The following is a 114931-nucleotide window of genomic DNA, read 5'->3' as shown; positions in this document are numbered from 1 at the left end:
GGGTGCGGTCGTGGGCGGTGGGTCCGGCGCCGTTGAGTTGTCGTTGCGGCCGTTCGAGATTCGTACCTTGCGGTTGGCTCGGGGCGACGTCTGACGGTTGGTGGTGCGGTCGGGGGCCGGGTCCTCCGGGGTGGGGCTTCGAAATCGACTATTTACGGGCGTGGCCGCCCACAAATAGCTCGGCAGCATTTCGAAGTACCCCTCCCCCAACCTCCGGCCGGGGGTGCCCCCAACCAGCCCCGTCCCCCTCACGTCACAGCCTGGTGGGGCGTTCTGCCGGTTACTTCCTCAGCAGGAGGATGACGCCCGCCACTGCGACGCCCAACACCACTGCGGAGGCGCCGTATGCCAGTCGGTGGGAGCGGAGGACGGGGAGGTAGCGGTCGGCGGCCAGGCGGCCGGGGCCGGTCAGGGCGAGGGCGGCGGCGGATGCGGTCAGCAGCAGTTCGTACTCGACGCCCTCGGGCGCGAAGAAGCCGCCGCCCCACTTCACGGCCAGCGCGTTGACCATGGTGCCGACCACCGCGGCGCCTGCCAGCGGGGTGAGCAGGCCGACGGCCAGGCCGAGCCCGCCGAAGGTCTCGCTGAGGCCCGCCACGACGGCCATCGCCTTGCCGGACGGGTAGCCGCTCATGGTGAAGAACTGGCCGGTCCCGTCGAGACCGCCCCCGCCGAACCAGCCGAACAGCTTCTGGGCGCCGTGCGCGGCCATGGTGAGGCCCACCGCGAGCCGGAGCAGGAGCAGCCCGGCGTCATAGGCGTGCGGGGAGGCCGCCGCGGTCGCCGGGGCGGGCGTACGGAGGTCCGGCGGGGAGAGCTGGGCGGTGGGGGAGGGCATAGGGCGGTTCTCCTGGAGTGGGGGACGTGGCGTGGTTCAAATTCGAACCACTGGTCCGACCGTATCGGCTAATTCGAATTTGAACAACAGCGCTACGATGGCCCCATGGACAACACGAGGTGGCTCGACGAGCAGGAGATGGCGGCCTGGACGGGCTTCCTGGCGGCGAGCAGCCTGCTGGGCCGCCGGGTGGAACAGCAGCTGAAGGACGACGCCGATCTCTCGCATCCGCAGTACGAGATCCTCACCCGGCTCTCCGCGGCCCCCTGCGGCGAACTGCGCATGACCGAGCTCGCCGATGCCCTGCTCACCTCCAAGAGCGGGCTGACCTACCAGGTCACCCAGCTGGAGAAGAGCGGCATGGTCCGCCGGCGGTCCTTTCCCGGCGATGTACGCGGCGTCGTCGCCTGCCTCACGGATGAGGGCTGGGCCAAGGTCCGCGAGACCGCCCCGGGACACGTCGCCCTGGTCCGCGAGCTGCTGATAGACGTCCTCACCCGCGAGCAGCTCACCGCCATCGCGGAGGGGCTGGGCGAGGTCAGCCGCCGGTTGCGCGCATCCAACGTCCGCTGAGTCCGGTAGGGCGGCAGTGATGTGAGGGCGATGGGGCTGGCGAGGTGCGGCCCGGATCTGTGCCGGTCCGCACCAGCAGCCGGGCTGTGACGTGAGGGGGACGGGGCTGGAGGGGTGGGGTTTCGAAATGCTGCCGAGCTATTTGTGGGCGGCCACGCCCGTAAATAGTCGATTTCGAAGCCCCGCCCCGGAAGTCCCGGCCCCCGACTACCCCACCCCCGCAAGCCGCCGGTCAAGCGCCAGCACCGCGCCGCGGAACGCCCGGCCCAGCCCCGGCCGCAGCACCCGCATCAAGACGCGCAACGGCGCCGGGCCGTCCATCGCGAAGGTCCACTGCACCAGGCTGCCGGGGCCGACCGGCTCCACCCGCCACTCCTCCAACAGGGCCCGCAGCCCTGGCGCGTTGCACGTGTCCGCCCGGTAGACGTAGCGCTTCGGCGCCTCGTCGACCAGTACCGTCTCCTCGAAGCGGACGCCCCCGGCCAGGCCGACGTCGCGGCCCACCTCCGTGCGGCGCGCGGATTTCACCGCGGCGAACCACTCCGGGGTGCTCTCGGTGTCGATGGCCAGGGCGCGGTAGACCGCCTCCGGCGACGACGTGATCGCGAGGGTGAAGACCAGACGGACGGGCGCGGTGTCGAGGAAGTCCAGTTCGACGCGGCGCAGGGGGCGCGGGGAGCGCGATCGGCGGGCCATGGGCGCACCTTACGTGACGAGCCGTCAGCTGTCTGCGTCGGTGTCCGTCTCGCCCGCTACGACCAGGTCCGACAGGTACTCGGCGATCTCCGCGCGCAGCACCTCGGGGATGCCGGCGTCCGTGACGAGGGTGTCGACGTCCTCGAGTGAGGCGAAGGAACTGAGGCCCACCGTCCCCCACTTGGTGTGGTCGGCGATCACCACGACCCGGCGTGCCGAGCGCACGAACTGCCGGTTGGTCTCGGCCTCCGCCAGGTTCGGCGTGGAGAGGCCGGCCTCGACCGAGATCCCGTGCACGCCCAGGAACAGCATGTCGAAGTGGAGCGAGCCGATCGCCCGGTCCGCGACCGGGCCCACCAGGGAGTCCGACGGGGTCCGTACTCCGCCGGTGAGCACCACCGTCGCGGCGCCGTCCCGGCTCTGCGCTCCCGGCCGGCGCTGTGCGGTGTGGAAGACGTCGGCGACCCGCACCGAGTTGGTCACCACGGTCAGGTCGGGTACGTCCAGCAGGCGGTGGGCCAGGGAGTACGTCGTCGTGCCGCCCGACAGGGCGATCGCGCTGCCCGGCGTCACCAGCTTGGCGGCGGCCCGCGCGATGGCCTCCTTCGCGCCGAGCTCCAGGCCCGACTTCGCCTCGAAGCCCGGCTCGTGGCTGCTCGCCTCGACCACCGGCACCGCGCCGCCGTGCACCTTCTCCACGACACCCTGCCGTGCCAGCGCGTCGAGATCGCGGCGGACGGTCATGTCCGAGACGTTGAGCTTGCGGGTGAGTTCGTTGACCCGTACCCCGCCGCGCCGCCTGACCTCGTCGAGGATCAGGGCACGCCGCTGCTCGGCGAGGAGATTCTGGTTGTCGCTCACCCGTGGCCCTGTCTCTCGTCTCATGCGTCCCGTCGACCGCCATCGAACCACGGTCATCCTTCCATGCGGGAGCCATCAGGGCGTGCGGGGGGTGATCGGGACTCCGCGGCGCGTCCTTGTCACGATTTCGGGTCACATTCCGTACGGAGGGCTGCGTCCGCCCGCCGGGGCGCCGATCCTGGGACGGTACGACAGGACGGGGGACACGTGAACCGGCATCCCGCACCCGGTACCGCGGACGCGTGGGAACCGGCACTCGAACTGCTCGTCCACGGCGTCGGCGGCGCCACACCCCAGGGGATGCTCGGCGATCCGCGCACCGTGCGGGTGGCGGGCGACGACACGGCCGGGCTCTACCGGCGGACCGTGGACGCCGACGCCGAACTCCACCCCGGCGCCGACCGGGACGCGCCGGTGCCCGAGGCCTACACCTGGTGCAATCTGACCTCGGGCAACGGCAGCCGGGCCATGTGGCTGCTCCTGATGCCGTTCATGGTCGCCAACCTCGCCCACTGGATGCGCCCGCCGACCGCCAGGGGCGGCCTGAACCGGGTCTATGACGTGCTGGTGCGGCTCATCGCGCTCACCTTGACGCTGCTGCTGGTCGCCGCCGTCTGCGAGGTCTCCATGGACCTGGTCGGCTGGCAGTGCGCGGGCAGCCCTTCTTGTGTCCGCGGCACGTACTGGCTCGGCTTCGCCGCCGCGCACCGCGGCGGCTGGTGGTCCGAGCCCGGTCGCCGGCTGGCGCTCGCGGCCCTGGTGCCCGGCGCGCTCACCGCGCTGTTGTGGTGGCTCTCGCACCGGACCTGGTACGCGTACGAGTCCCAGCGGCCGGCCACCGACAACCGTCCCGGCGCGGGCGGCCCCGCGCTGGCGCTGCCCGGCTTCTGGTACGGCCGCCGGCTGGTCGCCCGGCTGCGCTCCGCGCACACCGCCGCGGGCGCCCTCACCGTCGCGACGGCGCTGCTGGTGCCGGCGCTCCGCCGCGACCACGGCGCGCTCGGCGCCACCGGCTGGGCCCTCGGCGGGCTGATCGCCGTCCTCGCCGCCACGGCGGTTACCGAGACCTGCCGTGCGGGGCGCAGCGAGACGGAACCGGACGACGCCACGGACCACCGCACCGCCCGGCTGCTGCTGTGGGGCGGCCCGGCCGTCCTGGCCGCCGTCGCCGTCCACGCGTGCTGGCACCGTCCCGGCTGGTCCTCCGCGGGCCGGCTGCCCGCGGATGCCACCTTCACCGCCCTCACGCTCGTCCAGGGCGCCCTGATCGCCGCGCTGGCCGTGACGGCCGCCCTGATGCACCACGAGGCCGACGACCCGCCGCCCAGGATCCCGTCGCAGTCCCCGGAGCCCGCCGTGGAGGCGTCGCACTTCGGCGGCCACGCCGGGCAGGCGGTGCTGCACGGCCTCGGCGGGCCCGCGGTGGCGCTGCTCGCGTGCGCCCTGGGCGGTGTGCTGACCGGCGGGGTGTCCCAGCGGATAGCGGACTGGCTGGACCGGGGCGCGACACCGGGTCAGGACGGCGGTCCGCTGTGGGGACCGCCGGCGCTGCTGACGTGGCAGGCGTCGATCATCCCGGTCCTGCTGGTCGTGCTGGTGGGCATGGTGGCCGGCGCGGCATGGCGGCTGTGGCGGGAGCGGCTGGCCGTCGGCGAGGAGATGGCCGGGCTCTATCCGGGGGAGGCCCGGCAGCCCGCCAGGACCCGGCAGATCGCCGGGGCGATCGCCCGCGCCGGGCTGACCGACTCCGCCGCGTCGCTGGTCGCGCTGGTCTGCGGGGTCTCGTTCCTGCTCGGCGCGGGCGCCGTCGTCGGGGCGTGGACCGGCGGGGCCGGTCCCGGAGAGGCGGCGGAGGGCACTCCAGGACCGCTCCCGGACGTGGCGCGGGCCGCCCAGTCGCTGGGCTCATGGCTGGTCGGCGCGGGCGTCGTGGCCCTGCTGGCGCTCGGCCGCCGCGCCTACCGGGACGCCTCGGCACGCCGCACGATCGGCATCCTCTGGGACGTGGGCACGTTCTGGCCGCGCGCCGCCCACCCGTTCGCGCCGCCCTGCTACGCCGAACGGGCCGTGCCCGACCTGACCTGGCGGATGGCCACCTGGACCGCCCGCACCGGCGGCCGGATCATCCTGTCCGGCCACTCGCAGGGCAGCGTCCTCGCGGCGGCGGCCGTCTGGCAGCTGGACCCGGCGACCCGGCGCCGGGTCGCCCTCCTCACCTACGGCTGCCCGCTGGAGCGGCTCTACGGCCGGTGGTTCCCCGCGTACTTCGGCCCGCCGCAGCTGCGTGCGCTGCACCGGGAGCTGAGCGCGTGGCGCAACCTGTGGCGGCGTACGGACCCGATCGGCGGCCCGGTGCGGGTCGGGGAGGGCACGGTGGTGGACCGCGGCCCGCTCAAGGACCCGGTCGCGTACGGCCGGACGCCGCGGCATCCGCTGCCGGAACCGGTGCTGGGCCACTCCGGCTTCCCGTGCGATCCGGTCTTCGCCGCCGAACGGGCCGCGCTGCTGCGCCGGTTACCCGCCGCGGAAACACCCGGGCCGCCCGGCCTGCCCGTTCAGGGCAGTTCCGGCAGGTCCTCCGGGTAGAGCAGCTGCAGCTCGTCATGGCTCGGCTCGGTGACGTGCGCGAGGCGTCCCGCATGCCGCTCGACCATCGCCTCGAACGTCTGCCGCGCCGTACGGCCGTTGCCGAAACCCGGCCCCCGGGGCAGGGCGTTGAAGTACTTGAGGATCGCGTCGCCCGCGTCGTCGCCGAGCTGGTACTCGTGCTCGATCGCCTGCGCCTCGACGATCCGCAGCAGCTCGTCGGCGGTGTAGTCGCCGAAGGTGATGGTGCGGGAGAACCGGGACGCCACACCGGGGTTGGAGGCGAGGAAGCGCTCCATCTCGGCGGTGTACCCGGCGACGATGACCACCACCGCGTCGCGGTGGTCCTCCATGAGCTTCACCAGGGTGTCGATCGCCTCACGGCCGAAGTCCCGCCCGGAGTCCTCCGGCGACAGCGCGTACGCCTCGTCGATGAACAGCACACCGCCGCGCGCCCGGTCGAACGCCTCCTGGGTGCGGATGGCGGTCGAGCCGATGTGCTCGCCGACCAGGTCCACCCGGGCCACCTCGACCAGATGCCCGCGCTGCAGCACACCCAGCGCGGCCAGGATCTCGCCGTACAGCCGCGCCACCGTGGTCTTGCCGGTACCGGGGAGCCGGTGAAGACCAGATGCCTGCGCAGCGACGGCGCCTTGAGGCCGGCCTCCTGGCGGCGGCGGCCGACGGCGATCAGATCGATGAGGGTGCGCACCTCGCGCTTGACGCTGTCCAGGCCGACCAGCGCGTCGAGTTCGCCCAGCACGTCGTCCGAGGCCCGGATCACGGGCTCCGGTGCCGCCGGCTCGGCGGAGCCCTGCTGGGGCACCCCGCCCAGCAGCCCGAACGACTCGACGGCGGCCACCGCGGTCACCGGCTGCCCGGCGTCCGGGGTCTGCTCGGCCGCCCGGTCGCTGGTGCAGTCCTCGGTGACCGGGCCCGGTTCGGCGAACTCGTAGCCGCCGCGCTCGCAGCGCTCGGTGCGGCAGCGGGTCAGGGTGCTGCGGCAGCCGTCGATGACATGGAAGCCGTAGCCGCGGCTGCCGGTGACCCGGCAGCCGGTGAAGGTGCCGCGGCCCTCGGCCGACACGTAGAACCCGGCCTCCGCGGGGCTGGTGACGGTGCAGCGGTCCAGCACCGGGTCGGCGCCCTTGGTGACGATGACACCGGTCGCCGTGTCGTCGATGGTGACCTGCGCGAGCGTGCCGCCGCTGCCGTGGTCGCGGAACCAGGCGCCGGTGGCGGCCTCGCGGATCCGGCAGTCGTCGAGCTGGACGGTCGCGCCGTCGCTCACCGACACCGCCGTGTTGCGCACCTGGGAGAAGTCGCTGTCCACGACATCGGCCCGGGAGCCCCGGTCGAGGACGAACAGGGCGTCGGGCACGTCGTGCACCCGGCAGGAGTCCAGCACGGCCGCGGCCCCGTCGCTCACCCAGACCGCCGGGTAGTCGCCCGTACTGTCGTGGATCTCGCACCGGTTGGCGTCCACCCGGGTACCCGGGTCCCACACCGACAGGCCGTTGCGGCCGAAGCGGCGGACGGTGGAACGGGTGAGGGTGAGGACCGAACGGGCCCGCAGGTCGATCGCGTTCTCGGGGATGTCGTGGATGTCGCAGTCGGACAGGGTGAGCACCGCGTCGGTGTCGAGGGTGATCCCGTCCCCCGTGGTGCGGTGCACCTGGCAGTCCGTGAAGTGCCCGGTGGCGCGCGAGGCGACCTGCACACCGGTGCCCTTGATCTCGTAGATCTCGCAGCCGACGGCCTCGGCGGAGGTGCCCTCGCCGGTGACGGACAGGCCCGCGCCGTTGGTGTGGTGGATGCGGCAGCGCTCCAGCCGGGGCGAGGCGCCGCCGCGCACCGAGACTCCGGTCTGACCCGCGCAGACCACCTCGCAGTCCTCGAACACTCCGCCGGCCGACTCCAGGACGCTGATCCCCAGGCCCGACGGATTGTCCACGGTGCACTGCCGGACGGTGGGACGGGCGCTGTCGCGCACCTCTATCCCGACAGCCGACCTGGTCGCGACCCGCAGCCCGGTCAGCTCCGGGGCGCAGCCCTCGATGAGCAGCGCGGCCGCCGAGGTGTCCTGCCCCTCGACGGTCAGGTCCTGGACGAGCGCCGCCGCGCGCAACGTCAGCGCCACACCGCCGGCGGGGGCGATCCGCACCGAGCCCAGGCCCTCCGCGGCGCGCAGGGTGACGGCCCGGGTGACGACCAGGTTCTCCCGGTAGGTGCCCGGCGCGATCGACAGCACGTCGCCGTCACCGGCCGCTTCCAGGGCGGCGGCCAGGGTCTCGTACTCTCCCGAACGGCGGCGCCACCGCGAGCTGCTCGTGCTGGTCACCTGCACCACGCCATGTGCCATCGGGCTGCCCTGCCCCCACCTCTTGCGTATAGCCGACCGGGGGATCCACCGTAGCGTGAGTGGGACGCCCTCCATGACGAGTCGCGGTCAGCCGCCGGCGCCCGCCCGTCCCCAATCCTGGCCCGCGCGGGTCCATTCGCGCTCCCATTCGAGCAGCCGGCGGCGCATGAGCCGCCACAGCAGCAACTGCCGTACGCCCAGCAGCAACGCGCCCGCCAGGGCCGCCCCGCCGAGCCCGGCCAGCGCCGCGTGGGCCCTGGCGGTGGCGCGGTCCAGCGGCGGATCGACCGGCCGCCCGCCGCGATCGGTCCAGATGTGCAGCCGGCCGTCCACCTGCTCCTGGTTCTCGACGCGGACGGTGCCGCTGCGCGCCGAGCCGTCCGGCGCCGTCCAGGTCAGTACGGCGGGCCGCCGGGTCCGGCGCGCCTGGCCGGCCTCGGTGTCGGTCCCCGCCGCCGACCGGGGCGCGGCGGTCACCAGGGCGGCGGGCACCAGCGTGCGCTCCGCCAGCTGGTGGCGCACGGTGCGCTGCAGGGCGCGGTTGGCGGCCTGGCCGGTGAACCAGCCGGCCGCGGGCACGGCACAGAGCACGAGGACCACCGTGACCAGGCCGATCCACGCCTCGGCGAGATCCGACGCGCGGCGCAGCGGATTGCGCCGCCACCGCCACCAACGCACCTTGGAGCCCATGGAGCAGCACCCCCTTCGACCGTTCGAATACCTCAAACGGCGCGGCGACCGCGCGGGGTGAGCGGAGTCGTCCGCGCGGTGGTCGCAGGAGCGATGCCTCGACGCGTCACTCCAGGATGGTCAACGGGTCGCCGACCCGCAGGGTTCCGGGGTGTTCGGGGATCAGATTCTGGCCGAAGATCGTCGCGCCGTCGATCCGGTGGTGTTTCGCCAGGCTGCGCATCGGTTCGCGACCGCGTTCCGCCGTGTCCTGGTTCGTGGTCGGTACGACGCAGCGCGCGCAGCGCTTGGCGACCCGGAAGGTGACCGCGCCGATCCTGATCCGCCGCCAGCCGTCCTCGGCCCACCCCTCGGTGCCGTCCACGACCGCGTTCGGCCGGAACCGGTTCATCGGCAGCGGTCCCTCGGCCGCGTTGGCGCCCTGTGCGATATGGGTGTTGAGGGTGTCGAGCGAGGCCGTGGTGGTGAGGAGCAGCGGGAAGCCGTCGGCGAACGACACCGTGTCGCCGGGGCGCGAGTACTCCGGGTCGACGGGGCGGCAGACCGCCGGGCCGGCCATGTACACCAGGCGCGCCCGCACGCCGAGATAGTCGCTGAACCAGGTGGCGGCCTCGTCGCCCGCCGCGACGGCATCGACCTTGTCGTGGAAGATCAGCACCGGTTCCGGCGTGCCCTGTTCCGGCCGGGCCACCCGCAGGGCCTCCTGGCCGGGCGCGGTGAACCGCAGCGAGCCGCCCCCCGACGGCTGCGCGGTCACCAGTGCCGTACTCGTCTGCTGCCGCTGCGTGATGACGCGCCCGTCAGCATCCACCAGCATCCACCTGCGGTCTCCGGCGAGCCCCCACGGCTCCACGTCCGCCGCTTCGCGGGCCAGGCCGCGAAGCGATTTGACCGGGTAGATGTACAGGGCGCTGAGCAGGGCGTGCGTCGACATACCGGCATCCTGCCAGGACCGGCCGTGAGCCGCCCGGCCGAATCCCGCACTCCGCTCAGCCCTGGTAGTAGCCCTGGTTCCCCTGGCCGAGCGGACGCCGCTGCTGATACGGGTCCTCGACATAGCCGTTCGGCACCTGGCGCGGCTGCACCGGGCGCTGCGGCGCCTGGCGCGCGGAGTCGTAGCCCAGACCCTGCGCGGGGGCCTGCGGCTGCGGCTGCTGCACCGGATAGCTGCCGGTGGAGCCGGGGTTGTAACCATTCGCCCCGGTGAAGCCGTTCGCACCGTTGAAGCCGTTGTACGAGCCGCTCGCGCGCCCCCCGCCGGCCTGCTGCGGGATGTACGGCGCGGGAGTGTGCTGCACCGGCGCGGGCTGCGGCTGGTAGCCGTTCGACGGGTAGCCGTTGTACCCGCCCTGGGCGGCCGGGTACTGGGCGTACTGCGACGACGAACCGGACGGCAGCGCGGGGAGGGCGGCCGGCAGTGCCGGGAGGTTCCTGCCGGTCTCGTACGACGGGTACGAGTACTCCGACGGAACTCTGATCGGGGCGATCTGGGGGGTGCCACGCTCAGCGACGAGGCTGTCGTAGATCGGCGTGTCCGGGAAGGACGGCGCTGCGTAGTAGCCGCCACCATAGGTGCCGCGGGGGGAGCTCATGGCACTTAAGTTAAGCCCACGATGTGCCGGTTGGGGAGACCGATTAGTAGGTTGTTTTGTGTGCTGTGAGTGACGGTCGATCCCCAATACGAGCGAATCAACGAAAATCGGTCATCATTGAGCGTTGAGATCGCGTAAAAGCCGTGCCCGCGGGGCGTTACCGGCGGTCGCTCCCGACCGCGCGGCGGCAGCGTATGTCCGGCGGTCGTGGGTCCGGGCTACGGTGGACGGCACCGTGCAAAAGGGGAGAGCATGACGATGCGCAAGGGCACGAACGTGCCGGTGTCCGTGCCGGCGGTCCGCGTGGAGCTGGGATGGCGTACCGGTCCCGGTGTCCCGGACGTGGACGCCTCCGCCCTGCTGCTGGTGGGCGGCAAGGTCAGATCCGACGCCGACTTCGTCTTCTACAACCAGCCCGCGCACGCGTCCGGTGCCGTACGGCACGAGGGCAAGCGCACCGCGGGTGACGCGGTGACGGACACCCTGTCCGTCGATCTCAGCGGTGTGGAACCGGCCATCGAGACCATCGTGCTCGTCGCCTCCAGTGACGGCGGGACCTTCGGGCGGGTCCCCGGTCTGCACATCCGCCTCAGCGACCCGTCGAACGGCGCGGAACTGGCCCGCTTCGACAGCACCGACGCGTCCGTGGAGACGGCGTTCGTGCTCGGCGAGCTCTACCGCCGGCAGGGCGCCTGGAAGTTCCGCGCGGTGGGCCAGGGCTACGACAGCGGACTCGGCGGGCTCGCCACGGACTTCGGGATCTCGGTCGACGAGCCCGCCGCGCCCGCACCGGTGACCGCTCCCGCTCCCGTGGCGCCGCAGCCCTACCAGGCCCCGCCGCAGCCGCACCCGGCGTACCAGCCGCCGCCGCAGCAGTACCAGGCACCGCCGCCCCCTCCGCAGCAGTACCAGGCACCGCCCCCGCCGGTGCAGCCGCCGGCCGCTCCGCCGGCCGCGCCGCAGCCCGTGCGGCTCACGAAGGTGACGCTGACGAAGGAGGCGCCGTCGGTCTCCCTCACCAAGCAGGGCGGCGTCTCCGGCGCGATGCGGGTGAACCTGAGCTGGCAGATGCACAAACAGTTCAAGGGCTGGGGGCGCAAGAGCGGAAAGCCGTCGGCCTTCCACTCGGACCTCGACCTCGACCTGTGCGCGCTGTTCGAACTCGCCGACGGCAGCAAGGGCGTGATCCAGGCGCTCGGCAACGCGTTCGGATCGCTGCACCAGCCCCCGTACCTGCACCTGGACGGTGACGACAGGACCGGCGGCTCCGAGTCCGGTGAGAACCTCACCATCAACCTGGACCACAAGCAGGCGTTCCGCAGGATCCTCATCTTCGTGACGATCTACGAAGGCGCGCGCAGCTTCGCCGGACTGCACGCGACCGTCACCCTCCAGCCGCTGAACGGCGCCCCGATCGACTTCTCGCTCGACGAGTGCACCGTGCCGTCGAACGTCTGCGCCCTCGCGCTCATCACCAACCAGGGCGGTGACCTGGTGGTGCAGCGCGAGGCGCGCTACCTGGTGCCGCAGCGCGGGGTGAGCCCGCAGCGCACGGTCGACTACGCCTACGGATGGGGCATGAACTGGACGCCCGGCCGTAAGTGACCCGGAGCGCGCGGAACCGGCCCTGACGGGGGCGCCGCTGTGCCACAGTGGCGCCCCGGAGCGGTGGATTCCGGGAGGTTTCCGCCGCGCTCCGTGAGGAGTCACAAGGGGTGAGGCCGTGCGGGTCGCCATGCTGTCAGGACCGGACGGGCCACGGCGGCCGGACGCCTGGCACCGGGCCGCGGCCACGGTCGCCGATGTCGTCGAGCTGGTCACCGTCGGCGCGTTGAGCACCCCGCCGCTGCCGGGACTGCCGTTCGCCGGGCGCGATGAGCGGTGCCCGCACCGGTACGAGATCGAGGCCGCGCAGGGGAGCCGGAGCCGTCCGGCCGACAGCGCCGCCGGGCAGCGGGCCACCGCGGGCCGCATGGAGGCCGTCCTCCGGATCGAGACCGTGGAGTGCGGCGCGATCGACGTCCTGCACGGCCATGCCCCGGGCGCCGCCGGTCAGCTGCCGTGGCTGTCCAGGACCACCGGCATCCCGTACGTCCTGTCCGAGCACGACCGCCGCTGGCTCGGCCACCCGACGCGGCCGCTCCCCGGACTGCTCGACCGGCGGCGCGCGGCCCGGCTGTACCGGGAGGCGGCCGCGGTCCTGCCCGTCAGTGACGTCCTGCTCGCCCGGCTCGGTGAACTCGGGCTCCCCGGCCGCCATCTCCTGGTGCCGCACCCCGTGGACACCGGGGCGCTGCCGGACGTTCCCGCCCGGGCGCGGATCCGCCAGGACCCGGTGCGCATCGTGGCCGCCGGCCCGCTCGTCGGGAACGAGGGCTGGGACGTACTGGTCGACGCCTTCGCCGAAGCGCTCGGCAAGGATGCGCGGTTACGGCTGCGGATCATCGGTGACGGACCCGGGCTCGGCGCCGTCCGGGACCACCTCCGGCGCGCCGGGACCGACGGCGCCGCCGTCCTCACCGGTGACCTCGGCCGGAAGGAGACCCTGCACGCCCTCGCGCACGCCGACCTCTTCGTGGACCCGCGGCACGTCAGCGGCTTCGGCACGACGGCACTCGACGCGCTGTGCTGCGGCACCCCGGTCGTCGGCGGCCGCACCGGGGCGCTGCCCGAACTCGTCGGCGGCGACGGCGGCATCCTCGTACCGGCCGCCGGTCCGCGGGCCCTTGCCCTCGCACTGGTCGAGGCCGCCGCGGAACTGTCGCGGCGGCAGCCCGCGGCGCTCGCGGACCGGACCCGGCGGCACTTCGGACCGGACGCCGTCGGCGCGCGGCTGGCCGCCGTCTACACCGAGGCGTCGGGACGCGCGTAGGTCCTGCCCTTCCAGGCCGCGCCCCGGCCGCGGTAGTGCTGCACCGCGGAATCGACGGTCATCAGCAGATACAGCGCCGCGGTGAAGGGGAGCAGCGGCGCCAGCCACAGCGGCTGCCGGTAGTAGCGCAGCATCGGCAGATAGGTCGCCGTCATCACCGCCCACGCGGCCGCGCCCAGGGCGCACAGCGGCCAGGCCCCCGCCGCCGCACCGCCCAGCGCCGCCAGCGGCGGCACCAGATAGACGAGGACGAGCCCGGCGACGGTCGCCGCCAGGACCGCCGGATTGTGCCGCAGCTGCGCGTAGGCGCTGCGCGAGACCATCCGCCACAGCTCGCCCAGGTCCGGGTACGGGCGCACGCTGTCCACCCGGTCCGCGAGCCCCAGCCAGATACGGCCGCCGCCGCCCTTGACCGCGCGGGCCAGCGCGACGTCGTCGATCACCGCGTGCCGGATCGACTCCGGCACCCGGGCCGCCTCGACGGCCGAGCGGCGGATCAGCACACAGCCGCCGGCCGCGGCGGCCGTCCTGCCGCCCGGACGGTTGATCCAGCGGAACGGGTACAGCTGGGCGAAGAAGTAGACGAACGCCGGGACGATCAGCCGTTCCCAGACCGTCTCCACGCGCAGCCGGGCCATCAGCGACACCATGTCGAGGTCCGCCGCCCGCGCCGCCGCCACCAGCGCGCGCAGCGAATCCGGCTCGTGCGCGATGTCCGCGTCCGTGAGCAGCAGATACTCCGCTCCGGTGCGCTCGGTGGCCAGCGCGATGCCGTGCCGTACGCCCCACAGCTTCCCGGTCCAGCCCGCCGGGAGCTCGCCGGGCGAGGCCACCGTCAGCGGCAGCCCGCCGTGCAGCGCGCCGAGCGAGCGGGCGGTGTCACCGGTCCCGTCCGTGCTTCCGTCGTCGATCAGGAAGACCTCGGCCCGGCCCGGATAGTCCTGCGCCAGCAGCGAGGGCAGGCTCAGCGGCAGCACGGCCGCCTCGTCACGGGCGGGCACGACGACGGCCACCGTCGGCCACGCTCCGGCCCCGCCGCCGGGGTCGGCCGCCGGCCCCGGCAGCCGGACATCCGTCCGCCAGAAGAACCCCTGCGCCAGCAGCAGCCACACCCACGCCAGCAGCGACACCCCAGCGACCCACGTCAGCACCGTCACCTGCCGCAGTCTGCCGCAACCGCGCCACGTGGGGTCCGGACGCGCCCGGACCCCCACTCCCTGAGGGCCGCGGGCGGTCGTCGCATAAGGTGACCGGGTGAAGATCGCGCTGCTGGACTCCGGAATCGGCCTCCTGGCGGCCGCCGCCGCGCTGCACCGGCTGCGGCCGGACGCCGACCTCGTACTGTCCTCGGATCCCGACGGGATGCCGTGGGGACCGCGCACCGCCGAGGACGTCACGGAACATGCGCTGGCCTGCGCGCGGGCGGCCGCGGAAACCCGCCCCGACGCGCTGATCGTGGCGTGCAACACCGCCTCCGTGCACGCCCTGGCCGCGCTGCGGGCGGAGCTGGAGCCGGCCGTGCCGGTGATCGGGACGGTGCCCGCCATCAAGCCCGCCGCCGCGGGCGGCGGGGCGGTGGCCATCTGGGCCACACCCGCGACGACCGGCAGCGCCTACCAGCGCCGGCTGATCGAGGAGTTCGGCAACGGGGCGGCGGTGACGGAAGTGCCGTGCCCCGGGCTGGCGGACGCCGTCCAGCACGCCGACGACGCGGCGATCGACGCGGCCATCGCCGTCGCGGCGGCCCGTACGCCGCACGACGTGCGCGCCGTGGTCGTGGGCTGTACGCACTACGAGCTGGTGACGGAGCGGATCCGCGCCGCCGTCGAGCGGGCCGGCGGTCCCGCCGTCACCCTGCTCGGGTCGGCGGAGGCGGTCGCCGCCCAGGCCCTGCGCAGGCTCGGCGCGCTTCCCGACCCGGCGGCGGAGCCGTCCGGCAGCCTGACGGTGATCCTCAGCGGCCGCCGGTCCGAGCTTCCCGTGTCCGCGCTGGCCTACCCGGAAGGCGCGGCGCTCGGCGCGGGCCGCATCCGGCTCAGCCCGTCGGCCTGAACCCCTCCCGTCCGGGTCCGTCCGGCCGGGTTCATCCGCCCGCGTCATGAGGCTGCCGACTCGCCGGTAGCTGAGTAGGCTGCGCAGCATGACGGAAGCTCCTCAGGGAGACGCGCCCGCGCCCCAGATCTGGCCCCAGGTCTGGACAGGACGCGCCCACAACCGTATGCAGTGGCTGCCCGCGGCCGCCGGCGCCGCCTGTATGGCGCTCGGGATCGAGCTGGCCGTGGAGGGCCCGTACACCTCCGGTCTGGCGCCGCTGGTCATGTCGGTGGTGGGCTGTGTGGCCGTCGGGCTGCTGGTCCTCTTCGGCACGGTCGCATTCACCCATGTGCGGGTGACGGTGGACCGCGAAGGCCTCTACGTGCGCTGCGGCCACATCGGCGTACCGCGCCGCCGCATCCCCCTGGACCAGGTCAGCTCCGCCGACCTCGCCCCCCTCGTCAGCCCCCGCACCTGGGGCGGCTGGGGCTACCGCTGGCGGCCCGAAATGGGCACCGCGGTCGTCGTACGCCGCGGGCCCGGGGTGGTGCTGGTGCTGGGCAGCGGGCACGTCTTCACCGTGACGGTGGACGACGCCGAGGGTGCCGTGGCGGCGATCCGGCAGTGGGTGGGACTGGGGTCGCGGGCCGGTTAGGGCCTGTCGTCCGGGCCCCGGCCCACAGCACCGCCGGGCCCCCGGCTAGTCCGGCAGCGGACGCGCCGCCGCCAGGCCCGCCAGGATGCCGGCCGCGGCGGTCACCACGGCGTAGCTGAGCACGTGGTCGACGGTGGCGAGCATGGCGAGCCCCGTCAGGGCCGCTCCGGCGGTCAGGACGACCGGGGTGGAGCGCGGGGAGCGCCACAGCGTGCACAGGACCCAGGCGAACGCCGCTCCGAGAAGGGCGAGGCCGGGGAGGCCCTGTTCCGCGGCCACCTGGAAGACGGCGGACTGGGGAGTGGGCGGTCCTTCGGTGGCCGTCAGGGCGCCGCCGCTCTCCACCCGGAAGCGGTCGGGGCCGACGCCGCGCACCGGATGGTCCTCGGCCATTCCCACCGCGTCGCGCCACAGCTCGACGCGGGGTGCGGTCAGCTGTCCGGCGAGGGAGGCGGACAGGCCGGACGGCAGGGTGTCGGTGGCCACCGCGTACGTGCCGCCGACCGCGATCGCGGTCGCCAGCGCGAACCCCACCAGGGCCAGCAGCCGCCGCCGCATGTGCGAGGCGGCCAGCGAGCACAGCAGCACGCCGACGGACGCGGCGAATCCGGCCGTGGAGCCGAGGGCCAGCGCCAGCGCCCCCGCGCCGGCTCCGAGTGCGCGCAGCACCAGTCGCAGTGGCGGGGACGGCGCGCTCCAGGCGGCGCAGCAGGCGGCGCCGGTGGCCAGGACCAGCAGTGCGGCGTCGGCGTTCGGGTAGCCCAGCGGCGGCGTATCGGCGGTGCCGGAGAGCCGGCCGGGCATCACCAGGGTCGCGACGACGATCGCGAGCGCCATGCCCGCCGGGGCCGCGACGGGCAGCAGGGCGCCCGCGATCCGGCCCGCCGCGTATCCGGCGGTGACCGCGAGCAGCGCCAGCAGCAGGCCTTCGGGGCGGGCCGGCCGGCCCGCCGCGGCGATCAGCGACCAGGTGGCGCAGCCGACGAGCACGGCGACGCCGAGCGCGTCGGTCCTGCTGCCCTGAACGCGTTCCTCCGGGCCGTCCCGGCCGTCCGCACGCATCGCTCCTGACGCCCCGCCGGTCGCCGTTCTCATCCCCGGTACCCCCTGACGCCACCTGGACGCGACGGGGTGCCGTCGCCGTCCGGTCCCCGCGTAGGCGCTGTCCCGGTCACCGTAACGGCTCAGGTGGTGAGTTGTGGATATGTAGTGCAGGAACGATCCGCCACTTGGTAGCCCTGGTGCTGGTGTGACGATCAGGGGCTCTCGTTAGGCTCGGAGGATGCCGATTCCCGAGTTCATCCGCGCCATCCGTGCCAAGGCGGGCAACACGCTGCTGTTCATGCCCGGCGTCGTCATGGTGGTCTTCGACGACCACGGCAGAGTGCTGCTGAACCGCCGCTCGGACACCGGGCACTGGGCGCTGATCGCCGGCATTCCCGAGCCGGGGGAGCAGCCGGCCGCGGCCGCGGTGCGGGAGATCCAGGAGGAGACCGCGGTGGTCGCCGTCGTCGAGCGGATCCTCGGCGTCTTCACCAACCAGGTGATCGAGTACCCCAACGGGCACCTCGCGCAGTACATGGACGTGGTGCTGCTGTGCCGGGCCGTCGGCGGCACGGCGAAGGTCAACGACGACGAGTCGCTCGACGTCGGCTGGTTCGCCCCCGACACGCTGCCGGAACTCGCGCCGCTGCACCGGGAGCGCATCGCGCTCGCCCTCAAGGACGAACCGGCGGCCTGGTTCGTCCCGGCCCCGGACCCCGGGCTCCCCGGCCGCTGAGCACCCATGGCGCCGGGCCACACCCGGGGGAGCCGAAGTGTGGGTGCGGCCGACATCGGTCAGCGGGCGATCGCTGCCTAGCCTGCCCAGCATGACGCTGATCTCGCCTTCCGCCGCGGACCTCGGCGGCCGCACCGCACTCGTCACCGGGGCCGCCGGGGGCATCGGCCGGGCCTGCGCCCTGCGGCTGGCCGCCGCCGGGGCCAAGGTGCGGGCCGTCGACCGGGACGCGGAAGGGCTCGCCGCGCTGCACGAGGAGGCCGCGGGCCGGCCCGGCTCCGTGGAGACCCTGCTGCTGGACCTGACCGACCTCGACGCCGCCGAGCAGGCCGCCGCCGGCACCGACATCCTGGTCAACAACGCCGGGCTGCAACTCGTCCGCCCCATCGAGGACTTTCCGCCCGACGTCTTCTCCACCGTCCTGCGCGTCATGCTGGAAGCGCCGTTCCGGCTGATCCGCGGGGCGCTGCCGCACATGTACGGGCAGGGCTGGGGCCGCATCGTCAACGTCTCCTCCGTGCACGGGCTGCGGGCCTCCCCGTACAAGTCCGCGTACGTCTCCGCCAAGCACGGTCTCGAAGGGCTGTCCAAGACCGCCGCCCTGGAAGGCGCGCCGCACGGCGTGACGTCCAACTGCCTGTGCCCCGGCTATGTCCGCACCCCCCTGGTGGAGCGGCAGATCGCCGACCAGGCCGCCGCGCACGGCATCGCGCCCGAGCGCGTCGTGACCGAGATCCTGCTGGCGGACTCGGCCGTCAAACGGCTGGTGGAGCCGGCCGAGGTCGCGGAACTGGCCGCCTACCTCTGCACGGAACAGGCCTCCTTCATCACCGGCGCCTCCCTCACGATGGACGGCGGATGGACCGCCCACTGAACACCGCTGGCGCCGGAGGCGGGCGGGCCGGTATGCCTGGGCCCATGAATGGCGATCACCCGGCAGTCGACGAACCGTCCGAGGCCCCCTACCTGCGGCTCCTCGCGCGGGGCGCGCCGGCCGAGGAGTACGAGCGCCCGGTGCTGCGCGCCCGCGCCGACGGTGCGCCCGTCACCCGGCTCGCGGAGCTCGAACGCGCCAAGCGGCTGGCGCTGCGGGTCCGGGACGAGCTGGAGGGGCGGCGGCGCCGCGAGGCGGAGCTGTCGGCGCTCTTCGCGACCGCGGGCGACCTGGCGGGGCTGCGCGATCTGGACGCGGTACTGCAGGCCATCGTGCAGCGGGCCCGCTCGCTGCTGGGCACGGACGTCGCCTACCTCACCCTCAACGACCCCCGGGCCGGGGACACCTACATGCGGGTCACCGAAGGGTCGGTGTCCGCCCGCTTCCAGAGCCTGCGGCTCGCGATGGGCGCCGGGCTCGGCGGGCTCGTCGCCCAGACCGCCATGCCGTACGTCACCGAGAGCTACTTCGACGACGAGCGGTTCCGGCACACCCACACCATCGACTCCGGGGTCCGTGACGAGGGCCTGGTCGCCATCCTCGGCGTGCCGCTCGCCCTGGGCAGCGGGGTCATCGGGGTGCTCTTCGCCGCGGACCGGCGGATCAGGGTCTTCGAACGCGAGCAGATCGCCCTGCTCGCGTCGCTCGCCTCCCTGGCGGCCGTCGCCATCGACACCGCCAACCTGCTGGAGGAGACCCGCTCCGCGCTCGACGGCCTCGGCGCCGCCAACGACACCATCCGCACGCACAGCGCCGTCCTGGAACGGGCCTCCGAGGTCCACGACCGGCTCACCGAGCTGGTGCTGCGCGGCGGCGGGGTCGACGACGTGGCCGCCGCCGTCGCCGAAGTGCTCTCCGGAACGGTCCAGGTCACCGGCACCGGTACCGGCGGTGAGCCGGTGCCCGCCGCGCTCGCGGCCGCAGTCGCCCGCTCCCGGGCCGACGGCCACGCGGTGCGCGAGGGTGACACCTGGACCGCCGCCGTCACCGCGGGCGGCGAACTCCTCGGCGCCCTCGTGCTGCGCGGCCACCCCGGACTCGACCCCGTCGACCAGCGCACCCTGGAACGCGCCGCCATGGTCACCGCACTGCTGCTGCTCGCCCGGCGCACCGCGGGCGAGGCCGAGCAGCGGTTCCGGGGCGAGCTCCTCGACGACCTGCTGGACGCGCCGCACCGCGATCCCCGGCTGCTGCGCGAACGGGCCGGCCGGCTCCGTGCCGACCTCGACGTACCGCATGTCGTGCTCGCCGCCCGGCCCGCCGACGGGGCCACCGCCGACCGCCAGCGGCTGTGGTCCGCCGCCTCGCACGTCGCCGCCACCCGGCACGGCCTGGCCGCGGCCCGGGACGGCGGCACCGTACTGCTGCTGCCCCTGGAGGACGGCGTCGACGCGTCGACGACCGCCCGCCGGCTGGCGGTCCAACTGGGCGCGGCCGTCCACGCCGAGGTCACCGTCGGCGCGTCCACCCGCGTCCCCGCCCCGGCCGCCGACCCCGAGGCGGTCGCCGCCGGATACGCCGAGGCGCAGCGCTGCGTCGACGCGCTGCGGGTGCTCGGCCGCGGCGGAGAGGGCGCCGCGGCCGAGGACTTCGGCTTCCTGGGCCTGCTGCTGGCCGACTCCCGCGATGTCGAGGGCTTCGTCCGGCGGACCATCGGCGCGGTCACCGACTACGACAGCCGGCGTGGCACCGACCTGGTCCGTACCCTCGGCGCGTACTTCGCGAGCGGGATGAGCCCGGCCCGCACCAAGGACGCGCTGCACGTCCACGTCAACACCGTCGCCCAGCGCCTGGAGCGCGTCGCCCAGCTGCTCGGCCCCGACTGGCAGCATCCGGAACGCGCCCTCGAACTCCAACTGGCCCTGCGCCTGCACCGGCTGGGCGGCGCGGGCTGAACCGCCGCCGGTCCGCGACCACCCTCCTGGTCGCGGACCGGCCGGTCCATCGTTCCCGCGGTCAGCGCGGCGCGGTCGCGGCGGTGGCCGCGGACGCCGGCTCCGCGGCCCGTTCCCGCTCCGGTTCCACCGCGGTGAGGTCCCGGCCGCGGGTCTCCTTGGCGAGCGCCACGGCGACCAGGGTGACGACGGCGGCGAGGACCACGTACAGGGAGATCGGGGTGGACGTCCCGTAGTCCTTCAGCAGCGCGGTCGCGATGAGCGGTGCCGGGGCGCCGGCCGCGACCGAGGCGAACTGGGCGCCGATCGAGGCTCCCGAGTACCGCATGCGGGTCGAGAACATCTCCGAGAAGAAGGCCGCCTGAGGCGCGTACATCGCGCCGTGGAAGATCAGCCCGACGGTGATCGCGAGCACCAGCGAGCCGAAGCTCTCGCGGTCGATGAGGCGGAAGAACGGGAACGCCCACAGCCCCACCCCGGCCGCGCCCAGCAGGTACACGGGCTTGCGGCCGATCCGGTCGGACAGCGCGCCCCAGGCCGGGATCACCGCGAAGTGCACGGCGGAGCCGATGAGTACGGCGTTGAGCGCGGTCTGCTTGCCGAGCCCCGCGTGGGTGGTCGCGTAGACCAGGACGAACGCGGTGATGACGTAGTAGCTGATGTTCTCCGCCATCCGGGCGCCCATCGCGACCAGCACATCGCGCCAGTGGTCGCGGAACACGGACACCAGCGGCATGCGTTCGACGGGATCCCCGGACGTCCGAGCCGCGGCCTTGGCCAGCGCCGCCTTGAAGACCGGCGACTCGTCGACCGACAGCCGAACCCACAGCCCCACCATCACCAGCAGGCCGGAGAGCAGGAACGGTATCCGCCAGCCCCAGGCGAGGAACGCCGAGTCCGACATCAGCGCGGTCAGTGCGGAGAGCACCCCCGTCGCCAGCAACTGCCCGGCGGGCGCCCCGGTCTGCGGCCACGACGCCCAGAACCCGCGGCGCTTCGCGTCCCCGTGCTCCGACACCAGCAGCACGGCCCCGCCCCACTCACCCCCGAGCGCGAAACCCTGCACCAGCCGCAGCACGGTCAGCAGCACCGGCGCGGCGCTGCCGACCGTGGCGTGGGTCGGCAGCAGCCCGATGCAGAACGTCGCGCCGCCCATCATCAACAGGCTGATGACCAGCAGCTTCTTACGCCCGAGCCGGTCACCGAAGTGCCCGAACACCAGCGCACCGACCGGCCGGGCGGCGAACCCGATCGCGTACGTCAGGAACGACAGCAACGTACCGACCAGCGGATCGGAGCCCGGGAAGAACAGCTTGTTGAACACCAGGGCGGCGGCGGAGCCGTAGAGGAAGAAGTCGTACCACTCGATGGTGGTGCCGATCAGGCTCGCGGCGACGATGCGCCGGAGCGAGCCGGGGGTGGGTGGCGCGGGGGCCTGGGCAGTCATGGTTTCCACTTCCGGGCGGGGACGGATTATCCGGGTGCTGCCACACCGTAGGAACAGCTGGTCCGTTGACCCATGTGGTGGGACACCACAGTCCCGCCGCACCCTGTGCGCGCCGGCCCCATGCCGCGTCGAGTGCGAGAGGCTGGGTCCATGACGGATATCTCTGAACTGGTCGCGCTGCTCGGTCTGGAACCCCATGTCGAGGGCGGGTGGTACCGGGAGACCTGGAAGGCCCCTGGTGAGGCGGTTCCTGCCGGGTATCCGGGGCCGCGGGCGTTCGCGACCGGCATCTACTTCCTGCTGCACCCGGGCGAGGTCTCGAAGTGGCACCGGGTGCGCTCCGACGAGCTGTGGCTGTGGCACCGCGGCGGCCCGCTGCGGATGCGGCTGGGCGGCGACGGTGAGCGGCCGGACGAGTCCGGGGCCGTCGAGGCGGTGCTCGGGAGCGGGGTCGAGAACGGGGAGCGGCCGCAGTTCCTCGTGCCCGGCGGGTACTGGCAGTCCGCCGAGCCCGCGGGTGACGAGCCGGTCCTGGTGACGTGCGTCGTCGCCCCCGGGTTCGACTTCGCGGACTTCACGATGGAGTGACCGCGGTGCGGTGCGCGCTCCGGGGCGGGCCGCCCGCCCCGGAGCGCTCCCGGGCGGTTCAGGCGGGCGCGCCCAGTGATTCGACGGCGTTGGCCAGGGGGGTCAGTTCGGGGTTCTTCGCGGCCTCGTCGAGGGCCTCGCGCAGGGCGGCGTCGTTCGTCGGGCGGGCCTCGGCGAGCAGTTGCAGACCGGCTTCGCTGACGTTGGTGTAGATGCCGCGGCGGTCGGTCGGGCACAGATAGCGGGAGAGCAGCCCGCGGTCCTCGAGCCGGGAGACCAGCCGGGTGGTCGCGCTCTGGCTGAGGACGACGGAGTCGGCGACCTGGTGCATCCGCAGGTGGCCGCCTTCGCCGTCGTGCTGGCGGCTGAGGACGTCGAGCAGGGAGTACTCGCGGACGCTCAGGTCGTGCCCCGCCTGCAGCGCCCGCTCGATGTGCGCCTCGATCCGGCCGTGCAGCAGCGACAGGGCCCACCAGCCCTGGGCGAGACCGGTGAGTGCGGGGTCGGTGGCGGTCATGGTGGGTCCCTTCTGCGGCGAGGTGCGGGCGTGCGCGCGCATACAGCACAGGATAGAGCACTTCCGCGATAGCCCGCGTTTGCAATGAAACGCGTCTGCAATTATTGTGGAGTCTCGTAAGGCGCACCCGCAACGTTACTGGGAAGTGAACCCCATGCCTCTCGCACTCCTGGCCCTCGCTATCGGGGCCTTCGGGATCGGCACCACCGAGTTCGTGATCATGGGGCTGCTGCCCGAGGTCGCCGCCGACTACGGCGTCTCGATCCCGACCGCCGGATTCCTGGTCACCGGGTACGCGCTCGGTGTGGTGCTCGGCGCCCCGCTGATGACCGTCCTCGGCACCCGGATCTCCCGCAAGCGCATGCTGATGCTGCTGATGGGCCTGTTCATCGCGGGCAACGTGATCTCCGCGGTCGCCCCGGTCTTCGGTGTGATGCTCGCCGGCCGGATCGTCGCGTCCCTCGCGCACGGCGCGTTCTTCGGCATCGGCGCGGTGGTCGCGGCCGGCCTGGTCGCCCCGGCGAAGAAGGCCGGAGCCATCGCGATGATGTTCACCGGCCTGACCGTCGCCAATGTCGTCGGCGTGCCGCTCGGCACCCTGGTGGGCCAGAACTTCGGCTGGCGCACCACCTTCTTCGTCGTCGCTGGCCTCGGCGTCCTGGGCCTGCTCGGCATCGCCAAGCTGCTGCCCGAACAGCCCCGGCCCGAAGGGGTACGGCTGCGCCACGAGGTTGCCGCCTTCCGCAACGTCCAGGTGCTGCTCGCGATGGCGATGACCGTGCTCGGCTTCGGCGGGGTCTTCGCCGCCATCACCTACATCACGCCGATGATGACCGACGTCGCCGGCTTCGCGGACACCTCCGTCACCTGGCTGCTGGTCCTGTTCGGCCTCGGCATGGTCGGCGGCAACCTGATCGGCGGCCGGTACGCCGACCGCCGCCTGATGCCCATGCTGTACGTGACGCTGGGTTCCCTCGCCGTCGTCCTGACGCTGTTCACCTTCACCGCCCACAACAAGATCACGGCCGCCGTCACCATCCTGCTGATCGGCGCCCTGGGCTTCGCGACCGTCCCGCCGCTGCAGAAGCGCGTCCTGGACCAGGCGGCCGGCGCCCCGACCCTCGCCTCCGCCGTGAACATCGGCGCCTTCAACCTCGGCAACGCCCTCGCGGCCTGGCTCGGCGGCATCGTCATCGCCTCGGGGCTCGGCTACACCGCGCCCAACTGGGTCGGCGGCGCGCTCGCCGCCGCGGCGCTGGTGCTCGCGATCGTGTCGGGCTCCCTGGAGCGCCGGACCACCGCCCGCGGCCGGCTCGCCGCCGGCAGCGTGCCCGCCGCGGCCACCCCGTCCGCCGGGCAGGAGCCGGTGTCCGTCCCGGCCCACCTCTGAACCGTCCGGTCGCCCACCGCAGGATCCTGCCGCGTCATCGCACCACCCCACTGAGGAGAGACACCCCCATGAGCACCGTCACCCCCACCGCCGTCTTCCCGCTGACCGTCCAGGACGCCGAGGCCCTCGTCGAAGCCGCGCGCGCCGCCGCGGAGACCGCCGGAGTACCGGTCAGCGTCAGCGTTCTCGACGCCGGCGGGCACCTGCTGGCCTTCCGGCGCGACGACCGCGCGGTGCTGATCTCCGGTGAGACCAGCACCCGCAAGGCGTTCACCGCGCTGCAGCTGAACGCCCCGACCGCGGACCTGGTGGGGGCCGTCCAGCCCGGCGCCCCGTTCCACACCCTGCCGACCGCCCTCGACCGGCCGCTGCTGTTCATCGCGGGCGGCGTGCCCGTCCACCGCGGCGGGCGCCTGATCGGTGCGATCGGCCTCGGCGGCGGCGCCCCCGAGCAGGACCACGGCATCGCCGTCACGGCGCTGCGCGCCCTCGGCGACGTGGCCTGACCTCCGCGGACGGACAGCACGGTGGGCCGACCCGGATCCGGGTCGGCCCACCGTGCTGTCCGCCGACCGGAGGCCGGCGGGTCGTCAGATCAGCACTCGCGCAGGCCAGGAGCGGGGTCCACCGGCGTCTTGACGCTCACGGCCGGCACGTTGCCCCACTGGCCGTTGTCGAGCTGCGTCCAGTACCAGATGTCGTTGCCGCCCGCGTGCCGGTCGCCGTGGCCCCAGCACTGGAACCAGCTGAACGTCGAGTTCAGCTGCCCCCTGACCGCAGAGTTGTACGAACGGTCGGCGTACCCCTTCGCTCCGGCCGCGTTCCCGCAGTGCAGGCGGCCGTCCGCCCAGATGCTGCAGTCGGCGGCGGCCTGGGCGTGCGGGGCGGGTGCCGCGGGCGCGGCCGAGGCGGGGACGGCGGCCGTCAGCCCCGCGGTGAGGGCGGTGGCGGCCAGCGCGAGGACGAACCTGCTGCGTGCGGACATGACTCCTCCAGATGATGGGTGTGGTGGTGCCTGGGGTGAGGTGGGACGTGTGTGTGGTCCGGGGCTTCGTTACGCCCTTACGGGGTTACGCGCTCAGGGCGTTACGCCCTCACGGACAGGTGGGTACGCCGTCGAGCCAGGCGGGACCCTTGATGTAGATGTTGGTGATCCACGCGCGGTAGTCCGGCAGATAGGACCAGGCGTCGTTGGTGAAGCCCTCGGCGGTGACCGACTGCGCGTGCTTCTGACAGCTGATCTTCACCGAGGTCGGGCCGGCGAACTTGTACACCCGCGCGCTCGTGGTCGACGCGTCGGCGTGCGTCCAGACGTCGGTGCCCCAGGTGCTGAAGCCACCGCCCGGCGCCGCGGCGCCGTCGATCCGGACCGCCCCGGCGTAGTCGCCGCCCACCCGGGCGTCGCTGACCATGACGTGAGTGCCCGACTGCCGGGCCTCGACCATCTTCCCCGCGCCGAGGTAGACGGCGATGTGGTGGATCGCGCCGCCGTTGCCGTAGGCCAGCAGGTCACCGGGGCGCAGCGGCGCGGTGCCCTGGGCGGCACTGAAACGCGCCGACGCGTGCGTGGTGTTGAACTGGCTCCGGGAGGTGCCGTTGAGGATGTCCTGCCCGGTGGCCTGTGCGTAGGCGAACCGCACCAGCCCCGAGCAGTCGAAGCCCCGCCGCTCGGGGTCGTGGTTGCTGGCGGGGTCGCTGGGGTCCACCTGTCCGTAGGTGGCACCGGGCTGGGCACCGTGGCCGCCGCCCCACGAGTACCAGACGCCGATCTGCCCGCAGGCCGCCCGTACCGCCTTCTCCGCCACGGCCGAGGAGCCCGGCGCGAGTACGTCGCAGGTGCCGGCCGCCGCCGCGGCCCGCACCGGGGCCGATGTGGTCGCTTGGGCGGTCGATACGGCCGGCCAGCCGCTGAGCGCCAGTACGCACAGGGCGGTGGCCGCCCTGGTGATCGTCTGCATCCTCTGCCGGGTGATCCTGTGCCGGGTGATCCTGTGCCGGGTGATCCTGTGTCGGGTGTGTCGCATTCCTGGTCCCCGTTCGTCCCGCCGAAAGTCCGGTCGCTGCGGTTCGGTTGCTGCCCTCCGAGCCTGTGCGGCGGGCCGGTCGCTGTCGAGGACCCGCCCGTCTCCTGATCCGACGGGAAACGGGAAACACCTGGGGAAACAGCCCTGATCAGCGCTGATCGGCTCCGGACGGCGCTGTCATGACGGGCAGACGGGTCGGTACGGCACGCCGGGGAGCAACTGCGCCCAGCGCGTCCGGTCCGCCCCTCCTGCCAGCCGGCAGATCTCGGCGCCGCGCTGCCGCACATCGACGTTCCACAGCCGCACGGTGCCGTCGTTGCTGCTGCTCGCCAGCATCGGCTGCCGGGGGTCGAAGGCGACCCCCCAGACGGCGCCGCTGTGGCCGGTGAGGGTGGCGGTGAGCCGCCGCGCGCCGGTGTCCCACAGCCGTACGGTGCCGTCGCTGCCACTGCCGGCCAGTGTCCGGCCGTCCGGGCTGAAGACCACCGCGCGCACCGCGCCGCTGTGGCCGGACAGTTCGGCGGTGCGGTCGGCGGCGCCGTGCCCGCTCGGGTCCCACAGCCGTACGGTCCCGTCGTTGCCTCCGCTGGCCAGGGTCCGGCCGTCCGGGCTGAACGCCACGCCCCGCACCGAACCGCTGTGCCCCCGGAGCACGGCGCCGGCCCGGCGGCCGGCCACGTCCCACAGCCGCACCGTCAGATCGTCGCTGCCACTGGCCAGCGTCCGCCCGTCCGGACTGAACGCGACGGTGTTCACGAAGTCCTGATGCCCGGTGAGGTCCGTGATGAGCCGGCGCCGCGCCACGTCCCACAGTTTGACGGTGCCGTCCGCGCTGGCCGAGGCGAGGAGTCGTCCGTCGGGGGAGAAGGCGACGGCGAAGACGGATCCGTCGTGGCCGGTGAGGTCGGCGAGCAGCCGGCGGTGGGCGACGTCCCAGAGCTTGACGGTGCGGTCCGCGCCGGCGGAGGCGAGGAGTCGTCCGTCGGGGGAGAAGGCGACGGCGAAGACGGATCCGTCGTGGCCGGTGAGGTCGGCGAGCAGCCGGCGGTGGGCGACGTCCCAGAGCTTGACGGTGCGGTCCGCGCCGGCGGAGGCCAGCAGCCGGCCGTCCGGGGAGAACGCGGACTGCCAGAGCTCGGCGAACGGACGCGTGGTGAGCGCGGACCTGCCCAGGTCCCACAGCACGATGGACTGGTCGAAACCCGCCGTGGCCAGCAGGTTTCCCGGCCCGACGGCGATGGACAGCACGTAGTCGGTGTGTCCGGCGAGGGTGGCCGTCACCCGGTGGGTCGCCGTGTCCCAGAGCTTGGCGGTGCCGTCGCCGCTGGTGCTGATGACCGCGCTGCCGTCCCGGCTGAACGCCACCGCGTTGATGTCGTCGTTGTGGCCGGTGAGGGTGGCGAGCGGTCGTTGCCCGGCCACGTCCCAGAGTCTGACGGTCCGGTCGGCGCTGCCGGAGGCGAGGGTTCTGCCGTCCGGCGCGAAGGCGACGGAGAGGACGTCGTCGCTGTGGCCGGTGAGGGTCGTCAGCGGTTGCCGGCCCGCGACGTCCCAGAGCCGGATGGTGCGGTCGGCGCTGCCGGAGGCGAGGGTTCTGCCGTCCGGCGCGAAGGCGACGGAGAGCACCTGGTCGGTGTGGCCGGTCAGCGTCGTCAGCAGGCGCCGGCCCGCCACGTCCCAGAGCCGGACGGTGCCGTCCGACCCGCCGGAGGCGAGGGTCGCGCCGTCCGGCGCGAAGGCGACCGCCCGGACGCCGCCGCTGTGACCGGTCAGCGTCCCGGCCGCCCGGTGGTCCGCGACGCCCCACAGCCGCACGGTGCCGTCCGAGCCCGCCGAGGCCAGCAGCCGGCCGTCCGGGCTGAACGCGACGGAGCGCACCGGAGCGCCGTGCCCGGTGAGGGCCGCCACCGTCCGGTGGTCCGCGACGCCCCACAGCCGCACGGTGCCGTCCGAGCTCGCCGAGGCCAGCAGCCGGCCGTCCGGGCTGAACGCGACCGCGTTGACCGGTCCCGTGTGGCCCCTGAGCCGGCCGGCGAAGTACTGGGACTGCGTGCTGAGCAGGGCGCCGCGCGCCTCGGTGGTCGGCGCGGTGCGGTACGCGGCGGCGGCCAGCAGTATCGACGCCTCCGGCTGCCCGGTCGCCAGCGCGCCGGACCGCACCGCCATCTCCTGCGACTGCGCGACCCGGCGCTCGTCGAAGGCGCGCGACCGCTGCTGGAACGCGAGGCTGCCGGCGAGGACCGCGACGACCAGCAGCGCCGCGAGGGTGACCAGCAGCCGCCGCTGGATCGTGGCCTGCTGCCGCGCGGCGGTCCGGCGGCCCCGCTCCTCCACCAGACTCGCGTCCAGGAATTCCGCCTCGTGCGGGCCGAGTTCCGCGCGGCCGTCGGTCTGCTCCGCCCATTCCCGCGCGACGGCCAGCCGGTTGCCGCGGTGCAGCAGCCCGGGGTCGCGCAGCTCCCGCACCCACTCGCCCGCGGCCTGGGCGAGCTGCTGATGGATCAGCAGCCCCGCCCGGTCGTTGTCGATCCAGCCGCGCAGCCGGGGCCAGGCGCGCAGCAGCGCCTCATGGGTGATCTCCACGGCGTCCCGGTCGACGGTCAGCAACCGGGCCCGCACGAAGGCGTCGAGCGTCGCCTCGGCGGCCCGCCGGTCCGGCAGCTGCTCCAGTAGCGGATCGCGGTCCGCCCTGCGCCGGGACTCCACGTCACCGTCGCCGACGTGCACCAGCCGGACCAGGATGCGCCGGGCGAGGTCCTGTTCGGCCGGCCGCAGCCGGCCGAAGACCTCCTCGGCCGACCGGGCGATCGCCCCGTGGATGCCGCCCGTCGTCTCGTACCCCGTCACGGTCAGCGTCCGGCCGCTGCGCTGCTGCCAGGTGACGAGCAGCGCGTGGGAGAGCAGCGGGAGCGCGCCGGCCGCCGTCCCGCGCGAGGCGCCGCGCACCTCCAGATCCCGCAGCAGCAGTTCGACCAGGCCCGGCTCCAGCGCGAGCCCCGCCCGTTCGGCGGGGCGGACGACGGCCTCCCGGAGCTCGGCCGCCGTCATCGGGCCCAGCGCGAACAGCCCGTGGGTGAAGACCGCCGCCAGCTCCTCGTGTTCGAGGCAGCGCCCGCAGAAGTCCGCCCGCATCCCCAGCACCACCACGGCGGGCGGCTCCCCGCCGCCGGTCGCGGCCCGGGAGACGGAGCAGAGCACGGCGACGAAGGCGTGCCGCTCCGCCTCGTCCGCGCAGAGCGTGAACGTCTCCTCGAACTGGTCGACCAGCAGCACCAGCCGCGCGGCGCCGAGGACGGGACGCAGGATCTCCGCCAGCCGGCCGGGCTGCTCGGAGAGCTCCTCCGGGGTCACGTCGAGGCCGGTCCCCAGGGCCTCCGTGACACAACGCAGCAGCTCCTTCAGCGGGTTCGGGGTGGGGGTGCACACCACCACCGGCCAGCCCCGTGAGCCCGCGACGGGCAGCGCACCGCGCTCCAGCGCCGGTACCAGCCCGGCCCGCAGCAGCGAGGACTTCCCCGCGCCGGAGGGGGCGATCACCGCCAGCGGCCCGCCGCCGATCCGGCCGGCGAGCTGTTCGAGCAGCTGGGCGGTGGCCCGGTCCCGGCCGAAGAACCACCGCGCGTCCTGCGGGCGGAAGGCCGCGAGCCCCGGGTAGGGGCACACCGCGTTCCGCGGATCGTCCGGCTCCGGGGCCCTGGCCGGTGGCACCTCGGGCACCAGCCGCGCCAGCGCGCCCCCGGCCAGCAGCTCTTCGTCGCACCGGCGGGCCAGATCGGGGGTGGGCGGCTTGCCACCGTTCTCGATCTTGCTGAGATACCCCTTGCTGTAGTGGATCCGCTGCGCGAGCGCGGTCAGCGACAGCCCGCGCTCACCCCGCAGCCGGCGCAGCTCCGCCCCGAATCCGGCCGCCCCGAATCCGGCGGCCGCTGAAGGCGGACCGGTCTCCTCCGTCCCGCTCGCCGACGTGTCGTCCGGTCCACCCATGCGTACTCCCGCGGAGATCCGGATCACCACGCTACAGGTGGGATCGTGATACTTGGTCACCAATTGGCATGACTGCGGGGGACGGTGGCGGTCAGCTCGGGCGTGGTGCCGGCCCCGGGGGTGCCGGGGCCGGTCCCGCCGTCACCTGGTGCTGATCTGCACCTTCCTGATGTCCACCGGAAGCGTCGGGTAGCCGTCGCCGGGGCCGTTCTGGTCGTCCTCGCCGGCCGCGGCGATCTTCTGCAGGACGTCGAGACCCGCGGTGACCTTGCCGAACGGGGTGTAGGCGGGGGAGAGCTTGGTGTCCTTCCAGACGAAGAAGAACTGGCTGCCGTTGGTGTTCGGGCCGGCGTTGGCCATCGCCAGCGTCCCGGCCGGGTAGGTGGCGCCCGTCAGGTTCTCGTCGGGGAAGGAGTACCCTGGTCCGCCGCTCCCGGTGCCGGTCGGGTCACCGCACTGCAGCACGTACAGCCGCTGGGTGGTGAGGCGGTGACAGTGCGAGCGGTTGAAGTAGTCGCGCTCGGCCAGGAACCGGAACGAGTACGTGGTGCACGGCGCCTTGTCCGTCAGCATCTTGACGGTGATGGAGCCCTGACCGGTCTTCAGCGTCGCGCTGTACGGTCTCGCGGCCTTCCGCGCGTCGAAGACCGGTATCCCCTTGAAGTTGTCGGCGGGCACGGCCGCGGTGTACGCGCAGGGGGCGGGCGCCGGTGGCGGATCGTCGGCGGCCGCGGCCGTCGTCAGGCTGAGCGGGAGAACGGCGGCGGCGGTGAGCAAAGCCCATTGCTTGCGCTTCATACGAGGACCCTCCGGATCGAACCTGACACGGCCGCACCATGCCTGCCCGATCTGGTGGGGGCTAAGCGCCGCATGGGCCCGGTGGGACGTGATGGCCGAAACCGGTGCGTCCCCGTGCGGGTTCCGCCCCCCCGGGTAGCCGGTGCGCCCGCCGCTCGACGGGCCACCGGACGGGCCGTCCGCCCGACGTGCCGCCCGCTCGCGCGGGGGACCCGCCGGGCGGCGGCCGGTCACACCTTGCGGTACGTGTACGCCTCCTCGGCCGCGGCGACGACCGCCGCCAGGTCCGCCCCGGCGGACGCGGTGACCACTGCGGCGACCGCGCCCTCGACGAAGGGCGCGTCGACGAGCCGGGTGCCCGGGGGAACTTCGTCCTCCTCTGCCAGCATCGCCTTGACGGTGAGCACGGCGCTGCCCAGGTCGACCAGGACCGCCACCCCGGCGCCCTGGTCCACGGAGTGCGCCGCCGCCGCGATCAGATCCGAGCTGGTGCCCAGCCCACCGTCGGGAGTGCCGCCCGCCGGGGCGACGGGCGCGACCGCGCCGCCGCCGGCCAGCCCCGTGGCGAGCAGGCCGACCGCTTCGGCGACCGCCGCGCTGTGCGACACCAGGACGATGCCGACCAGACCGCCGCTCATGCCACCGCCTCCGCCGCGGTGTCCGCGAGCGCGGCGACCAGCAGCGCCGCCGAGGTCGCGCCGGGGTCCTGGTGTCCGATGCTGCGCGGGCCGAGATAGCTCGCGCGCCCCTTGCGGGCCTGCAGCGGCACGGTCGCCGCCGCGCCCTCGTCCGCGGCGATCCGGGCGGCGGCGAGGCCGTCCGCGAGCCCGGCGCCCGAGTCGAGCGCGAAGGACAGCGCCTCCACCGCCGGGACGAGCGCGTCGAGCATCGTCTTGTCGCCCGGTACGGCCCCGCCGAGCTTCCCGACCGCCTCGACCCCGGTCCGCAGGGCGTCGCGGAACTCCTCGGGGGTGGCCGGGGTGCCGTCGCCCAGCGCCTTGCCCGCTCTGCGCAGCAGCGTGCCGTACAGCGGGCCCGCCGCCCCGCCCACGGTGCTGATGAGCTGCGCGCCCACGAGGGTGAGCACCCCGCCCGGGGTCTGCGGCGGCTCCAGCTCCACCGCCGCGTGCGCCGCGGTGAAACCGCGCCGCATGTTGCTGCCGTGGTCGGCGTCGCCGATGGGGGAGTCGAGTTCGGTCAGCCGGTCCGCCTCGCGGTCGACGACCGCGGCCGCCGTCGCCAGCCAGCGGCGCAGGAAGTCGGCGTCGACCACCGGGCCGGGAGCCGTGGATGCGTTCATGCGGTCCTCTCTACGGGGCGTGTCCATGGAGTCGGGTGCGACAGGGCCTGGGGCACGGCCGCGATCAGCAGCACCAGCGCGAGGGCTGGTTCGCGGCCACGACCTCGCAGCTTCAGCGCTAGCGCTGTTCGCGGCCGTGGCCTAGCAGCCCCAGCGCAGGCCCGGGGTGGAGACCGGGGCGTCCCACAGCCGCAGCAGCTCCTCGTCCACCTGGCACAGGGTCACCGAGCAGCCGGCCATGTCGAGGGACGTCACATAGTTGCCGACCAGGGTGCGGGCGACCGGTACCTTGCGTTCGGCCAGCGCCCGGTGCACCTCGGCGTTGAAGCCGTACAGCTCCAGCAGCGGGGTGCCGCCCATCCCGTTGACGAGGGCGATCACCGGCGCGTCGGGCCGCAGGTCCTCGACCACCGCGTCGACGACGACATCGGCGATCTCGCCCGACGTCATCATCCCGCGCCGTTCGCGGCCGGGCTCGCCGTGGATGCCGACGCCCAGCTCCAGCTCACCGGCGGGCAGATCGAAGGTGGGACTGCCCTTGGCGGGGGTCGTGCAGGCGCTGAGCGCCACGCCGAAGCTGCGCGAGGACTCGTTGACCCGCCGGGCGAGCGCTTCGACCCGCTCCAGCGGTGCGCCCTCCTCGGCCGCGGCGCCGGCGAGCTTCTCGACGAAGAGCGTCGCGCCGGTACCGCGCCGGCCGGCCGTGTACAGGCTGTCGAGGACGGCGACATCGTCATTGACCAGGACCTTGGCGATCTGCACGCCCTCGTCCTCGGCGAGCTCGGCCGCCATGTCGAAGTTCAGCACGTCGCCCGTGTAGTTCTTGACGATGAACAGCACGCCCGCGCCGCTGTCCACCGCGGCGGCCGCGCGGACCATCTGGTCCGGCACGGGCGAGGTGAACACCTCGCCGGGGCAGGCGGCGTCGAGCATGCCCCGTCCGACGAACCCGCCGTGCAGCGGTTCGTGCCCGGAGCCGCCTCCCGAGACCAGGCCGACCTTGCCCGCGACGGGCGCGTTCCGGCGCACGATCAGCCGGTGCTCGACGTCGACGATCAGTTCCGGGTGGGCGGCCGCCATGCCCCGCAGGGCGTCGGCGACCACACTTTCAGCCACGTTGATGAGCATTTTCATGAGGTGCGGCCCTCCGCTTCAACAGCTGTCGTTGCGTCCACTGTGCACGCTGGCAGCCTACGTACCGGGCCTGGCGAAGGCACCCCGGCGGCGGGCCCGGCGCGGCGCCCGCCCCACATGATCCAGGACGGCGAGGGCTCCGCCCACAGCCGCAGCGACCGCGCGACGATGCTGTCCGAGGTCACGAGGGCCTGCTCCGCCTCCACGTGCGTGAGGAAGACACCGGGCGGGATGACGGGCGGCATCGGCAGCCTGTCGGGGGTGAAGGTCACGCAGAACACGCCCTCGACGCAGCCGCTGAGCCGGGTGAGGTACAGCGGGACTGCCGCTGAGATCGAGCCGGTCCGCGCTCAGGGCGAGCCGGCCGGGGCCGTCGTGGGGACCCGGCGGAGGGCGGTGACGCCCGGCGGCCTTCTGGCATACTGCGGAAATCCTGTGGCAGTTGGAGAGTAGGCCCGATTTTGAATAATAGTCAACAGCGTGGAACGGACGTTCCACGAGGACCGCGCGGCACCGACCGGTCCCTGGCGCGGCGAGCCGAACTCATAGCCACCGGCCGCAAGTTGTTCGCCAACACCTCGTACGACGCCCTCTCCATGGACGACATCGCACGGCACGCGGGCGTCGCCAAGGGGCTGATCTACTACTACTTCAAGAACAAGCGCGGCTACTACCTCGCCATCGTGCGGGAGTCGGTCGAGGAGCTCGTGGTGCGTGCCTCCAGCACCGCCGACCTGCCGCGCGCCGAACGCGTGCACCGCACCGTCGACGGCTATCTGCGCTACGCCCAGCACAACCAGGCCGCCTACCGCACGATCGTGAGCGGCGGTGTCGGCTTCGACGCCGAGGTGCACGCGGTCCGCGACGCGGTGCGCGAGGAACTGCTCGCGGCGATCGCCGAAGGCGCGTACGGACACCGGGATCTTCCGGTGGTCGCGCGCACCGCGCTGGTCGGATGGCTGTCGTGCGTGGAGGGCGTGACCCTGGACTGGCTCGGCCATCAGGGGCTGGAGCGGGACGTGGTGCGGTCCCTGCTGGTGCGCATGCTGCGGGACACCCTGCTGGCGATCCAGGACTTCGACCCGTCCTGCCCCGCACCGGTCACCGAGTGACGGCGTGGTTCGCCGCGCGGCGTTAGCCCTTCCGAATTACTGGAACGCGTTCTAGTCTGTCCGCCGTCGCCGCAGGGACCGGGGACCCGGAGACCTTAGGAGGGGCCGTGCACCTGGACTACACACCCGAGCAGCAGCAACTGCGCGTGGAGCTGCGTTCGTACTTCGCCGGACTGGTGCCGGACAACGTCTACGCCCGCTACGCCGATCCCGCGGCGCAGAAGAAGTTCTACCGGGACACCGTCCGCCGGCTCGGCGCCGACGGCTGGCTGGGCATCGGCTGGCCCGCGGAGTTCGGCGGCCGGGGGCTGTCGCCGATGGAGCAGTTCATCTTCTTCGACGAGGCGGCACAGGCGGGAGTGCCGCTGCCGCTGATGGCACTGAACACCGTCGGCCCGACGATCATGCAGTTCGGCACCGAGGAGCAGAAGGCGTACTTCCTGCCGAAGATCCTCTCCGGGGAACTGGACTTCGCGATCGGCTACTCCGAGCCCGACGCGGGCACCGACCTCGCCGCGCTCAAGACCCGCGCGGTGCGCGAGGGCGACGAGGAGACCGGCACCTACACCGTCAACGGCCAGAAGATCTGGACCACCAACGGCGACACCGCCGACTGGGTCTGGCTCGCCGTGCGCACCGACCCGGAGGCCCCGCCGCACAAGGGCATCACGATGCTGCTGGTGCCCACCTCCGACCCCGGCTACTCCTGCACGATCATCAACACCCTCGCCTCGCACGACACCACCGCCAGCTACTACGAGAACATCCGGGTCCCGGCGAGCCGCCGGGTCGGCGCCGAGAACAAGGGCTGGCGGCTGATCACCAACCAGCTCAACCACGAACGCGTCACCCTCGCCGCCCACGGCACCATGGCGATCCGCGCCCTGCACGACGTGCAGCGCTGGGCCGCAGGCACCAAGCTCGCCGACGGCAGCCGGGTCATCGACCTGGGCTGGGTGCGGCGCCGGCTCGCGCTGACGCACACCCGGCTCGACGCGATGAAGCTCCTGAACTGGCAGATGGTGGACGCCCTCCAGCAAGGGACGCTCACTCCGCAGGACGCCTCCGCGGTCAAGGTCTACGGTTCCGAGGCCCGCCGTGACGCCTACGCCTGGCTGATGGAGATCGCCGCCGCGGCCGGCCCGATGAAGGAGGGCTCCGCGGGCGCCGTCCTCCACGGCGAGCTGGAGCGCGGCTACCGCAGCGCGGTCATCTTCACCTTCGGCGGCGGCAACAACGAGATCCAGCGGGAGATCATCTCGTGGATCGGCCTGGGTATGCCGCGCGTCCGCCGTTAGCGTGGGGGTGGGGGTACACCGGCGGTGAAGGAGGCGGCGATGCGCGACGCGGACCCCGGGCTCTTCGGGCCCGGGTCGGTCACCTGGCAGCTGCACGGCGACCCGATCATGTGGGTCGCCGGGGTGCGCGCCCTGTATCTGCAGGCCCTGCACCCCCGCGCCGTGCGGGGCGTCATGGAGAACTCCGACTTCCGGAAGGACGCCTGGGGGCGGCTGCTGCGGACCGCCGACTTCGTCGGCACGATCACCTACGGCACCTCCCTCCAGGCCGAGCGGGCCGGGGCCAGGGTGCGCGGCATACACCGCAGGCTCGGCGCGACCGATCCGCGCACCGGTGAGCGGTACGGCGTGGACGACCCGGAACTGCTGCTGTGGGTGCACTGCGCCGAGATCGACTCGTACCTGGCGGCCGCCAGACGGTCCGGGCTGCCGCTCACCGTCGGCCAGGCCGACGCCTACGTCGACGAGCAGCGCACCGCCGCGCGGCTGGTCGGCCTGGATCCCGGCACGGTCCCCGACAGCACCCTGGCGCTCGCCGACTACTTCGAGAAGGTCCGGCCGGAGCTGGCCGCCACCGCGGACTCGGACGCGGTGTACGAGTTCCTGCACGCACCGCCGGTGCCCTGGCCCCTGGTGCCGGCCAGGGCCCTGCTGTGGGCCCGGGTCGCGGACCTGGCCTACGGGGCGCTGCCGCCGTTCGCCCAGCGGCTGTACGGCCGGCCCGCACCGTCCGCGGCGGCCGCCGGGCTGCGGTTGCGGCTGGCCGGCCGGGCGCTGCGCACCATCCCCTCCCAGCTGCGCTGGCAGCTGCCGCCGGGACATATCCTCAAGGCGGTGGGGCGGCTGGGGCCCGGAAGCCATCCGTCCGTGTACAAGCTGCGCGAAGGGGCTCGTTCCCTGCCGTAATGCGGCGTGCCGCCCGGCGGTACCTGCGGCCATACTGGACGCCGGGGGACGTACGCGGAACGACGGGGGCGGCGGCGGATGATGGCGGCTGTACACGATGGCAGTGGCACGCTCATTCAGAGCCGGTACCGGCTGAACGAGCTGATCGGCCGGGGCGGGATGGGCGAGGTCTGGCTGGCACTGGACGAGTCGCTCGGGCGGCGGGTCGCGGTCAAGTGCCTCAAGCCGCTGAGCCCGGCGGCGGACGCCGGGTTCACCCGGATCCTGCAGGAGCGGTTCCGGCGCGAGGCCCGGGTGGCGGCCTCGCTGCAGCACCGCGGGGTGACCGTGGTGCACGACTTCGGCGAGCACGACGGCGTGCTGTTCCTGGTGATGGAACTGCTCGACGGACGCAATCTGCTCCAGGTGCTGGACGACGCCCGGCGCCAGCCGCTGCCGGTCCCGGACCTCATGGACATCGCGGAACAGGTCGCGTCGGCGCTGGCCTACACCCACGCGCAGGGCATCGTGCACCGGGATCTGAAACCGGCCAACATCATCCGGCTGAGCGACGGCGCCGTGAAGATCTGCGACTTCGGCATCGCCCGGCTCGGCCACGACATCGGCTTCACCTCCCGCCTCACCGGCACCGGCATCGCCATGGGAACCCCGCACTACATGTCGCCGGAACAGATCGGCGCGTCCGAGGTCGACCAGCGCAGCGACCTGTACTCGTTCGGCTGTGTGCTGTACGAGCTCGCCACCGGGGCGCCGCCGTTCGACATGGACGACGCCTGGGCCGTGCTGGTCGCGCACCGCGACACCGTGCCCGAGCCGCTGTGCGCCGGCCGGCCCGACCTGCCGCAGGAGCTGGAGCGGCTCATCCTGGACCTGCTCGCCAAGGCCCCGGACGACCGGCCGCAGAACGCGTCGGACGTCGGCGGCCGGCTGAAGGCGATGCGCGGGGCGGCGGAGCGCCCGGTCGTCCCGGCGGCCCCGCTGCCGTCCTGGGCGCGCGACCTGGCCTCCGACTCCGGCGCCCGTGCCACCCGGGCCTTCCACGCCGCCGCGCCGCCGCGCCACGAACTCACCGGCGCCTGGTCCACTCGCGCCGCCTCGGGCGCCGTCGCGCCCGCGCCCGAGCAGCTCGCGACGCTGGCCGCCCGGCACACCGAGGGAATCGACCTGGAGCGGCTGGGCCGCTGGCAGGAGGCGTACGACCTGCACACGGCCGTCGCCGCGGAACGCGACCGGGCGCTGGGCACCGAGCACCCGGACACCCTGACCAGCCGCCACGAGGCGGCGTCCTGCCTGGCCCGGCTGGGCAGGACCGAGGACGCGATGCGGCTGTACGACTACGTCGCCGGGGTGCGGCAGCGGGTGCTCGGCGCCGACCACCCCGACACCCTCGCCGCCCGGCACGAGGCGGCGTACGCGCTCGGCCGGCTCGGCCTGCACCTGGAGGCCCACCAGGGCTACTCCGCGGTGCTCGCCGCCCGTGAGCGCACCCTGGGCGCCGAGCACCCCGACACCCTGCGCTGCCGGCACAACCTGGCCTTCAACCTGGGCCGGCTGGGACGGCTCGACGAGGCGCACGCCATGGCCGTCGAACTCGCCGCGGTCCGGGCCGGGGTGCTGGGCCCCGACCACCCCGAGACGCTGGTCACCCGCTACGAGGTGGGCTACGTGCTGGGGCAGCTCGGCCACTGGGCCGAGGCGCTGGAGGTGTACGGGGAGGTGGCCGCCGCCCATGAGCGCACCCAGGGGGCCGGCCACCAGGACACCCTGGCCGCCCGCTACGAGATGGGGATATGCCTGGGCCGGCTGGGGCGCAGCGCGGAGGCGCTGGAGCTCTACCGCGACCTGGTCGCGGCCCGCACCCGCACGGCGGGCCCGTCCGACGCCGAGACGCTGCGCGCCCGGCACGCCCTGGGGGTCAACCTCGGCCGGCTCGGCCGCTGGGACCAGGCGCTGGCCGAGGCGGGGACCGTCGCGGAGATCCGTGAGCAGGCACTGGGCGCGGACCACCCCGACACCCTGGTCAGCAAGCGCGAGGTCGCGGTGGGGCTCGGCTGGCTGGGCCGGTGGGAGACCGCGCTGGACGTGTACCGAGAGGTCGCCGACGCCCGGACACGGGTGCTCGGCCCGGCCCATCCCGACACCCTCACCAGCCGCAACGACGAGGCGCACTGCCTGGAGCAGCTCGGCCGCTCGGCGGAGGCACTCGCGCTCTACCGCAAGGTCGCGGCGCAGCAGGGCGGTCCGCAGCGGCTGTGAGTGCCCGGGAGCGGCCGTGGGTTGGCGGGAGCGGTCCCGGAAGCCGCCCCGGGCGTGGCCGTGAACGGCCGGGAGCGGCGCTGACTTTCCCAAATATCTGACGTTGCGTCAGATAATCTCTTCCGTCTCCACGCCCGCTGCGGCATCCTGCCCACCATGGAGACGGAGCTGAGCAAACGGCTGGGTATCGAGCACGCCATCTTCGGCTTCACGCCGTTCCCCGCGGTGGCCGCGGCCATCAGCCGCGCCGGGGGAATGGGCGTGCTCGGTGCGGTGCGCTATTCGGACGCGGACGAACTCGCCCGCAGCCTGGACTGGATGGAGGAGAACACCGGCGGCCGGCCCTACGGCCTCGACGTCGTGATGCCCGCCAAGAAGGTCGAGGCTCCCGGCGGGCAGTCACTGACCGAGGCCGACATCGAGGCCATGATCCCCGAAGGGCACCGCGAGTACGTCCGCCAGGTGCTCGCCAAGCACGGGGTGCCGGAGCTGGGACCGGACGACGTGTCGGGCTGGCGGATCACCGGCTGGATGGAACAGGTCGCCCGCAACCAGCTCGACGTCGCCTTCGACTACCCGATCAAACTCCTCGCCAACGCGCTGGGCTCGCCACCCGCCGACGTCATCGCCCGCGCCCACGAGCACGACATCCTCGTCGCCGCCCTCGCCGGCAGCGCCCGGCACGCCGGGCACCACAAGGACGCCGGCATCGACATCGTCGTCGCCCAGGGCTACGAGGCAGGCGGCCACACCGGCGAGATCGCCAGCATGGTGCTGGTCCCCGAGGTCGTCAGCGCCGTCGAGGGCATCCCCGTGCTGGCCGCGGGCGGCATCGGCACCGGTGAACAGGTCGCCGCCGGACTCGCCCTGGGCGCCCAGGGCGTCTGGCTCGGCTCGGTGTGGCTCACCACCACCGAGGCGGAACTCCCCTCGCAGGTGCTCATCGACAAACTGCTCGCGGCGGGCTCCGGCGACACCGTCCGGTCCCGGGCCCTGACCGGCAAGCCGGCCCGCCAGCTGCGCACCGAATGGACCGACGCCTGGGAGGACCCGGCCGGGCCCGGCACCCTGCCGATGCCGCTGCAGGGCCTGCTGGTCGCCGACGCGGTCTCCCGGATCCAGAAGTACGAGACCGAACCGCTGCTCGGGACCCCGGTGGGCCAGATCGTCGGCCAGATGAACTCCGAACGCAGCGTCCAGGCGGTCTTTGACGATCTCACCCGCGGTTTCGAACGGGCCGTCGACCGCATCAACCGCATCGCCGGCCGAGCCTGAGGAGGCACCATGACGTCCACCGCACCCAACGGCTTCTGGGCACAGGCCGCCCAGGACCCCGACCGGCTGGTGCTGGTCGCCCCGGACGGCGACGAATGGAACGCCGGCCGGCTCAGCGCCGCCTGCAACCAGCTCGTCCACGGACTGCGCGAGGCCGGGCTCGAACCCGGTGACGCCTTCGCGGTCGTGCTGCCCAACAGCGTCGAGTTCTTCACCGCCTATCTCGCCGCGTTCCAGGCCGGCTTCTACCTGGTGCCGGTCAACCACCACTTCGTGGCACCCGAGATCGCCTGGATCCTGTCCGACTCCGGCGCCAAGGTCCTCATCGCCCACGAGCGGTTCGCGGCCGACGCGCTGGCCGCCGCCGACGAGGCGGAGTTCCCGGTGGACCGGCGGTTCTCGGTCGGCGAGGTGCCGGGCTTCCGGCCGTACGCCGAACTGACCGGCGGACAGCCGGTCGGCGCGCCCGCGGACCGCACCAGCGGCTGGGTCATGAACTACACCTCGGGCACCACCGGACGCCCCCGCGGCATCCGCCGCCCGCTGTCCGGGAAGCTCCCCGAGGAGACCTACCTCGGCGGGTTCCTCGGGATCTTCGGCATCAAGCCGTTCGACGACAACGTCCATCTCGTCTGCTCGCCGCTCTACCACACCGCGGTGCTCCAGTTCGCGGGCGCGGCACTGCACATCGGGCACCCCGTCGTCCTGATGGACAAGTGGTCGCCCGAGGAGATGCTCCGCGTCATCGACCGCTACCGCTGCACCCACACGCACATGGTGCCCACCCAGTTCCACCGCCTGCTGGCCCTCCCGGAGCCGGTGAAGGAGCGCTACGACGTCTCCTCCATGCGGCACGCCATCCACGGCGCCGCGCCCTGCCCCGAGCACGTCAAGCGCGCCATGCTCGACTGGTGGGGGCCCTGCGTCGAGGAGTACTACGCCGCCAGCGAGGGCGGCGGCACCTTCGCACCCGCCGCCGACTGGCTCAAGCGGCCCGGCACCGTCGGCAAGGCGTGGCCGATCAGCGAGATCGCCATCTACGACGACGACGGCAACCCGCTGCCGGCGGGCGAGGTCGGCACCGTCTACATCAACATGAAGACGGGCGGCTTCAGTTACCACAAGGACGAGGGCAAGACGAGGAAGAACCGCATCGGCGACTTCTTCACCGTCGGCGACCTCGGCTATCTCGACGAGGACGGCTATCTGTATCTGCGCGACCGCAAGATCGACATGATCATCTCCGGTGGCGTCAACATCTACCCCGCCGAGATCGAGGCCGCGCTGCTCACCCACCCCGCCGTCGCCGACGCCGCGGCCTTCGGGATCCCGCACGACAGCTGGGGCGAGGAGGTCAAGGCCGTCATCGAACCCGCCGCCGGCCACAAGGCGGGGCCCGAACTGGCCGACCACATCCTGGCCCACTGCGAGAAGCGGCTCGCCGGCTACAAGCGGCCCAGGACCGTCGACTTCATCACCGAGATGCCCCGCGACCCCAACGGCAAGCTCTACAAGCGGCGGCTGCGCGACCCGTACTGGGAGGGCCGCGACCGCGCGCTGTGACCACGACCGCCGGTCGGCGGGCGCCCGCTCGCGCTGACCGCCGGTCGGCAGGCGCCCGCTCGCCCTGACCGGCGGGCGGGGCCGCGTCAGATCTCCGGCGGCGGGCCCCAGCGGCCCGGGTCCGGGCGGCCGAACGGCAGGCCGGCGCTCTCGCAGGCCCGGCGCAACTGGTCGGTGTCCGGCAGGTCGAAGCTCTCCTTGCGGATGACCTGGCCGGTCGGCGACCAGACGAAGAGCGCCTCCTGGCCCTCCTCGTGGGTGTCGACGCCGATGCCGCCGATCGCGGTCCGGGGGTGTTCCCACCGGGTACGGCCCGAACCGCCGCGCGAGGCGAGGCGGATGCCGTCCGGGCCGAGGGCCAGCCCCGGGCGGCGCAGGTCGTACAGTCCGCCGAGCAGCGCGCCGGCCGCCGCGGCCGCCGGCAGACCCCACAGGAGCCAGCTCATGTCACCGCTGAGATAGCGCGTCTTGAAGCCGGCCACGCCCACCACGACGACCATGAGCACGGCGCCCGCGATGTAGTACCACTTGCGGGTGGCCCAGGGCATGTCCAGCACGACGGGCTCCGCGGACGCCCCGGCGGGCAGTTCCGGCCGGTCCTGGACGACGCCCGCCGTCAGGCTCGCGTAGGCCGCCGTCTGGTAGGCGTCGTGCTCCGGGTCGGTGAGCGGATAGCCGAACGCCCGCGCCCGGTCCCGCAGTTCGGTGCGGGAGATGCGGAGCGCGCTGAGCGGCGCGTTCAGCTGCTCGGTCCCGTCCTTGCCGCGCAGCCGCAGCCAGGGGTGGCCGTGACGGGTGTTGATCTCCATCGCGCCGATGTCCGCGCGCTGGACCCGGATCTCCGTGCTGCCGCCCTCCCAGCGCAGATACTCCGAGCTGACGGCCAGCACGGCGTCCGGGGCGATCTGATGGGGGAGGAAGCCCGGCCGCAGATCGTAGGCGCGGCTGCGCGGCCCGTCCTCGATCACCCGGTAGCCGCGCGACCGCAGCACCGCGAACAGCTCCTCCGCCGGGATCCGGCCGGTGTGCGCGGTGCCCAGCAGCGCCAGGTCATGGCCGTAGACCTGCAGCAGCGCCGCCGGCTCGGCCCCGCCGCCTCCCGTGCCGGGAGCGGACAGCGGCTGCGCGACCAGCCCGGCGATGCGCTCGGCGGCCAGGTCGGTGCTGCCGAAGACCGGGTCGAAGGCGGTGATCCGCTCCGGGGTGACGGTCCAGTGCGCGGGCCGGTTCCTGGCCAGCCGGACGAGGTGTCCCGCGGCCAGCACCACGACCGCGACACCGAGGGCGTTGATCAGCGCGACGCGTCCGGGGACCGCCGTCGGGCCGTCGACGACCGCCGCGACCAGCAGCGCGGTCGCACCGCAGGCCAGCGCCGCCAGCCGGCGTCCGTACTGCCGGGCGCGCAGCCCCGGTTCGGCCCTCGACAGCTCGACCGCGCCCTCCTGGGCCGCCGGCAGCGGTCCCTCCGCCGCGGCGGACAGCAGCGCCGCCTCGCGGCGGGCGAAGACCGTCTCCCAGTGCACCGCCGCGCCCGAGGCCGCGCCCTGCCGGTCCACGATCCGGACCGGGGCGCCGAGCCGCCGGGCCGTCAGATGGAACGGGAACATCGCCAGCGCCATGTCCTCCACGCCCATCGAGCAGAGCCTGCCGACTTTCGTCGCCCCGTACTCGGCCGGCGCCAGGACCTCGAGGTCCGGCACCAGCAGCGTCAGCGGCCGCTCGCGGGAGAACGGATGGGTCACCCGCACCCGGCCGCCCCGCAGTTGCTGCAGCCCGCTCGCGCTCAGCCGCCAGAACGTCAGCGGCCGCAGCCGCCGCCATCCGGCGGCGGCACCCCAGGCGAGCGCCGCCACGGCGAACGGCACCACCAGCCGCAGCAGCCGGTCGTCCGCCAGCACACAGGCGATGACGCCCGCGAGCACGGCCGTCGACAGCGGCATCCACCAGGGCGCCGGGTCCGACCGCAGCCGGTTGCTCTCCAGGACGGCGCCGGCCCCGGGCCCGGTGACCGGCCCGGCGGACCGGGGCGACGACGCGTGCGACGGCTGCATGAGTGGCCTTCTCCCGAGACAACGGTGGTCCGAATATCCTTTCAGACGCCCGGAAAGGCGAGCCCCGAGGCCGGTGGGCGCCCCGGGATCAGCCGGTCCGCGCGGCGATGGCGCGGGCGCACACCAGCGACTCGGTGCGGGTGGTGTCCACCTCGAGGTCGTACTCCACCCCTTCGTGCACGAGCAGGGCCTGGGAGCGTGCCATGCCCGCGACCCGGTCACCTCGGGCGGCCTCCCGCTCCGCGGCGACCCCGGCCTCGCACCGCACCCCGACCCACAGCACCTCGAGACCCGCCAGTGCCGTGCGCCATCTGGCCTGCGAGCCGGCGCCGCCGAGGAACACCTCGTCGACGACGATCCGGGCACCGGCGCGCGCCATGGCCGCGATGCCCTCGGCCCAGGCCACGTCGAGCAGCCGGAACGCGGCCCCGGTGGTCACGTCGCCGTCCGGGCCGAAGGAGATACCGGAGTCCGAGGCCCGCATCGCGGCGGGCAGCGCGTCGACGAGGGTGTCGACGCCGAAGCTCAGCCATGGTTCCGGAAGGACGGTTTGCAGACAGCGGGCGATTCCGCTCTTCCCCGCACTGGATCCGCCGTTGAGAATGATCACCTGGGTGGGCATTCCGCCACCGTAGGCGTCGGGAGAGGAAGCGGCCAGTGGATACTGCGAGCGCCCGGGACGGTGGGACCATCCGCCTGATGACCTGGAATCTGTGGTGGCGGTTCGGGCCCTGGGAAGCGCGCAGGGACGCGATCGCGCACGTGCTGCGGGAGGAACGGCCCGATGTCCTGGGGCTGCAGGAGGTGTGGGGGAGCACGAGCGAGAACTTCGCCGGGTGGCTCGCCAAGGAACTCGGCATGGAATGGGCCTGGTCCCGCTCACCGGTCCAGGACCGCTGGCACCGGCGCAACGGCGGTGACACCTCGGTCGACGTGGGAGTCGCGGTCCTGAGCCGGTACCCGATCCTGGAGACGGCGGAGCGCCGGCTGCCGGCGGGCGGCTTCCCCGACGACGGCAAGACCGTCCTGCACGCCCTGATCGACGCCCCCGGGGGCCCGCTGCCGTTCTTCACCACCCATCTCAACTCCGGCCCGGCGGAGTCCGCCGTGCGCTGCGCGCAGGTGCGCGAGCTGGCGGCGTTCGTGGACGAACGGACGGGGTGGGGGACGGAGCGGGCGGGCGGGAGCTTCCCGCCCGTCGTGTCCGGCGACTTCAACGCGGAGCCCGACTTCGACGAGATGCGGCTGATCGGCGGCTACCGGACGGCACCCGCCGTACCCGGGCTGGTGCTGCTGGACGCCTGGCGCTTCGCCGACCCCTCGCAGCCGCACGGCACCTGGGACATCGCCCACCGGGATTCGGTCAACTTCGGTGACCGCCCGAGCTGTATCGACTACCTCCTCGTCGGACTCCCGGGCCCCGGTGGCCGCGGCCGGGTCCGCAGCGCCCGCCGCGCGGGCGACGCGCCCGTCGACGGGGTGTGGCCCTCCGATCACGCCGCCGTCGTCGCGGAGCTCGCGACCGGGCCCGTCCTAGCCGTCGATCCACTCGGCTGACAGCGCCCGCGCCGGATTGGCCACGAAGAGCGCCTCGGCCGCCCGCACGCCCAGTTCCCGCTCGATCCGCGGCCGCAGGGTGTGCAGCAGATACGGCATACCGGGCCCGCCGCCGGTCGCGGCGCGTGCCGCGGCCGTCGTGGTGTCACCGCCGAGCAGCAGCTGTCCGGTGTGGCCGGCCTCCGCGAGGGCGAGCAGACAGTCCAGCAGCCGCCAGTCGGTGGCGTGGTTGGCCCGTGAGGGGCCGTCGAAGGCGAGGAAGGCCCCGGACGCGGCGAGTTCGCGGTGCGCGCGGAGGTCGGGCGAGCGGTTGAGGTGGCCGAGGATCACGCTCGCCGGCGGCACCTCCAGCTTCCCGCAGAGCAGTTCGAGGACGTCGGGCGCCGCCGTGCCCAGCTCATGGTGGACACCGATCGGGGCACCGGTCGCGTGATGGGCCTGCGCCGCCGCCGTCATGACGTACCGGGCGTGCGCGTCGAGGGCGTGGAAACCGCCCGCGACCTTGATCATGCCCGCGCGGGCGGTGCCGGGCGGGGCGTCGGGGTCGTCACCCGGCCGCAGCCCCTGCGTCAGCTCCGACACGAAGAACTCGGCCGCCCGGCCCCGCAGCCGGTCCAGCGCCTTCGGCGCGTAGTGCGCGGCCTGGTGCAGCCCGGTCGCGGCCACCACGTGCACCGACGAGGCCCGGGAGACCGCCGGGAGGTCGGCGGCGCGCCGCCCCAGGCCGAACGGCGTCCACTGCGCCACGCCGCGGCCGCCCAGTTCGTGGAACGTCCGCAGCTCGGCCTCCGCGGCGCCGGGGGAGTCCAGCTCCTGTCCGGCGAGGGCCGGAACGCGGAAGAAGAGATGGTCGTGCGCGTCGGTGACGCCCAACTGCCCGGGCGGGATGTCGCCGAGGACCGTTCGGACCGTCCTCATGCGGTCGCGTTCTTCCCGCTCTCGTTCTTCCCGCTCTCGTCCGTCGCGAGCGCGTCCTTCCCGAGCGCGCCCGTCACGACGCGCAGCCCCGCCAGCGCCTTCGGCACGCCGATGTAGGGGGCGAGATGGACCATCACCTCGACGATCTCGCGCGGCTCGATCCCGATGCGCAGGCTGTTGCGCACATGGTCGTCCAACTGCGGCTCCACACCGCCCAGCGCCGCCAGCGCGGCGAGGTTGGCGATCTGCCGGTCGCGCAGCGCCAGCCCCTCACGCTGGTAGGTGCCGCCGAACAGGGCCGTCACGATCCAGTCCGGGAAGCCGGGGGCGACCGCGTCGAGCCGGGAGAGGGTGGCCTCGATCGTCTCCGGGCCCGCCAGTTCGCCGAGCAGCCGGTAGCCCGCCTCGCGGTCGATGTTCGCCTGCTTCACCACTGTCGTCCCGTCTCGATGGTGTCCAGTTCGGGCGCCGACACGTGCAGCACCTCGTAGCGGTCCCCGGCCGCGGCGGGAGCGGTGTGCTCCCAGAGCGTGAAGTGCAGCAGCTCCCAGTGCCGGGGGTCGACGGTGAGCGCGGCCGAGTGCACGCCGGGGGTGGCGGCGTACTCGCGGACGGCGCCGGCGGCGCGGTCGATGACGGCGGCCGGATCCTCGCCGGGCGGGATCGGCACGGCGCGGCGGGTGGCCGCACGGGGGACCCGGCCCGCCGCGGGCCCGTGCTCGAAGGCCAGCCCGGTCCAGTGCTCGACCTCGGGGCGCCCGAAGTCATCGATGATTCCCCGGAATCCCGGCCCCCAGAGGAAGCTGTTCATTCCCTGCGGGGTGTTCCACAGATAGAACGGCGCGTACTGGTTGACGGGCGAACCGTCGGTGCCGCGTTCGCGGATGAGATACGCCTTGAGCCCGAGGCCGGGGAAGTCGTCGAGCAGATGGCCCCTGGACTCGACCCGACGGCGGATGATCTTCATGTCGTAGTCGGCGGGCAGCGTGATCCGGTACTGCATGGCGTGCATCGGGCTGAACTCCCTACGGCTCGGCGGCGGTCACCGCTCGGCGGTGGTCGAACGGGCGGCGAGCAGTGCGACCGCGCCGCGCACCGCCTGGTGGAACGGCTCCTGCGAGCCCTCGGCGCGGGCGAGCACATAGCCGCCCTGGACGACGGCGGTGATCATGGCGGCGGTGTCCCGCGGATCGAGCGCGGCGTCGAACTCGCCCGCGGCCAGGCCCTCGGCGATGATCTCCGCGAGCCGTCCGCGCAGCCAGGTGAAGGTCTCCTGCACCGGGCGGCGCAGCTCCGGGCTGTCGATCACGTCCGGATCCATCGCCATCCGGCCGACCCGGCAGCCGCGCAGCGCGTCGCGCTCACGCAGCAGATAGGCCGAGACCCGCTCGAGAGCGGTGCCGCTGGACAACTGGGCGTCGGCCTGCGCCATCAGTTGTTCCGCGCTGCGCCGCATCGCGGTCAGCGCGAGCTCGGGTTTGCCGGAGAAGTGGTGGTACATGCTGCCCTGGCCGGCGCCCGCGTGCTGCTGGATGGCCTTGGGGCTGGTGCCGGTGTAGCCGCGTTCCCAGAGGAGTTCCCGGGTGCTCTCGATCAACCGTTCCGCGGTGTCCATGATCCGAGTGTACATACTAGTAGGTACAGAGTCCACGAAGTGAGGCGGTTCGCCGCTTGGCGCACCGCCTCGCCCGGACAGGCCCTAGGGTCTGTCGTCTGGATCTCCGCGGCGTCGCGGTGTCCAGCACGCACATCTGCCGCGTTGTCGTCGGTCGACGACGCTCCGCGTCGCCTCCCTCCTCCGCCTTGCACCTGCACGCACCGGACACCGCTCCTTCCCCCACGGAGATCCAGACGACAGCCCCTAGTCGCGCCGGAAGCCGTAGGCCCGCTCCACGCGGGCCACTTCGACGCTGTACGAGGCGTACCACCGCTCCCGGCCCAGCCGTTGCACCTCCAGGTGCTCCGGGTCGGCCTTCCAGGAGGCTATGGATTCCGCGTCCGCGTAGTAGACGACCAGCAGATCGCGCCCGTCGGGTCCGCTCTCCGACTCGCGGCCCAGATATCCGGGCCACTTCGCGGAGAGCGGTCCCATGCGGCGGTTCGCGTCCGCGTACCCCTCCGGGTCCTCACCGCTCGGCAGCGTCGTGATGATGACGGCGTAGTACGGCGGCTCGGGACGCTGGAACGAGGTGGAATCGGTGGACACGCGCGCACTCCGGTGATCGACGGGGAATCCTGACCGCCGAGCGTAAGTGCCGCCACTGACAACGGGTGGGAACCTCCTCCGGACTGCCGCCTCCGGGCTACCGCCTCCGGACTACCGCCCGGCCTCCGCCGCGCCGGTGGCCACCGAACGGGCCCAGCGGTAGTCGGCCTTGCCGCTCGGGGAGCGCTGGATGCGGTCCATGAGGACGAGGCTGCGCGGGATCTTGTAGCCGGCCAGCCGGGTGCGGCAGTGCGCCTGGATGTCGTCGAGGGTCAGCGGGTCCGCGCCGTCGCGCGGCTGGACGACGGCGGCGACGTGGTTGCCCCACTTCTCGTCCGGCACCCCGGCGACCAGCGCGTCGTAGACGTCGGGGTGCGCCTTGAGGGCCTCCTCGACCTCCTCCGGATAGACCTTCTCGCCGCCGGTGTTGATGCACTGCGAACCGCGCCCGAGAACGGTGACGACGCCGTCATCGTCGACCGTCGCCATGTCCCCGAGCAGCACCCACCGCTCGCCGTCCCGCTGGAAGAACGTCTCCGCCGTCTTCTTCGGGTCGTTGTAATAGCCGAGCGGAACGTGCCCGCGCAGGGCGATGCGTCCCGGTTCGCCGACCGCGACCGGCTCCAGCGTGGCCAGGTCGACCACCGCGATATGGGAGTTGACCCGCAGCCGGAAACCGTTGGCAGGGCCGGAGTCGTCGGTGGCCGTTCCGTTGAAGCCGGACTCCGACGAGCCGAAGTTGTTCAGGATCATGACGGTCGGGACCAGCGCCTGGAACTGGGCGCGGACCGTCTCGGACATGATCGCGCCCGAGCTGGAGATGGTGAACAGCGAGGAGCAGTCGGTGCCCGCCAGCGGTCCGGCCAGCGCGTCCGCCAGCGGCCGGAGCATGGCGTCGCCGACCAGCGAGACGCTGCTGACCTTCTCCTTCTCGATGGTGCGCAGCACCTCGTCCGGCACGTACTTGCGGTGGATGACGACCTTCTGGCCGAAGTTGAAGCCGATGAACGCGGTGAGCGTGGAGGTGCCGTGCATCAGCGGCGGGGTCGGGAAGAAGACCAGCCCTTCGCCGCCCGCGGCGACCCGCTCCGCCAGTTCCTCGGGGCGCTTGACCGGCTCGCCGGTGGGCGCGCCGCCGCCCATGCCGGAGAAGAAGAGGTCCTCCTGGCGCCACATCACGCCCTTGGGCATACCGGTGGTGCCACCGGTGTAGATGATGAACTGGTCGTCCGCCGCCCGCGGCGGGAAGCCGCGGTCCGGTGATCCGGCCGCCTCGGCGTCGGCGAAGGCGACCGGGACGATGGCCGGTTCCCGCTCGTCCCCGGCCGGCACGCCCACCCTGACCAGATGCCGCAGTTTCTCGGTGTGCGGCAGTGCGGCGGCCACCCGTCCGGTGAACTCGGCGTCGAAGACCAGCGCCGTCAGATCCGCGTCCCGGTAGAGGTAGACCAGCTCCTCCTCCACGTACCGGTAGTTGACGTTCACCGGCACGGCGCGGGCCTTCACGCAGGCCAGCGCCGTCTGCAGGTACTCGATGCCGTTGTAGAGATGCAGTCCGACGTGGTCGCCGGGAGCTATCCCGCTGCCGATCAGGTGGTGCGCGATCCGGTTCGCGGCCGCGTCGAGCTGGGCGTACGTCAGCCGCCGCTCGGCGCCCGTTCCGGGGTGGTCGATGTAGACGAGCGCCTCCCGGTCCGGGACCACGTCCACGACCGACTCGAAGAGGTCGGCAAGGTTGTACTCCACGGCTCCTCCAGCCTCGATGCTGCGAAGGTCTCGGCGGTCATTAGAACCCTCCTGGAGCGAGGTGGGAAGGGTTCCCGGGCGGGAAATCTGACTGGTAGTCAGAAAACTATTGAACTCGACCTGCGCCTACTGCAACCTGTTCTAGGTCCGCGACGGAAGATTGCGACCTTGGAGGCCGGCCATGGGCGGCACGGAACATCTCACGGTGGAGCGCGTCGGCGCGACGCTCGTACTGACCCTGAACCGGCCCGAGGCGAAGAACGCCCTCTCGCTGCCGATGCTCGTCGGTCTGTACGACGGCTGGCTGGCGGCCGACGCCGACGACTCGATCCGCTCCATCGTCCTCACCGGGGCCGGCGGCACCTTCTGCGCCGGCATGGACCTCAAGGCGCTGGCCTCCGACGACGGCGCGATGGCCGGACAGGAGTACCGCGACCGGATGAAGGAGGACCCCGATCTGCACTGGAAGGCGATGCTCCGGCACCACCGGCCGCGCAAACCGGTGATCGCCGCCGTGGAGGGGTACTGCGTGGCCGGCGGCACCGAGATCCTGCAGGGCACCGACATCCGCGTCGCCGGGGAGAGCGCCACCCTCGGGCTCTTCGAGGTCCGGCGCGCGCTCTTCCCGATCGGCGGCTCCACCGTGCGGCTGCCCCGCCAGATCCCCCGCACCCACGCCCTGGAGATGCTGCTCACCGGCCGCCCCTACTCCGCGGCGGAGGCGAAGGACATCGGCCTGATCGGCCATGTCGTGCCCGACGGCACGGCGCTGGAGCGGGCCCTGGAGATCGCGGACCAGATCAACGCCAACGGGCCGCTGGCCGTCGAGGCGGTCAAGGCGTCCGTGTACGACACCGCGGAGATGACCGAGACGGAGGGACTCCGGCACGAACTGGAGCGGGGCTGGCCGATCTTCGCCACCGCCGACGCGAAGGAAGGTCCCCGGGCCTTCGCCGAGAAGCGCCCCGCGGTCTTCAAGCGCGCCTGACCCGAGGGACCCAAGGAGAGAAGCCCCCCATGACCGAAGTCCTCAGCGCACCACTGGTCGTCGAGTTCCCGTTCACCCGCTCGCTCGGCCCCGTCCAGAGCGCGTTCCTCACCGGCCTGCGCGAGCGCACCGTGCTGGGTGTGCGCACCGGCGACGACCGGGTGCTCGTACCGCCCGTCGAATACGACCCCGTCACCTCCGCGGAGCTGCGGGAACTCGTGGAGGTCGGCGCCACCGGCACCGTCACCACCTGGGCCTGGAACCCCGACCCCGGGCGCAACCAGCCGCTCTCCACGCCCTTCGCCTGGGTCCTGGTCCGGCTCGACGGCGCCGATACCGCGATGCTGCACGCACTGGACGCGGCCGGCCCCGACGCCGTCAGCACCGGAATGCGGGTACGGATCCGCTGGGCCGCCGAGCGGATCGGCGCGATCACCGACATCGCCTGCTTCGAACCGGACGACGGGACCGGGCAGCGGGACCGCGCGGCCACCGCGCACACCGGCGAGTTCACCGATCCGGTGACCGGCATCGTCGCCCCCGCCCGCCTCGACTACGTCTACAGCCCCGGCCGGGCCCAGACCCGCTACCTCGCCGCGCTCGCCGACCGCAAGATGATCGGCGAACGCTGCCCGTCCTGCCGCAAGGTCTACATCCCGCCCCGGGGCGCCTGCCCCACCTGCGGCGTCGCCACCGAGGAACAGGTGGAGGTGGGGCCCGGCGGCACCATCACCACCTTCTGCATCGTCAACATCAAGGCCCGTGGCCTCGACATCGAAGTGCCGTACGTCTACGCGCACATCGCCCTGGACGGCGCCGACCTCGCCCTGCACGGGCGCATCGGCGGCCTTCCCTACGACCAGGTGCGGATGGGCATGCGCGTCGAACCCGTGTGGAGCGAGGACGGCGGCTTCCCCGACCACTACCGGCCGACCGGAGAGCCCGACGCCGACTACGACACGTACAAGGAGATGGTCTAGATGCGGGACGTCGCGATCGTGGCGTTCGCCCAGAGCAAGCACGCCCGCAGCACGGCCGAGGTCTCCGAGGTCGAACTGCTCATGCCCGTGCTGCACGAGGCGCTCGACCAGGTCGAGTTGAAGGCCAGCGACATCGGCTTCACCTGCTCCGGGTCGTCGGACTACCTCGCCGGCCGGGCCTTCTCCTTCACGATGGCCCTGGACGGGGTCGGCGCCTGGCCGCCGATCTCCGAATCGCATGTCGAGATGGACGGCGCCTGGGCGCTCTACGAGGCCTGGGTGAAGATCCTCACCGGTGAGGCCGACACCGCGCTGGTGTACTCCTACGGCAAGTCCTCGCCCGGCGACGTCCGAGAGGTCCTGACCCGCCAGCTCGACCCGTACTACGTCGCGCCGCTGTGGCCCGACCCGGTCGCGCTCGCCGCGCTCCAGGCGCGGGCCCTCATCGACGCGGGGCACACCAGCGAACCCGAACTCGCCGGGGTCGCCGCCCGCAGCCGCGCCGCCGCGCGGGACAACCCGTACGCGCAGCTCACGTCCGTCCGTGACGGCGGGGAGTACGTCGTGCAGCCGCTGCGCCGCCAGGACTGCCCGCCGGTCGGCGACGGCGCCGCCGCGATCGTGCTGGCCGCCGGGGACACCGCCCGCCGGCTCTGCGCCAGGCCCGCGTGGATCCGCGGCCTGGACCACCGGATCGAGGCGCACAGCCTCGGGGTCCGCGACCTCACCGACTCGCCGTCCACCCGGCTCGCGGCCGAACGGGCCGGGCTCTTCGACGCGCCGGTCGACACCGCGGAACTGCACGCGCCGTTCACCTCCCAGGAGGTCGTCCTGCGCAGGGCGCTGCGGCTGGGCGACGAGGTGACCGTCAACCCGTCCGGCGGTCCGCTCGCCGCCAACCCCATGATGGCCGCCGGCCTGATCCGGCTGGGCGAGGCGGCCGCCCGCATCCACCGCGGCGACTCCGACCGCGCCGTGGCCCACGCGACCTCCGGTCCCTGCCTGCAGCAGAACCTGGTCGCCGTCCTGGAAGGGGATGTGAAATGAGCAAGGCACCCGTGGCCGTCGTCGGCATCGGCCAGACCAAGCACGTCGCGGCCCGGCACGACGTGTCGATCGCGGGGCTGCTGCGCGAGGCGGCCCTGCGGGCGCTCGCCGACGCCGAACTCACCTTCGCCGACATCGACGCGGTCGTCATCGGCAAGGCCCCGGACTTCTTCGAGGGCGTGATGATGCCGGAGCTGTACCTGGCGGACGCCCTCGGAGCGGTCGGCAAACCGATGCTGCGGGTGCACACCGCGGGCTCGGTCGGCGGCTCGACCGCGCTGGTCGCCTCGAACCTGGTCGCGGCCCGCGTCCACCGCACCGTACTGACCGTCGCGTTCGAGAAGCAGTCCGAGTCCAACGCCATGTGGGGGCTCTCGCTGCCCATCCCGTTCCAGCAGCCGCTGCTCGCCGGCGCCGGCGGCTTCTTCGCCCCGCACGTACGCGCCTACATGCGCCGCACCGGGGCGCCCGACCACATCGGCTCCCTCGTCGCGTTCAAGGACCGCCGCAACGCCCTGAAGAACCCCTACGCCCACCTGCACGAGAAGGACATCACGCTGGAGAAGGTGCGGGCCGCCCCCATGCTGTGGGACCCGATCCGCTACTCCGAGACCTGCCCGTCCTCCGACGGCGCGGTCGCGATGGTGCTCACCGACACCGAGGGCGCGGCCCGTACGCCGCGCCCGCCCGCCTGGCTGCACGGCGGCGCCATGCGCAGCGAGCCGACGATGTTCGCGGGCAAGGACTACGTCAGCCCGCAGGCCGGCAAGGACTGCGCCGCCGACGTGTACCGGCAGGCCGGGATCACCGATCCGCGCCGGGAGATCGACGCGGTCGAGATGTACGTGCCGTTCTCCTGGTACGAGCCGATGTGGCTGGAGAACCTCGGGTTCGCCGCCGAGGGGGAGGGCTGGAAGCTCACCGAGGCGGGCGTCACCGAACTCGACGGCGATCTGCCCGTCAACCCGTCGGGCGGGGTGCTGTCCACCAACCCGATCGGCGCGTCCGGCATGATCCGGTTCGCCGAGGCGGCGCTGCAGGTACGCGGCCAGGCCGGTGAGCACCAGGTGGAAGGGGCCCGCCGGGCGCTGGGCCACGCGTACGGCGGTGGCGCGCAGTTCTTCTCGATGTGGCTCGTCGGCGCCGACCGGCCCACCACCTGATCGGGCGGTGTATCCGGGCAGCTTGTCCCATTGCCTGTCGGGCGATGGGCCCGGTGGCTAGGCTGGGTCGCGGATGACGACGTGGGAGGAGAGCGGACGTGGCCGAGAGCACCATCGGACAGCCGTTGACCAACGGTAAGAAGCCGCAGCTGGATCTTGCGAGCGCGGACTGGCAGTCCAGCAGTCAGGGCACGGGCGACGTCCAGATCGCCTTTATCGAGGGCTACATCGCGATGCGGGACGGGCGGAGCCCGGACGGGCCGTCGCTGATCTTCACACCCGCCGAATGGCGCGCCTTCGTACTCGGCGCGCGTGACGGCGAGTTCGACCTCACCTGAGGCGTCCGTCCCGGACGACGCCCGCCACCGGCCGCCGGACCTCGTCACCGAGGCCCGGCGGCCGGTCGTTCGGCACCGGCACCGGCACCGGCACCGCTATGGCCACGGCCCGAGTTCGGGCAGCGGCGCCGATCCGCTGTCCAGCGGGCCCTGCGGCTCACGGCCGGCCAGCCAGGCGGTGAGGTCGGTGAGCGGGCTGCGCACGGTGACCGGTTCGCCGTCCCCGAGGACGGGTGCCTCCGGGCCGTCCGACGCCGCGAGCGTCAGCCGCACACCGTCCGGTACGCGCGGCGCGAGGAACTCCAGGACGTGCGCGCAGAACGGCCGTGACCACTGTGCGGGCAGGTACCCGATCGCGGCGTCCGCCGTGTGGATCTCCAACTCCCGCCACCAGGCGAGCGCGGCGGCCGACAGCGTGGCGTCGCGATAGCGCACCGGCCGCTCCAGGTCCCGCAGGCCGACGGCCGTCCACGCCCGCTCCGCCTCGTCGAGGGCCCCGGTGACGGCCGCCCGAAGTTCGGCGGCCGAGCGGCCGCCGCTCCAGGGTGGCCGGTTCGGGTGGCCCCGGTGGCGCGTATCAGGACGTCCGGCGGCTTTGCCCGTGCTTGGGGCGCCCGACATCTTGTGTGTGGCAATTCGCCATGGGAGTCTCCGCGCGTATTGGCGCGCCCGTCGCGTTCTCCCCGTTCAATTCGGCGCGACCCCCCACCTGTGTCCCCTGACCGAGGAGTCGCTTTGACGCCCTTGTCCCGCCGTGGATTCCTGGGAGCCGCCGCCGGCTCCGGCGCCGCCGCCGCGTTCGGCACGCTGCCCGCCTCCATCCAGCAGGCCATGGCCGCCACCTCGGCGGCCGGCACGCTCGACGATGTCGAGCATGTGGTGATCTTCATGCAGGAGAACCGTTCGTTCGATCACTACTTCGGCACCCTCAAGGGCGTGCGCGGCTACGGCGACCGGTCGCGGCTGCGCTTCCCCAACGGCCAGGACGTGCTGCGCCAGACCGCGAACGGACCCTCCGGCGGCAGCCTCGTACTGCCCTGGCACCTGAACACCGCGACGACGGACGCGCAGCGGGTGCGGGACCTCGACCACGGCTGGTCGGGCACCCACAGCGCCTGGAACAGCGGCAAGTACAACAACTGGGTGCCGGCCAAGAGCGCCTGGTCGATGGGGTACTACCAGCGCGCCGACATCCCGTTCCAGTTCGCGCTGGCCGAGTCGTTCACCCTCTGCGACCAGTACTTCTGTTCCGTGCAGGGGCCGACCAACCCCAACCGGCTGTACCAGTGGACCGCCACCGTCGACCCGGCGGGCAAGAACGGCGGGCCGGTCACGGACAACTCCGAGAAGGGGTACTCCTGGACCACCTATGCCGAGCGCCTGCAGTCGGCGGGCATCTCCTGGCGGGTCTACCAGCAGCAGGACAACTACGACGACAACCCGCTCGCCTGGTTCAAGAACTTCAAGAGCGCCGCCACCACGTCACCGCTCTACGTCAACGGGATGCAGCGGCGTTCCGCCGACGCGTTCAACCAGGACGTGAGGAACGGCACGCTGCCCGCCGTCAGCTGGGTCGTGGCCCCCGCCAACCAGAGCGAGCACCCGGACTACCCGCCGGCGTACGGCGCGAACTACACCTCCAAGTACGTCCTGGAGTCGCTCGCGGCGAACCCGGCCGTCTGGGCCAAGACCGTGGTCTTCCTCAACTTCGACGAGAACGACGGCTTCTTCGACCATGTGGCGCCGCCCGTCGCGCCCGCCGGAACCGCGGACGAGTTCATCGGCGGGGTGCCGATCGGGCTCGGCCCGCGCGTGCCGATGATCGTGATCTCGCCCTGGAGCCGCGGCGGCTACGTCAACTCCGAGGTCGCCGACCACACCTCGCCGCTGCGGTTCCTGGAGAACTGGACCGGGGTGAAGGAGACTAACATCTCCGCCTGGCGCCGCACCGTCTGCGGCGACCTGATGAGCGCCTTCGACTTCACCACGAAGAACACCACGTTCCCCTCGCTCCCCGACACCGCCGCGCTGGTCGCCGCCTGCGACGCCCAGAACTCGCTGCCCGACGCCGCCCCGCCGTCCTCGCAGGTGGCGCCGGTCCAGGAGTCGGGCAGCCGGCCGGCCCGGCGGATCGGCTACGGCTTCGACACCACGTCGTGGACCGAGACGAGCACCGGCCGCATCTGGATCAAGGTGGTCAACACCGGGACGCTGGGCGCCGGCTTCGCGATGTACACCGTCAACTACCGCACCTACGACAACTGGCGCTACACGGTTCCGGTCGGCGGCAGCGTGCAGGACTACTTCAGCGCCCAGACGTACGGCGGCGGCCTGTACGACATCGACGCGCACGGCCCCGACGGCTATCTGCGCGGCTTCAAGGGCGATGTGCGGACCTGGTCGAACGCGGCCAAGGGCCACCCCGAGGCGGCCGTGGCCATCGCCCGCGCGACGCCGCGGAACCTGGCGCTGACGCTGACCAACGCCGGCGGCGCGGCGGTCGTCTTCACCGTGGGCGGCAACGCCGCGGGGGACGGTTCCGGTGGCAGCACGGTGACCGTCGCGGCGGGCGGCACCCAGCAGGTCGCGCTCACGTCGGCGGCCGACGGCGGCTACGACTACACGGTCACCGCGAACACCGGTGACGGCTTCGAGCGCCGCTTCGCGGGCCGCACCTACCCCGCCTAGGAAGTCGGCGTCCGCCCGCATCCGGGCCCCGCGAGGGACCGGATCGGGGCGGGACCGGGGCCGCACTCCCGTGCTGCCCCGGTCGTTCCGCCGCGCCGTCCACGGTCCCGGCTCAGCCGAGGCCGCCGGGGCGGGTGCCGTCCGTGCCGAAGAGATCCGACCACGGCCGCTGTCTGCCGCCGCTCACCGCGGCGACCCCCGAAGCGCGATACCGGGCGGTCTCCAGGGACCAGTCGAGATTGCCGCGCATCACATGGCGCATGGCGCGCACATAGTCCTCCACCTGCGCCCGCAGCGCGGGCGCGGCGTCGTACTCGTCGAGCACCGCGGGAAGCCGCGCGGCGAGCATCTGGAACCGCTGCACGCGCGCGTTGGCGGCCCGCGCGATGAGTTCCACGGCCCCGTCCAGCGTGTGGTCGCTGGTGTCGAGCAGCAGGATCACGCTGTTGTTGACGTCCCCGGCGGCCAACTCCTTGTCCACCGACATGATGTCGTTCACGAAGATCACCACATCGCCGGTGATCTCCCGCATCTCGGCGAGCGGGCCCGAGTGCAGCATGTCCGGCAGGGTGTAGCCGCCGCACCGCTCGGCGAAGTCCAGGCACGGCTGGACGCCGATGGAGTCCCGCCGGCCCCGCAGGAACGTCTCGAGGGTCATGGTGGGCCGCCGCGTCCGGTTCAGGGCCTCCCAGTGGTAGGCCCGCAGATAGTCCCGCCAGTGGTCGCGGAAGCGGTGCTGCCACGCGGTCGGCGTGCCGGCCGCCGAGCGGAGCCAGATGTCGCGGAATCCGTCCGCGAGCGGGTTGCCCGGCGGGTTGGCGGTACCACGGACGGGGGAAGGTGGTTCGTAGAGGATCGACACCAACGTGTCGACCTCGCGCTCCACGTCGTCCGGCCGGCGCCCCAAAGGGCCGTCGAACTGGTCGTCGAAGATGAAGAACCAGGCGTTGAAGTCGGCGGCGAGGTCGAGATCGGATCCGGTCGCACGGGGGTAGAAGAACGCCATCAGACGCTCCAGCCGCAGCGCGTCGTACTCCTCGACATCGCGGTCGAAACGGAGTATCGCCAGGTCGCGCAGCCACTGAAGGGTGTGCCGGCGGGCTCGGTCGGTGTGCGGGCTCGACCGCCCGGGGAAGGGAATGCTCAGCAGGGTGGTGCGTTCCGCGAGGATGTCGCGCTGGATGGGGCCGCTGGGGGCTGTGGTGTCCGACAAGGTGCCCACCTCGGGTTGCGTCGCGGTGGTCCGGAGCCGCCCGGACCATGGGGAAAGTGAACTGGCGTTTGCCATCTACCCGTTCGTCCGACCTGGATATCACCAGGGAGCACTACAGAGCGTCCCGGCGGGCGTACGCTCGGCGCTACCTGCCGAACAGGCAACGAGAACGGGAACGGACATGCCAGACGCGGTGGAACAATTGGGACGAGTGAATCGCTTGGTTCTCGAACGTGAGTCCTAACTCGTCGCGCTCGACGGCGCTTTGAACGATCTCTGCGGGAATCGGCCCGGCACGAAGCACGGCGGGCTGCTCGCTTTCGCGGGTCCTGCCGGGCTCGGCAAGACCGCGCTGCTCGCCGAGGTCCGCAGGCGAGCGGCGGCGCGTGGCTGCACCGTGCTGTCCGCACGCGGTGGCGAGCAGGAGCAGGGCATGGCCTTCCATGTCGTCCGCCAGCTCGTCCAGCCGGTGCTCGCGGCGGCCTCCGAGGAGGAGCACCGCCGGATATTGGGCAGCTGGTACGACATCGTCGCCCCGGCGGTCGGGCTGGTGGCCTCGGTCGGCGACGGCGCCCCCGATCCCACCGGTGTGCGTGACGGCCTGGACTGGGTGGTGACGCGCTTCGCCGTCCAGCAGGCGCCCGTCGTGCTGATCCTGGACGACGCGCACTGGGCCGACGCGGAGTCGCTGGCGTGGCTGACCGCCTTCGCCCCGCGGGCCGAGGAACTGCCGATGCTGGTGATCGTCGCGTACCGGCCGGACGAACTGCCCGCCGACGCGATGGCGTTCCGCAAACTCGCCGGCCGGCACGGCTCCCGCCCCTTCGACCTGGTGGCGCTCACCCCGGGCGCTGTCCGCCGCATAGTGCGCGACGCCGTGGGGGAGAGCGCCGAAGAGGCGTTCTGCCGTGAGGCGTGGGCGGTCACCGGCGGCAACCCGTTCGAGGTCACCGAGCTCACCGCGAAGATCTGCGACCGCGAACTCAAGGGCCAGCGCGAGGACATCCCGGAACTGCGCGAACTGGCGTCCGCCGTCAAGGGCAGCGGCCTCATCGAGCGGATCGAGAAGCTCGGCCCGTCCGCGGTCCGCTTCGCCTGGGCGGCGGCCGTCCTCGGCACGTCCATCGCACCGCCACTGGCCGCGGGTGTCGCCGCGCTCGGCCGCGAGGAGGCGGCCGACGCCTTCGAACGGCTGCGGGCCGCGCGCATCCTGACGGTCGGCAGCACCGACAGCTCCACCCTGGAGTTCGTCCACCCGCTGATCGCCACCGCCGTCTACCGGGCGATTCCCAGCGCGCTGCGCGTCGGGATGCACGGCGAGGCGGCGTCGGCCGTGACGGAAGCGGGACTGGGCGCCGCCACCGCCGCCCGGCACCTGCTGGAACTGCATCCCGAGGGCGACGAGTGGGTGGTGCAGCAACTGCGCGGCGCAGCCCGCGAGTACCTGCGGGCCGGAGCGCCCGAGGCGGCCCAGCGCTGTCTCGCCCGCGCCCTGCGCGAACCACCGCCCTACGGCGAGCGCGCGGCCGTGCTCTTCGAACTCGGCTGCTCGTCGCTCCTCAACGAGCCCGCGAACACGGTCAACCACCTGCGGGCCGCCCTGGAGGAGCCGGAACTCGAACCGGAGCTGCGCGAGGCCATCACCTACCGGCTCGCCCAGGCGCTGGGACACACCGGCCGGATGGCGGAGGCCGCCAGAACCGTCGAGGCCGAGGCCAGCCGGGCCAACAACACCCGCACCCGGCTGCGCATGCAGGCCGAGCAGTTCATGTGGAACGCCTTCCGGGCCGACGAACAGGACTCGCCCGCCCGCTCCCGGCGGCTGAGCCGGCTGGCGGACCATCTCACCGGCCGCGGCCCGGCCGAGCGCTACATCCTGGGGCTGCGTGCCTGGGACGCGATGGTGCGCGGCGAACCGGCCGCCGTCGCGGTCCGCTACGCCGAGGAGGCCCTCGGCGACGGCCTCAGCTGGACCGACGAGAACTGGGGCTTCGAGGTTCCGGTCCTGGTCGCCCTCACCTTCATGTACTGCGACCAGCCGGGCCGCGCCGAGGACCTGTTCACCAAGGGCATCGCGGAGCTGGAACGCAAGGGCTGGCGCGGAGCGCACCTGTCGTTCGGCTTCACGCTCCTCGGGTACATCCGCTACCGTCGCGGGCGGCTCGCCGAGGCCGAGGACCTGGTGCACGCCGGGCTGGGCATCGCCGACCGGGTCGGGCCGGGAGTGCCCGCGCAGTGGTTCGCGATCGGCATCCTCATCGAGATCCTGCTCGCCCGCGGCCGTACCCACGAGGCGCAGGAGCTCGCCGACACGTACGACTACGGCGAGGTGATCCCGAACGCGGTGGTCTACCCCGACTCCCAGACGGTCTTCAGCGAACTGCTGCTGGCCCAGGGCATGCGGGGCGACGCCGAACGCCACCTCACGGCGGTCGGCCAGCGGCTGGAGGCGCGCGGCATGCGCAATCCCGCCTGGTGCCCGTGGCAGCTGCACCTCGCCCAGGCGGTGGCCCTCGTCGAGCCAGAACGGGCCTCGGACACCATCCGGGAGGCCGTCCAGCGGGCCCGCCAGTTCGGTACCGCGTCGGCGATCGGCCAGGCGCTGCACGCGTCCGCCGAAGTGACCGGCGGTTCCGACGGTCTGCGGCTGCTGGCCGAGGCCGTCAGCCATCTCGAACGCTCACCCTCGGCGTTCGAACTGGCCCGTGCGCAGGTCGCGTACGGGGCCGCGCTGCGCCGGGCCGGACTGCCGCAGGACGCCGCCGACCGGTTGCACGCCGGTCTGGAAGGCGCGCTGCACTGCAACTCGGACGCGCTCGCCGGCCGGGCCCGTGACGAGCTCGCGGCGGCGGGGATGCGCCCGCTGCAGCTGCGCAGTACCGGGACCGACACGCTCACCGGGCCGGAGCGGACCGTGGCCGAACAGATCGCGGGCGGCCGGTCCCCCAGTGAGGTCGCGGAGGAACTGGGTACCGCGGAACGCGAGGTGACGCGCATGCTGTCGGCCGTCTACCGCAAGGTCGGCACCGATCACGCCGGGCTGCCCAAGGCCCTCGAACAGACATCGGACAACGGGTTCCAGCACTCTGCGCTGGGGCGATGAACCAGGGCCTCGGAAGGTAGGGCCGCGGCTGGTCCGGGACAGGGTCCCGGACCGCGCCGCGGGCGTACGCTGAGGTGGCATCGGACGCGCGTGCGCCGAGCGCATCGGGCGCCCGGCGTACGCGGTGGTACCAGGGGGTGCACGATGCCGGAGCACAGGGCCCGTTCAGGGCGCCCGTTGCTCGAACGAGAGCCCGAACTCGCCGCTGTGGACGAGGCGTTGCGCCAGCTCACCGGCTTGCGGGCGGACGGCGCCGAGAGCCGCGACCGGCCGCGCGGCGGCCTGCTGGCCTTCTCCGGCACCGCCGGGCTCGGCAAGACCACGCTCCTGGCCGAGGCCCGCCGGCGCGCGGCCGACCAGGGCTGCACCGTACTGTCCGCCCGCGGCGGCGACCAGGAGCAGCGGGTGGCCTTCCATGTGGCCCGGCAGCTCCTGCAGCCGCAGCTCGCCGGATCCGGCGAGAGCGAACTGCGCTCCTCGCTCGGCAGCTGGTACGGGATCGTCGGCCCGGCGCTGGGCCTGTGCGCCGCGGGGGACGGCGTGGCACCCGACCCGCAGGGCCTGCGCGACGGCCTGGACTGGGTGGTCACCCATCTCGCCCAGCGGCGTGCCCCGGTGGTCCTCGTCCTGGACGACGCCCACTGGGCCGATCCCGAATCCCTGACCTGGCTCGCCGCGTTCGCGCCGCGCGCCGCGGAACTGTCCATGCTGATCGTCGTCGCCTACCGGCCCGAGGAACTGCCGGAGCACGCCGGGTCGTTCCGCGGGCTGCCCGGCAGCACCGGCCACCGGCCCCTGGACCTGGAACCGCTCACCGCGGCCGCGATAGGCGACCTGGTGCGCGCGACGGTCGGTGAGCACGCGGACGACGCGTTCTGCCGCGAGTGCTGGTCCGTCACCGCGGGCAACCCCTTCGAGGCCGTCGAGCTGACCGCCAGGGTCCGCGACCGGGACCTGCGCCCCGACCGGACCAGCGCGCACCTGCTGCGTGAACTGGCGGCCCTGGTGAAGGGCAGCGGGCTGACCACCCGGCTGGAACGGCTGGGGGTGCCCGCCGTCCGGCTGGCCTGGGCCGCCGCGGTGCTGGGCACCGAGATCTCCCCGGCGCTCGCCGCGGACATCGCCGGCCTCGGCGCGGCGGAGGCGGCCGAGGCCGCGGACGGGCTGCGCGGCGCCCGGGTGCTGACCGGCGGCACGACCCTCGAATTCGTCCACCCGCTGATCGCCACCGCCGTCTACCGGGCGATCCCCGACGCGGCACGGGTCGCGCTGCACGGCCGGGCGGCCTGGTCGGTGGTCGACGCCGGCCTCGGAGCGTCGGCCGCCGCCCGCCATCTGCTGGAGACCCACCCCGAGGGCGACTCCTGGGTCGTCGGCCAACTGCGGGACGCCGCCCGCGAGACACTGCGCGCGGGCGCCCCGGAAGCCGCCCGCAGCTACCTCGGCCGGGCCCTGCGCGAACCCCCGTCCCCCGGTGAGCGGGCCGCCGTCCTGTACGAACTGGGCTGCGCCTCCCTGCTGCTCGAACCCGCCACCACCGTCAACCATCTGCGGGCCGCGCTGGAGGAGCCGGCGGGCGACCCCGCCCTGCGCGAGGGGATCCTCTTCCACCTCTCCCAGGCACTCGCCCACAGCGACCGGCTCGACGAGGCCGCCGACACCGTCGGCGAGGCGGCCCGTACCGCCACCGATCCCCGGGTCCGGCTGCGGATGCAGGCCGAGCAGTTCATGTGGGACGCGTTCCGCGCGGACGAGCCCGGCTCGCCCGCCCGCTCCCGCCGGCTGGCCCGGCTCGCCGACCGGCTGACCGGCCGCGACCTCACCGAGCGGTACATCATCGGGCTGCGCGCCTGGGACGCCGTCCTGCGCGGCGAGCCGTCCGGCACCGCCCTGCGCCACGCCGGCCGGGCCCTGGACGGCGGGCTGCACTGGGCCGAGGCGGACTGGGGCTTCGAGGTCCCGGTGCTGGTCGCCCTGGTGCACCTGTACGCGGACCGGCCCGGCCGGGCCGAGGAGCTCTTCGCCGACGGGATCGCCGAGTTCGAGCGCCAGGGCTGGCGCGGCGCCCATCTGTCGTTCGGCTATCTGCTGCTCGGCTACATCCGCTTCCGGCGCGGCCGGCTCGCCGAGGCCGAGGACTTCGCCCGTGCCGGACTGCGGCTCGCGGAGCGCGTCGGCCGGGGCACACCCGTCCAGTGGTACTCCGTCGCGGTCCTCATCGAGGTGCTGCTCGCCCGCGGCCGGGTGGCCGAGGCGACGGAACTGGCGGCGGACCACGACTTCCACGCCCCGTTCCCCGCCGCCGTCACCTTCCCCGACGCCCAGGCCGTCCACGGCGAGCTGCTGCTCGCCCGCGGCATGGCGAAGGAGGCCGCCGTGGAACTGGCCGCCGTGGGCCGCCGGCTGAACCAGCGCGGCATGCGCAACCCCGCCTGGTGCCCCTGGCAGCCGCACCTGGCGCTCGCCGAGGCGTCCGCCGCCCCGGACCGGGCCCGCGCCACCGCCATGGAGGCCGTCGCCCGCGCCCGGCAGTTCGGAGCCGCTTCGATGATCGGGCACACTTTGCGGATCGCCGCCGAGGTGTCCGGGGGAGCGGAGCGGATGAAGCTCCTGGAGGAGTCCGTCGACTGGCTGGAACGCTCCCCGGCCGGCCACCAGCTGGCCTGCTCGCTGGTCGCCCACGGGACGGCGCTGCGCCGGGCGGGCCGCCCGGCGGAGGCCGCCGAGCAGCTCTACCGGGGCCTGGAGGGCGCCCTGCAGTGCGGCGCCGACGAACTGGCCTCACGGGCTCGCGGGGAACTCACGTCGGCGGGCCTGCGGCCCCTGCGGCTGCCCGCCACCGGGACCGCCACCCTCAGCGAGCAGGAACATGCGGCGGCCGCCCGCGCGGCCACCGGCGCCACACCGGCGGCGATCGCGGCGGAGCTCTCCACCGACGAGGTCACCGTCGGCCGGCTGCTCTCCGCCGTCTACCGCAAGCTCGGCACCGACCCCGGCGGGCTGCCGGGGACGTACCGGGCGGACCCGCCCGGCGGCCCGTCCGGGGCAGTCACGGGGGAGGAATGAGGGCGGGCCGCGGAGAGGTCCGGCGGCCACGGCCCCCGGCGCCGCGCAAGGGGCCGCGGGCCACGTACGATGGCCGTATGTCGTTCCTCCGCCGCCGCACCGCAGCCACGCCCACCGGGCCGGACTTCGATGTCCTGGCCATGGACCCGGGGGACTGGCCGGGCATTCTCGGCGCCGGGCTGCTGCCCGGTCCCGACGGCAGCTGCCAGGGCATCTTCCTGCGCTACGACCTCTTCGGCGGCCGCGGTCCCGCCATGCTGATCGGCAACCTCCCCGAGGGCTCCCCGGCGCGTGAGCTGGAGGACGGCCAGGTGCCCTTCGAGGTGGCCCAGCTGATGGTGGCACTCGGCAACGAGGAGCCGGTGGAAGTGGTCAGCACCGAGGACACCCCCGCGATGCACGGCGACGGTCTGCTCATCGTCCGGCGGATAAAGGTCTCGGAAGCACGGATCGCCTGCGCCCAGTTCGACCGCAGCGACGGCGTCCAGGTCACCATCGCCACCTGGGACCGCCCCATCACCGACGACCTCTACCAGCTGCTGAAGCCGCTGCCCGCGGAGATGTTCCAGCAGGGCTGACGGGACGCACACCGCACGCGAAGGGGCGCCGCCGGGATCCGGCGGCGCCCCTGTCACGTCCCACGGCCGAACGGCCGCCCGTGGGGAGAACGGCTCAGCGCGGGGCGCCCACCTGGGACGGCAGGACGGTGACGTCCTCGGCCCTGACGTACTCCACCCGGTGGCCGAACTGGATCTCGTAGTAGACCTGCTTACCGCGCACGACCTGGTGCGAAGCGGTGTCGAACGTCGTCGAGTAGTAGTACTCGCCCTGGACCCGGTTGCCGATCGCGTACTCCTGGCCCGCCAGGAGCTTGTAGGGCATCGGCACGATCGCCTGCACGGGAACACCCGCGGGGTACGCCGCCGCCTCGGGATAGGCGCGCCCGTAGACCGGGATGTCGGCCAGGCCCGCCTTCGGGGTGGCGGTGAAGCCCCAGGCGTTGACGGCGGTCGGCTGCGACCGGGGGTTGTGGAACCAGGCCTTCTGGCCGAGGTACCACACCGCCGTCCAGTCGCCCTGGCGTTCGGCGACCGCGTATTGCTGGCCGGTGGAGGCACGCGCCCCGACGTCGTTGACGCCCGTCGTGGAGTCACCCGTCGGGTGCAGGCCGATGTCCTTCACCAGGGGCGCGTCCTCGCTCGGCGCCGTGTGCAGCCGCACCGCCTCGGAGCCGCGGGCCGGGCAGGTGTCGCCCGCCGTGACACAGCCGGTGTACAGCGGCCGGTTCTTGTCATAGTCCGGGCGGATGGTGACCAGGCCGCCGGCCGGACCCGCCGTGGCGTGCAGCGGAGCGCCCATCAGCTGGAAGTAGTGCGCCCAGTCCCAGTACGGCCCGGGGTCGGTGTGCATCCCGCCGATGTACGCACCGGTCGGTCCCGGCACGTTGTCGTGGCCGAGGATGTGCTGGCGGTTCAGCGGGATGTCGTACTTCTTCGCCAGGTACGCGACCAGCCGCGCGGACGTCCGGTACATCGACTCCGTGTACCAGGTGCCCGGGTCGATGAGGAAGCCCTCGTGCTCGATGCCGATCGACTTGGCGTTGGTGTACCAGTTGCCCGCGTGCCAGCCGACGTCCTTGGTCTTCAGATGCTGGTCGATGTGGCCGTCCGCCGAGCGGACCGTGTAGTGCCAGGCCAGATACGTCGGGTCCTGCACCAGCTTCAGTGCGGTGTCCCAGCTGCCCTCGGTGTCATGGATGACGATGGTGTCGATCTTCTGACTGGCGGGCCGGTCGGCGAGGTCGTGGTTGCCGTAATCGCCGGGAGTCGTCTCCTGGTAGGGCGCGGGCAGCCACTCGCAGCCCACCCCGCGCGGGCACTCCGTCCCGCTGTCGTTGGCGTGCTTCAGGCCCAGCGCCACCGCCTGCGCGGTGGCCGGGGCGATCCCCGGAGCCGCGGTCAGGGTGACGTTCTGCCCGGCGTCGGTCGTACGGGACTCGCCCTGTCGCAGCACGTCGTAGACATCGTCCGCGAAGGCACCGGCGGTCGCCGAGTCGTCGGCGCCCGAGAAGCGCGCGACGGCGCCGTACCAGTCCGCGGGGTCGGAGCTCAGCGGCTGCCCCAGGGACTTCTGGGCGGCGGCGATCAGGGCCGCGCCGCCCGCGACATTGGCCGCCGGGTCCTTGCGCAGGTCCTGGGCCGGCAGCCCGGTCAGCCCCGCGGCCCGCTCCAGCGTGGTCAGGGTGGCGGGCAGCTTCGACAGATCGGCGTCGGGAACGGCCTGCCCGCTGCCGGTCAGCGGCCGGGAGTCGTCACCGCGCGAGTCGTCACCGCCGTCGCCCTTCTGGGGGAAGTCGGTGAGCGCCGTACGGGCGTCCGTGAGGTGCATCGGGCCGTAGCCCGCGGTCACGCTGGGCAGCCCCTGATGGGTGTCCCAGCGCGATTCCATGTACGACACGCCGAGCAGGACGCTCGCCGGCACCTGATAGCGCTGGGCCGCGTCGCTGAACGCCTGCTGCAGCGACGAGGTGGCGGGCTGGGCGGCGTTCGCGGATGTGGCCGTGGAGAGCACGGGCAGCAGTGCCGCGGCAGCGGCCGCCGCGGTCACCGTACGCAGTGTGCTCCGTCGGTGTCTCGCTGATCGGGCGGCGGACTCTCGCAATGCGGCCTCCTTGAAGCGGTACTGGGGCGAACGGCTCCACAGAGGTATCGGCTCCCGGACGATCCGTCAACAGGCCCCGAACGGGCACTGTTTGCGCACGTCAAACGCCCGTGCCGGGAGTTTCCCCGGCACGGGCGCGCTGGCCTGGCCCGCGTCAGTGGTCTGAACCGGTGACGCGGGTGTCGGCGGGTGGTGAAAACCCCCGTGATCCGGGGGGCTGGACGGGTCCGCGCGGAGCTCAGCGCGTGCCGACGGCGGCACGCACCGCCCGTCGGGCCAGACCGCAGTCGTCGTGCAGCCGGCGCAGCAGCAGCCGCTGCTCCTCGCCCGCTCCGGGCACGGTCTGCGCGGGCGGGGCGGCGCTGCGCATGGTGCGCTGCACGGCGGTCTCGTAGGTACGGATCTCGCGGGTGAGGACGAGCATCAGGTTGACCAGGAAGGCGTCCCGGGAAGCGGGACCCTGGTTCTGGGCGAGCTGGCTGATCTGGCGGCGCGCCACCGGGTCGTTGCCGAGCGCCGACCACAGCACCGCGAGGTCGTACCCCGGCAGGTACCAGCCGGCGTGCTCCCAGTCGACCAGCACCGGGCCGGCCGGGGACAGCAGCACGTTGGAGAGCAGGGCGTCGCCGTGACAGAACTGCCCCTGCACATGGGCCAGTCCGTGCAACAGCTTCTGCAGGTCACCCATGTCCCGGTCGGTGAGCAGCCCCAGCTCGTGGTAGCGCGAGATACGTGCCGGGTAGTCGATCGGCGCGTCGAACACGCCGGCCGGCGGCCGCCAGAGGTTGATCCGGCCGAAGGCGCCGATGGCCGCACGGACATCGGACCGGGGCGGGGTCTCGGTCGGATGGCGCTGTACCGACACGACCCGTCCGGGCATCCGCTCCAGGACCAGCACACAGCTCTCCGGATCCGCGGCGATCAGCCGTGGGACCCGGGCCGGCGGCCGGTGGCGGACGAACGCCCGGTAAGCCGCTATCTCGTGCTGGAACCGCTCGACCCACGCTGGGGACTGGTCCAGCAGACACTTGGCGACCGCGGGACTGCGTCCCGACGTACCGACGAGCAGTGCGGTGCGCCCGCTGCGGCGCAGCATCTGAACAGGGTTGAACTCGGGGCATATCCGCTGAACCGCGGCGATGGCCGTCCGCAGCTGAGCGCCCTGGGGGCCGGTCAAGTCGAGTCTCCCGCTGAGCGGATGGGAGGTGCCCGTCGGGAGGCCCCGCCGAGCGGCGGTGAGCGGCGGACGGGTGCGCAAGGAGGAGTCCGTACCAGCGGGGTGCGACAACCGGGGCGGAGCGGACACGGAGGACGATGCTGAATACATGAGGGGGAAACAGATCCCTTCGTGTGCCTGCGAGCTCATGACGGTGATGCGGTGCTGCGTTTGACGGTGCTGCGTCGGTGCGGTGCTGCCTCCGGCGGTGTCCGCGTCGCGGTGCCGCGACGTGGTGGCCGGTCGGTGGCGTCGGTGGCGCGGCCGGCGCGTGGACGGTCCGGAACCGGTGTCGGCGTCCGGACCCGCACCCTGGGGAATGCGGGTTCGGGCCGGTGGCCCGGTTCGTCCACGCGCCGCACGCCCCTCCCGGGGCCGGTCGTCCCCTGCACAAGAGAGCAGCTCAAGGCGGCTCACGGGTGACTCGAACGACCTTCCGGGAGCCGGCTAGTGCCGGGCCGGGGTGGCGCGTTCCTACATCACACCCTGGCGCGGGTGGCAGACCATCTGGCGCACCCTGGCGAAGCGTGGCGAATACTCGCGGGGCCTTTGTCAGCGGATTAGTGTCAACCGTGCCGAGGAACCTGGGGCTTGACGTGAGCAAAGAAGCCAACACCCGACTTGCGGACCTGTTCGGCCTTACCGGCTGGTCCAAGGGCGAACTCGCACGGTTGGTCAACCGGCAGGCGGCGGCCATGGGCCACCCGCAGCTGGCGACCGACACCTCGCGGGTGCGCCGCTGGATCGAGACCGGTGAGTCGCCGCGCGAACCCGTTCCGAAGGTGCTGGCAGCTCTGTTCACCGAGCGGCTCGGCCGTGTCGTGACCATCGAGGATCTCGGGTTCGACCGGCACCGGCACGCGGGGAAGAAGCAGACCGGAGACGGTCTGCCGTGGCCACCGGAACGAACAGCCGCGGTCCTCACCGAATTCACGGGAATGGACCTCATGCTCAACCGACGCGGTCTGGTGGGCGCGGGCGCCGCGCTCACCGCTGGCTCAGCACTGAGCAGCGCAATGTACGACTGGTTGCACACCGACCCGGCCCTGGTGGCCGATGCACCGGTCATCGACAATCCACTCCACGCCGAACCCGCTTCGTACGACCGGTACGAGGCGGCTCCGGTGGGTTCCCAGGAGATCGAGGCTCTCGAGCGCTCGGTCGAGGTGTTCCGTGCCTGGGACGCGGCCCGCGGCGGCGGGCTGCAACGCAAGGCTGTGGTCGGCCAGCTCAACGAGGTGGGCGGCATGCTCGCCTACCACCACCAGGACCATCTGCAGCGCAGGTTGTGGGGTGTGGCCGCCAATCTGGCCGTGCTCGCCGGGTGGATGTCCCATGACGTGGGCCTGGAGCCCACGGCGCAGAAGTACTTCGTGATCGCCGCGCACGCGGCGCGGGAGGGAGGGGACCGGCCGCGGGCCGGCGAGGCACTGTCCCGCGCGGCCCGGCAGATGGTCCACATCGGCCGGCCGGACGACGCGCTCGATCTGATGAAGCTGGCGAAGTCGGGATCGGGCGAGCAGGCGCTGCCCCGCACCCGCGCCATGCTGCACACCATCGAGGCATGGGCCCAGGCGTCCATGGGGCGCGGCCAGGCGATGCGGCGGACGCTGGGGGAGGCCGAGGACCTGTTCGTCTCGGACAAGGGCGATGTGCCGCCGCCGAGTTGGATGCAGATGTTCGACGAGGCGGATCTGCACGGGATGCAGGCGCTGGCGTACCGCACGCTGGCCGAGCACGACCCGTCGGCCGCGGCCCAGGCGCAGATGCACGCCAAGCACGCGCTGGAACTGCGGGTGGAGGGCCGGGACCGGTCGAAGATCTTCGACTACATCTCGCTCGCCTCGGCGTGCTTCATCGCCAACGACCCGGAGCAGGCCGACCGTTACGCCAGGATGGCACTGCTGACGATCGGCAGTACGTCCTCGCACCGGACATGGGACCGGCTGCGGGAGATGTACCGGCTCACCGGGCGGTACGCGGACTACACGACGATCCAGGATCTGCGGTCGGAGATCGAGGCCGCGATGCCGCCGCTTCCGAAGAACAGGAGCACCCGGCAGGTCTGACCGGGTGGATTCGGTGACCGGGTGAAGTCAACCAGGTCAACGGTGATCCGGTCTAACCGATTCTCGCGACGAGCACGCAGGCGTCGTCCTCGCGCTCGGGGGCACCGAACTCCTCGACGACCAGCCGTACGCAGTCCTGTGCGGTGCGGGCCCGGGTGAACAGCGGCGCCATCGCGAGCAGCCGCCGTGCGCCGTCCGTCGGCTCCGTCGCGGCCGGGAACGAGGTCCGGCGGGGCACGAGTCCATCGGTGTGCAGTACCAGCAGGTCGCCCGGGTTGAGGGGCTCGGCGGCCTGGGTGTACCGCGCGTCGGAGGTGGCTCCGAGGAGCACGCCCTCGGGCGGATCCAGCGCGCGACCCGTCCCGTCCCGGAAGAGCAGCGGGGCGGGATGGCCGGCCTGGGCCCAGGACAGGGTGCGGTCGGCGGGGTCGTAGCGGCAGCACAGCGCGCTGCCGAGGGTGGGCTGGGCCGAGGTGTCCAGCAGGTGGTTCAGCCTGCCCAGCAGCGGTCCGGGCTCCAGCCCGGCCATCGCCATGCCGCGCAGCGCGCCGAGCATCATCGCCATGCCGGAGGTGGCGCTCACCCCGTGTCCGGTGAGATCGCCGACGGTCAGCAGCGTCGCACCGCCGGGAAGCTGCAGTGCGTCGTACCAGTCGCCGCCGATCAGGGCGCTGGTACCGGAAGGGAGGTAGTGGGCGGCCAGGTCCATGGTGGTGGGCCCGCCGCCCTGCGGGAACCGCAGGGAGCCGCGCCACGGCGGGAGCACGGCTTCCTGCAGCTCAACCGCCAGCCGGTGCTCGGACCGCGCGAGCTGCCGCTGGCGCTGGAGAGAGTCACGGGTCTCTCTCAGCGTCAGCTGGCTGCGGCGCAGCTCACTGACGTCCCGCAGTACGGCCCACATCGAAGCGGTGCCGCCGTCAGCGTCGAGCACCGGCTCGCCCACCATGTGCAGCGTCCGGGTGGAACCGTCGGAGCGGACGATGCGGAACTCACCGTCGATGGGCCTGCCGTCGACCAGACAGCCGGTCACCATCGAGGTGAGGGCCTGCTGGTCCTCCTCGAAGAGCCAGGAGGGGAGCTCGTCCAGCGTCAGCGGACCGTCGTCCGGGTCGCGGCCGAAGATGCGGTACAGCTCGTCGGACCATTCGGCCTCGTCCGTCAGCAGGTCCCACTCGGCGCTGCCGGCCCGGCCGGGAGCGTGATCCGGCACACGGTCAGGGAGGGCCGGGGACGGGAGATGGGCAGTGGCGAAGTCGCTGGGGACGAAGGGGGTCGCGGTACCGCCGTCGTCCGCTAAACCCTCGCGGAGCTGCCCCAGGTGCTCGCCCAGGTCGTCGAGCTGGTGCACCGCGAGATCGCACAGCGCGCGCTCCCAGCGGACCTGGGGGTCCGCACCGTCCGGGGCGGCGGTGTCGCGGCGTACCGCGTCGACCTCGCTGCGCAGCCGGCGGGCCTGGGAGATCAGCGCGTCCACCGCATCGGGGTCGGTCGACGGTGCGGCGGAGTGATCCGCGTGCAGATGGGACGGCATGACGCTCTCCGAAGGTGACTCCGATACCGGATACCGGTGCTGAGCGGCCAAGGCGGACGGAAGGGCCGGTAACGACTGTGGCACACGGCGTGATGGCCCGTAAGGGTTTCGGCAATACCCGATCCGGTGGTGCTTATGGCATATGCCATAAGCCTTCCGGGGCCTCTGGCGGCCCGGAGCGACACGGGCGGGGAAACCTCGGTAGGCTGCGGCCCGCCCCGGCCCCACACATTCCCACCCCTCCGCCAGGCTTGAAACGCCCGGTGGCCGGTAAGGATGCCGGGCACCCGCAACGGAAATCCCGTTGCCTTGGAACTCCCCGCACCGGATGCTGACCTCATGTTCGACCCAGACATAGCGCCCAGTGGAACCCTTCTCGGCCTCCTCCAGCGAGGACGCGGAGACGGGACCCTGCATGCCCTGGCGGCGCAGCGGGCAGATGCCCTCGCCGCTCTGGAGCAGTGCGTCCTGCGTGACCCCCGCCTCGACTGGCGGGTGGAATCGCGCTCCCTCTATTACGCGCGGCTGTACTCCGAACTGGAAGCCGGGCTCGACGGGATCGAACAGCACCTCTTCCATCCGGACGACCTCCTGGACCCCGACGAGCACCGCTGCGGTCTCGCGCTGTCCGTCCTCGGCCACCTCGCCGGCTACGGGCGCGGTGACGCCCTGCGCCTGCTGCGGCGCTACGCGGCCACCGGCGGCACCTGGGAGTGGGCCCTGGACGAGCTGGCCGTCCGTGACGACGAACAGGGACTGCGCGGCCTCGGGCCCGCCCTGCTCGCCCGTTTCCCGGAGACCGCCGAGGGCGATACCGAGCTGGCCGCGGCCGTGCGCGAGGCGTACGAGCCCCGGCCGTGGCAGTTGTGGGCCGAGGACTCCCGGCACCCCGCGACCGCCGCCCGGGTCCGCAAGGCACTCGAAGAGGTGTCGTTCGACCGCTGGCAGCGCCAGCTGCGCCCGACGGGACCGACCCCCGGCTGGAGCGTGCGCGCCGTACTCGAATGGGCCGACGAGGGCCTCACCCAGTACCCGGCCGCCCACCGCGATCAACCCGCGGCCCGCTGCCTGGCCGCCGTCGCCGGACCCGAGGACCGCCCCGAGCTCGTCGCCGCCGCCCAGGACGGCCCCGCCGCCGCCCGCGCCGCCGCGCTGCGCCACCTCGCGGACCGGCAGGACCCGCAGGCCCTGGACCTCATCGAGGCCGCCGCCGCCAGTCCCGTGGACCTCGTCGTCAGAGCCGCCCTCGAATCGTTCGAGCGGATGCGCAGCGACGACGCCATGGCCCGGGCCCGCTCCTGGTCCGAGCGCGAGGACGCGCTCGGCATCTCCGCCGCCCGCATCCTCGCCTGCCGCGGCGGCGACGAGGACACCGGCCGGGTGCTGGCCGGCCTGCGCAGACTCGTCCAGAGCGACGGCGCCGACGCCGAGGGCCTCGCCGTCCTCATCGAAGGCGCCGGCCGGCTCGCCATCGGCCGCTCGGCACCCGTGCTGCGCCACGTCTACCGCGAGACCTCCTCGTCCCAGCTGCGCGGCTGCGCCGCCCAGGCGCTGGCCGCCACCGATCCCGGCTTCGCCGCCGGCTTCGCGGTGGAGTGCCTGTGGGACTGCGAGGAGACGACGCGCGAACTCGCCGCCCACCAGGCCGCCACCGGAGACGTACGGGTACTGGCCCAGCTGCGCCGGATGGCCGCCGATCCGGCCGAGGAGGCCGAGGTGCAGACCGCGGTGCGGGGCCGCCTCAGCTCGGGCGAACCGGCCCGCTAGAGCGCTTCTCCGACGGCCCCCCACCTCTCGGCGGGGGGCCGTCGGCGGTTCACGGGGCCGGATCGGGCGGCTCGGCCGCCCGAAGGGTCATCACGCGTTCCACGGCGGTATAGATCGACGTGGCCCTGTCAACGCTCGGCATGGCGACAACGTGGGTATGCGAGTTGCGATCGTCACCGAGTCCTTCCCACCCGACCTCAACGGAGTGGCGCACTGCGCGCTCCGCACCGCAGAGCACCTCGCCAGGCGCGGGCACGAGCCGCTGGTCATCGCACCGGCCGGGCCGAACGACGTACCGCCCGGCGACGACCCCTGCCCCGTCATCCGCGTCCCCTCCCTGCCGCTGCCCCGCTACCCCCAGGTACGGGTGGCCCTTCCGGGCCGCCGGACGGCCGCGGCCATCGCCGCGCACCGCGCCGACATCGTCCACCTCGCCAGCCCCTTCGTCCTCGGAGTGCGGGGCATGGCGGCCGCCGAGCGGCTGCGGGTCCCGGCGGTCGCCGTCTACCAGACCGACCTGGCCGGCTACGCCCGCTCCTACCTCCCCGTCGGCGAGGCCGCCGCCTGGCGGCGCATCCGCGCCGTGCACGCGGCCGCCGCCCGCACCCTCGCCCCGTCCACCGCCTCGGTGCGGGAACTGGAACGGCAGGGCGTCCCCCGGGTGCACCTGTGGCCGCGCGGCGTCGACCCGGTGCGCTTCCGGCCCGCACTGCGCGATCCCGCGCTGCGCCGCACCCTCGCGCCGCGCAGCGAGCTGATCGTCGGCTACGTGGGCCGGCTCGCCCCGGAGAAGCAGGTCGGCCTGCTCGCCGGGGTCTGCGGGCTGCCCGGCGTCCGGGTGGTGGTCGTCGGCGACGGTCCCAGCGCCCCCGGGCTGCGCGCGGCGCTGCCGGGCGCGGTCTTCCTCGGCTCCAGGACCGGCGACGAGCTGGCCAGGATCTTCGCCTCGTTCGACGTCTTCGCGCACACCGGCCCCTTCGAGACGTTCTGCCAGACCGTCCAGGAGGCGATGGCCAGCGGGGTGCCGGTGATCGCCCCCGCGGCCGGCGGCCCGCTCGACCTCGTCGCGCACGGACGCACCGGCCTGCTGGTGCCGCCCGGTGACGCCGACGCGCTCTGCGACGCGGTGCAGCTCCTGCAGCGCGCCCCGGCGCTGCGCGCGCGGTACGGGGCGGCGGGCCGCGCCGATGTCGCCACACGTACCTGGGAGGCGGTCGGCGACCAGCTGCTGGACCACTACGCGCAGGTGCTCAGCGCCCGTACGGCGGTCGCGGCATGAGCCGGCCGCTGCGGATCGTCCGCCTCGCGAACTTCATCACCCCCGTCTCCGGAGGGCTGCGCACCGCTCTCCAGCACCTGGGCGAGGGCTATCTCGCGGCCGGCCACGAGCCGGTCCTCATCATGCCGGGAGCCGCGTCCCCCGGACGCCCGGCGATCCGCGCGGAATCCACCACCCAGGGGAAGGTCATCACCCTTCCCGGCACTCCGATCCCCGGCACCGGCGGCTACCACGTCCTCGCCCGCAGACAACCGGTCGAGGCGCTGCTCGACGCGCTCGCCCCGGACCGGCTGGAGGTCTCCGACCGGACGACGCTGCGCTGGACGGGGGAGTGGGCCCGCAGGAACCGTGTCCCGTCCGTCATGGTCTCCCACGAGAGCGCCGACGCCGTACTCCGTACCTGGGGGCTGCCGCCGGCCGCCGCCCGCGTCGCGGCCGACCGGCTCAACCGCCGTACCGCGCACGCCTACTCGCGGGTCGTGTGCACGACCGGGTGGGCCGCCGCCGAGTTCGAACGCCTCGGGGTGCGCAACGTCGTACGGGCCCCGCTCGGCGTGGACCTCGGCCGGTTCCGCCCGGCGCTCCGCGACGGCGCGCTCCGGGCCCGGTACGCGGGCGGCGCCGCGGTGCTGCTCGTGATGTGCTCGCGGCTGTCGGCCGAGAAGCGGCCGGGCCGCGCCCTGGAGGCCCTCGCGGAACTCCGGCGGCGCGGCGTCGACGCGGCGCTCGTCGTGGCCGGGGAGGGCCCGCTGCGCGGCCGCCTGGAGGCCCGGGCCCGCGCCGCGGGGCTCCCGGTCACGTTCCTCGGCCATGTGGCCGACCGCGACCGGCTGGCCGCCCTCCAGGCCTGCGCCGACATCGTCCTCGCCCCCGGCCCCGCCGAGACCTTCGGACTGGCCGCCCTGGAGGCGCTCGCCTGCGGCACCCCCGTCGTCGCCAGCGCCCTGTCCGCACTTCCCGCCCTCATCGGCCCGGCCGGCGCCGGCGCCACCGACGGCCGCGCGTTCGCCGACGTCGTCCAACGCCTGCTCTCCCGGCCCGAGTCCGTTCGCCGCGCCGCCGCCCGCCACCAGGCCGAGCGGTACGGCTGGCCCGCGGCCGTCTCCGCGTTCCTCGCCGCCCATGAGGCGGCGCCCCTGATCACGGCCTCTCCCTTCGGCGCTCTGCCCGCCCGCACACCGGGAGCCACGCCATGACCCGCCGCCGCCCGCTGTTCATCCGGGGCGCGGGGGAGACCCGGTGAGCGCCCCCGTCCTGGCACCCGGCCCCCGGCCGGGCGGCCGGCACGACCACCCGCGGGCCGGACGCCCGGCGGACGGGCACCCGCCGGCGATCCGCTTCGCCGCGCTGGGCGACTCGCTGACCGAGGGACTCGGCGACCCGGGCCCCGACGGGCGGTGGCGCGGCTGGGCGGCGCTGCTCGCGCCGGGGCTGGGGGCCGGACCCCGCGACGTGGAACTGCTCAACTGCGCCCACAGCGGCGCGCTCACCTCCGACGTGGCGGGGCGGCAGCTCGACGACGCGCTGCGCTTCCGGCCGCATCTGGCGTCCGTCCTGGTCGGGGCCAACGACACCCTGCGCGGGTCGTTCGACATCACCGTCGTCGCCCGGCGCCTCGATGTCGTCATGGGCGCGCTGCGGGCCGACGGCTCCGGCGTTCTGACGGCCTGTCTCCCCGACCCGGGCCGCGCCATCGGACTGCCCTGGCCGCTGGCCCGTCCGCTCGCCCGCCGGATGCGGGCGGTCAATGACGTGGTGCACGTCCTGTCGCAACGGCACGGCGCACTCCATCTGCACGCGGCAGACCGGCCGTGGACGGCGGACCGTGCCGCGTGGAGCGCGGACCGCCTGCACCCCAGCGAACTCGGGCACCGGCTGCTGGCCGGCGAGTTCCACGCCCTGCTCACCGTGCACGGCCTCGCCGCCGGCGAGCCCCCGCACCCCGACCCCGCCGGTCCCGGCCCCTCGCGGGCGGCGGGCGCCTGGTGGATGGCGACCCGCGGCACTCAGTGGATCGCGGACCGCTGTACGGATCTGCTCCCCGGACTCCTCCGGCTCGCCGCCGCGGAATGCCGCCACCGGGCGGCCGGCACCACCCACATCCTGGACACCCGGGTCCACGACCTGACCACCCGGGCCCTCGCCCTGCTCGACCAGGGCCTGTCCGGCATGCCTTAGCCGCGCCCGAACCCGCGCCCGCGCACCGGGAGGAACCGTACGGGCGTGCCGGGGACGGCCTGCGCCGCCGCGGCGAGCCGCGGCTCCGGCACGACGCCGATGACGGGATAGCCGCCGGTGGTGGGGTGGTCGGCCAGGAAGACGACGGGGCGGCCGTCGGGCGGCACCTGGACGGCGCCCAGCACCATCCCCTCGCTGGGCAGCTCGCCGTCGAACGCCCGCCGCAGCGCCGGGCCTTCGGTGCGCAGCCCGATGCGGTTGGAGGCGGCGGAGACGGTGTACGCGCCGGCCGCCAGCAGCCGTGGCGCGTCCTCGGCGAACCAGTCGTCGCGCGGCCCGAGCACGAGGGGCAGGACGAGTTCGGCCGGCGGGGCGGGCCACGGGATCGTGTCGGCGTCACGGGACCGGCCGCCGGGCGCGCCCAGCGGGAGCGTGTCGTGCTCCGACAGCGGCGGCGGGCCGAGCCCCGAGAGCAGGTCGGCGGAGCGGCTGCCGAGCACCGGCCCGACGTCGACGCCGCCCGCGAGCGCCAGATAGCAGCGCAGCCCGCCCTCGGCGGCGCCGAGTTCCAGGACGGCGCCGGCCGGCACCAGGACCGCGGCGCCCCAGGGGGCGGGGCGGCCGTCGATCCGGACCGCGCAGGGCGCACCGGTGACGGCCGCGACGACGGGGCGGTCCGTCCGCACCGCGCAGCCGTTGACGGTGGTCTCCAGGGTCGCGGCCCCGTCCGGGTTGCCGACCAGCCGGTTGGCCCGGCGGTGCGCGGGCGGGTCGAGCGCCCCGGAACGCGGCACACCGAGGTGAGCGTGGCCCGGCCGCCCGAGGTCCTGCACGGTCGTCAGCGCACCGGCCCGCACCACCCGCACCGACCCCCGCGTCATGCCGCGCCCCTCGTGCTGTGTCATGACGCGTCCCGGGTGAAATGCACCTGAGTGCCGGGGGCCAGCAGTGCCGCCGGCTCGCGCCGCGGGTCCCACAGGACGGCGTCGGTGGTGCCGATCAGCTGCCAGCCGCCGGGGGAGGAACGGGGGTAGACGCCCGCGTACGGCCCGGCCAGTGCCAGCGAACCGGCGGGAACCGAAGTGCGGGGGGTGGCCCGGCGCGGTAGGTGCCGGTGCTCGGGGAGCCCTGTCAAGTACCCGAAACCGGGAGCGAAGCCGCAGAACGCCACCCGGAAGACGAGGCCGCCGATGATCTCCGGGACCTCCTCGGGCCGCACCCCCCACAGCCCGGCGACCTCCACCAGATCGGGCCCGTCGTACCGCACCCGGATCTCCGTCTCCGCCCCCGCCTCCGCCGTGAGCGGCGGGACGGTCCACGTGGCCAGTTCCACGGCGAGCGCGCGCGGGTCGTCCAGGCCGTCGAGCAGGACCGTGCGGGCCGCGGGCACGATCTCGCGCACCTTCGGCAGCGTCCCGGCCGCCCGCCGCCGCAGCAGCTCGGCGTGGAACGCGCCGACCTCGCCGTCCGCGTCCAGCTCCACCAGCAGCGCCCGTTCCCCCACCGGGAGCGTCCTCACGCGAAGGGCCGCAACGAGACGCCCGCGTCCTGGAGTTCGCGCCGCACCCGCCGCGCGAGGTCCGCCGCGCCGGGCGTGTCGCCGTGCAGGCACAGCGACCGCGCGCCGGCGGCGATCCGCCGGCCGCCGGCCGCGACGACCTGTCCGTCACGGGCGACCGCCAGGGCCTGCGCGACGACGGCGTCGGCGTCCTGGAGCACCGCGCCCGCCTCGCCGCGCGGCACGAGGGTGCCCCGCTCGGTGTAGGCCCGGTCGGCGAACGCCTCGGCCACCGCCGTCAGACCGGCCTTCCCCGCCGCGGCCAGCAGCTCGGAGCCGGGCAGCCCCAGCACCGGCAGCCCGCCGTCCGGCCCGCCGGCCAGCAGGACGCCCGCCACCACGGCCGCCGCCTGCGCCGCGTCGCCGACCGTCCGGTTGTAGAGCGCGCCGTGCGGCTTGACGTACGAGACCCGTGAGCCCGCCGCCCGCGCGAACACGTCCAGGGCGCCGATCTGGTAGGCGACTTCGGCGGCCAGCTCGTCCGGCGGCACGTCCATGGCGCGCCGCCCGAAACCGGCCAGGTCCCGGTAGGAGACCTGCGCGCCGATCCGTACGCCGCGCTCGGCGGCGAGCGCGCAGACCCGCCGCATCGTGACCGGATCGCCCGCATGGAAGCCGCACGCGACGTTGGCGCTGGTGACGACGGAGAGCAGCGCGTCGTCGTCGGTGAGGGTCCACCGGCCGAAGCCCTCGCCGAGATCCGCGTTGAGATCGATGACCATGTCCGCCATGGTGCTGCATCGGGAACGGCTCTGCTACGGGTGACTTGTGGCCGGGCGGGTGATCCGTGCCGTTTCGTTCGATGTCGGTGGCACCGCCTAATGTGTGCGTCGTGACCGTAACCACCCCGTACCCGACGACGGGCGCGCCCCGCCCCGCTCCGGGCCCGGCCGCCGACGAGGGCCTGGCCCGCCGCCTCAAGGCGCTCGCGTGCACCGCGCCGCTGCACGACCTGGACGTGCGCAAGGCGAACCTGGCCGGTGAGTACTCGGTGTACGCGATGGCGGAGGTGGCGCTGTCCGCCATCGACATGGTCACGCTCAACATGGACTTCGACACCGGCGCGGACCCGGAGCAGATAGTGACCAGGCTGCTGCCCCGGGTCGCCGCCCAGTCACCGCGCCGGCCCGTCGAGGAGCACGAGCGGGTGGCCCGTTGGGTCCTGGAGAACCTGATCAACGTCGGCAGCGTGGACCGCGGCTTCCGCGCGGTCTACGGCACCTTCGGCCCGGACGGCGCGTACGTCCGCCGCGACTACGACTTCAAGCTGATCGAGGAGGTGCCGGGCCCCGGCGGCGGTGTGTACCTGCGCACCACCGACGAGGCGGTCAACGTCCTGGTCGGCGCGCTCGACACGGACGTCACCAGCGCCCAGATCGCCGCCGAGGTCAAGCTCGAGGTGCTGATCAGCCGGGGACGGCTGGCGGACGCCCAGCTCGCCGCCGAGCAGGCCCGCTACCGCACCGTGCAGTACGCGGAGACGCTGCGCCGCGCCCTGGAGGCGACCCGGCGCAACGTCCGGGCGGTGGACTGGCTGCGCGCCGTCCCGGACATGATCGCCGAGGCGCTCGACCACGTCGCCGACCGGTACCGGCACGAGAACGCGATCCTCACCAACATCCGCAAGGCGCGGGACGAGGCGGAGGACCCCGAGCACAAACGGCGGGCCGCCGAGCTCGTCGACATCGTCAAGGACTGCATCCGCCGCCACACCCAGCTGCAGTCCCGGCTGCTGGAGGCCGGGCCGCTGTTCCGCGCGGAACAGGACCGGCAGGCGTTCGCCTCGGCGCCCGCCCGGGCCGGGCTCGATCTGTACGGGCAGCTGGTCGCGCCCGTCCTGCCGCTCCCCGTCGAGCAGGCGTCCCGGGTCACCGACGCCTTCTTCGCCCGGGGCGCAGGCCTGCGCACCCCGCCCGCGGTGCGGATCTGCGACCTGGTGGACGTGCTGCTCACCCCGCCCACCGAACGCGAGCACCTGGGCGCGGCGATGCCGGAACCGGACCTGGTGGCCACCCCCGCCGACAGCCGCTTCACCGAGGAGCAGCTGGAGAGCGCGCTGGAACTGCTGGACCTGCCGGACGACGCGCCGCGCCGGCTGTCCGGGCTGCTCGCCGACGCCCGCCGCCGTGACCCCGAACTGCCCTACCTCGTCGCCCTGCTGGCGGTGCACGCCGCCAGCCCGCCGGTCGGCACCGCCTACCGGCAGGGCGAGCCGCGGCTGCTGTTCTCCGTCGACGACGGCGAGGAGCTGACGGATCCGGAGTTCGGCGGCGCCGACCTGATCGTGGGCACCGCCCGGCTCGACACGGCCGGCATGGCCGCGGCCCGTTCGGAGATCGCATGACAGCCGCCGCACCCACCAGCGCCCCCGAGCAGCCATCCGCCGTCCGCCCCGAGGAGATCCACCCGTGACCGAGTACCGCGACGCCGAGACCGCGCCGCCGGCCGCGTACGGCGATGCCGCGCCGGCCGCGCGATCCGGCGCCCCGTCACCCGTCACCGCGGCCGACGCGGCGGACGCCGCCCGGCTGGTCGCCTACGGGCTGCAGCCCAAACTGCTGCCCGCCCGTGACGCGGAGTACGCGGAACTGATCCGCAGACACCGCGAGGAGCCGGCCTTCGCCCGCCTCGCGGACGCCGTCGCCGCCGGGCTGGGCCTGATCGTCCTGGAGGTGTCGCCGCGCGCCGGGATGGCCGTGGCCGCCGCCGAGGACTCGGTGTTCGCGGTCCGGATGGGCGAGTACTCGCGGCGGGCCGCGTCCGACGCCGCCGACCGCTTCCTGCACGGCCTGGCGCACCTGGCCACCGCCACCATGGCGTTCCCCCGCCCCGAGGACCTCGCGGATGACGGCTACATCGGCCGGATCACCGTCAACGGCATCGACGGGTTCGTCCGCCAGGCCTGCCGCCGGCTGGAGGAGCGCGCCGAGGAGCAGGGCGAGAACACCGACCCGGCCAGCGACGCGCCCGGCCTGGAAGCGGCCTGGCGGGTCTGGACGCGCCGCAGCGCCACCGGCGCGACCAAGGACGCCCGGCGGCTGGCCGGTTCCACCACCGGCATCGTCGGCAAGGCGGTCGCCTTCCTCGTCGACTCCGGCTTCCTGCAGCGCACCGGGGACGACGCGGGCGGCACGTTCCGCACCACGGCCCGGTACCAGCTGCAGGTCCGGGACATGGCGGGCAGCGCGGCCATGGCGGAACTCCTGGAGCTGGGCGTCGTCCCGGTGAGCGACGGTTCCGCGACCCTGCTGCCGCCCGACGACACCGGGGAGCTGGACCTCGTGGCCGAGGCCGGCCTGCCGTTCCACGAGAGCGACAGCCACCGGGGCGACAGCCACCGGAACGACGGTCACCGGAGCCCCGGCCGCGAGAGCCGGTACAGCCAAGAAGACCAGCACAGCCACTCCTGAGCCGCACCCACCCGCGCGCCCACCCGCGCAGATAACGAGAGTCCGCCGCCATGTACGAGCTGTCCCGGCTCCGCCTGTACTCCATCGGCCCCGCCGGTGCGCGGTACGCAGACACCGTCCTGGACCTGCGGGGTGTCGGCGCGCCCGTACCGCAGCCCGCGCCCGCCCAGGCCGAGTTCTTCCAGGACGAGCCGACCGGCCCGCTGCGCCGCCCCGCCCCCGCGGGCGTCCTGTTCCTGGAGAACGGCGGCGGCAAGTCCGTCCTGCTCAAGCTGATCTTCTCGGTGATGCTGCCCGGCCACCGCAACACCCTCGGCGGGGCCAGCTCGGGCGTGCTCCGCAAGTTCCTGCTGGCCGACGACTGCGGGCACGTGGCGCTGGAGTGGCAGCACACCGTCACCGGCGAGCTGGTGGTCGTGGGCAAGGTCAGCGAGTGGCGCGGCCGCCAGGTCTCCTCCGACCCGCGCAAGTTCGCCGAGGCCTGGTACTCGTTCCGCCCCGGCCCCGGGCTCAGCCTGGACTCGCTCCCGGTCGCCGAGTCCACCGCCGTCCGGCCGCCCGCCGAGGGCGCCTCGGGCGCGACGGGCCGCCGCCGCACCATGAAGGGCTTCCGCGACGCCCTCACCGAGGCCGGCAAGTTCTACCCGCACCTGGACGTGGTGTGGGAGGAGATCCACGACCGGTGGAACGAACACCTCGGTGAGATCGGTCTGGACCCGGAGCTCTTCCGCTACCAGCGGGAGATGAACGCCGACGAGGGCGAGGCGGCCGGGCTCTTCGCCGTCCGGCACGACTCCGACTTCGCCGACCTGCTGCTGCGCGCCGTCACCGACACCCGGGACACCGACGGACTCGCGGACCTCGTCCACAGCTTCGCCGGCAAGCTCGGCCGCCGCGCCGAACTCACCGCGGAACGCGACTTCACCGCCGGCTCGCTGGAGCTGCTGGAGCGGATCGTCGAGCACGCCAGCGCCCGTGAACTGGCGCGCGGCATCCACACCCAGTCCGAGCGCCGCACCCGCGCCCTGGCGCGCCGGCTGTCCGCGCGTGCCCGCGAAGAGCGCGGCCGCGGCGCGGAGCTCGCGCAGAACACCGACCGGGCCGCCCAGGCCGTCACCGACGCCGACCGGGCCCGCGGCCGCGGCGCCCTGGTGGCCGCCGAACTCGCCTACCGGCACGCCTCGCTGGCCCTCGCCGCGTCCGACAAGGGAGCGGCGGGACTGCGCCGCGAACTCAACGAGGCGCGCACGCTGCACTCCGCCTGGCAGGCGGCCGAGACGGTGCTGCGGCACCGCGCCGCCGGTGACCGGCTGGCCCGGGTCAGCGCGGCCATCCAGGAGGCCGAACGTGACGCGGCTCCCGCGCTGGCCGCCCGCACGCTGGCCGCCGGCGACCTGGTGCGCGCGCTGCACGCGGCGGCGGACGGCGCCGACCAGCAGGCGGACCGGGAGGAGGAGCGCTCCGCCGCCCTCCAGGAGCAGTCGATGGCCGCCCACCGGGACGCCACCGCCGCGGCCACCGAGGCCCAGCGGTCCCGCAGCGAGGCCGGCCACCTCGGGCAGCGGCTCGCCGAGGTCGCGCAGGAGACGGCCGAGGCCGTCAGCGCCGGCTGGCTCGACGACTCCGCCCCTGACGCCGACCCGGCCCGCGCCGCCCTGGAGGCCTCCGACGCCGAGCGGGTCGCCGCCGCCGGCGCCGAGACCGCCCGGGAGACGTCTCGTCAGGCCGCGGAGCACGCCCGTGAGGCCGCCGCGGCCGAGTCCCGGGTGGAACTGGCCGCCGCCCGCGCCGCGGACGCCCTGGCGGCCGCCGAGGCCGCCCACTCCGCCGACTTCCGCGTCGCCGAGGCCCTCGCGGCGGAACCGCGGCTGTCCGAACTCCTCAGCCTGCCGGGCCCGCCCGCGGCCGGGTCCGTCACCCGGGATGCCATCCCCGGCCCCCGCGGCTCGGCGGCCGCCGCCGGCGACCGGCACCGCCCCGAAGCCGCGCCCGCCGCACCGCACCGGCCCGACGCCGGCCCGCTGGGCGCCATGGAGCTGGACGCGTTCGCCGAACCGCTGCGCGAGCTGCTGGACGGCACCGTCGCGGCCGCCGAGCGCCAGCTGTTCGACCTGCGCACGACGGCCGCCGACGACGCGCGGATCCTGGCGGCGCTCGGTGACGGCGGTCTGCTGCCGCCCGGCCCTGACGTGCTGGCCACCGTGGAGTACCTGGGCGAGCACGGCATTCCCGCGCTGCCCGGCTGGCGCTACCTCGCGCAGGCCGTGGACCCCGCGGACCACACCGCCGTGCTGTCGGCGCGCCCGGAGCTGGTGGACGGCGTCGTCGTCACCGACCCGGAGACGTACCGCCGGGCCCGCGAGGTCCTCGCGCAGGCGGCCCTGCTGCCGCGCTCGACCGTGGCGGTGGGCACCGCCGCCGCCCTGCTCGCACCGACCCCCTCGGGCGGCGACGCGTCCGATGTGTTCCTCGTACCGCCGAACCCGGCGATGCACGACGAACTGGCGGCCGACGGCGAACGCCAGGAGCTGCGGACCCGGGCGAGCGCCCGGGAGGCCGAGATCCGCGCGCTGGCCGCCCGGCTCGGCCATGACCGGACGCTGGCCGCGCGGCTCGCGTCCTGGCGGTCCGGCTGCCCGCAGGGTCAGCTCGGCCAACTCGCGGCGGCCGCGGAAGCGGCCGTGGAGGCCGTGGCGGCGGCCCGCGCGGAACTGACCGAGGTGCGCGCCCGGCGCGCCGAGGCGGACGAGGTGTCGGCCGAGGCGGCCAGGGAGCGCGACGCGCGCCAGGACGCGGCGCAGCAGGCCCGGCGCCGCGCGGACCTGCTGGCCGGGCTGGCCCACCGGCTGCGCGAACGGGCCAACTGGCAGCGCCGTACCCGGGAACTGACCGAGGACGCGTCCGAGGCCGAGGCCCGCGCCGAGACCTGTCTCGCGCTGGCCCAGGCGGCCGACGAGGACCGCAGGGCCGCCCAGCGCGGCGCGGACGACGCCCGCCGCACCGCCCGGGTGCTGCGCGCCGAGCGGTCCGAGATCGCGGGCGCGCCCGACGAGCCAGCGCGGGAGACGGCGCCGCCCTCCGGCGAATCGCTCCCGGCGCTGCGCGAGGCCTACCGTGCGGCCTCGCAGCTGTACGAGCAGGTCGGCGTCGGCGCGGACCTGCGCGCCGAACAGGCCCGCGCGGAGAGCACCGAGAGCTCGGCCCTCACCGAACTGGACCGGCTGACCAACAAGGTCCGCAGCCGCGCCGCCCAGCTCCTGGAGGGTTCCGACGGCGCCGACGGCCCGTCCCGGCAGGCCGCCGCGGCCCGCGCCGAGCAGCTCGTCCAGACCATCGAGGCCCGTGCCTCGGCGGCCAGCGAGCAGCTGGGCCGGCTGCGCGGCGAATCCGAGCGGCTCGCCCCCGCCACCGGGGAGTCGCACACCGAGCTGCCCGCCGAACTGCTGCCGCGCGACGCCGGGCACGCCCAGGAGCTGCTGCGCGGCGCCAACGGCGAGCTCGCCGCGCGCACCGAGGCGCTGGACGAGGCCCGGGGCGCGCACGCGGACCTGGTGCGCGCGCACCGGGCCGCGGAGGACGCGGCCGGCGGCTTCGACGAACTGGCCGCGCTGCTGCGCGATCTGCTCAGGGACGGCCCGGCGACCCACGAGGAGGCCGAACCGGAGCCGGAGCCCTACGCGGGCACCCTGGAGGAGGCCCGTACGGTCTCCGCCGAGGTCCGCCGGAGCCTGCGCGGCTGCGCCACCGACCTCTCGGCGGCCGAATCGCAGCTGCGCGAGGCGTCCGACATCCTCGTCCGCCATGCCAACGCCGCCCGGTTCGAGCAGGTCAGGACCCCGGCCCGGCAGCAGATCCGCGAACTTCCGGCGGCCGGACTGCCCGAGCACGCGGCGGCCTGGGCGGTGGCGTTCGCGCCGCGGCTGCGGGTGCTGACCGACGAGATGGAGCAGTTGGAGCGCAACCGCGGCAGCATCGTGGACCGGCTGCGCGGCCTCGTCGAGTCCTCGCTCGCCACCCTGCGCTCCGCCCAGCGGCTCTCCCGCCTCCCCGAGGGGCTGGGCGACTGGTCCGGGCAGGAGTTCCTGCGGATCCGCTTCGAGGACCCGGACCACGCGGCGCTCACCGAGCGCCTCGGCGAGGTCATCGACGAGGCGACGAGCTCCGCCGTCCGCAAGAACTCCGACCTGCGCAGGGACGGGATGTCCCTGCTGCTGCGCGGCGTCGCGGCGGCGCTCCAGCCGAAGGGGATCTCCGTGGAGATCCTCAAGCCGGACGCCGTACTGCGCGCGGAGCGCGTCCCGGTGGGTCAGATGGGCGATGTGTTCTCCGGCGGGCAGCTGCTCACCGCGGCCATCGCGCTGTACTGCACGATGGCGGCGCTGCGCAGCAACGACCGGGGCCGCGACCGGCACCGGCACGCCGGCACGCTCTTCCTGGACAACCCCATCGGCCGGGCCAACGCGACGTATCTGCTGGAGCTGCAGCGGGCGGTCGCCGACGCCCTGGGCGTCCAGCTGATCTACACCACCGGTCTGTTCGACACCACGGCGCTCGCCGAGTTCCCGCTGGTCGTCCGGCTGCGCAACGACGCGGACCTGCGCGCCGGGCTGAAGTACATCACCGTCGAGGAGCATCTGCGGCCGGGTCTGCCCGTCCAGGACACCGGCAGTGAGACGGTGCACGGGGAGATCACGGCCACCCGGATGTTCCGCCGCCCGCCGGAACTGCCGCGACCGCAACCGCAGTCGCGGGAGGCCTCGTCGCAGGAGGCGCAGCCGCAGCCCCGGTAGCCGTACCCGGGACGGGACGGGGCGGGGCGGGAGCGGGGGACCGGTGGCCGGGTCCAGGGTCCGGATCCGGCCTCGGGGGCCCTTCACGGCCGGTTCAGCGGCCGCGGCACGGCCCGTTCAGGCCCGCGACAGCGACCGGGGTATGTGCCCGCGCGGCTTCGGCTTCGCCGCGGTCCGCTCCTTGCGCCGTGCCCTGCGGCGCTCCCGGCGCAGCGCCCGCGCGGCGCTGCTCGGGCTGGAGACCACGCCGTTGCGCTGGTTCCACACCTGCCGGGTCACCCACACGTCCAGCACCGCCCAGGTGGCCACGATCGTGCTGACCACGGTGAAGATCATGGCCGGTGCGGAGAACCAGGACCCGCCGAAGGTCAGCAGTGTGGTGATCACTGCTTCTATGAGGGTCACGGACGCGATCATCACGGCACGGACGGCAGCGGCCCGGACAGGATCAGCCATCCGCGGGGTACCGACGGGATCTTCGACCCACAGGGAGAGGGGTTCTGTGTCCATGGAAGGTGACTGCCCGCAAATCGCCCTCGACATTCCGCAGTACCTTTCCAGCCACTCGCCGCAACGGTGCATCGCGCCCGAACCGGGGTGTCCCGCACCACCTTGCCATCCGGGTTGCCCGGATTAAACCCGAAAACGAGCCATCGTCGAATCTGGCCGACGTACTCCAGCCACCGGACTGGCTTTCGAGTTACGTGTGAGGCAGTAGTAGGCTCGCGCAGATTCCATGCGATCGAACACCCCCCGAACGGGGCTGACGTTGGGGAGGCCATGCGCTTTCGCGGTACGACGATCCGCCGGAAGATCGTGGCGCTGCTGCTGATTCCGCTGGTGTCGCTCACAGCCATCTGGGCATTCGCCGCCACGCTCACCGGCCGCGAGGTCTGGGGTCTGCTGGACATCGAGCACATCGTCAACGACGTCGGCTACCCGACCGAGGACGCGGTCCAGGCCCTGCAGCAGGAGCGGCGCGCCGCCATCCTGTATCTGGCCGACCCCCGCCGGTCGGACTTCAAGGCCGGGCTGGCCAAGCAGGAACAGGCCACCGACAAGATGCTCGCCCGGTTGCGCTCCAACGCGTTCGACTCGGGCGTCAGGGACGACCTCAGCGGCGACGCCAAGCTCCGACTGGACGCCGTGACACAGGGGTTCGAGGACCTGCCCGCGCTGCGCGCCAAGGTCGACGGCCAGACCATCACCCGTAACGACGCCTTCGGCGCCTACAACACGATGGTCGACCCCTGCTACGACTTCCTCGACTCGCTCAACCCGCTGAACAACGTCGAGATCGACAAGCAGGGCCGCGCCCTCATCGCGGTCACCCGGGCCCGCGACGCGATCAGCCGCGAGGACGCGCTGATGGCCGCGACCATCAGCGCCGGCCGGATGAGCCCGGAGGAGCTGCGCTCCTTCACCTTCGCCGTCGCCGAGCAGCGGGCCTACTACGACGACAACCTCAAGCTCCTTCCCGAGGACGAGCGGACGCTCTACGACGAGTACTGGCGGGGCGCCAACGGCAAGGCGCTGCGCACCGCGGAGGACTCCGTGATCGCCGCGGGCGCCGCCGCCGCGCCGCGGGCCGCCGACCGGGCCTCCTGGCTCGGCACCGCGACCACCGCGCTGGGCGACCTCGACCGGATCGGCGTCCAGGCGGGCGACCTGCACAAGAAGCGCGCCGAGCCCTACGCCCTCAAGCTGCTGATCATGGCGGCCGTCGCGGGCGGCCTCGGCCTGATCGCCGTCTTCGCCTCGCTCTTCGTCTCGGTACGCATCGGCCGCAGCCTGATCCGCGACCTGTCCGGGCTGCGCAAGGAGGCCCAGGAAGTCTCCGGCACCCGGCTGCCGCGCGTCATGCGGCGGCTCGCCGCAGGCGAGAAGGTCGACGTCGAGACCGAGGTGCCGCGGCTGGAGTACACCGACGACGAGGTCGGGCAGGTGGGCAAGGCCCTCAACACCCTGCAGCGCGCCGCCGTCGAGGCGGCCGTCCGCCAGTCCGACATGCGGCGCGGCGTCTCCGACGTCTTCGTCAACCTCGCCCGCCGCAGCCAGGTCCTGCTGCACCGCCAGCTCACCCTGCTGGACGCCATGGAGCGGCGCACCGAGGACACCGAGGAACTCGCCGACCTCTTCCGGCTCGACCACATGACCACCCGTATGCGGCGGCACGCCGAAGGCCTGGTGATCCTCTCCGGCGCCGCGCCCTCCCGGCAGTGGCGCAAGCCCATCCAGCTCATGGACGTGGTGCGCGCGGCGGTCGCCGAGGTCGAGGACTACGAGCGCATCGAGGTCCGCAGGCTGCCCAGGCTGGCGGTGGCCGGCTCGGCCGTCGCCGACGTGACGCACCTGGTCGCCGAACTCATCGAGAACGCCGCCGTGTTCTCCCCGCCGCACACCGCGGTCCGGGTGCACGGCGAGCACGTCGCCAACGGCTTCGTCCTGGAGATCGACGACCGCGGCCTCGGCCTCACCCCGGACGCGCTGCTGGAAGCGAACCTGCGGCTCGCCGAGACCCCCGAGTTCGAACTGTCCGACACCGACCGCCTCGGCCTCTTCGTCGTCAGCCGGCTCGCGCAGCGGCACGGCGTACGTGTCTCCCTGCGCCTGTCGCCGTACGGGGGCACCACAGCGGTCGTCCTCATCCCGGCCACGCTGCTCACCGATGCCGGTGAGGACACCGGAGCGACCCGCCTCGGCGGGATCCTCGGGGCGGAGGAGATCGACATGGATTCGACCGGAACCGAACTCTCCTTCCGGCAGTGGGGACTCGAGACCGCCGGGAGCGAGAACGGCAGGGAGCACGCCCAGGTGCCGGACACGGCCCCGGACCCCGCCGGCCCCGGTTCCGGCGGCGCCGGCGGCGACCCGCTGCCGTTGCCGCGCCGCCGCCGTACCGCCCCGGTCCTGGTCTCGGACCGCGGCCGGCCGGTCGCGCCGCCGACCGTCCCCGCGGCCCGCTCCGCGGAGCCGTCCGGCCCGTCGGGACCGACGGCGGCCCTGCTGCCGAAGCGCGTCCGGCAGGCCAACCTCGCCCCGCAGCTACGCGTCGAATCCGCGTCGCAGGACACCGGGACCGCGGCGCGGCCCGGCGCCGGGGCACCGCGCGAACGCACCGCCGACGAGGTGCGGGACCGGATGGCCGCGCTGCAGCGCGGCTGGCAGCGCGGGCGCGAACACGACATCGCAGAAGACAGCGTCGGCCCGCACGGCCCGGGCGACGAACACACAGCACCGAGAACGACTCCTGAGGGGAACGGTCGATGACCGCACCATCGAGCCCGACACGCGAGCTGAGCTGGCTCCTTGACGACCTGGTCACCCGCGTGGCCAGCATCCGCAAGGCCCTGGTGCTCTCCGGCGACGGCCTGGCGATCGGCGCTTCGGACGGACTGACCCGCGAGGACTCGGAACACCTCGCCGCCGTCGCCTCCGGCTTCCACAGCCTGGCCAAGGGCGTCGGCCGGCACTTCGACGCGGGCGGGGTCCGGCAGACCATGGTGGAACTGGACGAAGCCTTCCTGTTCGTGACCGCGGCCGGCGACGGCAGCTGTCTCGCCGTCCTGACCGACGCCGACTCCGACGTCGGGCAGGTGGCGTACGAGATGGCGCTGCTCGTCAAGCGGGTCGGCGCCCACCTGGGCACCGCGCCCCGCACCGACAGCGGCGCGGCGCTCAGCGGCTGACGGCATGACCTGAGGACGGGTACGGGGTGAGATGACTTCAGAAAAGGACCGATGGTACGACGACGCCGCCGGCCCGGTGGTGCGTCCGTACGCGATGACACGCGGCCGCACCAGCCACGCCGCCGAAGGCCGGCTCGACCTCATCGCCCTGGTGATGACCGAGCCGGACGGCGAGGACGGCGCGGCCGAGGGCGACCACACCCTGTCGCCCGAGCACCTCGACATCGTCGACCGCTGTCAGCTGATGGCGACCTCGGTCGCCGAGCTGGCGGCCGACCTCGATCTGCCGGTGGGCGTGGTGCGCGTGCTCGTCGGCGACCTGCTGGACGCGGAACTCGTCCACGTCAGCATGCCTGTTCCGCCGGCTGAACTGGTGGACGAGAGCATTCTTCGAGAGGTGATCAATGGGCTTCGGGCGCTCTGACCGACGCCGCAGGTCCGCCCCCGATCCGGTAGCGCTCAAGCTGCTGGTCGCGGGCGGTTTCGGGGTCGGCAAAACGACGTTGGTGGGTGCGGTCAGCGAGATCAGGCCGCTGCGCACCGAGGAACCGCTCAGCGAGGCCGGCCGGCCGGTCGACGACATCCACGGTGTCGAGGCCAAGAGCACGACCACCGTCGCCATGGACTTCGGGCGGATCACGCTCCGCGAGGACCTGGTGCTGTACCTGTTCGGCACGCCGGGACAGGACCGCTTCTGGTTCCTGTGGGACGAGCTGGCGCAGGGCGCGCTGGGCGCGGTCGTGCTGGCCGACACCCGCCGCCTGGAGGACTGCTTCGCCGCCGTCGACTACTTCGAACGGCGCGGCATCCCCTTCACGGTGGCCGTGAACGTCTTCGACGGCGCGACCCAGCACGCGACGGAGACGGTCCGCGACGCGCTGGACCTCGACCCGCACGTACCGGTCGTGATGTGCGACGCGCGGGACCGGGCCTCCGCCAAGGAGGTGCTGATCACCGTGGTCGAGCATGCCGCGAAGGTGGCGGCGGACCGCCGGGAGCCCGCCGCCACCTGATGCCTGAGGCCTAGGGCCTGTCGTCTGGATCTCCGCGGCGTCGCGGTGTCCAGCACGCACATCTGCCGCGTTGTCGACGGTCGACGACGCTCCGCGTCGCCTCCCTCCTCCGCCTTGCAGCTGCACGCACCGGACACCGCTCCTTCCCCCACGGAGATCCAAACGACAGACCCTAGGGCCGGTCGTCCTGGCCGTCCTCGTCCTGCCAGCCGAAGCTGCGCTCGACGGCCTTCTTCCACCGCCGGTACTCGCGCTCCCGGGTCGGCTCGTCCATGCCCGGGGTCCACTCCGTGTCGCGCTTCCAGTGCGCCTTGAGCGTGTCCAGGTCCGGCCAGACCCCGGTGGCGAGGCCGGCCGCGTAGGCGGCGCCCAGACACGTCGTCTCGGCGACCACCGGCCGGATCACCGGCACCCCCAGGACGTCCGCCTGGTGCTGCATCAGCAGGTTGTTGACGGTCATGCCGCCGTCCACCCGCAGTGAGGTGATCCGCACCCCGGAGTCCTGGTACATCGCGTCGACGACCTCGCGGGTCTGCCAGCTGGTCGCCTCCAGCACCGCCCGCGCCAGGTGCGCCTTGGTGACGTAACGGGTCAGACCGGTGATCACGCCGCGCGCGTCGGAGCGCCAGTACGGGGCGAACAGGCCGGAGAAGGCGGGCACGATGTACGCGCCGCCGTTGTCCGCGACGCTCGCGGCCAGCGGTTCGATCTCGTCGGCGGAGCGGATGATGCCGAGCTGGTCGCGGAACCACTGGACCAGCGCGCCGGTGATCGCGATCGAGCCCTCCAGGCAGTACACCGGCGGCTCCCCGCCGAGCTGGTAGCCCACGGTGGTGATCAGGCCGTTCTTGGAGGGCACCGGCCGGGTGCCGGTGTTGAGGAGCAGGAAACTGCCGGTGCCGTAGGTGTTCTTGGCCTCGCCGGGTTCGTAGCAGGTCTGCCCGAAGACGGCCGACTGCTGGTCGCCGAGCGCGGCGGCCACCGGCACCCCGGCCAGCTGCCCGACGGCGGTCCCGTAGACCTCGGAGGAGGACCGTATCTCCGGCAGGATCGCCTCGGGGATGTTCATCGCGCTGAGGATCGACGGCTCCCACTGCAGCGTTTCCAGGTTCATCAGCAGGGTGCGCGAGGCGTTGGTGACGTCGGTGACGTGGACGCCGCCGTTGACACCGCCGGTCAGATTCCAGATCAGCCAGGAGTCGATGGTGCCGAAGGCGATCTCGCCGTTCTCGGCGCGCCGCCGCAGGCCCGGCACGCTGTCCAGCAGCCAGGCCGCCTTCGGTCCGGAGAAGTAGCTGGCCAGCGGCAGGCCGGTCAGCTCGCGGAAGCGGTCCTGGCCGTGCTGGCCGCCGAGTTCGTCGCAGAGCGCGGCGGTGCGGGTGTCCTGCCAGACGATCGCGTTGTGCACGGGCCGGCCGGTGGCCCGGTCCCACAGCACGGTGGTCTCCCGCTGGTTGGTGATGCCCAGCGCGCTGAGCTGGTCCGCGCGCAGCCCGGCCTTGGCGAGCGCGCCCGCCACCACCGCCTGCACCTTGGACCAGATCTCGGTGGCGTCGTGCTCCACCCAGCCGGGCCGGGGAAAGATCTGACGGTGCTCGCGCTGGTCGACGGCGACGATGGAGCCGTCGGTGTCGAAGACGATGCAGCGGCTGGAGGTCGTGCCCTGGTCGATGGCGGCTACGTACGTGACGGACTCGTCGCTCATGACGGCTTCCCTTAGAACGCGGCGTTGTAGAGGGCCCCCGAGAGCGCGCCGCCGATCAGCGGACCGGCGACCGGCACCCAGGCGTAACCCCAGTCGGACGTGCCCTTGTTGGGGATGGGCAGCAGTGCGTGGACGATGCGCGGGCCCAGGTCGCGGGCCGGGTTGATGGCGTATCCGGTGGGTCCGCCGAGCGAGAGCCCGATCCCGACGACCAGCAGGGCGACGATCAGCGTGGTGGTGCCGGATTCGCCCAGGCCCTTGTTGCCGGGGATGGCGAGCACCGGCAGCACGAGTCCCATGGTGGCGATCACCTCGGTGACGAGGTTCTGCCAGGGGACGCGGATCTCGGGGACGGTCGAGAAGATCCCCAGGGTGCCCAGCGGTTCCTCGTCCTGGCCGGTGTTGGCGGCGAACTGGCCGTAGTAGGCCAGCCAGGCCAGGGCCGCGCCGGCCATCGCGCCGATCAGCTGTCCGGCGAGGTAGTACGGGGCCTGGTCCCACTGGCCGGTGTCGATGGCGATGCCGAGGGTGACGGCCGGGTTGAGATGGCCGCCGGACAGCGGACCGGCGGTGTACGCCCCGGCGAGGACCCCGAAGCCCCAGCCGAAGGCGATGACGATCCAGCCGGAGGCTCTCGCCTTGGAGTGCTTGAGGGTGACCGCCGCGCAGACCCCGGCGCCGAACAGGATGAGGATCGCGGTACCGATGATCTCGCCCAGGAAGACGTCTCCGTTGGAATGCATGGCGGGCTCCTTCGTGCGGGCTGCACTGACCGGGCTTGTGCCATCCGAAGAGCGCGCGCGACATCACCAGCGGTGGAAAGGGACCTCCCGCGGGCCTGCGCACCACCGGAAGTGTTCACCTGGTGTGATGGAGCGTCAAGGCCGCGAGCGGTTCACCGCACGGCCACCACCGAGGAGCCGTGGCCGAACAATCCCTGGTTGGCGGTGATCCCGACCCGGGCGCCCGGCACCTGCCGGTCCCCGGCCAGGCCGCGCAGCTGCCAGGTCAGCTCGCAGACCTGGGCGATGGCCTGAGCCGGTACCGCCTCGCCGAACGAGGCCAGTCCGCCACTGGTGTTGACCGGGATGCGGCCGCCGAGCGCGGTCGCCCCGTCCCGCAGCAGTTTGGCGCCCTCACCGGGCGCGCACAGCGCCAGGTCCTCGTACCACTGGAGTTCCAGGGCGGTGGACAGGTCGTAGACCTCGGCCAGGTCCAGTTCCGACGGGCCGATCCCCGCCTCCTCGTACGCGGCCGCCGCGATGGACGCCCGCAGCCCCAGGGCGGGCGGCTCCACCGCGGCCGCCGAGTCGGTGGCGAAGTCCGGCAGGTCCAGCACGGTCTTGGGATAGGACGGGGTGACGGTGGAGACCGCGCGGATCCGCACCGGATCCGTGGTGTGCCGCCGGGCGAACTCCATGCTGGAGAGCACGACCGCGGCGGCCCCGTCGGAGGTCGCACAGATGTCGAGCAGCCGCAGTGGATCCGCGACGACCGCGGAGGCGGCCACCTCGCCGGCCGAGACGGCCTTGCGGTAGCGGGCGTTGGGGTTGGCGGCGCCCGCTGCCGAGTTCTTCACCTTGACCTGCGCGAAGTCCTCCAGGGTGTCGCCGTGCAGGGCCATGCGGCGGCGCGCGTAGAGGCCGAAGTACGTGGGGTTGGTGGCCCCCAGCACACGGAAGCGCAGCCAGTCCGGGTCGTCGGGGCGGTTGCCGCCGGCGGGGGCGAAGAAGCCCTTGGGTGCGGCGTCCGCGCCGATCACCAGGGCGACGTCCGCCATCCCGGCCAGGATCTGGGCGCGCGCGGCGTTGACGGCCTGCGCGCCCGACGCGCAGGCGGCGTACACGCTGGTGACGCGGGCGCCCTGCCAGCCCAGCGCCTGGGCGAAGGTGGCACCGGCGACATAGCCGGGGTAGCCGCCGCGCACGGTGTCCGCGCCGACCACGAGCTGGATGTCGGTCCAGGCCAGCCCGGCGTCGGCGAGGGCCGCGCGGGCGGCGGCGACGCCGTACTCGGTGAAGGACCGGCCCCACTTGCCCCATGGGTGCATGCCCGCGCCGAGCACTGCCACGTCGTCCGTCATCGGTTGCCTCCCAGGGGCTGCCAGTGCCAGGTGGTCCAGGTCGTCTCGTCGTCCTCGTTGAGCACGCCGGGGACGAGTTCGACCTCCATGCCGACGGCGAGGTCCGCCAGGGCGGTGCCCGGGGCGGCCTGGCCGAGCACCACCATGCGCTCCGCGGCGAGTTCGACGGCGACCAGGACGTACGGCTCCCACTCGCGGGCGGGGTCGGAGACATAGGGCGCGGGCGGCCGGTAGCGCCCGTCGGTGTACGACCAGACGCGGCCGCGACGGGACAGCGGGGTCTCCTCCAGCGTGGTGCCGGAGCAGGCCGGGTTGCGGCAGAAGGTGTCCTCCCGGGGGAAGAACACCGAGCCGCAGTCCTGGCAGCGGGTGCCGATCAGCCGGAAGCCGGCGCCGGTGTCCTCGGCGGCCGGTCCGTCGTCCGTGTGCGGTCCGGCCTCCGTGAACCAGCCGGCCACCACAGGTTTGCGCGCTCGCGCCACGTGCCGCCTCCCCTTTTAATCTGACGGTTCGTCAGAAGTCTGCCACGGCAGGGCGGGAGAGGGAATGGCGGGACCGGGGCCGGGGCGCTGGGCCCGGTCCCGGAAGGTGTGGGCGGCCGGGTCAGTCCTGCGGCTGCTCCGCGAGCCACTTCGCGGCGATGTCGCCCAGTTCCGCGTCCCGGCCGGCCAGCATCGTCGCGATCATCTTCGCGTCGCCGCGCAGCGACCAGGCGGGGTGGCCGAACGAGGCCGGGTTGTTCTTCTCGATCAGGAAGTGCGCCGGCCACGCCGTGCCGTAGCCGATCAGCGGCAGCGCCGCGAGATACCGCCGGCGCCCCCGGGCCAGTCCGTACGCGCTGATCGCCAGTCCGGTCAGCGTCCCGGTCAGGTGCACCCAGCGAGTGGCGGACCGGGAGTGCATCGCCACGTAGTAGGGCCAGAAATCCTCGAACGTTGCGAAGGTCCGCTGTGTCATGCCCGCACGCTAACCCCGCGCCCCGCCCGGCCGACAGGCCCCGAATCCCCTGGACGTCGTCAGAGGGCGGTGCTAAGTTCTTCTCGAACAGAGAATTACTCAATGTGAGAAGAACTCGACGAGGGGCAGCCATGGCACCGCAGCAGGAGGAGGACCGCTTCCTCGCCGCCTACGACCCGCGCGCCTTCGACCCGATCGCCGTCACCGTCGACGTGGTCGCCCTGACGCTGCGCGAAGGCGCCCTCCATGTGCTGCTGGTCCGCCGGGGTGGGCCGCCGTTCGAGGGCGCCTGGGCGCTGCCCGGCGGCTTCGTCCGGGCCGGACGCGAATCGCTCGGCGAGGCCGCGGCCAGGGAACTCGCCGAGGAGACCGGCCTCGACGCCGCCGACGGACTCGGCCGGGTGCACCTCGAACAGCTCGGTTCGTACGGCCGCCCCGAGCGCGACCCGCGGATGCACGTGGTCTCCGTCGCGCACCTCGCCTTCGCTCCCGATCTCCCGGACGCGAAGGCCGGCAGCGACGCCGCGGCGGCCGCCTGGATCTCCGTCGCGGAACTTGAACCCGGATGGCAACCGGACGCCGCGGACCCGCGTCCCAACGAACAGGGCCGGTGGTCCGGGGCCCACGGGGGTGGTCCCGGCCGCCGGCCCGTAGCCCCGGAGCTGGCCTTCGACCACGCCGGAATCCTCGCCGACGGCCTCGACCGCGCGCGCTCGAAGATCGAGTACACGCCGCTGGCCACCGCCTTCCTCGGCGAGGAATTCACCATCTCCGAACTGCGCGCCGTCTACGAAGCCGTCTGGGGCGCGACCCTGCACGCGGGCAACTTCCACCGCAAGGTGCTCTCGGTCCCCGGCTTCGTCGAGTCCACCGGAGGCACGGCCACCCACGGCAGCGTCCGCGGCGGCCCCCGCGCCCGGCTCTACCGCGCGGGCGACGCCCGCCTCCTGCACCCCGCCCTGCTGCGCCCGGACCGCGAGGAGACCGTGCGATGACCGTCACCAGCGGCGCCGTCCACAGCTTCGACCAGGCACTGGCCGCCCTGCGCCACGGCTTCCCCGAGGACCGGGCGGCCGCCACCCGGCTGCACCGCAGGCTCGCCCGGCTGCTGCACCCCGACACCGCGCCGCCCGGCCGCCGGCCGGAGGCCTCCGCCGCCTTCCTGACTCTGACCGACCAGTGGCGGGAGTACCTCGACGCCGGGGACCCCGCACCCCTCACCGTCACCACCCGCCGGCACACGTACCTGCTCGGCGACCCGCAGGCCACCGGCGACCTCGCCGTACTGCGCCGCGCCTCGTACCGGCGGGCCGACGGGACCCGGCACGACGCGCTGCTGAAGATCCCGCTGCAGCCGTACGACAACGATCTGATCGAGCACGAGGCCGCCGTGCTGACCCGCCTCGACACCGAGGCGGAACCGCGCCACCGCGCCTACGCCCCGCGGCTGATCGAGACGTTCCGGCACCGCGACACCGGCGGCACCGAGCGCCGGGTCAACGCGCTCGAACCGCTGGACGGCTTCCACAGCCTCGCCGAGGTCGCCGCCGCGTACCCCGGAGGCCTCGACCCGCTGGACGCCGTCTGGATGTGGCGCAGGCTGCTGGTCGCCCTCGGCTGGGCGCACCGGGCCCGGCTGGTGCACTGCGCGGTCTTCCCCGAACACGTCCTCATCCACCCCGGGCTGCACGGGCTGGTGCTCGTCGACTGGTGCTACGCGACCGCGACCGGCACCACGGCGCCGGTCCTCATCGAGCGGCACCGCGACCGCTACCCGCCCGAGATCCCCGGCCGCAGGCCGGTCACCGAAGCCACCGACCTCCACCTCGCGGCGCGCTGCATGGAACACCTGATGGGGGAGCGCACCCCGAAGCCGCTCGCCGCCTTCATCCGCGGCTGCACGCTCCCGGGTGAGGCGGGCCGGCCGCACGACGCGTGGCGGCTGCTCGCCGAGCTGGACGAGCTCCTGGACCGGCTCTACGGGCCGCGCACCTTCCGCCCGTTCACGATGCCGGCCGCATAGCGACAAACCGACAACCACACCCGAGCCAGCACACCTGAACGCATCAACGCACATCAACAAGGGGGAACACCATGGGCAGCGGAAGCTGGTCGACCAACGTCTACGACGCCGCCGCACGCTACCGCGCCGCATCCGGCGCCGGTGCCTTCGCGTACAGCGACCACGTCACCTCGTCCGCCCCGCGCGGCTCCTGGACGGCGCACCCGTCCCTCGACCCGAAGGACCTCACCGTCCGCGAGAGCCGCGACTCGGCGGAGCACCCCGCCTCGGTCGCCATCTCGGTGCTCTTCGACGTGACCGGCTCGATGCGCTCCGTCCCGCAGACGCTGCAGACCAAACTGCCCGAGCTGTTCGGGCTGCTGCTCCGCAAGGGCTACGTCGAGCACCCGCAGATCCTCTTCGGCGCGGTCGGCGACGCCACCTGCGACCGGGTGCCGCTGCAGCTCGGCCAGTTCGAGTCCGACAACCGGATGGACGACGACCTCGGCAACATCCTGCTGGAGGGCGGCGGTGGCGGGCAGATGACCGAATCGTACGAGCTCGCCATGTACGCGATGGCCCGGCACACCTCCATCGACTGCCACGAGAAGCGCGGCCGGCGCGGCTACCTGTTCCTCATCGGCGACGAGATGCCGTACGGCAAGGTCAAGGCCCGCGAGGTCCGCGACGTCATCGGCGACGACCTGCGGGAGGACATCCCGATCACCGCGATCATCGCCGAGCTGCGCCGGAAGTTCGACGTGTACTACATTCTCCCGGCCGGGTCCTCGTACGTCGGCAACACCGAAGTCCTCGGCCTGTGGCGCAAGCTGCTGGGCCAGAACGTCATCGAACTCGACGACCTGGGCGCGGTCTGCGAGACGATCGCGCTCACCATCGGCCTCGGCGAGGAGGCCATCGACCTCGCGGAGGGGCTCGCCGACCTCGACGACGTCGGCTCGGACGCGGGCGCCTCGGTCGGCAAGGCCCTCGCCGCGATCGGCCGGGACCGCGCCGCAGGCCCGGCCGCCGGCGCCCCCCTGATCGACGGCGCGACCACCAGTGGAGCCGCGGGTACAACGCGCCTGTGAGCTGAGCAGGGACGCGCGGGAGGGGGGCACGGCGGGGTGTCCCCGCAGGGCGGCGAACGAACGCGACCCGCACCTTCGAGCGGGCACGAGCGTTCGCCGCCCGAGGAGATACCCCGGCGGGTCCCCGCCCCTTGCACCCGGGCCGCGCCGGACGACCACCGCGCCGTTGACCGAACGACCCCCGGAGGGAAAATGCACACCATCGTCGTCGACCTCGGCTACGGGGACGCGGGCAAGGGCGCCGTCGTGGACCGGCTCTGCTCGGCGGATCCGGTCCGGGCGGTGGTCCGCTTCAACGGCGGCGCCCAGGCCGCGCACAACGTCGTCACCCCCGACGGACGCCACCACACCTTCGCCCAGTTCGGCTCCGGCACCCTGCACGGGACACCCACGTACCTGTCCCGCTTCATGCTCGTCGACCCGCTCGCCCTGGCCGCCGAGGCGGACCACCTGGCCGCGCTCGGCGTCCGGGACCCGCTGGCGCTGCTCACCGTCGACCGGGACGCCGCGCTCACCACCCCGTACCACGCGGCCGCCAACCGGCTGCGCGAGCAGGCTCGTGGCGGGGAGCGGCACGGCTCGTGCGGGATGGGCATCGGCGAGACCGCGGCCTACGCGCTCGCCCACCCCGAGGACGCGCCCCGGGTGGGCGACTGCGTCTCCCGCCCCCGCCTGCTGCGCAAACTCGCCCTGCTGCGCGACCGGTTGTCCGACGAGCTGGGGCGGCTGCCGGCGCCGCCCGTCGAGCACTGCGCGGACGCCTTCGCGGCCTTCGCCCGCGCGGTCACCCTCGCCGGCGACGGGCATCTCGCGCGGCTGCTGGCCGACGGGCCGGTCGTCTTCGAGGGGCGCAGGGTGTCCTCCTCGACGAGTGGCACGGCTTCCACCCGTACACGACATGGTCGACCACCACCTTCGCCAACGCCGAGACGCTGCTGGCCGAGGCGGGCGGCGCGGGCACGGCGCTGCGGCTCGGCGTCGTGCGCACGTACACCACCCGGCACGGTCCCGGCCCGCTCGTCACCGAGGACCCGGAACTGGCCAGGGAACTGCCGGAACCGCACAACGGTCACGGCCGCTGGCAGGGCGCCTTCCGCACCGGGCACTTCGACGCGGTGGCGCACGCCTACGCCGTCGAGGTCTGCGGGGGAGTGGACGCGCTGGCCGTCACCCACCTCGACGCCCCCGCCCGCTGTCCCGGACTGCGGATCGCCCGCGCCTACGGCATGGACGGCCGGCTCGTCGAACACCTGCCGGCCGGCGCCCCCGGCGATCTCGGGAGGCAGGCCGCGTTGACGGCCCGTCTGGAGGCGGCCCGGCCGGCCGTCTGGGACACCCCCGGCGCCGACCCGGACGCCTGGTCGGCCGCCGTCGGCGCGGCGCTCTCCGCACCCGTCGCGCTGGAGTCCTACGGGCCGACGTACGCGGACGTCAGGGACCGCCGGGAGACCGGGAAGTCGAAGTACGTGTCGGGGAACCGCTCCGGTGTGTATGTGTAGTGCCACCACTCCTCGGCGAGATTGACGAACCCCAGCCCCTCGAGGGTGCCCTTGAGCAGCAGGCGGTTCTCCCGCTGCACACCCTGGATCCGCGGGTCCAGGGTGTGCGAGAGCGTGTCGAAGTAGTCGAACGGGGTCCCCATGTCGACGCTCCCGCCGGAGAGCCGCACGATGGTCACATCCATGGTGCTGCCCCGGCTGTGCCCGGACTTGGCCGCGATGTAACCGTCCTCGAACAGCCGCGACTTGTCGACATGCGGATAGAACTCGCTCTTCATCCGCTGGTCGTCGAGGTCCTTGGCCCACGCCACGAAGTGGTCGACGGCGCGCTGCGGCCGGTAGCAGTCGTACACCTTGAGCGAGTATCCGCGGCGCAAGAGCTTCGACTGAGCCGCGTGCAGCGCCTCGGCGGCCGGCCGGGTCAGCTGGCAGATCGGCTGCCGGTAGCCGTCGATGGGCACCCCGACGAAGTTGTGCGGGGTGGCGTAGCGCATCTCCTGGAGGATCGTCGGGTCGACGTCCCGCAGCGCCACGAACGCCTTGGGGGCCTTCGGCCCGCCGCCCCCGGTCCCGTGCCCGTCCCCGGACCGCGCCTGTGCCGGAGCGGCGGCGGTGCCCGCGGTGACGGCGATCAGCGTGGCGACGGACACGGCGAGGGTGCGGAGCACGGTCGTGAGTCGTGGCATGGGTCCTCCAGCGGTCGGACGGATGTGTGGGACGGATGTCAGGCGTGGTCGATGACGCGGAACAGTGTCGCGGATCGGTGACGCGGGCGGGTGCCACCGGAGTTGATGCTCCTGGGACGGGTGATCGGATACAGTCCCGGCGTGCCCGATCGTGAGAAGGACTCCCACTGCTCCTCCTGCGGAACGGCGTTCGGCCCCGCCGCCGGATGGCCGCGGACCTGCGCCGCCTGCGGCGCCACCGCCTACCGCAACCCGCTGCCGGTCGCGATCGCGCTGCTCCCGGTCCGCGACGACACGGGCACCGGGCTCGCCGTCATCCGCCGCACCATCGAGCCCGGCCGCGGACTGCTCGCCCTCCCCGGCGGCTTCATCGACCACGGTGAGACCTGGGAGCAGGCCGTGGTGCGGGAGCTCGTCGAGGAGACCGGGATCGTGGCCGCGGCCGACCCCGTGCTCGCCGACACCCTCACCGACGCGGAGGGCGGGTTCCTGCTCGTCTTCGGGCTGCTGCCGCTCCGGGACGCGGCCGACCTGCCGGCCTCGGTTGCCACCGACGAGACCGAGGGCTGGGAAGTGCTGTACGAGCCCGCCGAGTTGGCGTTCCCGCTGCACACCCTGGCGGTCCGCCGCTGGTTCGACGGCGGGTACGGCGCACACGGCGAACACGGTGACCACGGCGACCACGGCGACGACAGGACAGCCCGGCCCGGAGCCCGCTGAGACCGTCGTACCGACGGCCGTCACCCATCACCCGTCACTCCGGCAGTCCGCGCACCCGCACCCGGTGGCCCACCTCGTCCTCCCCGTCGCGCTCCACCACCACCTGACCGTCGGCCAGCCGGGTCGTGAAGCGCTCCACCAGCGGTGCGGCCCAGCCGTCGCCCTCGTCGGTGAAGACGATCCCGCCGCCGGTGCGCCCCGCCACCGGGGCCCACACCTCCAGTTCCACGGCGCCGTCGTCGCCCGTCACTGGCAGGACCGCGCCGGCCCGCGCCAGCACCGGGATCCGGCCGAGCGGCGCGTCCAGCAGGATCTGACCGGGCCCCTCGTACGCGGTGCCGGTCGCGGTGTCGTACCAGCGGCCCCGCGGCAGCCGGATCGCGCGGGTGACCGAGCCGCGCTCCAGGACCGGGGCCACCAACAGGGCGTCGCCCAGCAGGAAGGCGTCCCCGCAGCCACGCAGCTTGCGGTCCTCCGGATCGTTCCACCACAGCGGACGGACATACGGTGCGCCGGTACGCCGCGCCACGTGGGCGAGCGTGTCGAAGTACGGCAGCAGCCGCCGCCGTTCCCGCAGCGCGCCCGCCGCGTGCTCCTCGACCCGCGGCCCGAACTCCCACGGTTCCCGCCGCCCCGCCGTGATCGCCGAATGGGTGCGGAAGAACGGCAGGAAGGCACCGAGCTGGAACCAGCGCAGATACAGCTCGGGGGACGGTGATCCGGTGAACCCGCCCACGTCGGGCCCGGAGTACGGCACCCCGCACAGCCCCAGCCCGATCACCAGCGAGAGCGAGGCCCGCAGCCCGGACCAGCCGGTGGTCACATCGCCCGACCACGTCCCGCCGTACCGCTGCATGCCCGCCCAGCCGGAGCGCGAGAACAGGAACGGCCGGGTGTCGGGCTCCAGTTCCCGCAGCGCCTCGTAGCCGGCCCGGGCCATCGTCAGCGCGTAGACGTTGTGGGCCTCGCGGTGGTCGCCGCCGCGCCCCTCCAGGGCGTGCCGGGCGGACCGCGGCAGGGTCGGCTCGCCGAACGCGGCGAACGACACCGGCTCGTTCATGTCGTGCCACACCCCGGCGAAGCCCTGCGCCAGCCGCTCCGCGTACAGCGTTCCCCACCACTTGCGGGCCCGCGCGTCGGTGAAGTCGGGGAAGACCGCTTCGCCCGGCCACACCACGCCGCGCACCTCCTGGCCCCGGGCGTCCCGTACGAAGGCCCCGGCGGCCGTCCCGCTGTCGTACACCGGGTTGCCCGGCTCCGCCTTCACCGCCGGGTCGACGATCGACACCGTCCGCACCCCGTCGCGCCGCAGCTCCGCGGCGAGCCCGGGGAGATCGGGGAAACGCTCCCGGTCCACGGTGAAGACCCGGTGCCCGTCGTAGTGGTCGATGTCCAGGTGCAGCGCCGACAGCGGCAGCCCGCGCTCGCGGAAGCCCGCCGCGACCCTGCGGACCTCCTGCTCGTCGCCGAAGCCCCAGCGCGAGTGCTGGTAGCCCAGCGCCCAGCGCGGCGGCAGCGCGGGCCGGCCGGTCAGGGCGGTCCAGCCCGCCAGGATCCGGGCCGGCGAGCCGGTCAGCACCCAGTAGCGCAGCGGCCCGCCGTCGACCCGCAGCTCGCAGCCGCCCGGCCGGTCGTGCCCGGAGCCGGCGCCCTCCTCCCCGTCGCGCAGCGTCACATGGCCGTCCCACGTGTTGTCGTGGAAGACCAGATGACAGCTGGCGTCCGCGACCACCATCTGCACCGGCATGGTGATGTACAGCGGGTCGTCGCCGGGGCCGAAGGAACCGCCCGGGTCGGTGTTCCACAGCCGGTACGAGCCCTCCCGCAACCGCGGTCCCGACGACCGGCCGCCCAGGCCGAACACACACGCGTCCGCGGCGGTCTCCGAGCGCTGCACCCAGCGGGTGCGGTCACCCGGCTCCCGGCCCGCCGGATCCCACCAGCGGGGCGGCAGATCGCGGCGCAGCAGGACGCCGCCCGGGGTACGGAACTCCACCGCACCATGGCGCGAGACCAGCACCGTCACCCGCTCCGACACGACCCGCCAGCCGTCCCCGTTGCGGTCGCTCTCCAGCTCCACCCGGGTGTCCACCGCGGGGCACTCCCCGGCCAGTGCGTACGAAGGCTCCGGCTCCGCCCCGTCCCAGCCGCAGAACACCGCGCCGCCCACCGCGACCCGCACCCGCAGCGACGAACGGGTGAACCGCACCACCCCGCCGCCCGGCAGCGGCTCCACCCCCTGCGCGGGACCCGGCACCCGGGCCCGTTCCGTTCCCCGCCGCGGCAGGTCCCGCCCGTCGGTGCGCTGCCTGCGCCACGCGGACCGCAGGGTCCGCAGGCCGTTCGCGGACCCGACCATCCGTACCGACCGCACCAGGTCCCGAGAATCCATGGCGCCCACCCTTCCACTGCTCCCGGCCGCCGTACCGCGCGTTCAGCCAGCGTTCACCTGTAGGTGAACCACATCGCGGCATTCCCCGTTGTGGGGGTCCCGCCCTGGCGCCGAAGACGATCACATGGCATCGTCCTGCCCAGCCCTGCCGTAGGACATTCCGCCCGCGCAGGGTCCAGCCGCACACAGAGCGACGTGTCGCCGTACCCGTCTCGTCGTACCGTCCGGGAGCCGCCCCATGAGCACCACGACCGAGCCCGCCCACGCCCCGGAGCCCTTGTGGACCCCCGGCCCCGAGCGGGTCGCCGGCGCGCGGATCACCCACTTCCAGGCCTGGGCCGCCGAGCACCACGGCGCCCCGGCCGGCGATCCCGCGGACCCGCTCGCGAGCTACCGGGCGCTGCACGCCTGGTCGGTACGGGAGCCGGCGGTCTTCTGGGGTGCCGTCGCGGAGTGGTTCCAGGTGCGGTTCTCCACCCCCTACGAGGCCGTGCTCGCCGACGCGTCCATGCCGGGCGCCCAGTGGTTCACCGGCTCCACCCTCAACTACGCCGAGCACGCGCTGCGTCCGGCCCTGGACCCGGAGCGCGCCGGCACGCCCGCGCTGGTCCATCTGGACGAACGGCCGGAAATCGCCGAGACCAGCTGGGCCGAGCTGAGCCGGCAGGTCGCCTCCGTCGCGGGCCGGCTGCGCGACCTGGGGGTCGCCCCCGGCGACCGCGTCAGCGGCTATCTGCCCAACATCCCGCAGGCCGTCGTCGCCCTGCTCGCCACCGCCGCCGTGGGCGGCGTGTGGACCTCCTGCGCCCCGGACTTCGGTGCCCGCAGCGTCCTGGACCGCTTCCAGCAGGTCGAGCCCGTCGTCCTGTTCGCCGTCGACGGCTACCGCTACGGCGGCAAGGAGCACGACCGGACGGACAGCGTCGCCGAGCTGCGGGCCGAACTGCCCTCGCTGCGCGCCGTCATCCACATCCCGCTGCTCGGCACCCCGGCACCGGACGGCGCACTGGAGTGGGACGCCGTCGTCTCGGAAGACACCGCTCCCGCGTACGAGCAGGTGCCCTTCGACCATCCGCTGTGGGTGCTGTACTCCTCGGGCACCACCGGTCTGCCCAAGGCCATCGTCCAGTCCCAGGGCGGCATCCTGCTGGAGCACCTCAAGCAGACCGGCCTGCACATGGACCTCGGTCCCGGCGACCGCTTCTTCTGGTACACCTCCACCGGCTGGATGATGTGGAACTTCCTGGTGTCGGGCCTGCTGGCCGGCGCCACCGTCGTGCTCTACGACGGCAGCCCCGGCTACCCCGACACCGGCGCGCAGTGGCGGATCGCCGAGCGGACCGGTGCCACCGTCTTCGGCACCTCCGCCGCCTACGTCATGGCCTGCCGCAAGGCCGGGGTCCGGCCGGGCCACGACTTCGACCTCTCGGCGGTCAAGTGCGTCGCCTCGACCGGTTCACCGCTGCCGCCCGACGGATTCCGCTGGATCCACGAGGAGGTCAAGGAGGACGTCTGGATCGCGTCCGTCAGCGGCGGCACCGATGTGTGCAGCTGCTTCGCGGGCGGCGTTCCCACCCTCCCCGTCCACATCGGGGAACTGCAGGCCGCGGGTCTCGGCACCGATCTGCAGGCGTGGGACGTGTCCGGCCGGCCGGTCGTCGACGAGGTCGGTGAGCTGGTCGTCACCAACCCCATGCCGTCGATGCCGGTGCGGTTCTGGAACGACCCCGGGGACGCCCGCTACCGCGAGAGCTACTTCGAGATGTTCCCGGGGGTGTGGCGGCACGGCGACTGGATCACCATCACCTCGCGCGGCACCGTGATCATCCACGGCCGTTCCGACTCCACCCTCAACCGCCAGGGTGTCCGGATGGGCTCCGCCGACATCTACGAGGCCGTCGAACGCCTCCCGGAGATCCGCGAGTCGCTCGTCATCGGCGTCGAGCTGCCGGACGGCGGCTACTGGATGCCGCTCTTCGTCCACCTCGCGCAGGGCGCCGCGCTCGACGACGCGCTGCGCGGCCGCATCAAGGACGTGATCCGCGCCGAGCTCTCCCCGCGCCATGTCCCGGACGAGGTCATCGCCGTCCCCGCGGTGCCCCACACCCTCACTGGCAAGCGCCTGGAGGTCCCCGTCAAGCGCCTGATGCAGGGCGCGGCGCTGGACAGGACGGTCAACCCCGGCTCCGTCGACGACATCGAGGTGCTGCGCTTCTACGAGCGGCTGGCACAGGACCGCCGGGCCTGAGGCCTGACGGCGAGTGCCGTGCTGACGCGGCCGACCGCGTCAGCACGGCGCCGCCCTCACCCGGTGTACTGGGCGAAGATCTTCGAGAACTCGTAGGGCGACTGCGGGACGTTGGTGCACAGGTACAACGCCCCGTTGCAGGCGTTGCGGTCGCGGGTCTCCTCCCAGAAGCCGAGCATCCCCAGGTGCTTGCCCTGGGCGAACGACACGAGCTGCCGGGAGTCGGCCTGGTCGAAGAGGTGCCCGTCGTCGTTCTGGCCGAGCATCGGGGTGACGCCGGTCATCGCCCACAGCTGGGCGTCGGTCCTGTCGGGGTACAGGGTCTTGAGCTGCGCCTGGGTGCTCTGCGCCGCCTGGACGGCCGCATCACCGTAGTCCGTGGCGCGGTAGTAGTCCATGGCCATGACGTTGACGGCGTCGAGGGTGACGCCCGCGTCGCGCGCAGACTTCACGATGGTGATCCCGTCGGCCGTCAGACCCTCGGGCAGCACCGGCAGGGTGAGCGAGATCCGCAGCCCGGGGTGCGCCTGCTGGAGCCGGGCCAGCGCCTGCGAACGGCGGTTGATGGAGGCGGGGTCGGCGGTCGCCGCCCCTTCGATGTCGAAGTCGGCGTAGGTCAGGCCGTACGCGGTGACGACGGCGTCGTACTCGGCGTACAGCGAGTCGACGGTGGAGCAGGCCTGGGCGAGCTCCGATCCGGAGGCGCCGCCGAAGGAGATCTTCACGTCGCCGCCGCCCGCCCGGATGGCGTCGACCTGGTCCTTGGCCCAGCCGGCGCGCGGGTCATAGGCGTTGAACCACATGGCCTTGCAGCTGGAGGCGGTGATGAAGGCCATGGTGAAGCTCTTCAATCCGCTCGCGGTGGCCATGGCGGGCATGCTCGGCGTCGGCCAGGCACCCATGTCGACATACGGGGCGGTGTGCACAGCGCCGGGGCCCGGGCCGGGGCCGCCGCCGGTGGTCGTGGTGCCGCTGACGGCCGCGCTGTAGGCGGAGGTGTTGCCCGCGGCGTCCTTGGCCCGGACCCGGAAGCTGTAGCCGGTGGTGGGCTGCAGCCCGGTGGCGGTGTACGAGGTGCCGGTCACGGCCGCGGGTGCGGCGCCGTCCCGGGAGACCTCGTAGCCGGCGACCGAACCGGAGTCGTCGGTGGAGGCCGTCCACCGCACGGTGAGCGAGGAGCCGGTGGCCGAGCCGACGGTGACGCCGCCGGGCACCGAGGGGGCGGTGGTGTCGGGCGGACCCGCCTCGCAGGAGCCGCCGTTCAGCAGGCAGTTGGCCGGAGTGCCCGATCCGGCGGCGACCCAGCCGAAGACCGCCGACGCGCCGGGGGCCAGGGTGCCGTTGTAGTCCCGGTTGGTGAACGTGTAGTGCGAGGCGTTCTTGGTGAGCAGCGCGTCCCAGTAGCTGCCGACACTGCTTCCCGACGGCAGGTCGAACTCGACCTTCCAGCTGGTCAGGGTGGTGGTGCCGCCGTTGGTGATCCGGTACTGGGCCTGGTAGCCCGAGCCCCAGTCGGAGGTCTTGCCGAACACCGCCGAGGCGCCGCCCGCCGCGGCGGCGGGCGGCGTGAGGAAGAGGACGAGCGTCCCGAACAGTGCCAGGACGAGCGTGAGGGATCTTCGCATACTGGACTCCCATAGGTCTGTACCAATGCCGCCCAGTACGTGAATACTTGACCACCAGGTGCACGTCAAGGTTCACGACCGGAGTCACTGATGACCCGTCAACCTCCGTAGGTGCTCTCCGACTCACCCAGCACCGCCGCGAAGTCGCCCGCCAGCCGGGCCGCGTCCGCCACCGGCAGGGCTGCCGTGGTGATCCGCACCCCGGGCGCCGACGCGGTACGGAACCGGGCGCCGCCCGCGACCCACCACCCGTGCGACCGCAGCCCGTTGACCACCGCCGACTCGTCCCTGACCGGCACCCAGACGTTCAGCCCGCTGCGCCCGTGCGCGGTGATCCCGCGCCGCCCCAGTTCGCCGATCAGCGCCTCCCGGCGGGCGGTGTACGCGGTCTCGGCCCGCGCCACCAGCGCCGCCGTCGCCGGATCCGTCAGCAGCCGCAGCACCGTCTCCTGCAGCACATGGCTCACCCAGCCCGAGGTGAGCAGCAGCAGCCCGTCGTGCCGGGCGAGCGACGTCTCGTCGCAGGCGAGCGCGGCCCACCGCAGGTCGCTGCCCAGATGCTTGGACACGGTGCGGACCTGCGCCCAGCGGGGGAGACCGCCGGTGGTGAGGGAGTGCAGCGGGACCCCGGAGGTGTCCGCCGTGTAGTCGTCCTCGATGACCAGGACCTCGGGGGCGGCGGTCAGCACCGCCAGCAGCTCCGCCCGGCGCCGCTCGGAGAAGCACGCGCCCAGCGGGCTCTGCGAGCGCGGCATGCACACCACCGCCCTGGCCCCCGCGCGCAGCGCGGCCCGCAGCGCCTCCGGCCGCATCCCCTCCTCGTCCACCGCCACCGGAACGATGCGCAGCCCCAGCGCCGGGGCGAGGTCCAGCAGCCGGTGGAAGCCCGGGTCCTCCATCGCCACGGCGTCGCCCGGCCGCAGTTCGGCCGAGAGCAGCCGGCCGACGCAGTCCAGCGCGCCATGGGCGAACGTCACGTGCCCGGCCGGTACGCCGTCGCGCTCGAACCAGCGGCGGGCCACCGCCTCCAGTTCCGGCATCCGGGGCGAGGTCCGGTGCGACCCGGGCCCCGGCGTCACCCGGGACGGCGGCACCAGATCGGGCAGGAACGCCGGATCGGGGTGGCCGCCGGCCAGGCTCCGTACGCCGTCCGGGGTCTTCGGCGGGCGGCGCGAGCCACTGGTCCCGACGGCGGGGGCCTCGGCGACCACCGTCCCGCCGCGCCCCCGGGTCAGCACGATGCCGCGCTGCCGCAACTCCTTGTAGGCCGTGGCCACGGTGCCAGGACTGACCCCGAGATCCTCGGCGAGCCTGCGCACCGGCGGCATGGCGCTGCCGGGCGGCAGCGAGCCGTCCGCCACCGCCCGCTCGACGGACGCGGCAATGCCCTTGGCGGTCGTACCACTGATCGCATATTGTGTTGCCACATTCGCAAGTATGTATTGATACAAAGACGGCGTCAAGGGGGAACGGGTGCGGAAGCGACCGGGGACGGGGACAGGGATGGCGGCACGGATTCCGGGAGGGCCAGACGGCCGCCGGATGCTCTGGATCAACTTCGTGGACAAGACCGGGTCCGGTCTCTGGCTGAGTGTCACGGCGCTGTACTTCCTGGTCGTCGCGGACCTCAGCGCGAGCCGGATCGGTCTGCTGATGGGCCTGGCCGGCGCCGTCGGCATCGCCGGTTCACCCGTCGCCGGCCGGCTCGCCGACCGCTTCCCCCTCACCCGGCTGCTGCTCGCCGTCCAACTCCTGCGCGCCGCCTCCGGCCTGCTGATGCTCGCCGCCCACGGCTTCTGGCAACTGCTGCCCCTGGTGGCGCTCGGCAGCTTCGGCGAACGCTCCGCCTCCGTGCTCACCAAGCTCTACGCCGCCCGCGTCGCCGGCCCCGACCGGTCCCGCTACCAGGCGGTCCAGCGCACCGTCGTCAACGTCGGCTACACCCTCGGCGGCCTCGGCGCCTCGGTCGGCCTCGCCTTCGGCAGCGCCACCGTCTACCGCGGCCTCCTGCTCGCCGACGGACTGTCCTTCTGCGTCGTCGCCGTACTCGTCGCCCGCTGCGCCGAACCACCGTCCGCCACCCGGACGGTGGCCTCGTCCGCCACGAAGCGCCCGGCCGCGGCCGCCGTCCCCCCGGCATCGCCCGCCGGCCCGTGGCGCGACCGCGGTTACCTCGGCTACGCCGCCACCGACGCCCTGCTCTTCCTCGACGGCTCGGTACTGCGCGTCGGCATGCCGCTGTGGATCATCAGCGCCACCACCGCCCCGCACGGGCTCGCCGCCCTGCTCTTCGTCATCAACACCGTCGTCGTGGTGCTCTTCCAGGTCCGGCTCTCCCGCCACGGCCGCACCCCGCGCCTCGCCGCCAGGACCCTGCGCCACGTCGCCGCCTGCTACTTCCTCGGCGGAGCCGCCGTGGCCGCCTCCGTCGTCGACGACCGCTGGGCCGCCACCACCGCGATGCTCGTCGCCGCGGTCGCCTTCACCTTCGTGGAGATGTACCAGGCCACCGTCTCGTGGGAACTGTCCGTGGCCCTCGCCCCGGACGACGCGCAGGGCGCGTACGTCGGGGTGCACGGACTGGCCCAGTCCGCCGAACGCGCCGCGGGACCGCTGATCATGACGACCGCGGTCATCGCGGCGGGGCCGCTCGGCTGGCTCGGCCTCGGCACGGCCCTCGCCGGCACCGCGTTCCTGCAGAAGCGCATGGTGCTGCGGCGCCTCGACTCCACACGGCCGGTGACCAACCCGTCCGGATTGTCAGTGTCTCCGATTACGGTGAGTGACAACTGATCGTCGCGCCGAGGGGGAGCCATGGCACACACCGGGAACGGGAAGAAGAACAGGAACACCGGCCGGACGAGCGGCCGTTCACGGGACCGCTCGGGCGGCCGCCCGCCGGAACGCTCAAGGGACCGTGCACAGGACCGCTCACGGGGCGTTGTTCCGCGTCGGGTGAGCCAGCGGCGCGCCCTGCGCCGTGAAGCTCCCGTCATCGTCGCGCTGCTCGCCGGCGAAAGGGACTTCGCCACGATGCGCCGCTACCGCGGCTTCCCGTGCGAGGACCATCCCCAGTACCTGCGGCAGACGGACGGCCTGCTGCGCGCGCTGCTCTCCCAGGGGCTGTTCGTCACCGTCACCCTCTTCGACCCCGGGGAGTACGCGGAGTACTGCGCCGACACCGGCCAGGACCCGGACGCCCCCGCCACCCGCGCCCGCTACACCGCCGACATCACCGCGGGCGGTCCCGGCATCCCGTACCGCGGGCAGCCGGTGCCTCAACTCCTCGCCCAGCTGGGCCACGAGGCCGACCGGCAGATGGCCTGGGACCGCGCCACCGAGGTCCTCACCGCCGCGGAAGGCCGCACCGACGGGGGCCGTGAACGCGCGAGCACCGCCTTCGAACTAGCCTCCCGGGCACTGACAGGACTCATCGAAACCGCCGGCACCGGCATCCATCACGTCGTCTGCAGCGTGCCGCTCGACGGCACCCCGCTGCTCGCCGTCCTCACCACGGAGCGCGCCGAGTCGGGCCGGATCCACTTCGCGGAGGCCGACGCCCTGGTGTTCTGCACGGTCCTCGCCGCGGCCGCCGTCAGCGACACCCCCGGCGGCATCGTCGTCCGGTCCACCGGCGCCGACGGACGGGATGAGGTACGCGGCTGGTCCCTGCGCGACGGCTGGCCGCAACCGCTCACCGAGGCGGAAGTCTTCAACGCCTACTGCACCGACGCCGAAACCGGCGAACCGGTACCCCCGGAACCCGGCGTCACGTACCGGCCCGGCCTGCCGCTGCGGCAGGCGCCACGCGACTGACGCGTGCCCCGACGAGCGAGGGGCGTTCCGCCGGAAACCGGCGGAACGCCCCTCGGACCTGCATCGGCCACACACGCCGGCGATCACTCGCCGGACAGCACCGCCTGCGCCGCGCGGCGCGCCTCGTCAGCGGTGTCGGTCGCCCGGGCGGCGGCCGCCGCCCGCTCGCACTGCGCCAGCGTGTACTTCGCGAGCGTGGCGCGCACATAAGGAATGGACGCCGCACCCATGGACAGACTCGTCACACCCAGACCCGTGAGCACACAGGCCAGCAGCGGGTCGGCCGCCGCTTCGCCACAGACACCACAGCTCTTGCCCTCGGCCTTGGCCGCGTCGGCCGACGCCGCCACCAGGTCGAGTAGCGCGGGCTGCCAGGGGTCCTGCAGCCGGGAGACCGCGCCGACCTGCCGGTCGGCCGCGAAGGTGTACTGCGCCAGGTCGTTGGTGCCCAGCGACAGGAACTCGACCTCCTGGAGGATCGACCGCGCCCGAAGCGCCGCCGAGGGAATCTCGACCATCGCGCCGAACTTCGCCCGCAGACCGGCCTCGCGGCACGCGTCGGCGAACGCCTTGGCGTCGATACGGTCGGCCACCATCGGCGCCATGACCTCGAGATACACCGGCAGGCCCTCAACGGCCTTGGCCAGCGCCCGCAGCTGCGTCTGCAGCACATCGGGGTGCTCCAGCAGCGACCGCAGACCCCGCACACCCAGCGCCGGGTTCGGCTCGTCGGCGGGGGTGAGGAAGTCCAGCGGCTTGTCGGCGCCCGCGTCGAGCACGCGCACGACCACCCGGCCCTCGGGGAACGCTTCGAGGACCTTGCGGTACGCCTCGATCTGCTTCTCCTCCGACGGCGCCTTCGCGGAGTCGTCGAGGAAGAGGAACTCGGTGCGGAACAGGCCCACACCCTCGGCGCCCGCCTCCAGCGCCGCGGGGACATCGCCGGGACCGCCCACGTTGGCGAGCAGCGGCACCTTGTGACCGTCGGAGGTGGCGCCGGGACCGGAGGTCGCCGACAGCGAGGCCTTGCGAGCGGCGGCGGCCTCTTCCAGCTCCGCGCGCTTCTCGGCGCTCGGATTGACGAAGAGCTCGCCGGTGCTGCCGTCCACCGCGATGACGGTGCCTTCGGCGATCTCACCCGCGCCGGGCATCGCCACCACGGCCGGCACACCCAGGGCACGCGCCAGGATCGCGCTGTGACTGGTCGGGCCACCCTCCTCGGTGACGAAGCCGAGGACCAGGGTCGGGTCGAGCAGCGCGGTGTCCGCGGGTGCCAGGTCCCGGGCGATCAGTACATACGGCTCGTCGCTGTCCGGCACACCCGGCATCGGAACACCGAGCAGCCGGGCCACGATGCGGTTGCGGACGTCGTCCAGGTCGGCCACCCGGCCGGCCAGGTACTCGCCCGCGTTGGCCAGCAGCGCACGGTAGGAGGCGAAAGCGTCGTAGACGGCGCGCTCGGCGGAACTGCCCACCGCGATCCGGCGCTCGACGTCGGCCATCAGCTCGGGGTCCTGGGCCATCATGGCCTGGGCCTCCAGCACGTGCTGGGCCTCACCGCCGGCCAGGTTCCCACGCGCGATCAGGTCGGCTGCCACGGCCTCGACGGCCTGCCGGGCACGGCCCTGCTCACGCGGAGCCTCCTCCGCCGGGATCTGCTTGGCCGGGGGCTCCAGAACAGCGGTACCCATGTGCCGTACCTCGCCGATCGCCACACCGTGGCTGACACCGACGCCTCGCAGCGTTGTCTCCATCTCACCTGTCTCCGGTCACTGCGACGATCGATGCCGTCGCTCAGATTCTTCCGACGTCCTCGTTGACGCCCCCTGGGGGTACAGCGGTAATGCGGGGGACTACTGCCAGACGAAGAGCGGGGCGCCGGCCTTGACGTCGCCCTCGGCGGCCACATCGCTGAGCGCCTC

General features: G+C 73.5%; 93 protein-coding genes and 3 pseudogenes (2 of these 96 cut by a window edge). 50 read left to right on the top strand and 46 right to left on the bottom strand.

The features are described 5' to 3' along the window. Positions 1 to 94, top strand: partial view of a glycoside hydrolase family 38 C-terminal domain-containing protein gene (locus LNW72_RS08075; RefSeq protein WP_250974776.1) — the end only. Its footprint begins 2984 nt before the window's first position; only the last 94 of its 3078 coding nucleotides appear in the window; its start codon lies off the left edge, out of view; its stop codon occupies positions 92 to 94. A 186-nt stretch (positions 95 to 280) separates the two neighbouring features. Here the strand turns inward: LNW72_RS08075 and LNW72_RS08070 are convergent, their stop codons facing one another. Further along, positions 281 to 838: a DoxX family protein gene (locus LNW72_RS08070; protein ID WP_250974775.1), complete on the bottom strand. Its 558-nt coding sequence runs from the start codon at positions 836 to 838 to the stop codon at positions 281 to 283. 105 nt (positions 839 to 943) lie between these two features. Here LNW72_RS08070 and LNW72_RS08065 point away from each other — a divergent pair, with 105 nt between their 5' ends. After that, positions 944 to 1411 carry a MarR family transcriptional regulator gene (locus LNW72_RS08065; protein WP_250974774.1) on the top strand — a complete coding sequence of 156 codons (468 nt, stop codon included), beginning with the start codon at positions 944 to 946 and terminating at the stop codon, positions 1409 to 1411. A gap of 207 nt (positions 1412 to 1618) precedes the next feature. Here LNW72_RS08065 and LNW72_RS08060 read toward each other — a convergent pair whose 3' ends face one another. Continuing rightward, a complete protein-coding gene (locus LNW72_RS08060) occupies positions 1619 to 2107 on the bottom strand; it encodes an SRPBCC family protein (protein ID WP_250974773.1) in 489 nt (162 codons plus the stop codon). 24 nt (positions 2108 to 2131) lie between these two features. Beyond that, on the bottom strand, positions 2132 to 2968 hold the full coding sequence (locus tag LNW72_RS08055) for a DeoR/GlpR family DNA-binding transcription regulator (protein WP_250974772.1): 837 nt from the start codon (positions 2966 to 2968) through the stop codon (positions 2132 to 2134). Positions 2969 to 3031: 63 nt separating this feature from the next. Here LNW72_RS08055 and LNW72_RS08050 point away from each other — a divergent pair, with 63 nt between their 5' ends. Continuing rightward, complete coding sequence (locus LNW72_RS08050) at positions 3032 to 5554, top strand: hypothetical protein (RefSeq protein ID WP_374117173.1); 2523 nt, start codon at positions 3032 to 3034, stop codon at positions 5552 to 5554. Here LNW72_RS08050 and LNW72_RS08045 read toward each other — a convergent pair. From LNW72_RS08045 to LNW72_RS08030, 4 genes and pseudogenes are all read right to left on the bottom strand, one after another. Next, positions 5524 to 7916, bottom strand: a pseudogene (locus tag LNW72_RS08045) (right-handed parallel beta-helix repeat-containing protein). The gene LNW72_RS08050 and the pseudogene LNW72_RS08045 sit on opposite strands and share 31 nt — an antisense overlap. An 87-nt stretch (positions 7917 to 8003) precedes the next feature. Further along, positions 8004 to 8606, bottom strand: a complete 603-nt coding sequence (locus LNW72_RS08040; RefSeq protein WP_250974770.1) for a hypothetical protein — start codon at positions 8604 to 8606, stop codon at positions 8004 to 8006. A 106-nt stretch (positions 8607 to 8712) separates the two neighbouring features. Then, positions 8713 to 9540 carry an MOSC N-terminal beta barrel domain-containing protein gene (locus LNW72_RS08035; RefSeq protein WP_250974769.1) on the bottom strand — a complete coding sequence of 276 codons (828 nt, stop codon included), beginning with the start codon at positions 9538 to 9540 and terminating at the stop codon, positions 8713 to 8715. A gap of 55 nt (positions 9541 to 9595) precedes the next feature. Continuing rightward, a complete protein-coding gene (locus tag LNW72_RS08030; protein ID WP_250974768.1) occupies positions 9596 to 10198 on the bottom strand; it encodes a DUF6643 family protein in 603 nt (200 codons plus the stop codon). A gap of 258 nt (positions 10199 to 10456) precedes the next feature. Between LNW72_RS08030 and LNW72_RS08025 the strand changes: the two genes are divergently transcribed. Together LNW72_RS08025 and LNW72_RS08020 are read left to right on the top strand one after the other, a co-directional pair. After that, positions 10457 to 11803, top strand: a complete 1347-nt coding sequence (locus LNW72_RS08025) for a TerD family protein (RefSeq protein ID WP_250980054.1) — start codon at positions 10457 to 10459, stop codon at positions 11801 to 11803. Between the two features lie 118 nt (positions 11804 to 11921). Continuing rightward, complete coding sequence (locus tag LNW72_RS08020; protein ID WP_250974767.1) at positions 11922 to 13070, top strand: glycosyltransferase; 1149 nt, start codon at positions 11922 to 11924, stop codon at positions 13068 to 13070. Here the strand turns inward: LNW72_RS08020 and LNW72_RS08015 are convergent. Beyond that, positions 13043 to 14227 carry a glycosyltransferase gene (locus LNW72_RS08015; protein ID WP_250974766.1) on the bottom strand — a complete coding sequence of 395 codons (1185 nt, stop codon included), beginning with the start codon at positions 14225 to 14227 and terminating at the stop codon, positions 13043 to 13045. The two genes, LNW72_RS08020 and LNW72_RS08015, sit on opposite strands and share 28 nt — an antisense overlap. Positions 14228 to 14324: 97 nt before the next feature. Here LNW72_RS08015 and LNW72_RS08010 point away from each other — a divergent pair, with 97 nt between their 5' ends. Then, complete coding sequence (locus tag LNW72_RS08010) at positions 14325 to 15122, top strand: glutamate racemase (protein WP_250974765.1); 798 nt, start codon at positions 14325 to 14327, stop codon at positions 15120 to 15122. An 88-nt stretch (positions 15123 to 15210) separates the two neighbouring features. Then, the gene (locus LNW72_RS08005; protein ID WP_250974764.1) at positions 15211 to 15759 is read left to right on the top strand and encodes a hypothetical protein; all 549 of its coding nucleotides are present in this window, start codon (positions 15211 to 15213) and stop codon (positions 15757 to 15759) included. Between the two features lie 45 nt (positions 15760 to 15804). Here the strand turns inward: LNW72_RS08005 and LNW72_RS08000 are convergent, their stop codons facing one another. Then, entirely contained in the window at positions 15805 to 16854 is a 1050-nt protein-coding gene (locus LNW72_RS08000) for an O-antigen ligase family protein (RefSeq protein WP_250974763.1), read from the bottom strand. 187 nt (positions 16855 to 17041) lie between these two features. Here LNW72_RS08000 and LNW72_RS07995 point away from each other — a divergent pair, with 187 nt between their 5' ends. The 3 genes from LNW72_RS07995 (at position 17042) to LNW72_RS07985 (ending at position 20368) form a co-directional block, all read left to right on the top strand. Continuing rightward, positions 17042 to 17539 carry an NUDIX domain-containing protein gene (locus tag LNW72_RS07995; protein ID WP_250974762.1) on the top strand — a complete coding sequence of 166 codons (498 nt, stop codon included), beginning with the start codon at positions 17042 to 17044 and terminating at the stop codon, positions 17537 to 17539. A 91-nt stretch (positions 17540 to 17630) separates the two neighbouring features. Next, the gene (locus LNW72_RS07990) at positions 17631 to 18413 is read left to right on the top strand and encodes a 3-hydroxybutyrate dehydrogenase (RefSeq protein WP_250974761.1); all 783 of its coding nucleotides are present in this window, start codon (positions 17631 to 17633) and stop codon (positions 18411 to 18413) included. A gap of 44 nt (positions 18414 to 18457) precedes the next feature. Continuing rightward, entirely contained in the window at positions 18458 to 20368 is a 1911-nt protein-coding gene (locus tag LNW72_RS07985; RefSeq protein ID WP_308401906.1) for a helix-turn-helix domain-containing protein, read from the top strand. Between the two features lie 61 nt (positions 20369 to 20429). Here LNW72_RS07985 and LNW72_RS07980 read toward each other — a convergent pair whose 3' ends face one another. Further along, complete coding sequence (locus LNW72_RS07980) at positions 20430 to 21815, bottom strand: MFS transporter (RefSeq protein WP_250974759.1); 1386 nt, start codon at positions 21813 to 21815, stop codon at positions 20430 to 20432. A 150-nt stretch (positions 21816 to 21965) separates the two neighbouring features. Here LNW72_RS07980 and LNW72_RS07975 point away from each other — a divergent pair, with 150 nt between their 5' ends. Further along, positions 21966 to 22403, top strand: coding sequence for a cupin domain-containing protein (locus tag LNW72_RS07975; protein WP_250974758.1), 438 nt, complete (start codon positions 21966 to 21968; stop codon positions 22401 to 22403). A 58-nt stretch (positions 22404 to 22461) separates the two neighbouring features. Here LNW72_RS07975 and LNW72_RS07970 read toward each other — a convergent pair whose 3' ends face one another. Beyond that, positions 22462 to 22920 (bottom strand): MarR family transcriptional regulator, encoded by a 459-nt coding sequence (locus LNW72_RS07970; RefSeq protein WP_250980053.1) that lies wholly within the window; start codon positions 22918 to 22920, stop codon positions 22462 to 22464. A gap of 154 nt (positions 22921 to 23074) precedes the next feature. Between LNW72_RS07970 and LNW72_RS07965 the strand changes: the two genes are divergently transcribed. Further along, the gene (locus tag LNW72_RS07965; RefSeq protein WP_250974757.1) at positions 23075 to 24310 is read left to right on the top strand and encodes an MFS transporter; all 1236 of its coding nucleotides are present in this window, start codon (positions 23075 to 23077) and stop codon (positions 24308 to 24310) included. 68 nt (positions 24311 to 24378) lie between these two features. Continuing rightward, positions 24379 to 24816, top strand: coding sequence for a heme-binding protein (locus LNW72_RS07960; RefSeq protein WP_250974756.1), 438 nt, complete (start codon positions 24379 to 24381; stop codon positions 24814 to 24816). An 89-nt stretch (positions 24817 to 24905) separates the two neighbouring features. On the opposite strand, the gene LNW72_RS07955 is transcribed toward LNW72_RS07960, so the two are convergent. The 7 genes from LNW72_RS07955 to dhaK all read right to left on the bottom strand — a co-directional run bounded on the left by LNW72_RS07955 (position 24906) and on the right by dhaK (position 33550). Continuing rightward, positions 24906 to 25295: a hypothetical protein gene (locus tag LNW72_RS07955; RefSeq protein ID WP_250974755.1), complete on the bottom strand. Its 390-nt coding sequence runs from the start codon at positions 25293 to 25295 to the stop codon at positions 24906 to 24908. 109 nt (positions 25296 to 25404) lie between these two features. Further along, positions 25405 to 26268: an NlpC/P60 family protein gene (locus tag LNW72_RS07950; RefSeq protein WP_250974754.1), complete on the bottom strand. Its 864-nt coding sequence runs from the start codon at positions 26266 to 26268 to the stop codon at positions 25405 to 25407. Between the two features lie 243 nt (positions 26269 to 26511). Next, a complete protein-coding gene (locus LNW72_RS07945) occupies positions 26512 to 30318 on the bottom strand; it encodes a helix-turn-helix domain-containing protein (protein ID WP_250974753.1) in 3807 nt (1268 codons plus the stop codon). Positions 30319 to 30459: 141 nt separating this feature from the next. After that, positions 30460 to 31116 (bottom strand): peptidylprolyl isomerase, encoded by a 657-nt coding sequence (locus LNW72_RS07940; protein WP_250974752.1) that lies wholly within the window; start codon positions 31114 to 31116, stop codon positions 30460 to 30462. Positions 31117 to 31346: 230 nt separating this feature from the next. Next, positions 31347 to 31754, bottom strand: coding sequence for a PTS fructose transporter subunit IIA (locus LNW72_RS07935; protein ID WP_250974751.1), 408 nt, complete (start codon positions 31752 to 31754; stop codon positions 31347 to 31349). Beyond that, the gene (gene dhaL, locus LNW72_RS07930; RefSeq protein WP_250974750.1) at positions 31751 to 32416 is read right to left on the bottom strand and encodes a dihydroxyacetone kinase subunit DhaL; all 666 of its coding nucleotides are present in this window, start codon (positions 32414 to 32416) and stop codon (positions 31751 to 31753) included. The genes LNW72_RS07935 and dhaL overlap by 4 nt, the downstream gene beginning before the upstream one ends. Positions 32417 to 32557: 141 nt before the next feature. Then, a complete protein-coding gene (gene dhaK, locus LNW72_RS07925; RefSeq protein ID WP_250974749.1) occupies positions 32558 to 33550 on the bottom strand; it encodes a dihydroxyacetone kinase subunit DhaK in 993 nt (330 codons plus the stop codon). A 461-nt stretch (positions 33551 to 34011) separates the two neighbouring features. On the opposite strand from dhaK, the gene LNW72_RS07920 reads away from it, so the two are divergent. From LNW72_RS07920 to LNW72_RS07895, 6 genes are all read left to right on the top strand, one after another. Continuing rightward, entirely contained in the window at positions 34012 to 34662 is a 651-nt protein-coding gene (locus tag LNW72_RS07920; protein WP_250974748.1) for a TetR/AcrR family transcriptional regulator, read from the top strand. Between the two features lie 107 nt (positions 34663 to 34769). Next, positions 34770 to 35960, top strand: a complete 1191-nt coding sequence (locus LNW72_RS07915; protein WP_250974747.1) for an acyl-CoA dehydrogenase family protein — start codon at positions 34770 to 34772, stop codon at positions 35958 to 35960. Positions 35961 to 35999: 39 nt separating this feature from the next. Further along, on the top strand, positions 36000 to 36866 hold the full coding sequence (locus LNW72_RS07910; protein WP_250974746.1) for an oxygenase MpaB family protein: 867 nt from the start codon (positions 36000 to 36002) through the stop codon (positions 36864 to 36866). Between the two features lie 78 nt (positions 36867 to 36944). Next, positions 36945 to 39122 carry a serine/threonine-protein kinase gene (locus tag LNW72_RS07905; protein WP_250974745.1) on the top strand — a complete coding sequence of 726 codons (2178 nt, stop codon included), beginning with the start codon at positions 36945 to 36947 and terminating at the stop codon, positions 39120 to 39122. Positions 39123 to 39278: 156 nt separating this feature from the next. Then, positions 39279 to 40397, top strand: a complete 1119-nt coding sequence (locus LNW72_RS07900) for a nitronate monooxygenase family protein (RefSeq protein WP_250974744.1) — start codon at positions 39279 to 39281, stop codon at positions 40395 to 40397. Positions 40398 to 40406: 9 nt separating this feature from the next. Beyond that, positions 40407 to 41960, top strand: a complete 1554-nt coding sequence (locus LNW72_RS07895) for an acyl-CoA synthetase (RefSeq protein ID WP_250974743.1) — start codon at positions 40407 to 40409, stop codon at positions 41958 to 41960. An 86-nt stretch (positions 41961 to 42046) separates the two neighbouring features. Here the strand turns inward: LNW72_RS07895 and LNW72_RS07890 are convergent, their stop codons facing one another. Together LNW72_RS07890 and cpt are read right to left on the bottom strand one after the other, a co-directional pair. Next, positions 42047 to 44011, bottom strand: a complete 1965-nt coding sequence (locus tag LNW72_RS07890) for a hypothetical protein (protein ID WP_250974742.1) — start codon at positions 44009 to 44011, stop codon at positions 42047 to 42049. Positions 44012 to 44099: 88 nt separating this feature from the next. Further along, entirely contained in the window at positions 44100 to 44633 is a 534-nt protein-coding gene (gene cpt, locus LNW72_RS07885) for a chloramphenicol phosphotransferase CPT (RefSeq protein WP_250974741.1), read from the bottom strand. 77 nt (positions 44634 to 44710) lie between these two features. Between cpt and LNW72_RS07880 the strand changes: the two genes are divergently transcribed. Then, a complete protein-coding gene (locus LNW72_RS07880; protein WP_250974740.1) occupies positions 44711 to 45568 on the top strand; it encodes an endonuclease/exonuclease/phosphatase family protein in 858 nt (285 codons plus the stop codon). Here LNW72_RS07880 and LNW72_RS07875 read toward each other — a convergent pair. From LNW72_RS07875 to LNW72_RS07850, 6 genes are all read right to left on the bottom strand, one after another. Next, positions 45545 to 46486, bottom strand: coding sequence for a phosphotriesterase (locus tag LNW72_RS07875; RefSeq protein ID WP_250974739.1), 942 nt, complete (start codon positions 46484 to 46486; stop codon positions 45545 to 45547). The genes LNW72_RS07880 and LNW72_RS07875 overlap by 24 nt on opposite strands. Next, the gene (locus LNW72_RS07870; RefSeq protein WP_250974738.1) at positions 46483 to 46917 is read right to left on the bottom strand and encodes a carboxymuconolactone decarboxylase family protein; all 435 of its coding nucleotides are present in this window, start codon (positions 46915 to 46917) and stop codon (positions 46483 to 46485) included. The genes LNW72_RS07875 and LNW72_RS07870 overlap by 4 nt, the downstream gene beginning before the upstream one ends. Beyond that, positions 46914 to 47498, bottom strand: a complete 585-nt coding sequence (locus LNW72_RS07865) for a DUF4865 family protein (protein ID WP_250974737.1) — start codon at positions 47496 to 47498, stop codon at positions 46914 to 46916. Before LNW72_RS07865 ends, LNW72_RS07870 begins: the two co-directional genes overlap by 4 nt. Positions 47499 to 47528: 30 nt before the next feature. After that, complete coding sequence (locus LNW72_RS07860; protein WP_250974736.1) at positions 47529 to 48101, bottom strand: TetR/AcrR family transcriptional regulator; 573 nt, start codon at positions 48099 to 48101, stop codon at positions 47529 to 47531. A gap of 246 nt (positions 48102 to 48347) precedes the next feature. Next, positions 48348 to 48692 (bottom strand): antibiotic biosynthesis monooxygenase, encoded by a 345-nt coding sequence (locus tag LNW72_RS07855; protein WP_250974735.1) that lies wholly within the window; start codon positions 48690 to 48692, stop codon positions 48348 to 48350. Between the two features lie 111 nt (positions 48693 to 48803). Beyond that, the gene (locus LNW72_RS07850) at positions 48804 to 50438 is read right to left on the bottom strand and encodes an acyl-CoA synthetase (protein ID WP_250974734.1); all 1635 of its coding nucleotides are present in this window, start codon (positions 50436 to 50438) and stop codon (positions 48804 to 48806) included. 181 nt (positions 50439 to 50619) lie between these two features. On the opposite strand from LNW72_RS07850, the gene LNW72_RS07845 reads away from it, so the two are divergent. From LNW72_RS07845 to LNW72_RS07825, 5 genes are all read left to right on the top strand, one after another. Beyond that, positions 50620 to 51426 carry a crotonase/enoyl-CoA hydratase family protein gene (locus tag LNW72_RS07845; protein WP_250974733.1) on the top strand — a complete coding sequence of 269 codons (807 nt, stop codon included), beginning with the start codon at positions 50620 to 50622 and terminating at the stop codon, positions 51424 to 51426. A 29-nt stretch (positions 51427 to 51455) separates the two neighbouring features. Continuing rightward, positions 51456 to 52406, top strand: coding sequence for an OB-fold nucleic acid binding domain-containing protein (locus LNW72_RS07840; protein WP_250974732.1), 951 nt, complete (start codon positions 51456 to 51458; stop codon positions 52404 to 52406). After that, the gene (locus tag LNW72_RS07835) at positions 52407 to 53453 is read left to right on the top strand and encodes a thiolase domain-containing protein (RefSeq protein ID WP_250974731.1); all 1047 of its coding nucleotides are present in this window, start codon (positions 52407 to 52409) and stop codon (positions 53451 to 53453) included. Further along, a complete protein-coding gene (locus LNW72_RS07830; protein ID WP_138353945.1) occupies positions 53450 to 54616 on the top strand; it encodes a thiolase domain-containing protein in 1167 nt (388 codons plus the stop codon). Before LNW72_RS07835 ends, LNW72_RS07830 begins: the two co-directional genes overlap by 4 nt. Before the next feature lie 98 nt (positions 54617 to 54714). Further along, a complete protein-coding gene (locus LNW72_RS07825; protein ID WP_138353944.1) occupies positions 54715 to 54954 on the top strand; it encodes a DUF397 domain-containing protein in 240 nt (79 codons plus the stop codon). A 96-nt stretch (positions 54955 to 55050) separates the two neighbouring features. Here LNW72_RS07825 and LNW72_RS07820 read toward each other — a convergent pair whose 3' ends face one another. Next, positions 55051 to 55575, bottom strand: coding sequence for a hypothetical protein (locus LNW72_RS07820; protein WP_250974730.1), 525 nt, complete (start codon positions 55573 to 55575; stop codon positions 55051 to 55053). Between the two features lie 114 nt (positions 55576 to 55689). Here LNW72_RS07820 and LNW72_RS07815 point away from each other — a divergent pair, with 114 nt between their 5' ends. Then, a complete protein-coding gene (locus LNW72_RS07815; RefSeq protein WP_250974729.1) occupies positions 55690 to 57642 on the top strand; it encodes a phosphocholine-specific phospholipase C in 1953 nt (650 codons plus the stop codon). Positions 57643 to 57754: 112 nt separating this feature from the next. Here LNW72_RS07815 and LNW72_RS07810 read toward each other — a convergent pair whose 3' ends face one another. Then, positions 57755 to 58855: an isoafricanol synthase gene (locus tag LNW72_RS07810; RefSeq protein WP_250974728.1), complete on the bottom strand. Its 1101-nt coding sequence runs from the start codon at positions 58853 to 58855 to the stop codon at positions 57755 to 57757. Between the two features lie 265 nt (positions 58856 to 59120). On the opposite strand from LNW72_RS07810, the gene LNW72_RS07805 reads away from it, so the two are divergent. The 3 genes from LNW72_RS07805 to LNW72_RS07795 all read left to right on the top strand — a co-directional run bounded on the left by LNW72_RS07805 (position 59121) and on the right by LNW72_RS07795 (position 65602). Beyond that, entirely contained in the window at positions 59121 to 61958 is a 2838-nt protein-coding gene (locus LNW72_RS07805; RefSeq protein WP_250974727.1) for an AAA family ATPase, read from the top strand. Between the two features lie 144 nt (positions 61959 to 62102). Beyond that, a complete protein-coding gene (locus tag LNW72_RS07800; protein WP_250974726.1) occupies positions 62103 to 65024 on the top strand; it encodes an AAA family ATPase in 2922 nt (973 codons plus the stop codon). A 77-nt stretch (positions 65025 to 65101) separates the two neighbouring features. Beyond that, a complete protein-coding gene (locus tag LNW72_RS07795; RefSeq protein WP_138353938.1) occupies positions 65102 to 65602 on the top strand; it encodes a hypothetical protein in 501 nt (166 codons plus the stop codon). A gap of 94 nt (positions 65603 to 65696) precedes the next feature. Here the strand turns inward: LNW72_RS07795 and LNW72_RS07790 are convergent, their stop codons facing one another. Both LNW72_RS07790 and LNW72_RS07785 read right to left on the bottom strand, forming a co-directional pair. Beyond that, entirely contained in the window at positions 65697 to 67631 is a 1935-nt protein-coding gene (locus tag LNW72_RS07790) for a peptidoglycan recognition family protein (RefSeq protein ID WP_250974725.1), read from the bottom strand. A gap of 292 nt (positions 67632 to 67923) precedes the next feature. Then, entirely contained in the window at positions 67924 to 69012 is a 1089-nt protein-coding gene (locus LNW72_RS07785) for an aminoglycoside phosphotransferase family protein (RefSeq protein ID WP_250974724.1), read from the bottom strand. Positions 69013 to 69497: 485 nt separating this feature from the next. Here LNW72_RS07785 and LNW72_RS07780 point away from each other — a divergent pair, with 485 nt between their 5' ends. Next, on the top strand, positions 69498 to 70970 hold the full coding sequence (locus LNW72_RS07780; RefSeq protein ID WP_250974723.1) for a hypothetical protein: 1473 nt from the start codon (positions 69498 to 69500) through the stop codon (positions 70968 to 70970). Positions 70971 to 71022: 52 nt separating this feature from the next. Here the strand turns inward: LNW72_RS07780 and LNW72_RS07775 are convergent, their stop codons facing one another. Further along, entirely contained in the window at positions 71023 to 72501 is a 1479-nt protein-coding gene (locus tag LNW72_RS07775; RefSeq protein ID WP_250974722.1) for a SpoIIE family protein phosphatase, read from the bottom strand. Positions 72502 to 72840: 339 nt separating this feature from the next. Here LNW72_RS07775 and LNW72_RS07770 point away from each other — a divergent pair, with 339 nt between their 5' ends. The 4 genes from LNW72_RS07770 to LNW72_RS07755 all read left to right on the top strand — a co-directional run bounded on the left by LNW72_RS07770 (position 72841) and on the right by LNW72_RS07755 (position 77725). Next, the gene (locus LNW72_RS07770; RefSeq protein ID WP_250974721.1) at positions 72841 to 74268 is read left to right on the top strand and encodes a HEAT repeat domain-containing protein; all 1428 of its coding nucleotides are present in this window, start codon (positions 72841 to 72843) and stop codon (positions 74266 to 74268) included. A 157-nt stretch (positions 74269 to 74425) separates the two neighbouring features. Next, the gene (locus LNW72_RS07765; RefSeq protein WP_250974720.1) at positions 74426 to 75547 is read left to right on the top strand and encodes a glycosyltransferase family 1 protein; all 1122 of its coding nucleotides are present in this window, start codon (positions 74426 to 74428) and stop codon (positions 75545 to 75547) included. Beyond that, the gene (locus LNW72_RS07760; RefSeq protein WP_250974719.1) at positions 75544 to 76743 is read left to right on the top strand and encodes a glycosyltransferase; all 1200 of its coding nucleotides are present in this window, start codon (positions 75544 to 75546) and stop codon (positions 76741 to 76743) included. The genes LNW72_RS07765 and LNW72_RS07760 overlap by 4 nt, the downstream gene beginning before the upstream one ends. A gap of 43 nt (positions 76744 to 76786) precedes the next feature. Beyond that, positions 76787 to 77725, top strand: a complete 939-nt coding sequence (locus tag LNW72_RS07755; RefSeq protein ID WP_374117170.1) for an SGNH/GDSL hydrolase family protein — start codon at positions 76787 to 76789, stop codon at positions 77723 to 77725. On the opposite strand, the gene LNW72_RS07750 is transcribed toward LNW72_RS07755, so the two are convergent. Genes LNW72_RS07750 through LNW72_RS07740 form a run of 3 tightly spaced genes read right to left on the bottom strand, consistent with a single transcriptional unit; the run spans position 77722 to position 80014 of the window. Further along, positions 77722 to 78606: a biotin-dependent carboxyltransferase family protein gene (locus LNW72_RS07750; protein ID WP_250980051.1), complete on the bottom strand. Its 885-nt coding sequence runs from the start codon at positions 78604 to 78606 to the stop codon at positions 77722 to 77724. The genes LNW72_RS07755 and LNW72_RS07750 overlap by 4 nt on opposite strands. A 20-nt stretch (positions 78607 to 78626) precedes the next feature. Further along, positions 78627 to 79244 carry an allophanate hydrolase subunit 1 gene (locus LNW72_RS07745; protein WP_250974718.1) on the bottom strand — a complete coding sequence of 206 codons (618 nt, stop codon included), beginning with the start codon at positions 79242 to 79244 and terminating at the stop codon, positions 78627 to 78629. Beyond that, the gene (locus tag LNW72_RS07740; protein WP_250974717.1) at positions 79241 to 80014 is read right to left on the bottom strand and encodes a 5-oxoprolinase subunit PxpA; all 774 of its coding nucleotides are present in this window, start codon (positions 80012 to 80014) and stop codon (positions 79241 to 79243) included. The genes LNW72_RS07745 and LNW72_RS07740 overlap by 4 nt, the downstream gene beginning before the upstream one ends. Positions 80015 to 80085: 71 nt before the next feature. On the opposite strand from LNW72_RS07740, the gene LNW72_RS07735 reads away from it, so the two are divergent. From LNW72_RS07735 to LNW72_RS07725, 3 genes and pseudogenes are all read left to right on the top strand, one after another. Beyond that, the gene (locus LNW72_RS07735; protein WP_285369421.1) at positions 80086 to 81627 is read left to right on the top strand and encodes a hypothetical protein; all 1542 of its coding nucleotides are present in this window, start codon (positions 80086 to 80088) and stop codon (positions 81625 to 81627) included. Between the two features lie 64 nt (positions 81628 to 81691). Continuing rightward, positions 81692 to 82591: pseudogene (locus LNW72_RS07730) on the top strand (hypothetical protein); the annotation flags it as partial. Between the two features lie 152 nt (positions 82592 to 82743). Then, the gene (locus LNW72_RS07725; RefSeq protein ID WP_250974714.1) at positions 82744 to 87483 is read left to right on the top strand and encodes a hypothetical protein; all 4740 of its coding nucleotides are present in this window, start codon (positions 82744 to 82746) and stop codon (positions 87481 to 87483) included. A 117-nt stretch (positions 87484 to 87600) separates the two neighbouring features. Here the strand turns inward: LNW72_RS07725 and LNW72_RS07720 are convergent, their stop codons facing one another. Next, positions 87601 to 87888 (bottom strand): hypothetical protein, encoded by a 288-nt coding sequence (locus LNW72_RS07720; RefSeq protein WP_374117169.1) that lies wholly within the window; start codon positions 87886 to 87888, stop codon positions 87601 to 87603. A gap of 375 nt (positions 87889 to 88263) precedes the next feature. On the opposite strand from LNW72_RS07720, the gene LNW72_RS07715 reads away from it, so the two are divergent. The 4 genes from LNW72_RS07715 to LNW72_RS07700 are packed head-to-tail and all read left to right on the top strand — an operon-like array spanning position 88264 to position 92185. Beyond that, positions 88264 to 90753: a nitrate- and nitrite sensing domain-containing protein gene (locus LNW72_RS07715; RefSeq protein ID WP_250974713.1), complete on the top strand. Its 2490-nt coding sequence runs from the start codon at positions 88264 to 88266 to the stop codon at positions 90751 to 90753. Next, the gene (locus tag LNW72_RS07710) at positions 90750 to 91172 is read left to right on the top strand and encodes a roadblock/LC7 domain-containing protein (protein ID WP_250974712.1); all 423 of its coding nucleotides are present in this window, start codon (positions 90750 to 90752) and stop codon (positions 91170 to 91172) included. The genes LNW72_RS07715 and LNW72_RS07710 overlap by 4 nt, the downstream gene beginning before the upstream one ends. A gap of 31 nt (positions 91173 to 91203) precedes the next feature. Continuing rightward, positions 91204 to 91596 (top strand): DUF742 domain-containing protein, encoded by a 393-nt coding sequence (locus LNW72_RS07705; protein ID WP_250974711.1) that lies wholly within the window; start codon positions 91204 to 91206, stop codon positions 91594 to 91596. Beyond that, the gene (locus LNW72_RS07700; RefSeq protein ID WP_138357787.1) at positions 91577 to 92185 is read left to right on the top strand and encodes an ATP/GTP-binding protein; all 609 of its coding nucleotides are present in this window, start codon (positions 91577 to 91579) and stop codon (positions 92183 to 92185) included. Before LNW72_RS07705 ends, LNW72_RS07700 begins: the two co-directional genes overlap by 20 nt. A 172-nt stretch (positions 92186 to 92357) precedes the next feature. Here the strand turns inward: LNW72_RS07700 and glpK are convergent, their stop codons facing one another. The 5 genes from glpK to LNW72_RS07675 form a co-directional block, all read right to left on the bottom strand. Further along, entirely contained in the window at positions 92358 to 93890 is a 1533-nt protein-coding gene (gene glpK / locus LNW72_RS07695) for a glycerol kinase GlpK (protein WP_250974710.1), read from the bottom strand. An 11-nt stretch (positions 93891 to 93901) separates the two neighbouring features. Continuing rightward, positions 93902 to 94633, bottom strand: coding sequence for an MIP/aquaporin family protein (locus LNW72_RS07690; RefSeq protein ID WP_250974709.1), 732 nt, complete (start codon positions 94631 to 94633; stop codon positions 93902 to 93904). Positions 94634 to 94785: 152 nt separating this feature from the next. After that, on the bottom strand, positions 94786 to 95973 hold the full coding sequence (locus LNW72_RS07685) for a lipid-transfer protein (protein ID WP_250974708.1): 1188 nt from the start codon (positions 95971 to 95973) through the stop codon (positions 94786 to 94788). After that, on the bottom strand, positions 95970 to 96455 hold the full coding sequence (locus tag LNW72_RS07680) for a Zn-ribbon domain-containing OB-fold protein (RefSeq protein WP_250974707.1): 486 nt from the start codon (positions 96453 to 96455) through the stop codon (positions 95970 to 95972). Before LNW72_RS07680 ends, LNW72_RS07685 begins: the two co-directional genes overlap by 4 nt. 121 nt (positions 96456 to 96576) lie before the next feature. After that, a complete protein-coding gene (locus LNW72_RS07675; RefSeq protein ID WP_250974706.1) occupies positions 96577 to 96930 on the bottom strand; it encodes a DUF962 domain-containing protein in 354 nt (117 codons plus the stop codon). Positions 96931 to 97061: 131 nt separating this feature from the next. Between LNW72_RS07675 and LNW72_RS07670 the strand changes: the two genes are divergently transcribed. The 5 genes and pseudogenes from LNW72_RS07670 (at position 97062) to LNW72_RS07650 (ending at position 101522) form a co-directional block, all read left to right on the top strand. Next, a complete protein-coding gene (locus LNW72_RS07670) occupies positions 97062 to 97925 on the top strand; it encodes an NUDIX domain-containing protein (protein WP_250974705.1) in 864 nt (287 codons plus the stop codon). Continuing rightward, complete coding sequence (locus LNW72_RS07665) at positions 97922 to 98953, top strand: molecular chaperone DnaJ (RefSeq protein WP_250974704.1); 1032 nt, start codon at positions 97922 to 97924, stop codon at positions 98951 to 98953. The genes LNW72_RS07670 and LNW72_RS07665 overlap by 4 nt, the downstream gene beginning before the upstream one ends. Before the next feature lie 71 nt (positions 98954 to 99024). Continuing rightward, complete coding sequence (locus LNW72_RS07660; protein WP_250974703.1) at positions 99025 to 100023, top strand: hypothetical protein; 999 nt, start codon at positions 99025 to 99027, stop codon at positions 100021 to 100023. A 192-nt stretch (positions 100024 to 100215) separates the two neighbouring features. Beyond that, positions 100216 to 100749 (top strand): annotated as a pseudogene (locus tag LNW72_RS07655) (adenylosuccinate synthetase); the annotation flags it as partial. Further along, positions 100677 to 101522 carry an adenylosuccinate synthetase gene (locus tag LNW72_RS07650; RefSeq protein ID WP_250980050.1) on the top strand — a complete coding sequence of 282 codons (846 nt, stop codon included), beginning with the start codon at positions 100677 to 100679 and terminating at the stop codon, positions 101520 to 101522. The pseudogene LNW72_RS07655 and the gene LNW72_RS07650, both read left to right, overlap by 73 nt. Here the strand turns inward: LNW72_RS07650 and LNW72_RS07645 are convergent. Beyond that, positions 101432 to 102208 (bottom strand): M15 family metallopeptidase, encoded by a 777-nt coding sequence (locus tag LNW72_RS07645; protein WP_250974702.1) that lies wholly within the window; start codon positions 102206 to 102208, stop codon positions 101432 to 101434. The genes LNW72_RS07650 and LNW72_RS07645 overlap by 91 nt on opposite strands. A gap of 105 nt (positions 102209 to 102313) precedes the next feature. Here LNW72_RS07645 and LNW72_RS07640 point away from each other — a divergent pair, with 105 nt between their 5' ends. Continuing rightward, positions 102314 to 102928, top strand: coding sequence for an NUDIX domain-containing protein (locus LNW72_RS07640; protein ID WP_250974701.1), 615 nt, complete (start codon positions 102314 to 102316; stop codon positions 102926 to 102928). Positions 102929 to 102962: 34 nt separating this feature from the next. Here the strand turns inward: LNW72_RS07640 and LNW72_RS07635 are convergent, their stop codons facing one another. Further along, complete coding sequence (locus tag LNW72_RS07635) at positions 102963 to 105320, bottom strand: glycoside hydrolase family 31 protein (RefSeq protein ID WP_250974700.1); 2358 nt, start codon at positions 105318 to 105320, stop codon at positions 102963 to 102965. 238 nt (positions 105321 to 105558) lie between these two features. On the opposite strand from LNW72_RS07635, the gene LNW72_RS07630 reads away from it, so the two are divergent. Further along, positions 105559 to 107568 carry an acetoacetate--CoA ligase gene (locus LNW72_RS07630; RefSeq protein ID WP_250974699.1) on the top strand — a complete coding sequence of 670 codons (2010 nt, stop codon included), beginning with the start codon at positions 105559 to 105561 and terminating at the stop codon, positions 107566 to 107568. Between the two features lie 56 nt (positions 107569 to 107624). Here the strand turns inward: LNW72_RS07630 and LNW72_RS07625 are convergent, their stop codons facing one another. Together LNW72_RS07625 and LNW72_RS07620 are read right to left on the bottom strand one after the other, a co-directional pair. Continuing rightward, positions 107625 to 109193, bottom strand: coding sequence for a cellulose binding domain-containing protein (locus LNW72_RS07625; protein WP_250974698.1), 1569 nt, complete (start codon positions 109191 to 109193; stop codon positions 107625 to 107627). Positions 109194 to 109291: 98 nt separating this feature from the next. Continuing rightward, positions 109292 to 110620: an aminotransferase class I/II-fold pyridoxal phosphate-dependent enzyme gene (locus LNW72_RS07620; RefSeq protein ID WP_250974697.1), complete on the bottom strand. Its 1329-nt coding sequence runs from the start codon at positions 110618 to 110620 to the stop codon at positions 109292 to 109294. Positions 110621 to 110735: 115 nt separating this feature from the next. Here LNW72_RS07620 and LNW72_RS07615 point away from each other — a divergent pair, with 115 nt between their 5' ends. Beyond that, positions 110736 to 111986: an MFS transporter gene (locus tag LNW72_RS07615; RefSeq protein ID WP_250974696.1), complete on the top strand. Its 1251-nt coding sequence runs from the start codon at positions 110736 to 110738 to the stop codon at positions 111984 to 111986. Positions 111987 to 112148: 162 nt separating this feature from the next. Then, positions 112149 to 113009, top strand: a complete 861-nt coding sequence (locus LNW72_RS07610) for a hypothetical protein (protein WP_250974695.1) — start codon at positions 112149 to 112151, stop codon at positions 113007 to 113009. 83 nt (positions 113010 to 113092) lie between these two features. On the opposite strand, the gene ptsP is transcribed toward LNW72_RS07610, so the two are convergent. Next, the gene (gene ptsP, locus LNW72_RS07605) at positions 113093 to 114763 is read right to left on the bottom strand and encodes a phosphoenolpyruvate--protein phosphotransferase (protein ID WP_164298974.1); all 1671 of its coding nucleotides are present in this window, start codon (positions 114761 to 114763) and stop codon (positions 113093 to 113095) included. A 99-nt stretch (positions 114764 to 114862) separates the two neighbouring features. Next, positions 114863 to 114931, bottom strand: the 3' portion of a protein-coding gene (locus tag LNW72_RS07600; protein WP_250974694.1) for a PTS glucose transporter subunit IIA. Its footprint extends 381 nt past the window's final position; the window shows 69 of its 450 coding nt (coding positions 382-450); its start codon lies beyond the right edge, outside the window — the gene reads right to left on this strand; the stop codon is at positions 114863 to 114865.

The organism is Streptomyces sp. RKAG293 (assembly GCF_023701745.1).
GTDB lineage: Bacteria > Actinomycetota > Actinomycetes > Streptomycetales > Streptomycetaceae > Actinacidiphila.
This window is presented reverse-complemented; position numbering and strand designations above follow the sequence as displayed.

Bases quoted from the DNA above. Each gene is read 5' to 3' on its own strand.
- LNW72_RS08070 (WP_250974775.1), bottom strand. From the start codon at position 838: ATGCCCTCCCCCACCGCCCAGCTCTCCCCGCCGGACCTCCGTACGCCC.
- LNW72_RS08065 (WP_250974774.1), top strand. From the start codon at position 944: ATGGACAACACGAGGTGGCTCGACGAGCAGGAGATGGCGGCCTGGACG.
- LNW72_RS08060 (WP_250974773.1), bottom strand. From the start codon at position 2,107: ATGGCCCGCCGATCGCGCTCCCCGCGCCCCCTGCGCCGCGTCGAACTG.
- LNW72_RS08050 (WP_374117173.1), top strand. From the start codon at position 3,032: ATGCGGGAGCCATCAGGGCGTGCGGGGGGTGATCGGGACTCCGCGGCG.
- LNW72_RS08040 (WP_250974770.1), bottom strand. From the start codon at position 8,606: ATGGGCTCCAAGGTGCGTTGGTGGCGGTGGCGGCGCAATCCGCTGCGC.
- LNW72_RS08035 (WP_250974769.1), bottom strand. From the start codon at position 9,540: ATGTCGACGCACGCCCTGCTCAGCGCCCTGTACATCTACCCGGTCAAA.
- LNW72_RS08030 (WP_250974768.1), bottom strand. From the start codon at position 10,198: ATGAGCTCCCCCCGCGGCACCTATGGTGGCGGCTACTACGCAGCGCCG.
- LNW72_RS08025 (WP_250980054.1), top strand. From the start codon at position 10,457: ATGCGCAAGGGCACGAACGTGCCGGTGTCCGTGCCGGCGGTCCGCGTG.
- LNW72_RS08005 (WP_250974764.1), top strand. From the start codon at position 15,211: ATGACGGAAGCTCCTCAGGGAGACGCGCCCGCGCCCCAGATCTGGCCC.
- LNW72_RS08000 (WP_250974763.1), bottom strand. From the start codon at position 16,854: ATGAGAACGGCGACCGGCGGGGCGTCAGGAGCGATGCGTGCGGACGGC.
- LNW72_RS07995 (WP_250974762.1), top strand. From the start codon at position 17,042: ATGCCGATTCCCGAGTTCATCCGCGCCATCCGTGCCAAGGCGGGCAAC.
- LNW72_RS07990 (WP_250974761.1), top strand. From the start codon at position 17,631: ATGACGCTGATCTCGCCTTCCGCCGCGGACCTCGGCGGCCGCACCGCA.
- LNW72_RS07985 (WP_308401906.1), top strand. From the start codon at position 18,458: ATGAATGGCGATCACCCGGCAGTCGACGAACCGTCCGAGGCCCCCTAC.
- LNW72_RS07980 (WP_250974759.1), bottom strand. From the start codon at position 21,815: ATGACTGCCCAGGCCCCCGCGCCACCCACCCCCGGCTCGCTCCGGCGC.
- LNW72_RS07975 (WP_250974758.1), top strand. From the start codon at position 21,966: ATGACGGATATCTCTGAACTGGTCGCGCTGCTCGGTCTGGAACCCCAT.
- LNW72_RS07970 (WP_250980053.1), bottom strand. From the start codon at position 22,920: ATGACCGCCACCGACCCCGCACTCACCGGTCTCGCCCAGGGCTGGTGG.
- LNW72_RS07965 (WP_250974757.1), top strand. From the start codon at position 23,075: ATGCCTCTCGCACTCCTGGCCCTCGCTATCGGGGCCTTCGGGATCGGC.
- LNW72_RS07960 (WP_250974756.1), top strand. From the start codon at position 24,379: ATGAGCACCGTCACCCCCACCGCCGTCTTCCCGCTGACCGTCCAGGAC.
- LNW72_RS07955 (WP_250974755.1), bottom strand. From the start codon at position 25,295: ATGTCCGCACGCAGCAGGTTCGTCCTCGCGCTGGCCGCCACCGCCCTC.
- LNW72_RS07950 (WP_250974754.1), bottom strand. From the start codon at position 26,268: ATGCAGACGATCACCAGGGCGGCCACCGCCCTGTGCGTACTGGCGCTC.
- LNW72_RS07945 (WP_250974753.1), bottom strand. From the start codon at position 30,318: ATGGGTGGACCGGACGACACGTCGGCGAGCGGGACGGAGGAGACCGGT.
- LNW72_RS07940 (WP_250974752.1), bottom strand. From the start codon at position 31,116: ATGAAGCGCAAGCAATGGGCTTTGCTCACCGCCGCCGCCGTTCTCCCG.
- LNW72_RS07935 (WP_250974751.1), bottom strand. From the start codon at position 31,754: ATGAGCGGCGGTCTGGTCGGCATCGTCCTGGTGTCGCACAGCGCGGCG.
- dhaL (WP_250974750.1), bottom strand. From the start codon at position 32,416: ATGAACGCATCCACGGCTCCCGGCCCGGTGGTCGACGCCGACTTCCTG.
- dhaK (WP_250974749.1), bottom strand. From the start codon at position 33,550: ATGAAAATGCTCATCAACGTGGCTGAAAGTGTGGTCGCCGACGCCCTG.
- LNW72_RS07910 (WP_250974746.1), top strand. From the start codon at position 36,000: ATGCGCGACGCGGACCCCGGGCTCTTCGGGCCCGGGTCGGTCACCTGG.
- LNW72_RS07905 (WP_250974745.1), top strand. From the start codon at position 36,945: ATGATGGCGGCTGTACACGATGGCAGTGGCACGCTCATTCAGAGCCGG.
- LNW72_RS07900 (WP_250974744.1), top strand. From the start codon at position 39,279: ATGGAGACGGAGCTGAGCAAACGGCTGGGTATCGAGCACGCCATCTTC.
- LNW72_RS07895 (WP_250974743.1), top strand. From the start codon at position 40,407: ATGACGTCCACCGCACCCAACGGCTTCTGGGCACAGGCCGCCCAGGAC.
- LNW72_RS07890 (WP_250974742.1), bottom strand. From the start codon at position 44,011: ATGCAGCCGTCGCACGCGTCGTCGCCCCGGTCCGCCGGGCCGGTCACC.
- cpt (WP_250974741.1), bottom strand. From the start codon at position 44,633: ATGCCCACCCAGGTGATCATTCTCAACGGCGGATCCAGTGCGGGGAAG.
- LNW72_RS07880 (WP_250974740.1), top strand. From the start codon at position 44,711: ATGACCTGGAATCTGTGGTGGCGGTTCGGGCCCTGGGAAGCGCGCAGG.
- LNW72_RS07875 (WP_250974739.1), bottom strand. From the start codon at position 46,486: ATGAGGACGGTCCGAACGGTCCTCGGCGACATCCCGCCCGGGCAGTTG.
- LNW72_RS07865 (WP_250974737.1), bottom strand. From the start codon at position 47,498: ATGCACGCCATGCAGTACCGGATCACGCTGCCCGCCGACTACGACATG.
- LNW72_RS07860 (WP_250974736.1), bottom strand. From the start codon at position 48,101: ATGGACACCGCGGAACGGTTGATCGAGAGCACCCGGGAACTCCTCTGG.
- LNW72_RS07845 (WP_250974733.1), top strand. From the start codon at position 50,620: ATGGGCGGCACGGAACATCTCACGGTGGAGCGCGTCGGCGCGACGCTC.
- LNW72_RS07840 (WP_250974732.1), top strand. From the start codon at position 51,456: ATGACCGAAGTCCTCAGCGCACCACTGGTCGTCGAGTTCCCGTTCACC.
- LNW72_RS07835 (WP_250974731.1), top strand. From the start codon at position 52,407: ATGCGGGACGTCGCGATCGTGGCGTTCGCCCAGAGCAAGCACGCCCGC.
- LNW72_RS07830 (WP_138353945.1), top strand. From the start codon at position 53,450: ATGAGCAAGGCACCCGTGGCCGTCGTCGGCATCGGCCAGACCAAGCAC.
- LNW72_RS07820 (WP_250974730.1), bottom strand. From the start codon at position 55,575: ATGTCGGGCGCCCCAAGCACGGGCAAAGCCGCCGGACGTCCTGATACG.
- LNW72_RS07800 (WP_250974726.1), top strand. From the start codon at position 62,103: ATGCCGGAGCACAGGGCCCGTTCAGGGCGCCCGTTGCTCGAACGAGAG.
- LNW72_RS07795 (WP_138353938.1), top strand. From the start codon at position 65,102: ATGTCGTTCCTCCGCCGCCGCACCGCAGCCACGCCCACCGGGCCGGAC.
- LNW72_RS07785 (WP_250974724.1), bottom strand. From the start codon at position 69,012: ATGTATTCAGCATCGTCCTCCGTGTCCGCTCCGCCCCGGTTGTCGCAC.
- LNW72_RS07775 (WP_250974722.1), bottom strand. From the start codon at position 72,501: ATGCCGTCCCATCTGCACGCGGATCACTCCGCCGCACCGTCGACCGAC.
- LNW72_RS07770 (WP_250974721.1), top strand. From the start codon at position 72,841: ATGTTCGACCCAGACATAGCGCCCAGTGGAACCCTTCTCGGCCTCCTC.
- LNW72_RS07765 (WP_250974720.1), top strand. From the start codon at position 74,426: ATGCGAGTTGCGATCGTCACCGAGTCCTTCCCACCCGACCTCAACGGA.
- LNW72_RS07760 (WP_250974719.1), top strand. From the start codon at position 75,544: ATGAGCCGGCCGCTGCGGATCGTCCGCCTCGCGAACTTCATCACCCCC.
- LNW72_RS07750 (WP_250980051.1), bottom strand. From the start codon at position 78,606: ATGACGCGGGGGTCGGTGCGGGTGGTGCGGGCCGGTGCGCTGACGACC.
- LNW72_RS07740 (WP_250974717.1), bottom strand. From the start codon at position 80,014: ATGGCGGACATGGTCATCGATCTCAACGCGGATCTCGGCGAGGGCTTC.
- LNW72_RS07735 (WP_285369421.1), top strand. From the start codon at position 80,086: ATGTCGGTGGCACCGCCTAATGTGTGCGTCGTGACCGTAACCACCCCG.
- LNW72_RS07725 (WP_250974714.1), top strand. From the start codon at position 82,744: ATGTACGAGCTGTCCCGGCTCCGCCTGTACTCCATCGGCCCCGCCGGT.
- LNW72_RS07715 (WP_250974713.1), top strand. From the start codon at position 88,264: ATGCGCTTTCGCGGTACGACGATCCGCCGGAAGATCGTGGCGCTGCTG.
- LNW72_RS07710 (WP_250974712.1), top strand. From the start codon at position 90,750: ATGACCGCACCATCGAGCCCGACACGCGAGCTGAGCTGGCTCCTTGAC.
- LNW72_RS07705 (WP_250974711.1), top strand. From the start codon at position 91,204: ATGACTTCAGAAAAGGACCGATGGTACGACGACGCCGCCGGCCCGGTG.
- LNW72_RS07700 (WP_138357787.1), top strand. From the start codon at position 91,577: ATGGGCTTCGGGCGCTCTGACCGACGCCGCAGGTCCGCCCCCGATCCG.
- glpK (WP_250974710.1), bottom strand. From the start codon at position 93,890: ATGAGCGACGAGTCCGTCACGTACGTAGCCGCCATCGACCAGGGCACG.
- LNW72_RS07690 (WP_250974709.1), bottom strand. From the start codon at position 94,633: ATGCATTCCAACGGAGACGTCTTCCTGGGCGAGATCATCGGTACCGCG.
- LNW72_RS07685 (WP_250974708.1), bottom strand. From the start codon at position 95,973: ATGACGGACGACGTGGCAGTGCTCGGCGCGGGCATGCACCCATGGGGC.
- LNW72_RS07675 (WP_250974706.1), bottom strand. From the start codon at position 96,930: ATGACACAGCGGACCTTCGCAACGTTCGAGGATTTCTGGCCCTACTAC.
- LNW72_RS07670 (WP_250974705.1), top strand. From the start codon at position 97,062: ATGGCACCGCAGCAGGAGGAGGACCGCTTCCTCGCCGCCTACGACCCG.
- LNW72_RS07665 (WP_250974704.1), top strand. From the start codon at position 97,922: ATGACCGTCACCAGCGGCGCCGTCCACAGCTTCGACCAGGCACTGGCC.
- LNW72_RS07660 (WP_250974703.1), top strand. From the start codon at position 99,025: ATGGGCAGCGGAAGCTGGTCGACCAACGTCTACGACGCCGCCGCACGC.
- LNW72_RS07645 (WP_250974702.1), bottom strand. From the start codon at position 102,208: ATGCCACGACTCACGACCGTGCTCCGCACCCTCGCCGTGTCCGTCGCC.
- LNW72_RS07640 (WP_250974701.1), top strand. From the start codon at position 102,314: ATGCTCCTGGGACGGGTGATCGGATACAGTCCCGGCGTGCCCGATCGT.
- LNW72_RS07635 (WP_250974700.1), bottom strand. From the start codon at position 105,320: ATGGATTCTCGGGACCTGGTGCGGTCGGTACGGATGGTCGGGTCCGCG.
- LNW72_RS07630 (WP_250974699.1), top strand. From the start codon at position 105,559: ATGAGCACCACGACCGAGCCCGCCCACGCCCCGGAGCCCTTGTGGACC.
- LNW72_RS07625 (WP_250974698.1), bottom strand. From the start codon at position 109,193: ATGCGAAGATCCCTCACGCTCGTCCTGGCACTGTTCGGGACGCTCGTC.
- LNW72_RS07615 (WP_250974696.1), top strand. From the start codon at position 110,736: ATGCTCTGGATCAACTTCGTGGACAAGACCGGGTCCGGTCTCTGGCTG.
- ptsP (WP_164298974.1), bottom strand. From the start codon at position 114,763: ATGGAGACAACGCTGCGAGGCGTCGGTGTCAGCCACGGTGTGGCGATC.